The 115,343-nt window shown below is 73.4% G+C and carries 101 protein-coding genes, 1 tRNA gene, 1 pseudogene and 1 riboswitch (2 of these 104 cut by a window edge); of the genes and pseudogenes, 61 read left to right on the plus strand and 42 right to left on the minus strand.

The annotated features are described in order from the left end of the window. Positions 1–54, plus strand: the end of a protein-coding gene (locus I601_RS07800; protein ID WP_068107966.1) for an anti-sigma factor antagonist. 285 nt of this gene lie to the left of the window's left edge; only the last 54 of its 339 coding nucleotides appear in the window; the start codon falls outside the window, past its left edge; the stop codon is at positions 52–54. 152 nt (positions 55–206) lie between these two features. Continuing rightward, positions 207–2,492: a sodium-translocating pyrophosphatase gene (locus tag I601_RS07805; RefSeq protein WP_068107968.1), complete on the plus strand. Its 2,286-nt coding sequence runs from the start codon at positions 207–209 to the stop codon at positions 2,490–2,492. 85 nt (positions 2,493–2,577) lie between these two features. Here the strand turns inward: I601_RS07805 and I601_RS07810 are convergent, their stop codons facing one another. Next, a complete protein-coding gene (locus I601_RS07810) occupies positions 2,578–4,176 on the minus strand; it encodes an Ig-like domain repeat protein (RefSeq protein WP_068107970.1) in 1,599 nt (532 codons plus the stop codon). Positions 4,177–4,326: 150 nt separating this feature from the next. Here I601_RS07810 and I601_RS07815 point away from each other — a divergent pair, with 150 nt between their 5' ends. Beyond that, the gene (locus tag I601_RS07815; RefSeq protein WP_068107972.1) at positions 4,327–5,850 is read left to right on the plus strand and encodes a DUF7059 domain-containing protein; all 1,524 of its coding nucleotides are present in this window, start codon (positions 4,327–4,329) and stop codon (positions 5,848–5,850) included. A 178-nt stretch (positions 5,851–6,028) separates the two neighbouring features. On the opposite strand, the gene I601_RS07820 is transcribed toward I601_RS07815, so the two are convergent. The 3 genes from I601_RS07820 to I601_RS07830 form a co-directional block, all read right to left on the minus strand. Beyond that, the gene (locus tag I601_RS07820) at positions 6,029–6,766 is read right to left on the minus strand and encodes a hypothetical protein (protein WP_068107975.1); all 738 of its coding nucleotides are present in this window, start codon (positions 6,764–6,766) and stop codon (positions 6,029–6,031) included. After that, positions 6,763–7,302 (minus strand): SigE family RNA polymerase sigma factor, encoded by a 540-nt coding sequence (locus tag I601_RS07825; RefSeq protein WP_068107976.1) that lies wholly within the window; start codon positions 7,300–7,302, stop codon positions 6,763–6,765. The genes I601_RS07820 and I601_RS07825 overlap by 4 nt, the downstream gene beginning before the upstream one ends. 140 nt (positions 7,303–7,442) lie before the next feature. Next, positions 7,443–8,300: a hypothetical protein gene (locus I601_RS07830; RefSeq protein ID WP_068107978.1), complete on the minus strand. Its 858-nt coding sequence runs from the start codon at positions 8,298–8,300 to the stop codon at positions 7,443–7,445. A gap of 256 nt (positions 8,301–8,556) precedes the next feature. Between I601_RS07830 and topA the strand changes: the two genes are divergently transcribed. The 5 genes from topA to I601_RS07855 all read left to right on the plus strand — a co-directional run bounded on the left by topA (position 8,557) and on the right by I601_RS07855 (position 16,028). Then, entirely contained in the window at positions 8,557–11,295 is a 2,739-nt protein-coding gene (topA, locus tag I601_RS07835) for a type I DNA topoisomerase (protein WP_068107980.1), read from the plus strand. A 169-nt stretch (positions 11,296–11,464) separates the two neighbouring features. Then, positions 11,465–12,541 carry a spore photoproduct lyase family protein gene (locus I601_RS07840; protein WP_068107982.1) on the plus strand — a complete coding sequence of 359 codons (1,077 nt, stop codon included), beginning with the start codon at positions 11,465–11,467 and terminating at the stop codon, positions 12,539–12,541. A gap of 57 nt (positions 12,542–12,598) precedes the next feature. Further along, complete coding sequence (gene tmk, locus I601_RS07845; protein WP_068107983.1) at positions 12,599–13,264, plus strand: dTMP kinase; 666 nt, start codon at positions 12,599–12,601, stop codon at positions 13,262–13,264. Next, positions 13,261–14,442, plus strand: a complete 1,182-nt coding sequence (locus I601_RS07850; RefSeq protein ID WP_068107985.1) for a DNA polymerase III subunit delta' — start codon at positions 13,261–13,263, stop codon at positions 14,440–14,442. The genes tmk and I601_RS07850 overlap by 4 nt, the downstream gene beginning before the upstream one ends. Next, positions 14,439–16,028, plus strand: coding sequence for an alpha/beta hydrolase (locus tag I601_RS07855; RefSeq protein ID WP_084527329.1), 1,590 nt, complete (start codon positions 14,439–14,441; stop codon positions 16,026–16,028). The genes I601_RS07850 and I601_RS07855 overlap by 4 nt, the downstream gene beginning before the upstream one ends. Positions 16,029–16,062: 34 nt before the next feature. On the opposite strand, the gene I601_RS07860 is transcribed toward I601_RS07855, so the two are convergent. Together I601_RS07860 and I601_RS07865 are read right to left on the minus strand one after the other, a co-directional pair. Further along, on the minus strand, positions 16,063–16,461 hold the full coding sequence (locus I601_RS07860) for a limonene-1,2-epoxide hydrolase family protein (protein WP_068107987.1): 399 nt from the start codon (positions 16,459–16,461) through the stop codon (positions 16,063–16,065). A 26-nt stretch (positions 16,462–16,487) separates the two neighbouring features. Continuing rightward, positions 16,488–17,414 (minus strand): LysR family transcriptional regulator, encoded by a 927-nt coding sequence (locus I601_RS07865; protein WP_068107989.1) that lies wholly within the window; start codon positions 17,412–17,414, stop codon positions 16,488–16,490. A gap of 106 nt (positions 17,415–17,520) precedes the next feature. On the opposite strand from I601_RS07865, the gene I601_RS07870 reads away from it, so the two are divergent. Beyond that, complete coding sequence (locus I601_RS07870) at positions 17,521–17,703, plus strand: hypothetical protein (RefSeq protein WP_068107991.1); 183 nt, start codon at positions 17,521–17,523, stop codon at positions 17,701–17,703. Positions 17,704–17,818: 115 nt separating this feature from the next. Continuing rightward, positions 17,819–17,894, plus strand: a tRNA-Thr gene (locus I601_RS07875). Positions 17,895–18,207: 313 nt separating this feature from the next. Here the strand turns inward: I601_RS07875 and I601_RS07885 are convergent. Continuing rightward, a complete protein-coding gene (locus tag I601_RS07885; RefSeq protein WP_068107995.1) occupies positions 18,208–19,098 on the minus strand; it encodes an alpha/beta fold hydrolase in 891 nt (296 codons plus the stop codon). Positions 19,099–19,356: 258 nt separating this feature from the next. Between I601_RS07885 and I601_RS07890 the strand changes: the two genes are divergently transcribed. The 3 genes from I601_RS07890 (at position 19,357) to I601_RS07900 (ending at position 26,262) form a co-directional block, all read left to right on the plus strand. Continuing rightward, complete coding sequence (locus tag I601_RS07890; RefSeq protein WP_218917772.1) at positions 19,357–22,908, plus strand: SpoIIE family protein phosphatase; 3,552 nt, start codon at positions 19,357–19,359, stop codon at positions 22,906–22,908. A 71-nt stretch (positions 22,909–22,979) separates the two neighbouring features. Beyond that, a complete protein-coding gene (locus tag I601_RS07895) occupies positions 22,980–24,644 on the plus strand; it encodes an amidohydrolase (RefSeq protein ID WP_068107998.1) in 1,665 nt (554 codons plus the stop codon). Positions 24,645–25,053: 409 nt separating this feature from the next. Beyond that, positions 25,054–26,262, plus strand: coding sequence for a YibE/F family protein (locus tag I601_RS07900; RefSeq protein WP_068108000.1), 1,209 nt, complete (start codon positions 25,054–25,056; stop codon positions 26,260–26,262). On the opposite strand, the gene I601_RS07905 is transcribed toward I601_RS07900, so the two are convergent. Further along, positions 26,211–26,861, minus strand: coding sequence for a cache domain-containing protein (locus tag I601_RS07905; protein ID WP_157519963.1), 651 nt, complete (start codon positions 26,859–26,861; stop codon positions 26,211–26,213). The genes I601_RS07900 and I601_RS07905 overlap by 52 nt on opposite strands. Before the next feature lie 5 nt (positions 26,862–26,866). After that, positions 26,867–27,610 carry a FadR/GntR family transcriptional regulator gene (locus I601_RS07910; protein WP_237089584.1) on the minus strand — a complete coding sequence of 248 codons (744 nt, stop codon included), beginning with the start codon at positions 27,608–27,610 and terminating at the stop codon, positions 26,867–26,869. Positions 27,611–27,726: 116 nt separating this feature from the next. Here I601_RS07910 and I601_RS20740 point away from each other — a divergent pair, with 116 nt between their 5' ends. The 6 genes from I601_RS20740 to I601_RS07940 all read left to right on the plus strand — a co-directional run bounded on the left by I601_RS20740 (position 27,727) and on the right by I601_RS07940 (position 34,172). Then, a complete protein-coding gene (locus I601_RS20740) occupies positions 27,727–29,136 on the plus strand; it encodes an ABC transporter ATP-binding protein (protein ID WP_218917773.1) in 1,410 nt (469 codons plus the stop codon). Next, positions 29,078–30,010 (plus strand): extracellular solute-binding protein, encoded by a 933-nt coding sequence (locus tag I601_RS07920; protein ID WP_218917872.1) that lies wholly within the window; start codon positions 29,078–29,080, stop codon positions 30,008–30,010. Before I601_RS20740 ends, I601_RS07920 begins: the two co-directional genes overlap by 59 nt. 6 nt (positions 30,011–30,016) lie before the next feature. Then, complete coding sequence (locus tag I601_RS07925; protein ID WP_084527335.1) at positions 30,017–30,925, plus strand: ABC transporter permease; 909 nt, start codon at positions 30,017–30,019, stop codon at positions 30,923–30,925. A 40-nt stretch (positions 30,926–30,965) separates the two neighbouring features. After that, positions 30,966–31,766, plus strand: coding sequence for an ABC transporter permease (locus tag I601_RS07930; protein ID WP_068108008.1), 801 nt, complete (start codon positions 30,966–30,968; stop codon positions 31,764–31,766). Between the two features lie 15 nt (positions 31,767–31,781). Then, on the plus strand, positions 31,782–33,122 hold the full coding sequence (locus I601_RS07935) for an NAD-dependent succinate-semialdehyde dehydrogenase (RefSeq protein WP_068114573.1): 1,341 nt from the start codon (positions 31,782–31,784) through the stop codon (positions 33,120–33,122). A 111-nt stretch (positions 33,123–33,233) separates the two neighbouring features. Continuing rightward, positions 33,234–34,172 carry an FKBP-type peptidyl-prolyl cis-trans isomerase gene (locus I601_RS07940; RefSeq protein ID WP_068108010.1) on the plus strand — a complete coding sequence of 313 codons (939 nt, stop codon included), beginning with the start codon at positions 33,234–33,236 and terminating at the stop codon, positions 34,170–34,172. 12 nt (positions 34,173–34,184) lie between these two features. Here the strand turns inward: I601_RS07940 and I601_RS07945 are convergent, their stop codons facing one another. Together I601_RS07945 and I601_RS07950 are read right to left on the minus strand one after the other, a co-directional pair. Next, complete coding sequence (locus I601_RS07945) at positions 34,185–34,619, minus strand: nuclear transport factor 2 family protein (protein WP_218917774.1); 435 nt, start codon at positions 34,617–34,619, stop codon at positions 34,185–34,187. 20 nt (positions 34,620–34,639) lie between these two features. Beyond that, positions 34,640–35,254 (minus strand): flavin reductase family protein, encoded by a 615-nt coding sequence (locus tag I601_RS07950; RefSeq protein WP_157519965.1) that lies wholly within the window; start codon positions 35,252–35,254, stop codon positions 34,640–34,642. 84 nt (positions 35,255–35,338) lie between these two features. On the opposite strand from I601_RS07950, the gene I601_RS07955 reads away from it, so the two are divergent. After that, positions 35,339–35,899 carry a thermonuclease family protein gene (locus tag I601_RS07955; protein ID WP_169834673.1) on the plus strand — a complete coding sequence of 187 codons (561 nt, stop codon included), beginning with the start codon at positions 35,339–35,341 and terminating at the stop codon, positions 35,897–35,899. Between the two features lie 195 nt (positions 35,900–36,094). After that, entirely contained in the window at positions 36,095–37,198 is a 1,104-nt protein-coding gene (locus tag I601_RS07960; RefSeq protein ID WP_068108015.1) for an alpha/beta fold hydrolase, read from the plus strand. A 12-nt stretch (positions 37,199–37,210) separates the two neighbouring features. On the opposite strand, the gene I601_RS07965 is transcribed toward I601_RS07960, so the two are convergent. The 3 genes from I601_RS07965 to I601_RS07975 all read right to left on the minus strand — a co-directional run bounded on the left by I601_RS07965 (position 37,211) and on the right by I601_RS07975 (position 40,030). Then, positions 37,211–38,002, minus strand: coding sequence for a siderophore-interacting protein (locus I601_RS07965; RefSeq protein WP_068108017.1), 792 nt, complete (start codon positions 38,000–38,002; stop codon positions 37,211–37,213). Positions 38,003–38,079: 77 nt separating this feature from the next. Beyond that, positions 38,080–39,240 carry an alcohol dehydrogenase catalytic domain-containing protein gene (locus I601_RS07970; RefSeq protein ID WP_068108019.1) on the minus strand — a complete coding sequence of 387 codons (1,161 nt, stop codon included), beginning with the start codon at positions 39,238–39,240 and terminating at the stop codon, positions 38,080–38,082. A gap of 166 nt (positions 39,241–39,406) precedes the next feature. After that, positions 39,407–40,030 (minus strand): hypothetical protein, encoded by a 624-nt coding sequence (locus tag I601_RS07975; protein WP_068108021.1) that lies wholly within the window; start codon positions 40,028–40,030, stop codon positions 39,407–39,409. Between the two features lie 437 nt (positions 40,031–40,467). Between I601_RS07975 and I601_RS07980 the strand changes: the two genes are divergently transcribed. Then, positions 40,468–41,754, plus strand: a complete 1,287-nt coding sequence (locus tag I601_RS07980; protein ID WP_068108023.1) for an ATP-binding protein — start codon at positions 40,468–40,470, stop codon at positions 41,752–41,754. A 51-nt stretch (positions 41,755–41,805) separates the two neighbouring features. On the opposite strand, the gene I601_RS07985 is transcribed toward I601_RS07980, so the two are convergent. From I601_RS07985 to I601_RS08000, 4 genes are read right to left on the minus strand one after another with little or no spacing between them, the layout of a single operon-like run. After that, positions 41,806–42,714, minus strand: coding sequence for an alpha/beta hydrolase fold domain-containing protein (locus I601_RS07985; protein WP_068108025.1), 909 nt, complete (start codon positions 42,712–42,714; stop codon positions 41,806–41,808). After that, a complete protein-coding gene (locus I601_RS07990; RefSeq protein ID WP_068108027.1) occupies positions 42,707–43,780 on the minus strand; it encodes an NADH:flavin oxidoreductase in 1,074 nt (357 codons plus the stop codon). The genes I601_RS07985 and I601_RS07990 overlap by 8 nt, the downstream gene beginning before the upstream one ends. 23 nt (positions 43,781–43,803) lie before the next feature. Then, positions 43,804–44,037, minus strand: a complete 234-nt coding sequence (locus I601_RS07995; protein WP_068108029.1) for a CDGSH iron-sulfur domain-containing protein — start codon at positions 44,035–44,037, stop codon at positions 43,804–43,806. Continuing rightward, complete coding sequence (locus tag I601_RS08000) at positions 44,034–45,047, minus strand: iron-containing redox enzyme family protein (protein ID WP_068108031.1); 1,014 nt, start codon at positions 45,045–45,047, stop codon at positions 44,034–44,036. Before I601_RS08000 ends, I601_RS07995 begins: the two co-directional genes overlap by 4 nt. Positions 45,048–45,122: 75 nt before the next feature. On the opposite strand from I601_RS08000, the gene I601_RS08005 reads away from it, so the two are divergent. After that, complete coding sequence (locus I601_RS08005) at positions 45,123–45,746, plus strand: methyltransferase (protein WP_068114577.1); 624 nt, start codon at positions 45,123–45,125, stop codon at positions 45,744–45,746. A gap of 32 nt (positions 45,747–45,778) precedes the next feature. On the opposite strand, the gene I601_RS08010 is transcribed toward I601_RS08005, so the two are convergent. After that, positions 45,779–46,018 carry a hypothetical protein gene (locus I601_RS08010; protein WP_068108033.1) on the minus strand — a complete coding sequence of 80 codons (240 nt, stop codon included), beginning with the start codon at positions 46,016–46,018 and terminating at the stop codon, positions 45,779–45,781. 103 nt (positions 46,019–46,121) lie between these two features. Here I601_RS08010 and I601_RS08015 point away from each other — a divergent pair, with 103 nt between their 5' ends. Together I601_RS08015 and I601_RS08020 are read left to right on the plus strand one after the other, a co-directional pair. Then, positions 46,122–46,772, plus strand: coding sequence for a response regulator transcription factor (locus I601_RS08015; protein ID WP_068108035.1), 651 nt, complete (start codon positions 46,122–46,124; stop codon positions 46,770–46,772). Positions 46,773–46,786: 14 nt separating this feature from the next. After that, positions 46,787–47,872, plus strand: a complete 1,086-nt coding sequence (locus I601_RS08020; protein WP_068108037.1) for an FUSC family protein — start codon at positions 46,787–46,789, stop codon at positions 47,870–47,872. A gap of 4 nt (positions 47,873–47,876) precedes the next feature. Here the strand turns inward: I601_RS08020 and I601_RS08025 are convergent, their stop codons facing one another. Continuing rightward, positions 47,877–48,311, minus strand: a complete 435-nt coding sequence (locus I601_RS08025; RefSeq protein ID WP_068108040.1) for an SRPBCC family protein — start codon at positions 48,309–48,311, stop codon at positions 47,877–47,879. A gap of 123 nt (positions 48,312–48,434) precedes the next feature. Between I601_RS08025 and paaA the strand changes: the two genes are divergently transcribed. Genes paaA through paaE form a run of 5 tightly spaced genes read left to right on the plus strand, consistent with a single transcriptional unit; the run spans position 48,435 to position 52,310 of the window. Next, positions 48,435–49,433 carry a 1,2-phenylacetyl-CoA epoxidase subunit PaaA gene (paaA, locus tag I601_RS08030; protein WP_068108042.1) on the plus strand — a complete coding sequence of 333 codons (999 nt, stop codon included), beginning with the start codon at positions 48,435–48,437 and terminating at the stop codon, positions 49,431–49,433. Next, positions 49,433–49,732, plus strand: a complete 300-nt coding sequence (gene paaB, locus I601_RS08035) for a 1,2-phenylacetyl-CoA epoxidase subunit PaaB (RefSeq protein ID WP_068108044.1) — start codon at positions 49,433–49,435, stop codon at positions 49,730–49,732. Before paaA ends, paaB begins: the two co-directional genes overlap by 1 nt. A 7-nt stretch (positions 49,733–49,739) precedes the next feature. After that, entirely contained in the window at positions 49,740–50,669 is a 930-nt protein-coding gene (gene paaC / locus I601_RS08040) for a 1,2-phenylacetyl-CoA epoxidase subunit PaaC (protein WP_068108045.1), read from the plus strand. Between the two features lie 2 nt (positions 50,670–50,671). Further along, positions 50,672–51,217, plus strand: a complete 546-nt coding sequence (gene paaD / locus I601_RS08045) for a 1,2-phenylacetyl-CoA epoxidase subunit PaaD (RefSeq protein ID WP_068108048.1) — start codon at positions 50,672–50,674, stop codon at positions 51,215–51,217. A 1-nt stretch (position 51,218) separates the two neighbouring features. Next, on the plus strand, positions 51,219–52,310 hold the full coding sequence (paaE, locus tag I601_RS08050; RefSeq protein ID WP_068108050.1) for a 1,2-phenylacetyl-CoA epoxidase subunit PaaE: 1,092 nt from the start codon (positions 51,219–51,221) through the stop codon (positions 52,308–52,310). A gap of 214 nt (positions 52,311–52,524) precedes the next feature. On the opposite strand, the gene I601_RS08055 is transcribed toward paaE, so the two are convergent. Genes I601_RS08055 through I601_RS08065 form a run of 3 tightly spaced genes read right to left on the minus strand, consistent with a single transcriptional unit; the run spans position 52,525 to position 54,877 of the window. Beyond that, positions 52,525–53,163 (minus strand): TetR/AcrR family transcriptional regulator, encoded by a 639-nt coding sequence (locus I601_RS08055; protein ID WP_068108052.1) that lies wholly within the window; start codon positions 53,161–53,163, stop codon positions 52,525–52,527. Positions 53,164–53,195: 32 nt separating this feature from the next. After that, on the minus strand, positions 53,196–54,488 hold the full coding sequence (locus I601_RS08060; RefSeq protein WP_068108054.1) for a PT domain-containing protein: 1,293 nt from the start codon (positions 54,486–54,488) through the stop codon (positions 53,196–53,198). Next, a complete protein-coding gene (locus I601_RS08065; RefSeq protein ID WP_068108056.1) occupies positions 54,485–54,877 on the minus strand; it encodes a hypothetical protein in 393 nt (130 codons plus the stop codon). The genes I601_RS08060 and I601_RS08065 overlap by 4 nt, the downstream gene beginning before the upstream one ends. Before the next feature lie 146 nt (positions 54,878–55,023). On the opposite strand from I601_RS08065, the gene I601_RS21125 reads away from it, so the two are divergent. Together I601_RS21125 and I601_RS08075 are read left to right on the plus strand one after the other, a co-directional pair. After that, on the plus strand, positions 55,024–55,719 hold the full coding sequence (locus I601_RS21125; RefSeq protein WP_157519967.1) for a hypothetical protein: 696 nt from the start codon (positions 55,024–55,026) through the stop codon (positions 55,717–55,719). Between the two features lie 73 nt (positions 55,720–55,792). Next, positions 55,793–56,653 (plus strand): serine/threonine-protein kinase, encoded by an 861-nt coding sequence (locus tag I601_RS08075; RefSeq protein WP_068108058.1) that lies wholly within the window; start codon positions 55,793–55,795, stop codon positions 56,651–56,653. Positions 56,654–56,681: 28 nt separating this feature from the next. Here I601_RS08075 and I601_RS08080 read toward each other — a convergent pair whose 3' ends face one another. The 4 genes from I601_RS08080 to I601_RS08095 are packed head-to-tail and all read right to left on the minus strand — an operon-like array spanning position 56,682 to position 60,674. Next, positions 56,682–57,494: a glycosyltransferase family 2 protein gene (locus tag I601_RS08080; RefSeq protein WP_068108059.1), complete on the minus strand. Its 813-nt coding sequence runs from the start codon at positions 57,492–57,494 to the stop codon at positions 56,682–56,684. Continuing rightward, on the minus strand, positions 57,491–58,543 hold the full coding sequence (locus I601_RS08085) for a glycosyltransferase (protein ID WP_068108060.1): 1,053 nt from the start codon (positions 58,541–58,543) through the stop codon (positions 57,491–57,493). The genes I601_RS08080 and I601_RS08085 overlap by 4 nt, the downstream gene beginning before the upstream one ends. Then, positions 58,540–59,616 (minus strand): glycosyltransferase, encoded by a 1,077-nt coding sequence (locus I601_RS08090; protein ID WP_068108061.1) that lies wholly within the window; start codon positions 59,614–59,616, stop codon positions 58,540–58,542. Before I601_RS08090 ends, I601_RS08085 begins: the two co-directional genes overlap by 4 nt. Then, positions 59,613–60,674: a glycosyltransferase gene (locus tag I601_RS08095; protein ID WP_218917775.1), complete on the minus strand. Its 1,062-nt coding sequence runs from the start codon at positions 60,672–60,674 to the stop codon at positions 59,613–59,615. The genes I601_RS08090 and I601_RS08095 overlap by 4 nt, the downstream gene beginning before the upstream one ends. Positions 60,675–60,913: 239 nt before the next feature. Between I601_RS08095 and I601_RS08100 the strand changes: the two genes are divergently transcribed. Together I601_RS08100 and ppsA are read left to right on the plus strand one after the other, a co-directional pair. Continuing rightward, positions 60,914–61,783 (plus strand): pyruvate, water dikinase regulatory protein, encoded by an 870-nt coding sequence (locus I601_RS08100; RefSeq protein WP_068108063.1) that lies wholly within the window; start codon positions 60,914–60,916, stop codon positions 61,781–61,783. Then, a complete protein-coding gene (ppsA, locus tag I601_RS08105) occupies positions 61,780–64,215 on the plus strand; it encodes a phosphoenolpyruvate synthase (protein WP_068108066.1) in 2,436 nt (811 codons plus the stop codon). Before I601_RS08100 ends, ppsA begins: the two co-directional genes overlap by 4 nt. Positions 64,216–64,301: 86 nt before the next feature. Here the strand turns inward: ppsA and I601_RS08110 are convergent, their stop codons facing one another. Then, positions 64,302–65,456 carry a GerMN domain-containing protein gene (locus I601_RS08110; protein WP_068108068.1) on the minus strand — a complete coding sequence of 385 codons (1,155 nt, stop codon included), beginning with the start codon at positions 65,454–65,456 and terminating at the stop codon, positions 64,302–64,304. A 231-nt stretch (positions 65,457–65,687) separates the two neighbouring features. On the opposite strand from I601_RS08110, the gene I601_RS08115 reads away from it, so the two are divergent. Further along, a complete protein-coding gene (locus I601_RS08115) occupies positions 65,688–68,333 on the plus strand; it encodes an AMP-binding protein (RefSeq protein ID WP_157519969.1) in 2,646 nt (881 codons plus the stop codon). A 50-nt stretch (positions 68,334–68,383) separates the two neighbouring features. Here I601_RS08115 and I601_RS08120 read toward each other — a convergent pair whose 3' ends face one another. From I601_RS08120 to I601_RS08145, 6 genes are all read right to left on the minus strand, one after another. After that, on the minus strand, positions 68,384–69,511 hold the full coding sequence (locus I601_RS08120) for an ABC transporter ATP-binding protein (protein ID WP_068108069.1): 1,128 nt from the start codon (positions 69,509–69,511) through the stop codon (positions 68,384–68,386). Then, a complete protein-coding gene (locus I601_RS08125) occupies positions 69,508–71,247 on the minus strand; it encodes an ABC transporter permease (RefSeq protein WP_068108071.1) in 1,740 nt (579 codons plus the stop codon). Before I601_RS08125 ends, I601_RS08120 begins: the two co-directional genes overlap by 4 nt. A 28-nt stretch (positions 71,248–71,275) precedes the next feature. After that, the gene (locus tag I601_RS08130) at positions 71,276–72,289 is read right to left on the minus strand and encodes an extracellular solute-binding protein (RefSeq protein ID WP_068108073.1); all 1,014 of its coding nucleotides are present in this window, start codon (positions 72,287–72,289) and stop codon (positions 71,276–71,278) included. A gap of 274 nt (positions 72,290–72,563) precedes the next feature. Continuing rightward, entirely contained in the window at positions 72,564–73,247 is a 684-nt protein-coding gene (locus tag I601_RS08135) for a response regulator transcription factor (RefSeq protein WP_068108075.1), read from the minus strand. Positions 73,248–73,500: 253 nt separating this feature from the next. After that, positions 73,501–74,466, minus strand: a complete 966-nt coding sequence (locus tag I601_RS08140; protein WP_084527337.1) for a MerR family transcriptional regulator — start codon at positions 74,464–74,466, stop codon at positions 73,501–73,503. Between the two features lie 173 nt (positions 74,467–74,639). Next, complete coding sequence (locus I601_RS08145) at positions 74,640–75,440, minus strand: sigma-70 family RNA polymerase sigma factor (protein WP_068108078.1); 801 nt, start codon at positions 75,438–75,440, stop codon at positions 74,640–74,642. Between the two features lie 240 nt (positions 75,441–75,680). Between I601_RS08145 and I601_RS21675 the strand changes: the two are divergent. Next, a pseudogene (locus I601_RS21675) lies at positions 75,681–76,607 on the plus strand (acyltransferase family protein); the annotation flags it as partial. Positions 76,608–76,723: 116 nt separating this feature from the next. Here the strand turns inward: I601_RS21675 and I601_RS08150 are convergent. The 3 genes from I601_RS08150 to I601_RS08160 all read right to left on the minus strand — a co-directional run bounded on the left by I601_RS08150 (position 76,724) and on the right by I601_RS08160 (position 81,439). Further along, positions 76,724–77,464, minus strand: coding sequence for a helical backbone metal receptor (locus tag I601_RS08150; protein WP_157520491.1), 741 nt, complete (start codon positions 77,462–77,464; stop codon positions 76,724–76,726). Positions 77,465–77,628: 164 nt separating this feature from the next. Further along, positions 77,629–80,853: a fused isobutyryl-CoA mutase/GTPase IcmF gene (gene icmF, locus I601_RS08155; protein WP_068108082.1), complete on the minus strand. Its 3,225-nt coding sequence runs from the start codon at positions 80,851–80,853 to the stop codon at positions 77,629–77,631. Positions 80,854–80,941: 88 nt separating this feature from the next. Beyond that, positions 80,942–81,439: a MarR family winged helix-turn-helix transcriptional regulator gene (locus I601_RS08160; protein WP_068108087.1), complete on the minus strand. Its 498-nt coding sequence runs from the start codon at positions 81,437–81,439 to the stop codon at positions 80,942–80,944. Positions 81,440–81,503: 64 nt separating this feature from the next. Here I601_RS08160 and I601_RS08165 point away from each other — a divergent pair, with 64 nt between their 5' ends. The 3 genes from I601_RS08165 to I601_RS08175 all read left to right on the plus strand — a co-directional run bounded on the left by I601_RS08165 (position 81,504) and on the right by I601_RS08175 (position 84,763). Beyond that, a complete protein-coding gene (locus I601_RS08165) occupies positions 81,504–82,724 on the plus strand; it encodes an oxidoreductase (protein WP_068108092.1) in 1,221 nt (406 codons plus the stop codon). A 49-nt stretch (positions 82,725–82,773) separates the two neighbouring features. Next, positions 82,774–83,577, plus strand: a complete 804-nt coding sequence (locus I601_RS08170) for an SDR family oxidoreductase (protein ID WP_084527340.1) — start codon at positions 82,774–82,776, stop codon at positions 83,575–83,577. A gap of 79 nt (positions 83,578–83,656) precedes the next feature. Then, positions 83,657–84,763: an MBL fold metallo-hydrolase gene (locus I601_RS08175; protein ID WP_068108093.1), complete on the plus strand. Its 1,107-nt coding sequence runs from the start codon at positions 83,657–83,659 to the stop codon at positions 84,761–84,763. Between the two features lie 102 nt (positions 84,764–84,865). Here I601_RS08175 and I601_RS08180 read toward each other — a convergent pair whose 3' ends face one another. Continuing rightward, positions 84,866–85,300 carry a GNAT family N-acetyltransferase gene (locus I601_RS08180; RefSeq protein WP_068108094.1) on the minus strand — a complete coding sequence of 145 codons (435 nt, stop codon included), beginning with the start codon at positions 85,298–85,300 and terminating at the stop codon, positions 84,866–84,868. Continuing rightward, complete coding sequence (locus tag I601_RS08185) at positions 85,297–86,226, minus strand: alpha/beta hydrolase fold domain-containing protein (RefSeq protein ID WP_068108095.1); 930 nt, start codon at positions 86,224–86,226, stop codon at positions 85,297–85,299. The genes I601_RS08180 and I601_RS08185 overlap by 4 nt, the downstream gene beginning before the upstream one ends. Before the next feature lie 62 nt (positions 86,227–86,288). Continuing rightward, positions 86,289–86,407: riboswitch (TPP riboswitch) on the plus strand. On the opposite strand from I601_RS08185, the gene I601_RS08190 reads away from it, so the two are divergent. From I601_RS08190 to I601_RS08210, 5 genes are all read left to right on the plus strand, one after another. Continuing rightward, the gene (locus I601_RS08190) at positions 86,406–87,533 is read left to right on the plus strand and encodes a thiamine ABC transporter substrate-binding protein (protein ID WP_068114585.1); all 1,128 of its coding nucleotides are present in this window, start codon (positions 86,406–86,408) and stop codon (positions 87,531–87,533) included. Its footprint overlaps the riboswitch before it by 2 nt. Next, positions 87,533–89,191, plus strand: a complete 1,659-nt coding sequence (locus I601_RS08195) for an ABC transporter permease (RefSeq protein ID WP_068108096.1) — start codon at positions 87,533–87,535, stop codon at positions 89,189–89,191. The genes I601_RS08190 and I601_RS08195 overlap by 1 nt, the downstream gene beginning before the upstream one ends. Beyond that, a complete protein-coding gene (locus tag I601_RS08200; RefSeq protein ID WP_068108097.1) occupies positions 89,191–90,192 on the plus strand; it encodes an ABC transporter ATP-binding protein in 1,002 nt (333 codons plus the stop codon). The genes I601_RS08195 and I601_RS08200 overlap by 1 nt, the downstream gene beginning before the upstream one ends. Positions 90,193–90,202: 10 nt before the next feature. After that, complete coding sequence (locus I601_RS08205; RefSeq protein ID WP_068108098.1) at positions 90,203–91,249, plus strand: phosphatase PAP2 family protein; 1,047 nt, start codon at positions 90,203–90,205, stop codon at positions 91,247–91,249. Between the two features lie 41 nt (positions 91,250–91,290). Further along, on the plus strand, positions 91,291–93,321 hold the full coding sequence (locus I601_RS08210) for an acyl-CoA dehydrogenase family protein (protein WP_084527342.1): 2,031 nt from the start codon (positions 91,291–91,293) through the stop codon (positions 93,319–93,321). 124 nt (positions 93,322–93,445) lie between these two features. On the opposite strand, the gene I601_RS08215 is transcribed toward I601_RS08210, so the two are convergent. Further along, a complete protein-coding gene (locus tag I601_RS08215; protein ID WP_068114591.1) occupies positions 93,446–93,934 on the minus strand; it encodes an inorganic diphosphatase in 489 nt (162 codons plus the stop codon). A 126-nt stretch (positions 93,935–94,060) separates the two neighbouring features. Here I601_RS08215 and dacB point away from each other — a divergent pair, with 126 nt between their 5' ends. The 14 genes from dacB (at position 94,061) to I601_RS08285 (ending at position 110,633) form a co-directional block, all read left to right on the plus strand. Then, positions 94,061–95,563: a D-alanyl-D-alanine carboxypeptidase/D-alanyl-D-alanine endopeptidase gene (gene dacB / locus I601_RS08220; protein WP_068108099.1), complete on the plus strand. Its 1,503-nt coding sequence runs from the start codon at positions 94,061–94,063 to the stop codon at positions 95,561–95,563. A gap of 73 nt (positions 95,564–95,636) precedes the next feature. Continuing rightward, a complete protein-coding gene (locus tag I601_RS08225) occupies positions 95,637–96,707 on the plus strand; it encodes a zinc-dependent metalloprotease (RefSeq protein ID WP_068108101.1) in 1,071 nt (356 codons plus the stop codon). A gap of 10 nt (positions 96,708–96,717) precedes the next feature. Further along, complete coding sequence (tilS, locus tag I601_RS08230) at positions 96,718–97,698, plus strand: tRNA lysidine(34) synthetase TilS (RefSeq protein WP_068108104.1); 981 nt, start codon at positions 96,718–96,720, stop codon at positions 97,696–97,698. A 298-nt stretch (positions 97,699–97,996) separates the two neighbouring features. Further along, entirely contained in the window at positions 97,997–102,487 is a 4,491-nt protein-coding gene (locus tag I601_RS08235; protein WP_068108106.1) for a carboxypeptidase regulatory-like domain-containing protein, read from the plus strand. Positions 102,488–102,644: 157 nt separating this feature from the next. Further along, complete coding sequence (locus I601_RS08240) at positions 102,645–102,983, plus strand: hypothetical protein (protein WP_068108108.1); 339 nt, start codon at positions 102,645–102,647, stop codon at positions 102,981–102,983. Between the two features lie 107 nt (positions 102,984–103,090). Beyond that, entirely contained in the window at positions 103,091–103,642 is a 552-nt protein-coding gene (gene hpt / locus I601_RS08245; protein WP_068108110.1) for a hypoxanthine phosphoribosyltransferase, read from the plus strand. 105 nt (positions 103,643–103,747) lie between these two features. Further along, positions 103,748–105,880, plus strand: a complete 2,133-nt coding sequence (gene ftsH / locus I601_RS08250) for an ATP-dependent zinc metalloprotease FtsH (RefSeq protein ID WP_068108112.1) — start codon at positions 103,748–103,750, stop codon at positions 105,878–105,880. Beyond that, the gene (folE, locus tag I601_RS08255) at positions 105,877–106,497 is read left to right on the plus strand and encodes a GTP cyclohydrolase I FolE (RefSeq protein WP_068114592.1); all 621 of its coding nucleotides are present in this window, start codon (positions 105,877–105,879) and stop codon (positions 106,495–106,497) included. Before ftsH ends, folE begins: the two co-directional genes overlap by 4 nt. A 16-nt stretch (positions 106,498–106,513) precedes the next feature. Continuing rightward, entirely contained in the window at positions 106,514–107,395 is an 882-nt protein-coding gene (gene folP / locus I601_RS08260) for a dihydropteroate synthase (protein ID WP_068108116.1), read from the plus strand. Continuing rightward, positions 107,388–107,759 (plus strand): dihydroneopterin aldolase, encoded by a 372-nt coding sequence (gene folB, locus I601_RS08265; protein ID WP_068108118.1) that lies wholly within the window; start codon positions 107,388–107,390, stop codon positions 107,757–107,759. The genes folP and folB overlap by 8 nt, the downstream gene beginning before the upstream one ends. Then, positions 107,756–108,325: a 2-amino-4-hydroxy-6-hydroxymethyldihydropteridine diphosphokinase gene (folK, locus tag I601_RS08270; protein WP_068108119.1), complete on the plus strand. Its 570-nt coding sequence runs from the start codon at positions 107,756–107,758 to the stop codon at positions 108,323–108,325. The genes folB and folK overlap by 4 nt, the downstream gene beginning before the upstream one ends. Then, the gene (locus I601_RS08275) at positions 108,322–108,789 is read left to right on the plus strand and encodes a DUF3180 domain-containing protein (RefSeq protein WP_068108121.1); all 468 of its coding nucleotides are present in this window, start codon (positions 108,322–108,324) and stop codon (positions 108,787–108,789) included. Before folK ends, I601_RS08275 begins: the two co-directional genes overlap by 4 nt. Positions 108,790–108,798: 9 nt before the next feature. Next, entirely contained in the window at positions 108,799–109,440 is a 642-nt protein-coding gene (locus I601_RS08280; protein ID WP_068108123.1) for a hypothetical protein, read from the plus strand. A gap of 68 nt (positions 109,441–109,508) precedes the next feature. After that, complete coding sequence (locus I601_RS08285; protein WP_157519975.1) at positions 109,509–110,633, plus strand: GNAT family N-acetyltransferase; 1,125 nt, start codon at positions 109,509–109,511, stop codon at positions 110,631–110,633. 136 nt (positions 110,634–110,769) lie between these two features. Here I601_RS08285 and I601_RS08290 read toward each other — a convergent pair whose 3' ends face one another. Beyond that, positions 110,770–111,771, minus strand: a complete 1,002-nt coding sequence (locus I601_RS08290; RefSeq protein ID WP_084527346.1) for an ABC transporter ATP-binding protein — start codon at positions 111,769–111,771, stop codon at positions 110,770–110,772. A gap of 3 nt (positions 111,772–111,774) precedes the next feature. Between I601_RS08290 and I601_RS08295 the strand changes: the two genes are divergently transcribed. The 3 genes from I601_RS08295 (at position 111,775) to I601_RS08305 (ending at position 114,301) form a co-directional block, all read left to right on the plus strand. Then, positions 111,775–112,473: an ABC transporter permease gene (locus tag I601_RS08295; RefSeq protein WP_068108126.1), complete on the plus strand. Its 699-nt coding sequence runs from the start codon at positions 111,775–111,777 to the stop codon at positions 112,471–112,473. Between the two features lie 4 nt (positions 112,474–112,477). After that, entirely contained in the window at positions 112,478–113,287 is an 810-nt protein-coding gene (locus tag I601_RS08300) for an ABC transporter permease (RefSeq protein WP_068108127.1), read from the plus strand. Between the two features lie 72 nt (positions 113,288–113,359). After that, positions 113,360–114,301, plus strand: coding sequence for an ABC transporter substrate-binding protein (locus I601_RS08305; protein WP_169834674.1), 942 nt, complete (start codon positions 113,360–113,362; stop codon positions 114,299–114,301). 25 nt (positions 114,302–114,326) lie between these two features. On the opposite strand, the gene I601_RS08310 is transcribed toward I601_RS08305, so the two are convergent. Then, a protein-coding gene (locus I601_RS08310; RefSeq protein ID WP_068108130.1) for a glycosyltransferase family 2 protein crosses the window boundary here: on the minus strand, positions 114,327–115,343 show its 3' portion. 90 nt of this gene lie beyond the right edge of the window; only the last 1,017 of its 1,107 coding nucleotides appear in the window; the start codon falls outside the window, past its right edge; its stop codon occupies positions 114,327–114,329.

Below are 115,343 nucleotides of genomic sequence, written 5' to 3' on the forward strand. Positions count from 1 at the left end.
GCCAAGGTCTTCGTGATCCACCAGTCGGCCGACGACGCGCTCGCCGCCACCTGAGCCGAGCCCCTCGATCGACGACACGCTGTGGCGTGCGTCACGTGCGCGCGCGCTGAAGCGGTCGCCCGTGCGTAGAGTCTGCCTCGTTCCGTGAGACCTGGGTCACGTTCAGTGGCCCGGGACCCGCTCGTCCGAGTCGCAGGAGGCAGCACATGACGGGGATCGCTCCCGTTGTCGTTGAGGTCACCGGTGGGAACCTCGTCCTGGTCATCGTCGTCGCACTGATCGCGCTCGGCGCGCTCGCGATGGCAGCGATGTTCAGGGCAGAGGTCCTCGCCGCACCCGAAGGCACCGAAAGCATGAAGACCATCGCCCGTGCGGTCCAGGAAGGAGCCAACGCCTATCTGACCCGCCAGTTCCGGACCCTGGCCGTCTTCGCCGCCATCGCGTTCTTCGCGTTGCTGCTGCTCCCGGCCGACGACGCTGTCGTGCGGATCTTCCGGTCCGTGGCCTTCCTCGGCGGTGCGGGCTTCTCCGCCGCCGTGGGCTACCTGGGCATGAACCTCGCGGTGCAGGCCAACCTGCGGGTGGCCACGGCCGCCGAGACGCAGGGTCGCGACCCGGCGATGCACATCGGCTTCCGCACCGGCGCCATGGTCGGCATGCTGACCGTGGGCCTGGGCCTGCTCGGCGCGAGCCTCGTGGTGATCTTCTTCCAGGACAACGCACCCAAGGTCCTCGAGGGCTTCGGCTTCGGCGCCGCACTGCTCGCCATGTTCATGCGGGTCGGCGGCGGCATCTTCACCAAGGCCGCCGACGTCGGCGCCGACCTGGTCGGCAAGGTTGAGAACAACATCCCCGAGGACGACCCGCGCAACGCCGCCACCATCGCCGACAACGTGGGCGACAACGTCGGCGACTGTGCCGGCATGGCCGCCGACCTCTTCGAGTCCTACGCCGTCACCCTGGTCGCCGCGCTGATCCTCGGCTCGCAGGCGTTCGGCGACAAGGGCCTGGTCTACCCGCTGCTCATCCCCGCCATCGGCGCCCTGACCGCTGTCGTCGGCGTCTACCTCTGCCAGCCCCGCGCCGGCGAGAGCGGCCTGAAGACCATCAACCGGGCCTTCTACATCTCGGCCGCGATCGGCGCCGTCGGCTCGGTGCTGCTCTCGTTCGTCTACCTGCCCGGCGAGTGGTCCGAGCTCGACGTCTCGGTCGCCGCCGAGGTGAGCCCCCCGGTCTTCGCCTCGGTCGCCGTGGTGATCGGCATCGTGCTGGCCGCCGCCATCCTGGCGCTGACCGGCTACTTCACCGGCACCGAGCACCGCCCGGTCCAGGACGTCGGCAAGACCTCGCTCACCGGCGCGGCCACCGTCATCCTCTCCGGGCTCTCGGTCGGCTTCGAGTCGGCCGTCTACACCGCGCTCGTCATCGGTGCGGCCGTCTTCGGTGCCGCGCTCATCGGCGGCCAGGTGGCCCTCTTCGGCGTGGCGCTGGCCGGCTGCGGTCTGCTGACCACGGTCGGTGTGATCGTGGCCATGGACACCTTCGGTCCCGTCTCCGACAACGCCCAGGGCATCGCGGAGATGTCGGGCGACGTGAGCCCCGAGGGCGCGCAGATCCTCACCGAGCTCGACGCGGTGGGCAACACCACGAAGGCGATCACCAAGGGCATCGCGATCGCGACGGCCGTGCTGGCCGCGAGCGCGCTGTTCGCCTCCTACACCCAGGATGCTTTCGACAAGTTCGCCGAGGTCGCCGCGCAGAGCGAGACCAGTGCCTTCCTCGAGGGCTTCTGGGTCTTCGACGCCAAGGTCCTCGTCGGCGCGCTGCTCGGCGCGAGCGTGGTCTTCCTCTTCTCCGGCCTGGCGATCAACGCCGTGGGCCGGGCCGCGGGCGCCGTGGTCTACGAGGTGCGGCGCCAGTTCCGCGAGATCCCCGGGATCATGGAGGGCACCGGTCGACCGGAGTACGGCAAGGTCGTCGACATCGTCACCCGCGACTCGCTGCGCGAGCTCGCCACGCCGGGCATCCTGGCCATCCTCGCGCCGGTCGCGGTCGGCTTCGGCCTCGGTGTCGCGCCCCTGGCCGGCTTCCTGGCCGGCGCGATCGCCACCGGCACCCTGATGGCCGTCTTCCTCGCCAACGCCGGCGGGGCCTGGGACAACGCCAAGAAGCTCGTCGAGGACGGCCACCACGGTGGCAAGGGCTCGCTGGCCCACGAGGCCACGATCATCGGCGACACCGTGGGCGACCCGTTCAAGGACACCGCCGGCCCGGCCATCAACCCGCTGCTGAAGGTGATGAACCTGGTCTCGCTGCTGATCGTGGCGGCGATCGTGGACATGTCCTACGGGGAGGGCGAGAACGACGTGCTCCGCATCTTCATCGCGCTGGTGGCCGCGGCGATCATCGTGGTCGCGGTCTACATCTCCAAGCAGCGCTCCGTGGTCATCGGTGACGACGAGCCGGTCGTCGCCGGCCCGATGACGCCCTAGCCCCCGGAGCGTCGCAGCACCACCCGCACGACGAAGCCCCCGCCCGGACTCCGGGCGGGGGCTTCGTCCATGGCGGGACGTCGGGTCAGCGACGCTTCTTCTTCTTCAGCACCGTCACCCGGACCGGCTTCGCGGTCGAGGTGGCGGTGGTCTGCGAGCCGGCGTAGCCCACCAGGAAGGTGTGCTTGCCGGGCCTGAGCTTCTTGAGGCGGATCGTCCTGCGGCCCTTCGGGACGGCGACGGTCGCGAGCGTGCGCGCGCCCTCGGTCACGGTGACCGTGCCGTCGGGGCTGACCGACCCGGCGTCGACGACGATCTTCAGCACCGCGGCCTTGCCCTGGCGCACCTTCTTCTTGCGGGCCTTCGCCGTGGTGCTGGTGGCGGCCTTCGGCACCGTCACGGCCGAGGTGGTGAAGACCCCGGGGGCGTACGCCGTCCGGGTGGCGGTGACCCGCATGGCCAGGGCGCGGCCCAGGTCGGCGGCGGTGACGGCGTACGTCGCGCCGGTGACGCCGCTGAGCACCGTGCCGTCGCGCAGCCACTGGTAGCCGAAGGTCGGCGTCTCGCCGGTGCCCCAGGTCCCGGGCGACGCGGTGAGGGTCTGGCCCAGGGCGGGCGTGCCGGTCAGGCGCGGCTGGACGGAGGCCACGATCGCGTCACCGACGGCCGGGGTGACCGGCTCGGTGTCGACCGTGGCTCTGGTGAAGCCCTTCTTCGTCCCGGTCACGGTCGCGGTGATCGCCCGGCCGAGGTCGGCCGGGGTCAGCAGGTACGCCGCCGTGGTCGCGCCGCTGATCGGGGTGCCGTCGCGCAGCCACTGGTAGGCGTGCTGCACCGCGTCGGTGTTCCACTGCGGGTCGCTGACGGTGACGGTCCCGCCGACCTTCGCGGTGCCGGAGACCGCCGGCTGCGAGGTCGCGCCCAGCTTCTGCTCGGGCGCTGCCGGGATGGGCAGGTAGTCGGTCAGCAGGCTGATCAGCGGCAGCCCGGCGAGCAGACCCGTGACCCGGGCGTGGATGGTGGTGCCGGCCTGCGCGAGCCCGGGCACGAACGTCTGGCCGGTGGCGCCGGGGATCGCGACGTCGTCGGAGAACCACTGGTAGCTCGTGCTCACGCCCGGCAGGCTCCAGACCGGGTCCAGGATCTGCAGCAGCGACCCGACCCCGGGGATGCCGGAGAGCTGGGGTGGCGTGCCTGTCAGGTCGCCGGTCGTGCCGCCGCCGCCGGTGCTGGGGGCGAGGATGCGGACGACGCCGGTGATCGACGGCACCGGGACCAGGCCGAGCACCGTGCCGGTGACGACCGCTTGGAGGTTCTTCCCGACGTCGTCGGGGGTGGGCAGGTAGGAGTCGCCCGTGGCGCCCGTGACGGCCACGCCGTCGCGCAGCCACTGGACCGACTCGGTGACGGTGAGCAGCCCGAGCGGGTTGTCCCACCGCGGGCGCTGCAGGCCCAGCAGATCGCCGGGCGCGGCGGTGCCGTCGAGAGCGCCCAGGATCGCGGCCGGGTCCAGGATCTTCAGGAGGTCCAGCACCCCGCGCTCGGCGGTGGCCGCGGGTCCCGGTGCGGGCTCGGCAGCGGTCGCGGAGGCCAGCCCGGTGCCGGAGGCGATCAGTGTGGTCGCCACGGTGGTGCTGACAGCGGCGCCCAGGCCGGTGGTCAGGGCGCGTCGAGCTCGGGTCATGTGGGTTCCCTCCCCGTGTATGGTCACCGCGAACTGGGGCTCCCGACCCGGGCGCGGCGGATGGTGCTTGGCAAAGTAGGACGAGATGCCCGCGCCCGTCCGCGGATCCGCGAAGATGTGACCGTTCGGGCTACGTCCTACAGTCGCGGGGTGAGCGATCTCCCCCATCTCCTCCGCGACGCCCTGGTCCGAGCCGACTTCACCTACGACGCCGTGGCCGAGCTGCTCGGCCCGCGCGCGCACGACGCGCTGGCGCGCAACGAGACGACCCCGGGGCTGCGGCGTACGGCGCAGGCCGGCTCGCCGCTGGCCACGCTGGTGCGGCTCTTCCTGCTGCAGACGCCCGTGGACGTCGCGGACGCGGAGGCGGCGCTGCCCGACCTCGTGGACCGGATGTGCGTCGAGGGCCTGCTCGAGCAGTCGGTCGGGGAGGTGGCGGCGCGCCTCGACGTGCGGCCCTACGCCACCGAGCACGCCGGCCCCGCCGGGTCGGCCGGGGTCGTCACCGAGCACCTGTGGGTGGTCTCCGACCTCACTCCCGGTCTCGACGGTGCCCCGCAGCGGCTCAGTGCCGACCACGTGCTCGGCATCAGCCCGGCGTCGACCTCGTTGGCCCAGCTGGTGCGGCGCGAGCCGGTCGGGCGCGCCCTCGACCTCGGCACCGGGTGCGGCGTCCAGGCCCTGCACCTGGCTCGGCACAGCGGCAGCGTCGTCGCCACCGACGTCAACGCCCGGGCGCTGCGGCTGACCCGCTTCAACGCCGCCCTCAACGACCTCGCCGACACCGTGGAGGTGCGCGACGGGTCGTTCTTCGAGCCGGTCGCCGACGAGCGGTTCGACCTGATCGCCACCAACCCGCCGTTCGTGATCTCCCCGGCCACCGGCGAGCGGCTGGTCTACCGCGACTCCGGGCTGCCCGGCGACCGCGTGGTCGAGGACATCGTGCGCACCGCGCCCGACCACCTCGCTCCCGGCGGCTGGTGCCACGTCCTGGCGAACTGGGTGATCACCGAGGACCAGCCCTGGGACGAGCGGATCGGTGGGTGGCTGCGCGACGACGTGGACGCGCTCGTGGTGCAGCGCGAGACCCTCGACCCCGCGGCGTACGTCGAGCTGTGGCTCAAGGACTCGGGCCACCACCCCTCCACGGGCACCGACGGCCCGGCCGCGGCCGCCGACTACCGCCGCCGCTACGACACCTGGCTGTCGTGGATGGAGGACCAGCGCATCCAGGCCGTCGGCTTCGGCTGGGTCAACCTGCGCCGCCACGACGAGTCGGGGCAGACCCCGGCGCGCGAGCTGCTGTCGTGGCCCTACGAGGTGGAGCAGCCGATCGCCCCGGCCGTCGCCGCCTGGGGCAGCGCGACCCGCCTCGCGGTCGGGACGGCGAGCCGTCTGGTCACGCGCCCCGACGTACGGCAGGAGACGCTGGGCGCCCCCGGGGCGGAGGACCCCGAGACGATCGTGCTGCGTCAGCAGACCGGCCTGCGCCGGGCCCGCACGGCCGACACCGTCGTGGCCGCCCTCGTCGGCGCCTGCGACGGCGAGCTGACGGTCGGCCAGATCCTCGACGCCCTCGCCGAGCTGCTCGACCTCGACGTCGCCGCCGTGCACGAGGACTACCTCCCCGTGGTGCGCGAGATGGTCCGGGAGGGCTACCTCACCCCCGCCTGACCCGCGACCCGGCCCAGATATCACCCTGACCCGGCCCAGATGTCACCCTGACCCGGCCCAGATATCACCGCGACCCGGCGCGAACATCGCGTCGAGCCGGCGCCTGTCCGCAGCGTCTCGGGGCCGAGCGGCCGATTGCGCCGGCTCAGCGCGACATCTGCGCCGACTCGGCGGGTGGTCAGGGAAGGGCGAGCCGCCCGGCGATCGGGTACGCCGGCTGCTCGAGCTCGCTGCCGAGGACCGCGTCGATGGTGACGTCGAGGGAGGGCACCGCTCCGCAGGTGGCTGCGTCGAACCGGATCGTGCCGGACGAGTCCGGGGCGGCACTCGTGATCTCGTTGGCACGACGGGTCGGGTCGCTGCTGGGCACGGCGGCGAAGTACTGCAGGGTCCACTCGTCCGAGGAGACGTTCTTGCGGGTGGAGCTGCCCTCGAAGGGCAGCTCGTAGGTGCGTCGCAGCTCCACGTCGTCGACGAGGACCGAGATGTCCAGCAGCGGTTCGAGGAGGGTGTCGTCGTCGCCGGGGGCGGTGACCAGGGGCGAGGTGGCGGTGAGGCGCTGCCCCAGCCTTCCGGCCTCCTCGCAGCTCAGCTCGACGGGTCCGAACCCCATCCGGGCGCCGTCGTCGCGGGTCACCACCACCTCGTTGACGCCGCCCTGGCCGGCCGGGTCCGGGGCCGTCTCCGGCTCGGTGCCACCGGTCGTGAGGGCCAGGGTGCCGCCGACGAGAGCGAGGGCGAGCGCGCCCCCGGCGACCACGCCGGCCCGGCGCTGGCGCCGACGGCGCGTGATGGCGGTGTCGAGCGTCCCGACGAGGTCGGTGGGTGGGGCCAGGGAGCCGCTGAGCCGCGCGTAGGCGTCGCTGAGCGCGGGGTCGCGGCCGTGGGAGGTGGGGTGGAGGTCGGTGGGGGTCATCGCTGGGTCGCTTCCTGGGAGCCGGGGAGGGCCGGGTGGTGGGGGCGGCGCGCGCCCAGCTGCTCTTGCAGCCGCTCGGTGCCGCGGGAGAGGTGGGACTTCACGGTGCCCTCGGCGCAGCCCATCCGTTCCGCGATGCCTCGGACGTCGAGGTCCTCGACGTAGCGCAGCGCGAGCGCCGTGCGCTGCCGCGGGGTCAGGGTCGCCAGGGCCTCGACGAGCCAGGCGTCGAGCTCCCCGACGAGCTGGACCCGGGTGTCCTCGCGTCGGGGGCCGGGCGTCAGCACCTCGCGGCGGAAACGGCGCAGCCGGTCGATGTTGAGCCGGGTCATCACGGTGCGGGCGTACGCGGCCGGCTCGTCGAACCGGGTGCGCCCCCACCGCTCACCCATCCGCACCAACGTCTCCTGGGTCAGGTCCCAAGCATCGTGGGGGTTGCCGGTGAGGGCGTGGGCGAACCCGAGCAGGCCCGGGGTCTGGGCCTGCGCGAAGTCGGCGAACTCCGCTGGTCCGGGTCGTGGTGGGTGGGTGCTCATCCGAGTCCTCTGCTCGCAGGGTCCTGACACCACCATGACGGTGCCGGGCCCCAGAAGGTTGAGACCGGCACCGACCGAACCGACATCCGGGCCGACTGGACGCGACATCCGGGCCGGGTCGGCGTGATATCTGGGCCGGGTCAGTCGGCGTCGCTGGCGGCCACGGCCCGGTCGCGCAGGTGCACCAGGCGGGCCCGGGTGGCCGCGGTGAGCAGGTCGGCCCGGCCGAGGTCGAGCAGGTCCGGCACCCCGAGCGGGCGGTGGTGGGGCTGCGAGGCGGGCTGGCGGAAGCCGACCAGCCCGGCACGCACCGGGGCGCCGTACGTCGACGGGGTGCTGCGCAGGCCCAGGAAGTCCCGCAGGGTGCCGACCCGCATCCCGCCCACGGGGTGGATCAACCCGTTGGCCTTGGCCACCGCCCAGGTGATCCCCGCGGCGGAGGCCGCCGCGGAGGTGGCGCCCGTCACCACGCGGGGGTCCTCGCGCCACAGCGCCAGCAGTGCGGTGCGCAGCGCCGTGGCGACCTCGGCGTCGAACCAGCTCCGGGCGACGGCGTCCAGCAGCTCGGCCACCGACTCCACCCGCTGCCGGTCGGTATCACGGGCGTAGTCCTCGGGCAGGTCGGGCGGGTCGCCGAGCGGCTCGCTGTCGAGCGCGGTCAGGGCCGTCCGGCCGCCGACCCGGTCGGCCAGCCAGCCGAGCACGTCCTGCCACACCGGGGTCGGCGCCGGCGGGGCCGGGCGCTGCTGCTCGCGGTCCAGCCGGGCGGCGTGCTCGGCCCAGGCGCTGCCGGCGACCGAGCCGGTGGAGTGCGAGACCAGCCGGCCGTCGATGAACACCAGCTCGGTGAGCCGCTCGTCCTCCGGCGCCCCGGCCCAGGCGGGGCCCCAGCCCCGGTGCTCGGCGCGGTCCGGGTCGGCGCGGTCGAGGTCGTCGAGGTAGCGGTCGTCGTAGGGCAGGCGCAGGCGGGGGTGCGGCGGGGCGACGTGGTCGTGCACGGGGCTCTCCTCGGGGTGGGACGGGTGGTGGACGGACGAGGCTGGCACGGTTCGCGCTCGGCCGTGCCGCTCCTCCACAGGCCCCGACCGGGACCGAGCGACACCCGCACTGACCTGCGCAAAGTGTCCAGGGCGGTGCCGCCGGAGCGGCGTACGCCGGGTCACGCGCTAACGTGACGGCCGGCGGGACCCTCGGGGGTCGCCCCAGCAGGCACGTCAGAGAGCACCGCCGCTCGTCCCCTCTCTCCTCGAAGGAATGACAGACCCAGTGGCACACAAGTTGGTGATCGTCGAGTCCCCGGCGAAGGCCCGCACCATCGGCGGGTACCTCGGTCCGGGGTACGTCGTCGAGTCCTCCATCGGCCACATCCGCGACCTCCCGCAGTCGGCTGCCGACACCCCGGCGAAGATCAAGGACAAGCCGTGGGGCCGGCTGGCCGTCGACGTCGACAACGGCTTCGCGCCCTACTACGTGGTGCCGCGCGACAAGAAGGCGCACATCACCAAGCTCAAGGGTCTGCTCAAGGACGCCGACGAGCTCTACCTCGCCACCGATGAGGACCGCGAGGGCGAGGCCATCGCGTGGCACCTGCTCGACGAGCTGAAGCCGAAGAACATCCCGGTGCACCGGATGGTGTTCCACGAGATCACCAAGTCGGCGATCCAGGCCGCGGTGGAGAACCCGCGCACGATCAACGACGACCTCGTCGAGGCCCAGGAGGCGCGCCGCATCCTGGACCGCCTCTACGGCTACGAGGTCTCCCCGGTGCTGTGGAAGAAGGTCATGTCCGGGCTGTCCGCCGGGCGCGTGCAGTCGGTGGCCACCCGTCTGGTCGTCGACAAGGAGCGCGACCGGATGGCGTTCCGGATCGCCTCCTACTGGGACCTCGAGGGCACCTTCGACGCCGGGTCCAAGCACGACCAGCGGATGTTCCCCGCCAAGGTCTACTCCGTCGACGAGCGACGCGTGGCGCGCGGCTCCGACTTCACCTCCGACGGGGTGCTGAAGGCCTCCGCCGAGGGCAAGGTCGTGCACCTCGACCGCACCCGCGCCGAGGCGCTGGTCGCGGGCCTGCAGGAGACGACGTTCGACGTCCGCTCGGTGGAGTCCAAGCCCTACCGCCGCTCGCCGTACGCGCCCTTCCGCACCACGACGCTGCAGCAGGAGGCCAGCCGCAAGCTCGGCATGGGCGCCAGCGTGACGATGTCGGTGGCCCAGCGGCTGTACGAGAACGGCTACATCACCTACATGCGTACCGACTCCACGACCCTGTCGGGCACCGCGGTCAACGCGGCGCGCGCCCAGGTCCAGGAGCTGTACGGCGCGGAGTACCTGCCCGACAAGCCGCGCACCTACGCCTCGAAGGTCAAGAACGCCCAGGAGGCGCACGAGGCGATCCGGCCCGCCGGCGAGTCGTTCCGCACCCCCGCGCAGACCGGGCTCAAGGGCGAGCAGTTCCGCCTCTACGAGCTGATCTGGATGCGCACCGTCGCCTCGCAGATGAAGGACGCCGTCGGCCAGTCGGTCACCATCCGCCTCGGCGGCGCGGCCAGCACGGGCGAGGACGTCGTGTTCTCCGCCAGCGGTCGCGTCATCACCTTCCACGGCTTCCTCAAGGCCTACGTCGAGGGCACCGACGAGGGCGCCCAGAAGGACGACGCCGAGACCCGGCTGCCGCAGCTGGCCCAGGGCGACGCCGTGTCGGCCGCCTCGATCGCCGCCAACGGCCACGAGACGAAGCCGCCGGCGCGCTACACCGAGGCGACGCTGATCAAGGAGCTCGAGGAGCGCGAGATCGGCCGCCCGTCGACGTACGCCTCGATCCTGGGCACCATCCTCAACCGCGGCTACGTCTACAAGAAGGGCACCGCGCTGGTCCCGGCGTGGCTGGCCTTCTCGGTGATCCGGCTGCTCGAGGAGCACTTCCCGCGCCAGATCTCCTACGAGTTCACCGCTCAGATGGAGGACGTGCTCGACGAGATCGCGGCGGGGCGCAAGCAGCGCACCACCGAGCTCGGCGAGTTCTACTACGGCTCCGGCGAGCTGGTCGGGCTGAAGAAGCTCGTCGACGAGCTGGGCGACATCGACGCCCGCGAGCTGGCCACCTTCCCGATCGGCGACCCCGCGTCGGGGATCAACCTGAGGGTGGGGCGCTACGGCCCCTACCTCGAGGGTCCCGACGACGAGGGCAACCCGGCCGGCAAGCGGGCCAACGTGCCCGAGGACCTGCCGCCCGACGAGCTGACGATGGCCAAGGCCGTCGAGCTGTTCGCCAACCCCGCCGGCGAGGAGATCGCGCTCGGCGTGCACCCCGAGACCGGTCTCGAGGTGGTGGCCAAGAACGGTCGGTTCGGGCCCTACGTCACCGAGGCGCTGCCCGAGGACGCCAAGAAGAGCGCGAAGGCGCGCACCGGCTCGCTGTTCAAGTCGATGTCGCTGGACACCATCACCCTCGACGACGCCGTCCGGCTGCTCTCGCTGCCGCGCGTGGTGGGGGCGGACCCCGAGAGCGGCGACGAGATCACCGCGCAGAACGGCCGCTACGGGCCGTACCTGAAGAAGGGCACCGACTCCCGCTCGCTGACCAGCGAGGACCAGCTCTTCACGATCACCCTCGACGAGGCGCTGAAGATCTACTCCCAGCCCAAGCAGCGCGGCCGGGCGGCGGCCGCGCCGCCGCTCAAGGAGCTGGGCAACGACCCGGTCTCCGGGCAGCCGGTCGTGGTGAAGTCGGGCCGCTTCGGCGAGTACGTCACCGACGGCGAGCACAACGCGACCCTGCGCAAGGACGACACGGTCGAGGACATCACCCTCGAGCGCGCCGCCGAGCTGCTCGAGGAGCGACGCGCCCGCGGTCCGGCCAAGAAGGGCGCGAAGAAGACCGCCAAGAAGACGGCGAAGAAGACCACGAAGAAGGCCGCGGCCAAGAAGACGACGACGAAGAAGGCCGCCGCGAAGAAGACGACCAAGAAGGCTGCCGCGAAGAAGGCCTGAGGTCGGCCCTGCATGAGTCCCCGGCCGACCGGGGACTCATGCACTGGATGGGCGTTGCAACACCCAACAAGTGCTGGAGATGCCCGACCAGCACCGACGTACGCCGCTCGCGGACGGCCACCGCGAGCGGTCGCCGCACGTCGTCGGTGCCGCGCCCTAGCCTGGGCCCATGCCCCGCACCACCGCCGCGCAGCGTCTGCTCGACGTCCGCACGATCTACCACGAGCCGCAGATCGAGCAGTGGGCGCGCGCCCGGCAGGTGCTGGAGCGCTTCCCCGACGCGGAGCGGGTCGAGGTGCCCTCCCACCAGGACATCCCGGGCCTCTACGGCAACCCGGGCGGGGTCGAGCGCTGGGTGCGCACCAAGCGCGAGGTGCTGGTGCTGGGGGAGAAGAAGAGCCTGGCGGCGCGACCCAACGGCCGCTCGGCCGACTTCATCGCGCCCTCGACGAGCAACGGCTGCGCGATGGCGTGCAGCTACTGCTACGTGCCGCGGCGCAAGGGCTTCGCCAACCCGGTCACGGTCTTCGTCAACATCGAGAAGATCGCCGGCTACCTCGCCCGCCACGCCGCCCGCCAGGGTCCGAAGCCGGAGCCCAACCAGTGCGACCCCACCGACTGGGTCTACGACCTCGGGGAGAACGGGGACTGCTCGGCCGATGCGCTGGTCTCCGACAACGTGCGCGACCTCGTCGACCTCTTCGCCGGGCTGGAGGGGGCGAAGGCGAGCTTCGCGACCAAGCTCGTCAACCGCGACCTGCTCGACTGGGACCCGCGGGGCGGCACCCGGGTCCGGTTCTCGCTGATGCCGGAGCCTATGGCGCACCGCCTCGACCTGCGCACCTCCCGGATCCCCGAGCGGATCGCCGCGGTCAACGACTTCGTCGAGGCCGGCTACGAGGTGCACCTCAACTTCAGCCCGGTCGTGGTGCACGAGCAGTGGCAGGCCCAGTGGGCCGAGCTGTTCGAGCAGGTCGACGACGTCCTCAGCGAGCGCGCCAAGGCCCAGCTGGCCTGCGAGATCATCTTCCTGACCCACAACGAGCAGCTGCACGAGGTCAACCTCGGCTGGCACCCGCGCGGCGAGGAGCTGCTGTGGCGCTCGGACCTGCAAGAGGCGAAGACCAGCCACTCCGGACAGGCCAACGTGCGCTACCGCGCCGGGTGGAAGGGCACCTGGGTCCGCCAGCTCACCGACCTGCTGGCGAGCCGGATGCCCTACTGCCGGGTCCGCTACGCCTTCTGAGCCGGACGTGTGGACCGGGAGTGGTCGGTGTCGGGGCGGCCACGTAGGTTCGGGTCCGTGACAACGCCCGGCACCTACACCCAGCGCGGCGTCTTCGTGTGCTTCGAGGGCGGCGAGGGGTCCGGCAAGTCGACCCAGTCGCGGCTGCTGCGCACCTGGCTGGAGGAGCAGGGCTACCGCGTCGTGCTCACCTTCGAGCCCGGTGACACCCCGGTGGGCCAGGAGCTGCGCCGCATCGTGCTCTCGCCCGAGACCGGCGCCCTGGCCGACCGCACCGAGGCGCTGCTCTACGCCGCCGACAAGGCCGAGCACGTCGAGACGCTGGTGCTGCCCGCGCTCGAGCGTGGCGAGGTCGTCATCACCGACCGCTACGTCGACTCCACGCTGGCCTACCAGGGCGCGGGGCGCAGCCTGCCGGTCGCCGAGGTGGAGCAGGTGGCCCGCTGGGCCACCGGCGACCTGCGCCCGCACCTGACCGTGGTGCTCGACCTCGAGCCCGCTGCCGGCCTGGGCCGCTTCGAGGGCCGCGACCGGATCGAGGGAGAGTCCCTGGAGTTCCACCGACGCGTGCGCGAGGCGTTCGTGGCGATGGCCGCGGCCGACCCCGCGCACTACCTGGTCCTCGACGCCCGCGCCAGCGTCGACGAGATCGCGACCGCGGTGCAGCGCCGGCTCGAGCCGCTGCTCGCCGGCGCGACCCGCGCCGGGGCGGAGGCCCGATGAGCACCCCGGTGGCCACGACCACGGTGTGGGAGCGGCTGGTCGGGCAGCGCCCGGCGATCGAGGCGCTGCGCTCGGCCGCGTCCGGGCGCGGCATGAGTCACGCCTGGCTCTTCACCGGCCCCCCCGGCTCCGGCCGCTCCAACGCCGCGATCGCCTTCGCCGCCGCCCTGCAGTGCGAGAACGCCCCGGACGACCCGGGCTGCGGGCACTGCCACGGCTGCCACACCACGATGGCCGGCAGCCACGCCGACGTCTCCCTGATCCGCACCGAGAAGCTCTCCATCGGCGTCGACGAGGTGCGCGGCCTGGTCCGCCGCTCCGCGCTCGCCCCGGTCGGCAAGCGGTGGCAGGTCCTCGTGGTCGAGGACGCCGACCGGCTCACCGACCAGGCCTGCAACGCGCTGCTCAAGGCGATCGAGGAGCCCACCGAGCGCACGGTGTGGATGTTGTGCGCGCCCACCGTCGACGACGTGCTGCCCACGATCCGCAGCCGCTGTCGGCTGCTCACGCTGACGACACCGTCGTCCCCGGACGTGGCGAGCTTCCTGTCCCGCACCCTCGGCGTGCCCGACGCGCTCGCGTCGTACGCCGCCCGCGCCAGCCAGGGCCACATCGGCCGGGCCCGGGCGCTGGCCACCGACGAGGCGACCCGCAACCGGCGCCGCGAGGTGGTGCTGCACCCCGCGCAGCTCACGACCCTGGGAGCCTGCATGCAGGCCGCCTCCAACCTGGTCGACGTCGCGAAGGAGGAGGCCGAGGCGATCACCGTCGACCTCGACTCGCGGGAGAAGACCGACCTCGACTCCTCCTACGGCGTGGTCGAGCGCGGCCGCCGTCCGCGCGAGTACGCGCCCGCCCTCGCGGCCCTGGAGAAGGGCCAGAAGACCCGCGCCAAGCGCCGGGTCCTCGACGTGGTCGACCGCAGCCTGATGGACCTCGTCTCGGTCTACCGCGACGCGATCGCGCTGGCCGTCGGCGCCGCGGGGCCGCTGGTCAACGAGGAGATCCGACCCGACGTCGAGGAGGTCGTGCGCACCTCGAGCCCCGAGCTCAACCTGCGCCGCATCGACGCGGTCTTCGAGGCCCGCGAGCAGATGCTGGAGTTCAACGTGCCGCCCGCCCTGGCGCTGGAAGCCATGATGGTGGCCCTGATGGTTCCCGAGGGGAGCAGCCGGTGAAGCGTGCTGTGGCGATCGTGGTCGTCTTCGCGATGGTGCTCAGCGTGCTCGGCCTGGCGCTGGCGCTCGTGCTCGGTGGCGTCCTGGGCAGCGACGGGCAGAGCGGCCGGCCGCAGCGCGACGGCCCGGCGCCGACGACCACCCCCAGCGGCGACGCCACCGAGCCGCCCGACCCGGCGCTGGCCGGGTTCTACTCCCAGACCCTGGACTGGCAGCCCTGCGAGAGCGGCCCGGAGAACGAGTGCGCCCGCCTCGAGGTGCCGCTCGACTACGCAGCACCCGACGCCGAGACCATCGAGATCGCCGTGCTCCGCGTGCCCGCGGCCGAGCCCGAGCAGCGGCTCGGCTCGCTCGTGGTCAACCCCGGCGGCCCCGGCGCCCCCGGCACGTCGTACGCCGCCGCCGGCGACGGGGTCTTCCGCGCACCGCTGCTGGCCCGCTACGACATCGTGGGCTTCGACCCGCGAGGCACCGGTGCCTCGGCGCCGGTCGACTGCCTCTCCGACGAGGAGCTGACCCGGTTCCTGGCCGCCGACCCCGCGCCCGACGAGCCGGCCGAGGTGACCGCGCTGGTCGAGGACCTCGAGGACTTCTTCGCCGGCTGCGCCGAGCTCTCGGGCGACCTGGCCGCCCACGTGAGCACGGTCGAGGCCGCGCGCGACATGGACGTGCTGCGCGCCGCGCTGGGCGAGACCGGGCTGACCTACCTGGGGGCCTCCTACGGCACCAAGCTGGGCGCGACGTACGCCGACCTCTTCCCCGACCGCGCCGACCGGCTGGTGCTCGACGGCGCCGTGGACGTGTCCCTGACCGGCCGTGGGCTCAACCTCGGCCAGGCCGCCGGCTTCGAGCGGGCGCTGCGCGCCTACGTCGGCGACTGCGTCGAGAACACCGACGACTGCTTCCTGGGCGACACCGTTCAGGAGGGGCTGGACCGGATCACGGCCTTCCTCGACGACGTCGACGAGGAGCCGATCCCGGCGGGACGCCGAGAGCTCACCGCCGGCAGCGCCTTCTACGGCCTGATCACGCCGCTGTACGTCAGCGACTACTGGTTCCTGCTCAGCCAGGGCCTGGAGACCGCCTTCGAGGGCGACGGCACCACGCTGATGCTGCTGGCCGACACCTACGCCTCGCGCACCCCGAGCGGGGAGTACGCCGACAACTCCGCCGAGGCGATCTACGCCATCAACTGCCTCGACGACCCGTCCTCGACGCCGGTGGAGGACATCCCGGCGCAGGTGCCGGACTTCCTCGAGGTCTCCCCGACCCTGGGCGAGGTCTTCGCCTGGAGCCTGGTCGGGTGCGCCGGCTTCCAGAGCGCGCCGGACGCGCTGGACGGCCCGACCGGCGAGGAGATCACCGCCGCCGGGGCCGAGCCGATCCTGGTCGTCGGCACCACGCGGGACCCCGCGACCCCGTACGAGTGGGCCGAGGCCCTGGCCGCCCAGCTCGAGCCCGGCGTGCTGCTGACCCGCGACGGCGACGGCCACACGGCGTACAACTCGGGCAACGCGTGCATCGACACCGCCATCGAGGACTTCCTCATCGACGGCACCGTCCCCGACGACGGCACCACCTGCTGACCCGGCCCAGATATCGCGCCGACCCGGCCCAGACCTACCGCGTACGCCGCAGCAGCCGCAGCAGCCCGACCACGGAGGCGACGCTGGCAGCGCCCCAGCTGTAGCGGTCGTCCCACAGGGTGATCAGCCCGTCGCGCACCTCGAAGGTGCCGTCGACGTGGAAGCGGCTGCCGTAGGCCTTGAAGGTCAGGGTGTCGTGGCGATCGGTGAGCACGGTCGAGCCGTCGGCGGCGGCGTGGTGCAGCTCGACGCCGACCCCGACGCCGCGTCGGGTGAGCATCTGCAGCGCATCCGCGACCTTCTCGCCGCGCACCGTGGGCAGGCCGGTGTTGCGCCAGACGACATCAGGGGCCAGCAGGGCGACGGCCTGGTCGGTCTCGTCGGCGCTGAGGTGCTGCAGGAACGCGCGGACCACGGCGAGGGGCTCGGTCATGGCGCCACCCTAGGCGCGGGTGTCGCTCAGCGGGGGTTCAACGGCTCGGCGATGGCCTGCATCCGGCGGGTGGCCAGCTCGATCATCAGCTGGGCGGCGGGGGAGAGGACGGCGTTGCTGCGGTGCACGATGGCGAAGGTGTCGAACTGGCGCGGGCGCAGCGAGACCCAGCCGGCGCCGGGGGCCAGTCGGGGCAGCAGCTGCTCGGCGGCTCCCCGGGGGATCACGCTGTCGGCCAGGCCCATCCCGACGAGCTCGACGGCGGTCTCGACGTCCTCGACCTCGATCCGGCTCTGCGGGTTGCGCCCGGCCTCGTGCAGCATCTGGCGCAGCGTGGCGCGGGTGGAGTCGACGGCACGGTAGGTCGTCTCCGGCATCACCAGCGAGGCCTGGGAGAGCCGGTGCGCGGTGACCGGGGAGGCCAGGTGCTCGGCGTGCGCGCTGATGTAGACGAGCTCCTCGCGCGCCACGGGGCGCACCGTCATCCCCTCGCTGGCCACCGTCGAGACGGCCAGCATCGCTGCCTCGAGCCGCCCGCGGCGCAGGTCCTCGACGACCTCGGTGGAGTTCTGGCCCACCAGCTCCACGCGCACGCCCGGGTAGCGGGCCAGCACGTCGGCGATCAGGGCCGCGCCGGCGTACAGCCGGGCGATGCCGAACATCCCGAACCGGATGGTGCCGGTCTCCAACGACTTCACGCTCGCCACCGCCTCCTCGGTCTCGGCGATCGCGGCCAGCACCTTCTCGGCGTAGGGCCGCATCGTGTCGGCGACCGGGGTGGGGACCACACCCCGCCCGACCCGGCGGAAGAGCTGCACGCCCAGGGACTTCTCGAGCGCGCGGACCTGCTCGGAGACCGAGGGCTGGGCGTAACCGAGCTCCTCGGCGGCGCGAGTCAGGGAACCCTGCTCGTAGGTGGCGAGGAAGCATGTGAGCTGGTGCACAGAAAGCACAAGGGCGAGCCTATACCTCGTGCTGGAAAGTCAGGCTACCCCTATGTCTACTGGCGGGTCAGAATAGAGCCAGACAACGTGTCTCCGAGCCGTGAAAGGAATCGCCGTGCTCACTCACCTCTGCACCTCCTGCAGCAAGCGCCAGATCATCTTCCCCACCCAGTTCACGGCGGTCACCGCCTCGGAGCAGGGCCCCGTCGCCACCTTCGACTGCTGGTGCGGCGCCGAGCAGTCCGCCCCGCTGGGCTGGGCGGCTGCCGAGCCCCGCAAGCGCGTCCTCGCCGCCTGAGCGACACCGACGTCGTACGCCGCCGCCTCGCCGCCGCCTGATTTCTCGCGGCCGGGGCGGCGTCTGTATGCTTCGCCGGGTTGCCTGTCGCCGGTCCGCCGGATGTGGGCAGCACGCCGCCTTAGCTCAGTCGGTAGAGCATCTCACTCGTAATGAGAAGGTCGTCGGTTCGATTCCGACAGGCGGCTCCATGTGATGTCGCAGGACATACCGGACAGCCGAACCCTCAGGTCGTGGGTCCGGCCCTCGGGTCTTGCGGCGCTCGCGGTGCTTCGCGTCGCCGCCGCGCTAGTCCTGCGCACGGCCGAGACCGTCCGCCCGACAGACACGCACGTCGGGCTGCCCCCCACACGAGAGGGACAGCCCGACGTTCGGAGAGGGTGCTGCTACATCCGGTCCACCGGCTTGTCGACCACGAAGTCGTGGATGACCCGGCCCATGGAGTAGGTGAAGGTGACGTCGCCGTACAGCAGCGACGTGATGTTCAGTGGATCCGGACCAGGATCAGGCCCAGCGCTGGACGAACTCGGCGGCGGCGGCGTTGACGACGTCGGGGTGCGAGGCGCTCATGAAGTGCTGACCGCCCTCGACGACGCGCAGCTCGGCGTCGGACGAGCCGGTGAAGAAGGTGATCTCCTCCTCGGCGTTGGCGACCGAGTACACCTGGTCCGCGGTGCCCTGCAGCCACAGCACCGGGCACCGCACGCCGTCGAGCCGCGCGTGCAGGCCGTCGCGGTCGCGCAGGTTGATGGTGCACACCCGCAGCCGGTGCCGACCGTCGTCGCCGGTGTAGTTCTGCTGGTAGACCGAGTGCCAGAAGCCCCGCTCGTCCTCGGACACGTCCTCGCCGAGCCCGGCGCCGAGCACCGCGTCGACGAAGTCGGTGGGCACCACCCAGTCGTCGCCGACGGGCTCGGCCAGCGCGTCGATCGAGGGAGAGCAGAACTCGATGCCGTCCCAGCAGCCCCGCTCGCGGCTGCGCGGGGACTCGTAGTCCATCGAGGTGCCGAGCAGGAGGACCCCTTGCACGGTCGCGGGGGCCAGCATCGCCATCCGGGCCGCGATCCAGCCGCCCTGCGAGGTGCCGAGCACGAAGGCCCGCTCGATGCCGAGGGCCTCGAGCACCTGCAGGTTGGCCACCGCGCTGTCCCAGTAGGTGAACTGCTCGTACGCCGCCCGCGTCGCTCCGTGCCCGAAGGGCTCGATGGACAGGAGGTTCGCCGCGCCGCTGAGCTCCTCGCTCGCGAACTGGGGCCGGTAGAGCTCGACCGAGGTGGTGAAGGAGTTCACCAGCACGAGGGTCGGCTTCGAGGCGTCGTACTCCTCGCCGAACCGGTAGCCGATCTGTGAGCCGCCGAGGTGGGGGACGCTGACGGTCTGGGTGTCGTTGCTCAAGATGCTCCTCAGGATGAGCCCGGGGCCGGATCGTCCGCGGACGAGCGGCCGGGCGTGGAGGCGTGCCGGGGATGGAGCGAGATGCCGCACGCCGCTGGCTCGCGGCGTCCCCGCCACGCTAGCCCCGGACAGCGGCGGTGGCCATGGGTGCCAGGGACCCGCCCGAGGGCGAGGTGCTGCCGCCCGCTTCCGGTTAAGATCCGGTGCCGCGCAGGACGCGCGGGGAGGCCCGCCTCCGCGAGCGTGGAGGCACCGACGATGGTAGCGACGGGCTCACCAGGGACCCCGCACGGCTCGGCACCGCCCCCCGACGTGCGCAGCGCCGTCGTGCGGCGGCTGGTGGCCGGAAGCGACCGCAGCTCCTCCCTCGACCGCCTGTGCGAGCTGGCCGCCGCGCTGCTCGACGCCGGCTCCGCCCAGGTGTCGCTGATCGGCGAGACCCAGGTCGTGGTCGGCGGTCACGGCGCCGGGAGCGCCGCCGTCGGGATCGAGACGCCGGCCGAGGACTCCCTGTGCACCGTCACCGTCGGGCTCGGCGCACCCCTGGTGGTGCCCGACGCCGTGGCCGACGTCCGGGTGGGTGGCCTGCCCCCGGTCACCTCCGGCGCGGTCGGTGCCTACCTGGGCGTCCCCCTGGTGGCCTCCGGCGGCCAGGTCGTGGGCGCCCTGTGCGTCTACGACGTCGCGCCCCACGAGTGGTCGCCGCTCGACGAGAGCACCCTGCAGCGGCTGGCGCAGGCGGTGGTCGGCGACCTCGAGCTCGCCGCGCTGAGCTCTGACTACGAGGTGCAGCAGGTGGCCTGGCGGTTGGCGACGGATGCCGCGGGCGTCGGCGCCTGGGAGTGGGACCTGCCCTCCGGCGAGCTGAGGTTCGACGACCGGCTGCTCGAGATCTTCGGCTTCGACCACGACTCGTTCGGCGGCACCATCGAGGCCTTCACCGACGTCGTCCACGTCGAGGACGTGCCGCGCGTGACGGCGGCGCTGGACCGGGCGATCGCCTCCTGCGGCGAGTACGCCGCCGAGTACCGCATCAACCTGCCCGGGGGCGGGGTGCGGTGGATCGCGGCCCGCGGCCGAGCGCTCGGCGACGAGCGCGGACAGGCGGTGCGCGTGCTGGGTGCGGCGTACGACACCACGGCCGTGCAGGAGGGCGAGGCCCGGGTCGCGCGGGTCCTGGAGTCGATGCCCACGGCGTTCTTCCAGCTCGACCGCTCGTGGCGGTTCGCCTACCTCAACGGCGAGGCCGAGCGGCTGCTCGGTCGCAGCCGCGAGGAGCTGGCCGGCCAGGACATCTGGACCTCCTTCCCGGCCGCCGTCGGCAGCGACTTCGAGCACCACTACCGGCTCAGCGCCCGCACCGGCGAGCCCGTCGCCTTCGACGCCTACTACCCCGAGCCGCTCGACGCCTGGTACGAGGTGCGGGGCTGGCCCAACCCCGACGGCCTGGCCGTCTACTTCGTCGACGTGACCGCCCGGCACCGGGCCCAGGAGCAGGTGGTCCGCACAGCGCGGCGCGACGCGCTGGTGGCCGCGGTGACCGAGCAGCTCGCCGGCACCCTCGACCTCGAGGAGGCGGTGGCGCGGCTGGGGGCACTGGTCGTGCCCGAGCTCGGCGACTGGTGCGTGGCGACGCTGGTGGAGGAGCCCGGTCACGAGGGGCGCCTGCCCGGCCTGCGCGACGTCGGCGGGTGGCACCGCGACCGCGACGCCCAGCCCCTCGTCGACCGCTTCGCCGAGGTGCGTCTGACCCGCCTGGTCGACCAGTCCTTCCTGCCCGCCGTCCTGGCCGCGGACCGCCCGATCGTCGCGACCGGGGCGACCGAGGGCCTGTGCAGCATCTTCGAGGAGGGCGAGGTGCCCGACCTGGTGCGCCGGCTCGCCCCCGAGCACGTGGCGGTCGTCAGCCTGCGGGGACGCGATCGCGTCGTCGGGCTGCTGACGGTGCTGCGCGACTCCGCCCGCGGGGGCTTCAGCGGCAACGACCTCGACACCCTGGGTCAGGTCGCGGAACGGGCCGGTCTCGCGGTCGACAACGCGCGGCTCTTCGCCGAGCAGCGGGACCTGGCCGAGGGGCTCCAGCGCAGCCTGCTCACGGCGCCGCCGCAGCCCGACCACCTCGAGATCGTGGTGCGCTACGAGGCCGCGGCCGAGACCGCGCAGGTGGGCGGCGACTGGTACGACGCGTTCGTCCAGGACGCCGGCGCCACGATGCTGGTCATCGGCGACGTGGTCGGTCACGACACCGCCGCCGCGGCCGCCATGGGCCAGGTCCGCAACCTGCTGCGCGGGGTGTCGGTCTTCAGCGGCCTGGGCCCCGGCGACGTGCTGCACGGCGTCGACCGGGCCCTCGACACGCTGGGGGTGGACACCACCGCCACTGCCGTCCTCGCCCGCCTCGAGCAGACCCCGGAGGAGGTCGAGGAGGGCGTGACCCGGCTGCGGTGGTCCAACGCCGGGCACCCACCCCCGGCCGTGCTGACGCCCGAGGGCACCGTCGACCTGCTGCTCACCGACGATCCCGACCTGCTGCTGGGCCTCGACCCCGACGTACGACGCGGGGAGCAGCAGGTGGTGCTGCGGCGCGGCTCGACGGTGCTGCTCTTCACCGACGGCCTGGTCGAGCGCCGCGGCGAGGACCTCGACGTGGGCCTGGAGCGGCTGCGGCGCGAGCTGGCCAGCCTGGCCGTGGGCGACCCTCCGCTCGACGAGCTGTGCGACCGGCTGCTGGCCCGGATGGTGCCCAGCGTGCGGGAGGACGACATCGCGCTGGTCGCCGTCAGGCTGCACGAGCAGGACGGCCCGCCGCCGTCGCGGCGCGTCCAGCCGGGCCCCGGCGTCGAGGCGGTCGAGCTCGAGCGGTCACCCACGGTGAGCGGCCGGATCGTGCGGACCCGCTTCCCCGCCGACCCCGCGAGCGTCCCGGGCGCGCGGCGGTTCGTGCGTGAGGCGCTGCGCGGGCGCGGCGCCGAGCTGGTCGACGACGCGGAGCTGTGCGTGGGCGAGCTGGCCGCCAACGCCGCGCTGCACAGCGGTGGGGCGATGATGGACGTCTCGGTGCGCCTCGACCACGGCGCCACCACGGTCGCGGTGACGGACGAGGGCGACGTGCCCGTCGAGGCCCTGATGCCCCGTCTGGTCGTCGAGCCCGGCGCGGCTCACTCCGAGCCCACGACCGGGCGCGGGCTGGGGATCGTCTCCGTCCTCGCCGACGACTGGGGGGTCGAGCGGGTCCCCGGTGGCACGAGGGTCTGGGCGCGGCTCGTCGACGAGCGCGTCGACAGCGTCGTACGCCCGCCCGACTCGGCGCCCGGCCCCGAGCAGGGGCCACGGGCCGACGCGGTCGCCGGGTCCGAGCGGGTGCACCTGCGGGCCTGCCCCGTGGAGCTGTGGTTGCGCCAGGACGCGCACATCGACGAGCTGGTCCGGGACCTGCAGCTGTTGTCCGCGACCCACGCGCTCGATCCCGCGCTGGGCTCGATGAGCGAGGTGCGCGACCTCCTCGCCGTCTTCGGCCCCGTCCGTCGGGCCATCCGTCGCTCGGTCGAGGACGCCCGCTCGCGGGGGCTGGCCGAGGTGGACGTCGTGGTGCAGCTGCCGCCCTCGGTGGCGGACGACGCCGCACGCCTGCACCGGCTCCTCACCGCTACCGACGTGAGCCTCGACGAGGAGCGGCTGCTGACGGTGCGCGCCGAGCCGGAGGTGCTGCGGTTGCGGGCGTGGATGATCGCCCAGGTCCGCGGCCAGACGGAACGCCCAGACGAGGGTGAGCCGTGGCCGGCCTGGTTGCGGCGTACCGTGCCCGGCTGAGGGTCCGGGCGGGAGCCCGGGCTCGTCGACGAGTCGACCGGCACGATCTCCACCGACCGAACGGGACAGCTGTGAACGACCTCATCTTCGCCAACGGACGGCTCTTCGACGGGCTGACCTACCACCACGACAACGCCGTGGGCGTGCGGGGCAGGAAGATCTACGCCGTGGGCCCGCTCGACCGGGTCCGCGAGGAGATGTCCGCGGCCGGCCGGAAGATCGAGGAGGTCGACGCCGCCGGGGGCCTGGTGATGCCGGCCTTCCACGACGCACACGTCCACCCGCTGATCGGGGGCCTGGAGCTGCGCAGCGCCCTGCTCACCGACTGCAGCAGCGCCGAGGAGTGCCTCGACACCATCGCCGACGCGGTCGCCGAGCAGGGCGACGCGCAGCGCGACGCCTGGTTCCGCGGTGGCGGCTGGTCGCTGGAGCACTTCGACCCACGCACGGGGCCGACCGCGGAGATGCTGGACCGCGTCGTACCCGACCGGCCGGCTTTCCTGCCCAGCAACGACCACCACAACGCCTGGGTGAACACCCGCGCGCTGCAGCTCGCCGGCATCGACAAGCACACCCCCGACCCGGAGGACGGCTGGATCGAGCGGGACGACGACGGGAACCCGACCGGCACGCTGCGCGAGTCCGCCGCGGGGCTGGTGCACCGGCTCGTCGACACGACCCGCGAGGAGAAGGCTGCGGCGCTGCGCGACGCCCAGGCGCACCTGCACTCGTGGGGGATCGTGGGCTGGCAGGACGCCCTGGTCGGTGGGTACGCCGGCATCGACGACCCGACCCAGGCCTACCTCGACCTCGTGGCGGCCGACGAGCTCACCGCGCGCGTGCGGCTCGCCCTGTGGTGGGACCGCCACAGGGGCGTGGAGCAGGTCGAGGAGCTGGAGGCGGAGCGCGCCCGGCTCGCCGAGGCCGGCCTCGACGCGGGCTCGGTCAAGCTGATGGTCGACGGCGTCTCCGAGACCCTGACCATGGCGGTGGACGAGCCCTACCTCGGCGGCGCCCGCTGTCCCTGCGCCGGAGGGGAGCGGGGCCTCACCTTCCTCGGCCCCGAGCAGCTGGACGAGGCCGTGACCGCCCTGGACGCCGCAGGCTTCCAGGCACACTTCCACGCCCTGGGCGACCGGGCCGTGCGGACCTCCCTCGACGCGATCGCCGCCGCGCGACGCCACAACGGGTGGAGCCACCAGCGCCACCAGCTCGCGCACCTGCAGCTGGTCGCGCCCCGCGACCGCAACCGGTTCCGCCTGCTCGGCGCGATCGCGAACGTCGAGGGGATGTGGGCCCGCTACAACACGCCCGCGGTGCAGATGGTCGAGCCCTACCTCGACGAGGAGCGTCGCGAGTGGCAGTACCCGTTCGCCGACATCGTCGACAGCGGGGCCCTCGTGGCGGGCGGCTCGGACTGGCCGATCAACCCGCCCGACCCGATGGAGGGCATCCACGTCCTGGTGAACCGTTCCTCGCGCAGCACCGACGAGCGCGACGAGGAGCCCCCGATGCGCGACGAGCAGGGGCTCACCCTGAGCCAGGCCCTGCAGGCCTACACGAGCGGTGCCGCCCATGCCAACCACCAGGAGGACTCCGGCAACCTCCGGGTCGGGGCCTCCGCCGACATCCTGGTCCTGGACCGGGACCCGTTCGACCTGCACGAGGACGAGATTGGCTCCGCGGAGCCGGTCACCGCCTGGGCGCGGGGCTCGGAGGTCTACCGCCGCGACTGACCGCCGGCCGAGCAGTCACTTCTGCACCACCGACCAGTCACTTGTGCACCCTCCAGAAGTCAGCTCTGCACCGCGGAGATGCTCCTGGAGGCAGGGACCCCCGTGCTTCGTCAGGCAGGTGGTTCGACCCGCCGTCGCGTCGGGAGCTGTGGCCGCGCCGTAGCCGGAAGGACCGAAGGGGCCATGGCCGGCGTCCGCCCCGCGGGGACCGGGCGTCGGTCGGCCGTTCGGTCCTCCTGACTACGAGAGGCCGGGACCGACCCCACATCCGGAGCGTCGCAGGGCTGGGGGGAGCGCGTCCGGGAACTGGCGACGGCTCGGCGCTCGCGGCGCTGGTAACTTGGGCGCTTCCGACCACGCCCGGGGTCCGGCCCCGCCGTCCCGCCGTTCCCCGAGGAGTCGATCAGTCATGGGTGGGCACCACCGCAGGCCGGGCCGCGACGAGCTCGTGCGCACGCCCCGCGCCGCGTGGCTGGTGCTGGCGCCGATCGCGCTGCTGACCCTGGCGGCGATGGTGTGGCTGTGGCCCACCGAGGACCTGTCCCCACCCGAGGGCCAGAGCGGTGTGGCGCAGTACCAGGGCAGCATCTCCGCGATCGAGCGCACCGAGTGCACCGAGGAGCTCAGCGACGACGTCAACGGCTGCGGCACCGCCACGGTGGCGCTGGAGGTGCCTGAGGACGACCCGCGTGAGAACCCGGTCGAGACCGCGGACGTGCCGCTGCCCAACGGGCCCGGCGCACCCGAGGTCGACGAGGGCGACGACGTCGTGCTGATCCTCAACGAGACCCCCGACGGGGAGTCCTACGCCATCGTCGACCACCAGCGCGGCACCGGCCTGGTGCTGCTCGTGGGGGCCTTCGTGCTGGCGATGGTGGCGTTCGGGCGCTGGCGCGGCGTGAGCGCGCTGGCCGGTCTCGGCGTCACCTTCGTGCTGCTGCTCTACTTCGTGGTGCCCGCGATCCTCGCGGGCTCACCGCCCCTGCTGGTCGCGATCGTCGGCTCGGCCGCGATCATGCTCACCGTCCTGTACCTGACCCACGGGCTCGCGGCCACGACCACGGTCGCAGTGCTCGGCACCCTGGCCAGCCTCACCCTCACCGGCCTGCTCTCCGCGCTGGCTGTCTCCGCGCTGCACCTGACCGGGGTCACCGACGACCTCTCGCTGGCCGTCGGGACGACCCAGGGTGTGAACACGCAAGGCCTGCTGCTGGCCGGCATCGTCATCGGTTCGCTGGGCGTGCTCGACGACGTCACCGTCACCCAGGCCGCCACCGTCGCCGAGCTCGCGCGCGCCAACCCGGCGTACGGCGCCCGCCAGCTCTTCGTCGCCGGCAGCCGGGTGGGGCGCTCCCACATCGCCTCGGTCGTGAACACCATCGTGCTGGCGTACGCCGGCTCCGCGCTGCCGCTGCTGATCCTGATCGTGGCCAACACCGAGTCCTTCGGCGGCGTCGTGACCGACCAGATCATCGCCCAGGAGGTGGTGCGCAGCGTCGTGGCCACCCTCGGCCTGGTCGCTGCGGTGCCGCTCACCACGGGGCTGGCGGCGGTGGTGCTGCGCGCTCACCCCAGGACGGTCAGCGGCAGGCCCTCGCAGGGAAGCACGGTCGCGTAGGCCGACCGGCTGACCGGATCCCCGGCGAAGACGCGGGGGTCGCCCGAGAGCACGACCCGGTCGTGGTGGTTGACCAGGGTGGCCCCCGACGTGCGGAAGGCCGCGAGCATCTCCTTCTCGAGCGTCTCGGCGAGGACGTCGGCCCCCATCATCCCGACCAGCCGGCCCTGCGCCGTCACCGGGACGGTGGTGGTGAGGACGAACTCGTCGGTGCAGACGTAGTCGATGTAGGGGCCGGTCACGTGCAGCCGTCCGGTCCGCGCAGGGGTGCGGAACCACTCCTGGTGGCGGTAGTCGGCGTACCGTCCCAGGGCCGCCGACCCGGACATCAGCTCCCGGTCCTCGCCCTGCCACCAGGCCAGGAGGTGCCCCTGGTCCTCGAGCAGGCCCGGTGCGGCGACGAACCCGCCGCCCAGCAGGCGGGAGTCCTCCAGTAGCGCCAGCGCGAGCGGCCGGGCGTGGGACAGCACCTGCTCGCGCGAGCGCTCGCCCTCGCCCAGGGCGGCGGCCATGCGCTCCCCGTGGGCGGCCAGGCGCGCGCCGAGGTCGTGGAAGAACGACTCGACCAGGGACCTCGAGTCGGCGGCGGGCTCGGGCATGCGGCTCACGGTACGGCCACCCGCAGCTCGGCGAGGTCCTCGAGGGCGCGGCGCACGCGAGCGCGCATGCTGGAGCGGGCGCCGTCCCCGTCCCGGGCGGCGACCGCAGCCACGACCTCGAGCTGGTGGGCGTGGACGCGCACGCGGTGCGCGTCGTCGAAGAGCGGCAGCCGGACCAGGGCGCCGAAGTCGGCCTCGAGCCGCATCACCTCACGCGACAGCCGGGCCGACTGCGTCAGCGCGGCCAGCGCCAGGTGGAGCTCGGTGTCGGCGTGACGCCATCCGCCTAGGTCGGTGCTGGTGAGGTCCGGCAGCAGGCGGCGCAGGTCCTCGACGTCCTCCTCGTCGGCCCGTTCGGCGGCCAGCTCGGCGCAGGCGGCCAGCAAGGACGCGTAGTACGTGCCCCGGTCCACGAGGTCGACCTTGCTCATGGCGCTGAGCCGTCGGCGGATGTCGTCGGTGTCGTCGGCGTTCGGCCTGCGCACGAACGAGCCGCCACCCCGCCCCCGGGTCGTGGTCACCAGTCCGCTGGTCCGCAGGGCGCCCAGCGCCTCGCGCGCGGTCACCGGGGCCACCCCGAGCAGTGCGGCGAGCTCGGCCTCGCTGGGCAGGCGCTCGCCGTCGGCGAGCACGCCGGACCGGATGGCCTCCTCGAGCCGCTTCTCGACCCGTACGGCGCGGCCGGCGTTCCCGATCGGCGCGAAGACGGCCGACCGGGTGCGTGAGCTGAGCCGACGGATCGCCGCCACGCCACCACCTCTCGTCGGGTGCGGCCAGTCTGGCACCGTCGCGGGGAGAGGGGCTAGACACATAACCTCTGCAGTCATAGGTTTTGTGTCCCGAGTCACGCAGGGACAGGAATCTGATGGACCATCCTCAGCGGCACCCCCCGGCCATCGAGCTCGTCGGGCTGAGCAAGAGCTTCGGACGCGTCCAGGCCGTCGACGGCGTGGACCTGGAGATCGCCGACGGCGAGTTCTTCTCGATGCTCGGCCCGTCGGGATCGGGGAAGACCACCGTGCTGCGCCTGATCGCCGGCTTCGAGCGACCGAGCGCGGGGACCATCCGGCTCGCCGGGTCGGACGCGACGGGGGCGGCCCCCTTCGAGCGGCCCGTCAACACCGTCTTCCAGGACTACGCGCTCTTCCCGCACATGAGCATCCTGGAGAACGTCGCCTACGGCCTCCGGGTGCGCGGGGTGGGCAAGGCGGAGCGCCGGTCCTCGGCCCGCGACGCCCTCGACACGGTCCAGCTGGGCCACCTGGCCGATCGTCGCCCCTCCCAGCTGTCGGGAGGCCAGCGCCAACGGATCGCCCTGGCCCGGGCGATCGTGGTGCGCCCCAAGGTCCTGCTCCTCGACGAGCCGCTCGGGGCGCTCGACCTCAAGCTGCGCGAGCAGATGCAGGTCGAGCTGAAGGCCCTGCAGCGTGAGCTCGGCATCACCTTCGTGTTCGTCACCCACGACCAGGAGGAGGCCCTCACCCTCAGCGACCGGATCGCCGTCTTCAACGAGGGGCGCATCGTCCAGCTCGGCACGCCGCGCGAGATCTACGAGGAGCCCCAGTCGGAGTACGTCGCCACCTTCGTCGGCACCTCCAACGTCCTCGACGAGCCCGCCGCCCGGTCGCTGCTGGGCCGGGAGGGCCGGTTCGCGCTGCGTCCCGAGAAGATCCACATCGCCGGCCCGGCGCCGCAGCACGCCGTCTCGGTGCGCGGTGTCGTCGTCGAGACGATCTACCTGGGCACCGGCCGTCGGGTCGTGGTCGACGCCGACGACGGGATCCGGCTGGTCGTCCTCGAGGCCGGCACCACCCCGACGACGTCGAGCGCGGCGACGAGGTCACGGCGTGGTGGCGACCGGAGGACGTCGTGCCGCTCGAGGCGTCGGCCCGCCCCGCCGGCGCCCGGACCTGACCCCGCACCCCGATCACCAGCCCCGACCCCGGAGCCCCGCACCCACGAAGAAGGACGGACACGAGATGAAGCAGACCACCCGCCGGCGGCGCCTGAGCGCCCTGGCCATCGCAGGCCTGGCCTGCAGCGCGGCCCTGACCGCCTGCGGCAGCGACGACGAGACCAGCACCACGGCCGCCGACGAGCTCGGCGAGATGGAGGGCGAGGTCTCGATCCTGGCCTGGCCCGGCTACGTCGAGGACGGCAGCAACGACCCGGCCGTCGACTGGGTCAGCTCGTTCGAGGAGGAGACGGGGTGCCAGGTGACCAGCAAGGTCTACGGCACCTCCGACGAGGCGTTCAACCTGACGAAGACCGGTGACTACGACGTCATCGCCGCGTCCGGGGACCTGACCCTGCGGATGATCGCGGCGGACCAGGCCGCCGAGGTCAACACCGACCTGGTGCCCAACTACGACCTGGTCTTCGACTTCCTCAAGGACCAGGAGTGGAACACCGTCGACGGCAAGAACTACGGCGTGCCGCACGGCTACGGCGCCAACCTGCTGATGTACAACGCCGACGTCGTGGACGAGCCGACCTCGTGGTCGGTGGTGTTCGACGAGAGCGACCAGTACGCCGGCAAGGTCACCGCGTACGACTCCCCGATCTACATCGCGGACGCGGCCATGTACCTGATGGCCACCCAGCCCGACCTGGGCATCGAGAACCCCTACGCCCTCGACGAGGACCAGCTGGCCGCGGCGGTCGACCTCCTCAAGCAGCAGCGGGAGAACGTCGGCGAGTACTGGTCGGACTACCTCAAGGAGGTGTCGGCCTTCAAGACCGGCGACTCCGTGGTCGGCACCACCTGGCAGGTCATCGCCAACACCATCGACAAGCCCAACATCAAGGTGACGCTCCCCGAGGAGGGCGTCACCGGCTGGAACGACACCTGGATGATCTCCTCGCAGTCGCAGAACGTGAACTGCGCCTACGCCTGGCTCGACCACATCGAGGACCCGGAGATCAACGCGCAGGCCACCGAGTACTTCGGCGAGTCGCCCAACAGCCAGGAGGCCTGCGACTTCGCCAGCGAGGGGTTCTGCGAGACCTACCACGCCGGTGACCAGGAGTTCTCGGACCAGATCTGGTACTGGCGGACCCCGGTCGCGGAGTGCCTCGACGGGCGTACCGACGTGGAGTGCACCGACTACTCCGACTGGACCAAGGCCTGGACCGAGATCAAGGGCTGATCCTCCTTGGCCGCCCCCGACCCCACCGCGGTAGCCGCTCCACGCAGAGCGGCCACCGCCCGGGTCTCCTCCTTCCTGGCCACCCACGGCTGGGCGCGCCTGGTGCTCTTCCTGACCGCGCCCCTGGCCTGGCTGGTGCTGGTCTACGTCGTGGCCCTGGCGCTGCTGCTCGTCGCAGCGCTGTGGTCGGTCGACTCGTTCACCGGGGAGGTCGACCGGTCGCTGACGCTGGACAACTTCCGCGAGCTGGTCACCGAGCCGCTCTACCGCACCGTCACCCTGCGCACCCTGGGGGTGGCCGGCCTGGTGACGGTCATCGACGTGGCCGTGGCGCTGCCGATCGCCTTCTACATGGGCAAGGTGGCCACCCCACGGGTACGCCGCGCGCTGGTGGTCGCGGTGCTCACCCCGCTCTGGGCCAGCTACCTGGTCAAGGCCTTCGCGTGGCGCTCGCTGCTCTCGGACGCCGGCCTGGTCGACTGGGCGGCGGGTCTGGTCGGGATGGACGGCCCGGGGTACGGGCTCACCGCGGTCGTCCTGGCACAGGCCTACATCTGGTTGCCCTACGTGATCCTGCCCATCTACGCCGGGGTCGAGCGGGTCCCCGACTCGCTGCTCGAGGCGTCGGGCGACCTGGGCGCCCCCGCCTGGACCACGCTGCGGATGATCGTGATGCCGCTGCTGCTGCCCTCGATCCTCGCCGGGACCATCTTCAGCTTCTCGCTGACCCTGGGGGACTACATCACCGTGAACATCGTCGGCGGGGCCAACCAGATGCTCGGCAACCTGGTCTTCGTCAACGTCGGCGCCGCCAACAACCTGCCGCTCGCGGCGACGATCGCCCTGATCCCCATCGTCATCATGCTCGGCTACCTGGCCGCGGTGCGCCGCACCGGCGCCCTGGACAACCTGTGAGCGCCACCGGCACGACGCTCCCGCGCCACGGAGGTGTCCTGTGTCCCTGAGCCCGCTCGCCCGCCGGCTGCTGGCCGGCGTCACCGTCCTGGTGCTGCTCTTCATGTACGCACCGCTCGCCGTCGTGGTGGTCAACTCCTTCAACCAGGACGCCTCGATGACCTGGCCGCCGTCGGGGTTCACCACCGAGTGGTGGCAGCGGGCCTTCTACAGCCAGGGCGCCCGGGACGCGGTCTGGACGAGCGTGCAGGTCGCCCTGGCCTCGACCGCGGTCGCCCTCCTGCTGGGGACCCTGGCCGCGTTCGCCCTGCAACGCTTCGACTTCTTCGGCAAGCACAGCGTCAACCTGCTCGTGATCCTGCCCATCGCCCTGCCCGGCGTGGTCACCGGCATCGCGCTCAACAACGCCTTCCGGGGCGTGCTGGGCGTGCAGCTGTCCGTGCTCACCGTGGTCGTCGCCCACGCCACCTTCTGCATCGTGACGGTCTTCAACAACGTCGTGGCCCGGCTCCGCCGGATCGGCGGCAGCCTCGAGGAGGCCTCGAGCGACCTGGGGGCCGGACCGTGGACGACGTTCCGCCTGGTCACGCTCCCGCAGCTGCGCTCCGCCCTCCTCGCCGGCGGGCTGCTCGCCTTCGCGCTCAGCTTCGACGAGATCATCGTGACCACGTTCACGGCCGGCGCCGGCACCACGACCCTGCCCATCTGGATCCTCAACAACCTGTTCCGTCCCAACCAGGCCCCGGTCGTCGCCGTGGTCGCCGTGGTCCTGATCGTGCTCTCCGTGGTGCCGATCTGGATCGCTCAGCGTCTCTCCGGCGACACCGATGCCGTCCGCTGACCCCAGGAGATGACCATGACCACGTACGCCGTCACCGACCCCGCCACCGGAGAGCAGATCCGGACCTTCCCCACCCACACCGACGACGAGGTCCAGGACGCCGTCGGCCGGGCGGACACCGCGTTCCGCACCTGGTCGCGGTCGGTGTCGGTGCCGGAACGGGCAGCGCTGGTCGCGAAGGTCGCGCAGCTGCACCGCGACCGACGCGAGGACCTGGCCGAGACGATGGTGCGGGAGATGGGCAAGCCCCGGGAGGAGGCGCTCGGGGAGGTCGACTTCAGCGCCGACATCTACGACTACTACGCCCAGAACGCCGCCGACTTCCTCGCCGACGAGCCGGTCGCGCTGCTCGGCGGGGACGGGACGGCCGTGGTGAAGAAGCGCCCCCTGGGGGTGCTGCTCGGGATCATGCCGTGGAACTTCCCGGCCTACCAGGTGGCCCGGTTCGCGGGACCGAACCTCGCGGCCGGCAACACGATCGTGCTCAAGCACGCCCCCCAGTGCCCGGAGTCCGCTGCCGCGCTGGAGCAGCTGTTCGCGGACGCCGGCTTCCCCCCCGGCGCCTACGTCAACATCTACGCCAGCAACGAGCAGGTCGAGGCCGTGATCGCGGACCCGCGCGTCCAGGGCGTCTCGCTCACCGGCTCCGAGCGGGCGGGCGCGGCGGTGGCCGAGATCGCCGGCCGGCACCTGAAGAAGGTGGTCCTCGAGCTCGGCGGCTCCGACCCCTTCATCGTCCTGTCCACCGACGACCTGGACGCCACCGTCGCCGCCGCGGTCGCCGCGCGGCTCGACAACACCGGCCAGGCCTGCAACGCGGGGAAGCGGATCATCGTGCACGCCAGCCTGTACGACGACTTCGTCGAGCGCTTCACCGAGCGGATGCTGGCCACGCCGGCGGCGCCGCTGTCCTCCCTCGCGGCGGCCGAGCGGCTGGAGGCGCAGGTCTCCGGCGCGGTGGCCGACGGGGCGTCCCTGGCGGCGAGCGGGGAACGCCGCGGTGCGTGGTACGCGCCGGGCGTGCTGAGCGGGGTCCGACCCGACCACGCGGCGTACCACGAGGAGCTCTTCGGGCCGGTCGCGATGGTCCTCAAGGCCCAGGACGAGGCCGAGGCGATCGAGATCGCCAACGACACGCCCTACGGTCTGGGGTCCTACGTGTTCACCACGGACCCGGAGCAGGCGCAGCGGGTCGCCGAGCTCATCGACGCCGGCATGGTCTTCATCAACGGCGTCGGTGCCGAGGGGGCCGAGCTGCCGTTCGGCGGGATCAAGCGGTCCGGGTTCGGCCGCGAGCTCGGCCGGTTCGGCATCGAGGAGTTCGTGAACCGCAAGCTGGTGCGCACGGTCGCCTGACGGGATCGGTCCCAGGGCTCGGTCCCAGGGCTCGGTCCCGGGGCGCTGTCCCCGGGCCTTGCCCCGACTTCCTAGAGTGGCGACTCCTGCTCCCCACCCTCTCGAGGCCCCATGCGCCGCGTCTTCGCCGCCCTGTCCGTCACCGCCGTGCTCTCCCTGACCGCCTGCGGGGGGTCCGGCGGCGACGACGAGGCCGCTGCGCCCGCCGACGCGATCGCCGGGGTGAGCGTCACCGGCGACTTCGGGGAGTCGCCCGAGATCGACGTCACCGACCTCGAGGTCGACGAGGCCGTCGACGCCGTGGTGATCGAGGGCGACGGCGCCGAGGTGACGGACGACAGCACGCTGCGCTACCGCTTCCGGATCGTCTACGCGAGCGACGGGGAGGAGGTGTCGAGCAACTACACCGCCGACAGCCCCACGCCCCTGGAGGTCGCGGCCCAGCCCGCCGTGCTGGTCGACGCCCTCGTCGGCACCACCCTCGGCAGCCGCGTCGTGCTCGCCCTCTCCGTGGACGACCTGCTCAGCGACGAGGAGGCGGAGCAGGTGGGGCTGCGCACGGACGACGACCTGGTGATGGTGCTGGACCTCGTCTCGGAGGTGGCGCCCCCGCTGGAGGGCCCGGACGGTGAGGCCGTCTCCCCGCCGGCCGACGCCCCGAACGTCGTCGAGGACGACGGGGTCGTCACCGGCATCGGGTTCGACTCGGCGCCGAAGAAGGCGTCCGGGGAGCTTGAGGTGACCACCCTGGTCGAGGGCTCCGGCGAGCCGGTCGCCGAGGGCGACAGCGTGACCGTGGACTACCTCGGCGTCGTCTACGGCGGCGACGAGCCCTTCGACGAGTCCTACTCCCGCGAGCCGGCCACCTTCACGCTGGCCAAGGGCAGCCTCATCGACGGCTGGGTCGAGGGGCTCGACGGGGTCACGGTCGGGAGCCGGGTGCTGCTCGAGATCCCCGCCGAGCAGGGGTACGGCGCGCAGGGGTCGGGCAACATCCCCGGCGGCGCGACCCTGGTGTTCGTGATCGACGTCCTGGCCGCGGGCGCCTAGGCCGAGGGGGGCTCAGTCGCCCCGCTTGAGCACCGCGAAGGAGCCGAGCGAGATCTGCAGGTCGAACCACCGGCGCCGCAACCGCCAGGCGCCTTCGACCAGCACCCAGGTGTCGTCGTACTCACCGAGGCACTCGAAGAACTGTCCCTCCTGGGACCCGGCGCCGACGTGGTGCACCCGCGCGTAGGCGCGCACCCGGGCCTCGAGGCCGTCGCTGCCGAGCGCGACGCGGTGGTTGCCGAGCAGGTGCTGGGTGGGACCGACGCCGTCGAGGTGGTCGCGGACCTGCTCCACGACCCGCGCGGCTCCGGTGACGCCGTACCCCTCGCAGTCGGGGGTCAGTGCGGCCTCGAGGGCGGCCCAGTCCTTGCGGTCCAGGGTCGAGGCGAGCTCGGCCATCGCCTCGACGACCTGCTCGCGCGCCGAGGGGGGCCGGTGGGTGCTCACCGCCCGGACTGTAGCCGCGCTCAGGCGCTGGGGCGCGCCATCCGCACCATCGTGTCGGCCACGAAGTACTCGTCGGCGTAGCCGGCGCGCATCACCGGTTGGGCGACGCGGGTGTCGAAGCGGCCGTCGCCGGTGATCAGCGCCGGGTCGACGTGCACGCCCACGACCTCGCCGACGACCAGCCACTGGTCGACCTCGACGCCGTGCCGGTCGCGGAGGCGCGTCGAGTGCACCACCGCGCACTCCAGCGAGGCCGGGCTGTCGGCCACCCGAGGCGCGCCGATCATGCGGCCCGGCAGCAGCTCGAGGCCGGCCACCTCGGCCTCGTTCTCGCCCCGTGCCAGGGGGCGGGAGGTGGTGTTCATCTGCTCGGCCAGCGCCAGGGTGGCCAGGTTCCAGCAGAACTCGCCGGACTCCAGCGCCAGGCTCGCGGTGTCCTTCATCCCGGTGCTGGAGAACATCACCATCGGCGGCCGGTCGCCGACCGCGTTGAAGAAGCTGTACGGCGCCAGGTTCGTCGTGCCGTCCGCGGTGCGGGTGCTGATCCAGCCGATCGGCCGTGGGGCGACGATCGCCTTGAACGGGTCATGGGGGAACAGCGTGCGGTCGCGGTCGGCCGGCTCGTAGAACACCATGCGGTCCATTGCACCAGCAGGGCCCCGGCTCACCGCCCGGGTGGTCGCGGCCGGCTGGGGGTGCTGCCTGCCAGGCTGTACGTCGTGGACGTGAGATGGCTGCCCGCGGCCGGGGTCGTGGCGGTGCTGCTGAGCTCCTGCGTGAGTGGTGGGAGCGTCGGCGCCGGGTCGGTGGTGCAGGTCCAGGAGCCCGCAGCCGCTGCGCCCGCACCCGGCCCGTCGGGCCGCGAGACCGGAGAGGTGGTGCGCATCGTCGACGGTGACACGCTCTACCTGCGCGGCGACGGCGACCTGCTCGACCCGTCCGGCACAGCGGTGCGGCTGCTCCAGGTCGACACCCCCGAGACCGTCGCGCCCGGCATGCCGGTGGAGTGCTGGGGTCCGGAGGCCTCCGCCGCGCTGGCCGAGCTGGCGCCGCCGGGGTCGACGGTCACCGTCGAGGCCGACCGCGAGCTGCTGGACCGCTACGGCCGCACGCTCCTCTATGTCTACGACGCGGACGGCGCCATGGTGAACCTCGAGCTGGTCCGCGCCGGGCACGGCACCGCGGTGCTCTACCCGCCCAACGACCGCCACATCGAGCGGATGCGCGCCGCCGAGGAGTCCGCCCGCGACGCCGGGCGCGGTCTCTGGTCGGCCTGCTGACCCAAGCAGCCCCGGCCCCCGCCCTCGGACCGAGTCGGGCCTCGACGGGTGGCGGCAGGTCATGGGGGGCAGACTCACCTTCGTGAGTGACCTCCTCTGGCCCGGTGACGAGCGCGCCGGCGCCACCGACGCCCCCGCCGAAGAGACCCTGGCCCAACCGCGCTGCGCCGAGGGCCCCGCCACCGGAAGGACCCCATGAAGTCCCGCGCCCCCGTCACCGCCGTCCGCCTGGGCGGGCGCCCCGAGCTGCCGCTGCTGGTGCTCGGCCCCGCGCTCGGTACCACCGCGCAGACCCTGTGGACCGAGGCCGCCCAGCACCTCACCGAGCACTTCCAGGTGGTCGCGTGGGACCTGCCCGGGCACGGCACGAACCGCTCGCCGGTCGAGAACCCCTTCACCATGTCCGAGCTCGCCGCCGGCGTCCTCGACGTCGTAGGCACGATCGGCACCGCCCTGCAGGCGCCGACGTTCCACTACGCCGGCGACTCGGTCGGCGGTGCCGTCGGCCTCCAGCTGCTCCTCGACGCGCCCGACCGGGTGGAGTCCGCGACCCTGCTCTGCACCGGTGCCGCGATCGGCACCCCCGAGTCGTGGGCCGAGCGGATCGAGACGGTCCGGGCCTCCGGCACCGCCTCGCTCGTCGCGGCCTCGGCGTCGCGCTGGTTCGGCCAGGGCTTCCTCGACCGCGCCCCCGAGGCCGGCTCGGCGCTGCTGCACGCCCTCAGCGAGGCCGACGACGAGGGGTACGCCGCCGTGTGCGCCGCGCTGGCCCGCTTCGACGTGCGCTCCCGGCTAGGCCGGATCACCACCCCGGTGCTGGCCGTGGCCGGCTCCGAGGACGCCGCCACCCCGCCCGCGTCGCTGCGCGAGATCGCGGACGGGGTGCAGGACGGGCGGCTCGTGGTGCTCGACGGCGTCGCGCACCTCGCCCCCGCCGAGTCGCCCTTGGACGTCGCACGGCTGGTGCGCGAGCATGCTCTCGGGCCGGACCCCGAGCCAGCTGCCGGGATCGGTGACGGCGCCTTCGGCGATCTCGTCACCGTGCTGGGCGTGGACGGCATCTGGTCGCGACCCGGCCTCGATCGGCGGGACCGGACGCTCGTCGCCCTCACCGCGCTGGTGGCCGGAGGGCACGACCAGGACCTCGCCGACCACGTGCGCGAGGCACGCCGGCAGGGTCTGGGCCGCGACGAGATCGAGGAGCTGCTCGTCCACGCGGCGGTGTACTGCGGCCTCCCGCGCGCGAGCGCGGCGCTGCGCGTGGTCAGGTCGGCGTTGGCCGACGACGCGGAGGGCTGAGCCGGGGCGGGCTCAGTCCAGGTCGCCCTGCATGGCGGCGACGAAGTTCTTCTTGACCGAGCGCCACTGCTCGTCGGTCATGCCGCGCCGCCAGTACGCCGAGCAGGAGAGGTCGGCGAGGGTGACGCCGCGCTCGCGCACCAGGTGGGCACGGATGGCGCGGATCTCCTCGGCCTCGCCGTGCACGAACGCGTGCACCGACCCCTCGGGCAGCTCGGCGTCGACGACGGCGCTGACGAGCGGGCGCGGGTCCTCGGCGCTGCGGTGCACCCACTGCAGGTCGAGGTCGGCGGGGCTCTCGACCGCGATCTCGTGCTCGGGTCCGTCGCAGGCCAGCCGCACCACGGCCCGGTCGGAGGGGCGCAGCACCTCCAGCGACGCCGCGATCGCCGGCAGCGCCGACTCGTCGCCGACCAGCAGGTGCCAGTCGACGTCGGTGCGCGGGCGGTAGTCGCCGGCGGGGCCGTTGAAGACCAGCACGTCCCCGGGCTCGGCCGCGTCGGCCCACGGTCCGCCGTACCCGTCGCCGTGCACCACGACGTCGATCGTCAGCTCGCGCCGCTCACCGTCCCAGCGGCGCACCGTGTAGCGCCGACGAGCCGGCCACTGCTCCGGCGGGTGGGTGTCGCGGACCGCGCGCGGGTCGAAGACCGGCCCGTACTCCGCCCCTGCGGGCGGGATGGCGGCGTTGATGTAGCTGTCGGTGCAGCGTGACTCCTCGAACCCGTCGAGCCCGTCGCCGCCGAGCACGACGCGGACGAGGACGGGGGAGATCTGCTCGGTGCTCAGGACGGTGCCGTGCACGGGTGACCCTCTCGCTCGACGTACTGGTTAGGCAACCCTAACTACTGGGTCTCCGGCTCGGGGAGGAGGGTCCGCGGTCAGCCTGCAGTGGTCGCGCTGCTCGACGGGTCGATGAGGATCTTGGCGTGCGCGTCGGGGTCGCCCAGCGCGGTGAAGGCGCTGGCGACGCCGTCGAGGCCGACCCTGCCGGTGACCAGGGGCGAGGCGTCGATCTCGCCCTCGGCGAGCTGGTGCAGGGCGTCGCGCAGCTCGAGCGGCGTGTAGGCGAGCACGAACCGGAGATCGACCTCCTTGTTGATCGCCATCGTGGGCCGCAGCCGGTCCTCGCCCATGCAGACGCCGACGACGACCACGCGGGTGCCGATCGGCGCGGCGCTCACCACGCCCTCGATCATCCCCGGCACCCCGACGCACTCGAAGACGACCGGCCCGGTGATGTCGGCGGCGCCGAGCGCGTCCGCGGCCCGGTAGAGGTGCACCCAACCGGGCAGGCGGCGCAGCCTGCGCATCGAGTCGACGGCATGGTCGAGCACCTGGGGTGCCGAGCGCATCCACCCCGCCGCGGCAGCGGCGTCGTACGGCGACTCCTCGGCGGGGTCGACGACCGTGTCGGCGCCGCAGGCCAGGGCCAGCGCGCGCCGACCGGCGGAGTAGTCGGAGGCCACGATGCGACGCACCCCGCGGGCCTTGAGCTGCAGGATGACCGCGAGCCCGACCGGGCCGCACCCGAGCACCACCGCGACGTCCTTGCGGCCCACGTCGCCGCGGTTGACCGCGTGCAGCGCCACCGCCATCGGCTCGGTGAGCACCGCGGTCTCGGCGTCCAGGCCGTTGGGCACCTTGAAGCTGAGCGCGCCCTCGACGAGCACCTGCTCGGCGTACCCGCCCGGTGCGCGCGGCGACAGTCCGGTCGGGTGGACCCCGGCGCTGTCGCGCACCAGCGGGAACGGGACCACCAGGTCGCCCTCGCGCAGCCCGCGCCCCGCGCCCCGGCCGCGTCCGACGACCTCGCCGACGATCTCGTGGCCCAGCACGACGTGGTTGTCGCGGCGGATCGAGTGCGCGTAGCCGAGCTCGTCCATCACCTCGGCCAGCGCGTCACCGTGCTCCTTGGCGTGCAGGTCGGAGCCGCAGATGCCGCAGCGGCGCACCGCCAGCACCAGCTGCCCGCGCCCCGGGGCGGGGTCCGGCAGGTCGACGACCTCGAGCCGCCCGGCGTGGCAGTCGACCGCCCTCATCGGCCGCCCCCGCTCGTCGTGGTCGGGCGGTTGCTGGGCTGGGGGGAGGGCATCCGCGCAGTATGCCGCCCGGGTCGTGGTCCCGGTCGTGGTTCGGGTCGTGTGGCTGACGACGCGCCAGGGCGCGTCCACGGGCCACGACCCAGGCCACGACCCGGGGGCCGGCTCAGGCCGCCAGCACCGGGTCGGGGGCCGGGGTGGCGAGGAGGACCGGACGGGGCCGGCGGACCGAGAGGGCGAGCAGCACGCTGAGGGAGGAGACGGTGCACACGACGCCGAAGGCCAGCCCGCCGACCAGCAGCCCGGGCAGGCTCTCCCCGAACCACACCAGGCCCTGCACCAGCAGCAGCCACCAGGTCAGCGGGGCGATGCCGGCCAGGGACGGGCCGCGCCACGCCCCGACGGCCTGCGGCAGGAAGACCAGCAGCGACCCCAGGCCCAGGGCGGTGCCCAGGAGCGCGGGCTGCCGGGTGCCGACGACCAGGAGCACCAGCATCCAGGCCATCGGGACGAGGCAGGCGCGGGTGCGGGGGAGCCCGCGCACGGCCAGCACGGTCATCGCCGTCCACACCAGCCAGGCCAGCAGGTTGCCGACCAGCAGCCCGGTGGCGCCGGCCCCGGAGAGGTAGACCGTCCAGGCGGCGTGGTTGACCAGTCCGGCGAGCAGGGCCGGCAGGGACAGACCGGACGGGTCGCCGGTGCGCAGCAGGCGCCCGAGCTGGGGCAGGCAGGGGACGACGCCGATGGCGACGACCAGGCAGGTGTAGGTGGAGTCGACGAACGCGAGCACGGAGGACCTCGGGGCGAGCGGGCCCGACCGGGGCGCGCACGACAGCGACCCACCAGGACCCCCGGCGCGCGGCAGCGCGGACGGGAACCTCGGGCAGGCCGGGGCGAGCGGGACACGGACGAGCGGACGGGACGGGACGTGGGTGGCGCCGCGGTCGGTCCCGGAGCGCGGAGCGCTCCCGGCCGACCCCCAGGTGACGTCGTACTCGCCGGCCGTGTGGCCTCGTCGTTCTGTCGGGCTGGTGGTGCTGGTGCCGGGGAGAACTGTACGACCTCGCCACCCCTGCTCCGCACGATTTCCGCGCACCCCCGACCCAGGCACGGCGTGGGATGCGTCACGCCACCCCGGGCGGCAGGTGAGCCGACCGGGGTGAGCACATGGTTACGATGCCGAGGGCGGCACCCGGCCGTCCTGGGCGCACGAGGGGGTGACCGCCCGTGTCGACGTCCATGCTCAGTGAGCAGCAGGTGCTGCCCGCCGAGCCGCGCAGCGCCCAGGTGGCGCGTCGCCTCGTACGTCGCATGCTCGAGGAGGCCGGTGCGCCGCACCTGGCCGAGGCCACCGAGCTGGCCGTCTCCGAGCTGGTCACCAACGCCGTGGTCCACGCCGGCGGCGACGTCCACCTGAAGGTGCGCTGCGATCCCCGCCTGGTGCGGGTCGAGGTCGGCGACGCCAGCACGCACCGGCCCGTGCCCCGCAGCTGGACCACCACCTCGGGCACCGGGCGCGGCCTGCACCTGCTCACCGACTACGTCGACGCGTGGGACGTGGAGATCCACCCCGGGGTCGGCAAGACGGTGTGGTTCGAGATCGGCGAGAGCACCGCGACGAGCGGCCACGGCGAGGGCGCGCCGTCCGACCACGGGCTCGTCGGGGTCCTCGACGTCGAGCTGCTCGAGGTGCCGCTGCTGATGCACCGCGCCTGGCAGGAGCACGCCACCGGGCTGCTGCGCGAGCACCTGCTGCTGCGCCTCGAGACCGACCCGCGGGCCCTCGACGACCACGCCGCCGCCAGCGACGCCCTGAGCCTGCTGCACGAGCAGCTGCCCCTGCCCCGCCTCTTCCACGAGGACGACGTGCTGATGTCCGAGGCGGTCGAGCCCGGCGTCACCGAGAGCCGGTTGGTGCTGCAGGTGCCGGCCGCGTCGGTGCCCCACTTCGCCGTGCTGGCCAGCACGCTGGGCTCCGCCCTCGCCGCCGCCCGCGCGGGGCACCTGCTGGCCCCGCCGACCCAGCCCGAGATCGAGCGGATGCGCGACTGGCTCTGCGGCGAGGTCCTCGGCCAGGCGCAGGGCGCGACCCCGAACCCGTGGCGCAGCACCGGCATGGACCTGGCCGGGCCGTCGCGGTCCCCGCTGCTCGGCCGCGCGAGCGTCGCCCGGCTGGTCGGCTCGGCGACGGTGCTGGTGGCCGACGAGCGGCTCGACGTCGTCGGGGTGCACGCCGAGGTGGCCGGCTTCCTCGGGTACGACGACCCCGCGCTGCTGGTCGGACGGCGCGTGCTCGCGATCGTCCCGCACCGCTTCCACCAGGCCCACGTCGCCGGCACCACGATGCACGGCGCCAACGGCCGCGACGTGCTGCTGGGGCGCGTGGTCGAGGTCCCGGTGCTGCGCGCCGACGGCGCCGAGGTGCCGGCGCGCTTCGAGATCTCCGCCCAGCGCCTCGAGAGCGGCGAGCGGGTGTTCGTGGCCCGCTTCGACCTGCCCGACCCGGTGGCCTGAGCGGCCCGACCGTCAGGCCTGATCGTCAGGCCCGATCGTCAGGGACGATCGTCAGGGACGGCCCAGCCAGGCGACGAGCTCGTCGGCCAGGTCGCGCTGCTCGGGCAGGCCGGGGAAGAGCGCCCAGTCGTGCGGCAGCCCCTCGCGCACCCGCAGCTCGAGGTCGGTGCCCTCGGCGCGCGCGGCCCGCTCGGCCAGCCGTTCGCACTGCGGCCAGAAGAGCTCGCGGGTGCCGACGAGCGTCAGCACCCGGCCCAGCCGCGCGAGGTCGCCGAGCCCGGGGGAGACGCGCGGGTCGTCGAGGCCGTGCGGGCCGGCGTACAACCGGGCCGCGCCGTGCAGGGCGCGGCGGCTCAGCAGCGGGTCCAGCCGGTCCGCGGCGACGGTGCCGGCGTCGGTCATCACGGCGTCCACCCACGGCGAGAGCAGGACGCTGGCACGCGGGAGGGTGGCGCCCTCGTCGCGCAGCTGCTGGAGCAGGGTCAGCGCCAGCCCGCCGCCCGCGGAGTCGCCGGCCAGCACCGGCGCGGGCCGTCCGGCCGCCGCGCTCGCGGCGGCGGCCGCGGCCCAGGCCGCGCGGACCATCGGGACGGTCTCGTCGACGGTGTGCTCGGGGGCGAGCGGGTAGTCGACCAGCGAGACGGCGTGCCCGCGGCGCACCAGCCGGCCGAGGAACGGCCAGTGCTGGGCCTGCAGCGTGTAGGCGCCGCCGTGCAGGAAGAAGACGTGGTCGTAGGCGTCGGCCGGGGTCACCGTGGCGACCCGGCCGCCGCCCACCTCGGTGACGACGACGTCGTGCCGCTCGGCCAGCGACCGCGGCACCAGCGGGGTGCGCAGGCGCGGCGGGTGGGTGAAGACGCGGTGCACGACGGCCCCGGGCACCAGGCCGAACGCGCGCACGGCCAGGCGGGCCTGCCACGACGGCGAGCCGGTGGGCGCGGGCGAGCGGTGCTCAGGCAACGAGGTCGTCCCAGCCGGTGGCGAGGTACTCGATGAAGTCCGCTCCCAGCCGCTCGGTGCGCAGGTGCTCGCGGGTGACCGGGGTGCTGGTCATCGCGAACGCCGGGTCGGCCAGCGCGCGACGGGCGAAGTCGTGGTGCAGGATGCCCGCGGTCCCGACGGTGACGAAGTCGGCGCCGCGCTCGAGGCACCACTGGGCGTCGGCGGCCGACACGACGCCACCGGCCACCCCGAGCCGGGTCGCTCCGCGCTCGAGCGAGGTGAAGTGCTCGATGAGGAGGCCGTCGTACGCCGTCTCGAAGGGGGTCTTGGTGACGTCCCACGAGGAGATGTCGAGGTGGTCGAGCCCGCCGCGGCCCATCAGCTCCGCGGCCAGCGCGGTGGACTCGGCGAGCGGGATGCCGCTGCGCTCGGGGGTCAGCCGCATGCCGACCTGGAAGTCGGGCCCGGTGGCAGCGCGGATGCCGTCGACGACCTCGTGGAAGACACGGGCCCGGTTCTCAGCGGTGCCGCCGTACTGGTCGGTGCGGTGGTTGGCGCGGGTGTCGAGGAACTGGGCGAGCAGGTAGGCGTGCGCGCCGTGCACCTGCACCCCGTCGAAGCCGGCCCGCTCGACGCGCACCGCGGCGTCGACGAAGTCCTGCACCGTGCGCTGGACCTCCTCGGTGCTCAGCGCCCGGGCGCCCTTGGCGGCGTCGTCCCACGGCCCGACGGGCTGGTGGCCGGAGAGCTCCTGGGAGGAGCGGACCCCGCCGTGCTGCAGCTGCACGCACGACACGGTGCCGCTGGCGCGCAGCGCCTCGGCGAGCCGGGTCAGGCCGGGCAGGAACCGGTCGTCCCACACCGCGAGCTGGCCGTCCCAGCACTGGCCCTCGGGCGAGACGTGCGCAGCACACGTCATCACCATCGCGAACCCCCCGTCGCCGCGCGCCACCAGCCAGTCGAGCTCGTCGTCGGACAGGCTCCCGTCGGCGTGGGACTGCAGGTTGGTCAGCGGCGCCAGCGTGATCCGGTTGGCCCACGTGGGGCCGTGGTCGAGCGGGAGCGGGGCGGTCAGCGAGGTCACCGCCCCATCATGCCCGGTGGTGCTCAGGCCCGGTCCAGGCGGCGGGCGCGGGGGCCGCCGGTGGCGAGCAGCTTGTGCGAGCCGTCGCACCAGGGCTTGAGCGAGGAGGCGCCGCAGCGGCACACGGCGGTGACGGGGCGGGAGGAGACGTGGCGCTGCCCGTCCTCGTCCTCCACGCACACCGGTCCGCGCACCAGCATCGGTCCGTCCTCGCAGAGGGTCACCTCGGTGAGGCCCCGGTCGGGCGGCCCGCTCACGCGACGTCCACCTCGTCGCCACGATCCTGCGCCCTGCGCACGTGCGCCAGCAGCGCGGTGGCGGTCGCGGCCTCGGCCAGCATGCTGACGGCCGCCCCGAAGGCGATCTCGGGCTCGCTGCCCGGCACCTCGGCGACGTACGAGCCGAGCAGGTCACGCACCGCGACCTGCTCGTGCACCGCGTCGGCGACCATGTGCTCGCGGTAGTAGGCCACCATCGGCTCGGGCGCGCCGAGCCGCTCCAGGCCGCGCACCACGCGTCGCGAGGGCACCGCGCTGGTGACCTCGAACGCCGCGAGGTGCCCCAGCGCCGCCGGCACCAGCCGGCGCTGCAGCCCGAGCAGCGACATCAGGTTGTTCTGCTCGAGCACCTCGGGCAGCGCGTCGTCGACGTGGGCGCCGTACGACGCGTCGAGGCCGCAGGCGGACATGCCGCGCGCCCACAGGGCGGCGTGCAGGTCCTCGGGGCGGCCGTTGCCGTACTCGTCGTAGGCGATCGTCATCAGGTGCGCCTTGGTGGTGTCGGGCAGGCGCGGCAGCGTCCACATCGCCGCGTCCTGCTCCTTGACGTGGTAGATCGAGCGCTGGCGCAGCACCTCGTGTAGCTGGTCCTCGTCGGCCTCGCGCTGCAGGAACCGCGCCACCGACTCGGACCCGGTGTCGGTGTCGCAGAGCGCGAAGAAGGCACGGGCCAGCTCCGGCCCCTCGGCGCCCACCGGGAGCGCCGGCAGGTCGGCTGCGGCGACGTGGGCGCGCCAGCGCTGCTCGAGCCGCTGCTCCAGGCCGGCGCGCACGGCCAGCAGGTCGGGGCGCCACTCGGCGTCGTCGGGCACGTCGTCGAAGCCGCGGTGGTGCAGCTCGTGCAGCACCCACAGGGCGAGCTCCTCGTCGCCGCTCCCGAGGGGACCCGCCTCCGGCAGCAGGTGCGGCGCCGGCACGGGGGCGCCGCCGCGCAGGTCCTCGACGATCGCGTCGCTCAACGGGCCTCGCGCCCGGGGAAGTGTCGCCATGGCCTGACCGTTCCCTGTTCCAGGTGAACTACTCCACCCCCGCAAGGGTGTTCGCGCGTGCCCTACGGTGCGGGCATGGCCGAGCCCACCCTGCAGCGGATGCCCTTCGGGCCCCTCGAGATCGCGTACGACGACCAGGTGCTGGAGCCGCGTCCGTGGACCCAGGCGCAGTCCCGGTGGGCGCGCGAGCTGCTCGACCACGCCCCCGACGGGCGGGTGCTGGAGCTGTGCGCCGGCGTGGGCCACATCGGGCTGCTCGCGGTGCACGGCACCGACCGGCGGCTGTGCTGCCTCGACCTGTCCGCACGGGCCTGCGAGCTGCTCGCCGCCAACGTCGTGACGAACCGGATGGGCGACCAGGTGGAGGTGCGGCAGGGCGACCTCGCCGACCTGCCGCGCGACACCGAGCGCTTCGCCCTGGTGGTCGCCGACCCGCCGTGGGTGCCGTCCGCGGACATCGGGCGCTTCCCGCAGGACCCCACCCTGGCCATCGACGGGGGACCCGAGGGCCTCGACGTGGCCCGTGCCTGCGTGCGCGCCGCCGGCGCCTGCCTGGTCGAGGGCGGGCTGCTGGTGCTGCAGCTGGGCACCCCCGAGCAGGCCGGCGCCCTGACCCCGGACCTCGAGGCGGCCGGCCTCAGCACGGTCGAGGTGCGGGTCCTCGAGCGCGGCACGCTGGTGCGCGCCGACCGCGGCTGACCAGGCGCACCCAGGCGGGATCCGGGCGGGGTTCAGGCCGGGTTGAGGCGCGCCTCGGGCGTCGCGTGCTCGCAGACCTGGTCGCACAGACCGGTGAGGCGCAGCGCGTACTCGTCGCTGTCCAGGCGCCGTGCCGTCCACGCGCGGTGCAGGTCGATGGCCTGCAGGCGGACCCGGGCGGAGAGGACCGGATCTCGGCGCTCGATCCTGTTCAGCTCCTGCATCAGCCGCATCCGCGTGCGGATCACCTGTGCGTCGTCGTGCGTGTCCATGTCCCACCTCCCGGGGGTCGTGTGCCTGTCCTCCCGATCCTAGGTCGCACCCCCGCAAGCAGCCGAGTCCGCGACGCCCACCCGGCTTCCCTATGATCGGGGGATGTCGAAGAGCCCGGTCCGGATCGCGATCGTGAACGACTACGAGATCGTCGTGGCGGGGACCGCAGCCGTGCTCGCGCCCTTCGAGGACCGGGTGCGGGTCGTCGAGCTCGACAGCAGCCTCCCTGTGAAGGCGGACGTCGACGTGGTGCTCTACGACTCCTTCGGGCAGGCCCAGGGCAGCGACGTGGACGCCGCCGCGCTGATGGCGGGCGGGGACGCGCGCCTGGTGATCTTCAGCTGGAACATCGACCCCGACCTCGTCGACGCGGCCTTCGACGCCGGCGCCGTCGGGTACATCGCCAAGGGCGTCGCCGCCCACGAGCTGGTCGCCCTCATCGAGGCGGTGCACCGCGGTGAGCGGGTCCACCCCTCGGCCGGCCAGCACCTCGACGGCGAGGAGTTCGGCCGGTGGCCCGGCCAGGACCACGGCCTGAGCCCCCGCGAGGCCGAGGTCCTGGCCCTGATCTGCCAGGGCCTGAGCAACCAGGAGATCACCGAGCGCGCCTTCCTCGGGCTGAACACGGTGAAGACCTACATCCGCACGCTCTACCGCAAGATCGGCGTCGACAGCCGCACCCGTGCGCTGCTGTGGGGCATCGACCACGGCTTCCGCCCCGACCGCTCCCGCCGACCCGGTCCGCACGCCTGATCCGCGCCCCTGCCATGACCCCCCACTCCCTCGTGTCCCGTCTGCGGGGGTGGCTCGCGAGGCTGCGTGAGCCGACCGTGCAGACCGACCTGCTCCAGGTGGTCAAGGCCAGCCTCGCGACCGTGCTCGCCTGGGTCTTCGCGGCGCGGCTGCTGGGCCTCGAGCAGTCCTTCCTCGCACCGTGGGTGGCGCTGCTGACCGTGCACGCGACCGTCTACCGCTCGGTGCTGCGCGGCGGCCAGTCGGTGGTGGCCACGCTGCTGGGGGTGCTCCTCGCCTACGTGCTCGTCGAGGTGCTCGGGTACGGCGCCCCCGCCCTCGGGCTGGGCGTCTTCGTGGGCCTGCTCGTCGCCAGGTGGCGCTACCTGCGGCTCGAGGGGGTCGCGATCGCGACCACGGCCGTCTTCCTGCTCACCATCGGCGGCACCCAGGAGGAGGCCCTGCTGGTGGACCGGCTCCTGGCCACCCTGGTCGGGGTCGTCAGCGGTGTCCTGGTCAACCTCCTGGTCGTTCCCCCGCTGGACGACCGGGCCGCCGAGGTCCAGCTCGACGTGATCGACCGCCGCCTCGGTGCGCTGCTGCGGCGGATGGCGGCCGAGCTCGACGAGGGCGTCGACGACGACGGGGTGCGCGAGTGGATCGAGGAGACGCGGCGCATCGACGCCGAGGTCGACCGGGCCGAGTGGCTGCTGGACTACTCCCGGGAGTCGCAGTGGTGGAACCCGCGCCGCACCCGCTCGAGCCGGGCCGGCGACCCCGACCACGGCAGCGCGGTGCTGGTGCGCCTCGAGGAGGGGGTGGCCCAGGCCCGCGCCATCGCCCGCACCCTGGAGGAGTCGGTGGTGCGCGCCGACGAGTGGGACGCCCGCTTCCGCGGACCCTTCCTGGCGCTCCTGGACCGCGTCGGGCGCCGGGTGGGCGACCCGGACGCCGACGTCGAGGGGCTGCGCGAGGAGATCGACGCACTGGCCCACGAGCTGTCCGCCGCGGACCTGCCCGGGCTGCGCTGGCCGCTCTACGGCTCGCTGATCACCTCGCTGCGCCACATCGTGACGATCGCCGACGACGTGGCCGCGGCCCGTCCGTCGATCCCGACCTGATCGACTACCCCTCCAGCAGCGCCGTCAGCCGGGCCAGGTCCTTGCGGGTCGCGCGCCGCACCGCCGCCTGCACGAGCGGCGCCGAGAGGCCCTTGAACCCGGTGGGCCGCCCCCGGTTGGCCAGCGTCATCCGGGTGCCGGTGCCGTGGGGCTCCCACGTGTAGGTCGTCTCCATCGGGAACGGTCCGTCCGCGGTGCGCATCACCAGGCGCTCACCGGGCACCAGCTCGACCACCTCGTAGGTGTAGGCCAGGCGCCGGCCCAGGAAGTGCGCCACGAAGTCCATCCGCGAGCCGACCGCGACCGGCGGCGGGGTGCGCCACTCGACCGAGCGGATGTTGGCGTACCACTGCGGCGCGTGGGTGGGGTCGCCGGCGTACGCCGCCACCTCGTGCGGCGGGCGGGCGATGGTCGTCTCCACGACGACGTCGACGTTCATGGGCCCATGGTGCACCTCCGGTGTCCCACCGGCGTCGTGGCAGGACCTTGTCGACGGGCGCCCGGCGTGGTGCAATTAACAGACCGATCGGTCAGTAATTTTTCTCCAGCACCAGGAGCGGCGATGTCGACGAGCACTCGTGAGCCCCGCACGGACCCCGACGAGCACGACCGCGAGGCTGCCCTCGAGGCGGACTTCGAGGCCGTGATCGCGCGCCACGAGCGCATCGAGCCGCGCGACTGGATGCCGGAGGGCTACCGCCGCACGCTGGTGCGCCAGATCGCCCAGCACGCGCACTCCGAGATCATCGGGATGCAGCCGGAGGGCAACTGGCTGACCCGCGCTCCCTCGCTGCGGCGCAAGGCGGTGCTGCTGGCCAAGGTGCAGGACGAGGCCGGGCACGGGCTCTACCTCTACTCCGCCTGCGAGACCCTCGGCGTCTCGCGCGCCGAGCTCACCGACATGCTGATCGAGGGCCGGCAGAAGTACTCCTCGATCTTCAACTACCCGACGCTGTCGTACGCCGACGTCGGCACCATCGGCTGGCTGGTCGACGGCGCCGCGATCTGCAACCAGGTGCCGCTGTGCCGCACCTCCTACGGCCCCTACGGCCGCGCGATGATCCGGGTCTGCAAGGAGGAGTCCTTCCACCAGCGCCAGGGCTACGAGCTCCTGATGACGATGATGGCCGGCACCGACGAGCAGCGCGCGATGGTGCAGGAGTCCGTGGACCGCTTCTGGTGGCCGGCGCTGATGATGTTCGGCCCGCCCGACGACGCCTCGCCCAACACCGCGCGCTCCCTGGCCTGGGGGATCAAGCGCAACACCAACGACGAGCTGCGCCAGAAGTTCGTCGACATGAGCGTCCCGCAGGCCGAGCGGCTCGGGGTCACGTTCCCCGACCCGCAGCTGCGGTGGAACGAGGAGCGTGGCGCCCACGACTTCGGCCAGCCCGACTGGGACGAGCTCACCCGGGTGATCAGCGGTGACGGCCCCTGCAACGCCGAGCGGATCGCGCACCGGCGCCGCGCCCACGAGGACGGCGCCTGGGTCCGGGAAGCGGCCTCGGCGTACGCCGCCCGCCAGCAGGAGCACCCGCACGACCAGAAGGAGCAGCACTGATGAGCAGCGGCGCCCCCCGGGCCGAGTGGCCCCTCTACGAGGTGTTCGTGCGCGGCAAGCGCGGCCTCAACCACGTCCACGTCGGCTCCCTGCACGCCGCCGACGACCAGATGGCGCTGCACCACGCCCGCGACGTCTACACCCGGCGCAACGAGGGCGTGAGCCTGTGGGTGGTGCGCGCCGACGCGATCACCGCCTCCAGCCCCGACGAGAAGGACTCCTTCTTCGCCCCGGCCGGCGACAAGGTCTACCGCCACCCCACCTTCTACGACGTCCCCGCCGACGTCCCGCACATGTGAGGCACCCATGAGCCACGAGTCCGTGTACGACGGCCTGGTCGAGGAGCACGGCGACGTCTCCGGTCAGTGGGCGTTCGGCACCTCGTTCGAGGACCCGCTCGCCGGTGTCGACACGACGCTGCCCGAGGGCGTCGACGGCGCCGCGCTGGCGGCGTACTGCCTGATGCTCGGCGACGACGCGCTGGTGCTCTCGCACCGGCTTTCGCAGTGGTGCAGCCGCGCGCCCGACCTCGAGGACGACATCGCGATCGCCAACATCGCCCTCGACCTGCTCGGCCAGGCCCGGCTGCTGCTGGCGCGGGCGGCGGCCGCCGACCCCGCCGTCGTGCCGGTGCTGGCAGCGTGGTCGGGGGTCTCGCCGGTGCCCGACGAGGACCGGCTGGCGTTCTTCCGCGAGGCCGACGCCTTCCGCTGCACCCGGCTCGTCGAGCTCGAGCACGGCGACTTCGCGCACCTGGTGGTGCGGCTGCTGCTCTTCTCGAGTGCCCGGTTGGCCGTCCTCCAGCGGCTCGCCGCCAGCCGCGACCACGTGCTCGCCGCGATCGGCGCCAAGGGCGCCACCGAGGTCACCTACCACCGCGAGTACGCCGCCCGGTGGGTCGTGACGCTGGCGCGAGGCACCGAGGAGTCGCGGCGCCGGCTGCTGGGCGCCCTCGACGAGCTCGCGCCGTGGCACGCCGAGCAGCTCGAGGCGCACCCGGTCGCGACCGCCCTCGCCGAGTCCGGCGTCGGCGTCGACCCGGCCGGCACCGCCGACGAGGTCGCCGACGTGCTGGCCCAGGTGCTCGAGGCGGCGCACACGCCCTGGCCCGACGTGGCCCCGCGGGGCGGGGTGCGCGGTCGCGCCGGGCGCGACGGCATGCACACCGAGGCGCTGAGCCGCATGCTCGCCGAGATGCAGGTCGTGGCACGGGCGCACCCGACGGGGCGGTGGTGACGATGGCCGCCACCAGCCACGCGGTCCGACCCGGGTCGCTGACCCGCGCCGACGCCGAGGCGGCCGCCGGCACCGTCGTCGACCCCGAGATGCCGATGCTGACGCTGGTCGACCTCGGGGTGCTGCGCGAGGTCACGGTCGAGGAGGCCCCGGCCGGTGCCGCGGTCACGGTCGCGCTGACGCCGACGTACTCCGGCTGCCCGGCGATGGCCACCATGCGCGACGACCTGGTGCGCGCGCTGACCGAGGTGGGCTTCGACGAGGTGCGGGTGCAGGTGCGGCTCAGCCCGCCCTGGACCAGCGACTGGATCACGGCCGCGGGTCGGGAGGCGCTGCGCGCGCACCGGCTCTCCCCGCCCGGCCCGGCCGGGCCGCGGCCCGACGGCCCGGTGCCGCTGCGCCTGACCGCGACGCGGCGTCGCCTCGTGTGCCCGCGCTGCGGGGCCGAGGAGACCGAGCTGACCTCGGAGTACGGGCCGACCGCCTGCACCGCGCTCTACCGCTGCACCGTGTGCCGCGAGCCGTTCGAGCACCTCAAGGAGATCTGAGATGAGCGCACCCGCGGTCGAGCGTCCGCGCAGTCGGTCCTTCCACGCCCTGCGCGTGGCGGCGGTGACCCCGCTGACCGACGACTCCGCGGCGATCACGTTCGAGGTGCCCGAGGAGCTGCGCGGGCACCTCGCCTTCGACGCCGGCCAGTCGCTGACCGTGCGCCGCACCGTCGACGGCGTCGAGCAGCGCCGGTCGTACTCCGTGTGCGCCCCGGTGGGCGCCGCGCCCCGCATCGGGGTCCGCGAGATCCCGGGCGGCGTCGTCTCGTCGTGGCTGGTGCGCGAGGTGCGTGCCGGCGACGAGGTCGAGGTGCAGCTGGCGCCGGGCGGCTTCCGGGCCGTGCCCGAGGTGGTCGCGGCCGGGGGACGGCACCTGTGCGTGGCCGCCGGCTCGGGCATCACCCCGGTGCTCTCGATCGCCGCGACCCTCCTGGAGCACCCCGACGCACAGGTGACGCTGCTCTACGGCAACCGCACGACGGGCTCGGTGATGTTCGCCGAGGAGGTCGCCGACCTCAAGAACGCCCACGCGTCGCGGCTCCAGGTGGTCCACGTGCTCAGCCGCGAGCCCCGCGACGTCGAGCTGCTCTCGGGCCGCCTCGACGCGCAGCGGCTCGACCGCATCCTCACCGACCTCGCGCCGGTCGACGACCTCGACCACGCCTGGCTCTGCGGGCCGCACCAGATGGTCCAGGACGCCCGCGACGTGCTCGCGCGCCACGGCCTGGGCGCCGACCGGGTGCACGCCGAGCTGTTCTTCGTCGACGAGCCGCCGCCCGACCTGGTGCGCGAGCGGGTGGTGCCCAGCGGGGCGACCACCGAGGCGACCGTGGTCCTCGACGGGCTGAGCTCCACCTCGACCGTGGCCCGCGACAAGCCGCTGCTCGACTCGGCCCAGGAGACCCGCGCCGACCTGCCCTTCGCCTGCCGCGGCGGTGTCTGCGGCACCTGCCGCGCGCTGGTGCGCGACGGCGAGGTGGAGATGGCGCGCAACTACGCCCTCGAGGACGCCGAGGTCGAGGCCGGCTTCGTGCTGACCTGCCAGTCCCGCCCCCTCACCGACTCGGTCACCATCGACTTCGACGCCTGACCCACCGCGACCCGGCTCAAATATCGCGCTGACCCGGCTCAAATATCCCCGTGACCCGGCTCAAATATCGCGCTGACCCGGCGCAGATGTCGCGGTGCGCCACCACGAGACCGCCCCCGGCTCCAGGCGGCGGGACGGGCCGACTCGGCAGGACATCTGCGCCGACTCGGTGGAACATCTGGGCCGGGTCACGGGGATATCTGAGCCGGGTCGGCTACCCGGGGGTGGGGGCGCGCAGTCCCTCGAAGGCCAGCGTGGTGACGGCGTGGGCCAGCACGGCCGCGTCCACCTCGCCGCCGGGGCGGTGCCACTCGACGAGCGAGTTGACCATGCCGAACAGCAGCCGGCTGACCAGCTGCGGGTCGACGTCGTCGCGCAGCGCCCCCTCCTCGACCGCGGCCCGCACGAGGTCGGCGAGCCGCGCGTCGATCCAGCGCCGACGCTCGAGCGCGGCGAGCTCGACGGGGCTGTTGCCTCGCACCCGCAGCAGCAGGGTGACCTCCGGCTGGTGGGCCACCAGCACCTCGACGCTGCGGGCGACCAGCACCCGCAGCCGCTCGTACGCCGACGGGCCGGATCCGCCCGACCCGGCGTCGTAGGCCGGTGCGGTGGCGGCCTCGACGGCCTCGGTCAGCTCGGCCAGGGCCGCGTCCAGCGCGAGCCCGAGCAGCTGCTCCTTGCTGGCGACGTGGTGGTAGATCGCCGACTTGCTCAGACCCAGTGCGCGGGCCAGGTCGCCCATGCTGGTCGCGTCGTAGCCCTGGCGGATGAAGAGCGCCACGGCCTCGCGCAGCACGGCCTGCTGGTCGTGGCCCGGGCGACCGCGACGGGCCGGGGCAGCGGGGTCGACCATGCCCCGCAGGATGTCACGGCCGCTGGGCGTGGTCAGCCGAGGACACCGGGGGCGATGTCGTCGTCCGTCTCGTCCCAGTCGTCGTCGGCGTAGAAGTCCTGATCGGCACGGTCGCGACTCTTCTTGGAGCCGCCCCGGCCGGTCCCCGTGCCCGCGGCCCCGCGGGCGCCGGCGCGAGAGCTCCCGGCGCCGGTCCCTCGCCCGGCCGCGGTGCCGCCCACGCCGCCCGCGCGCGGCGTGGGGCTGCCGGCCGTGCTGCGACCCAGGGTGCCGGAGACGGCGGATCGGGCGGTGGTGCCGAGCGGGCGGGCGACGGTGCCCTGGCCGGGCACCACGCCGGCGGCGCGCGCCGCGATGCCACGGGCGGCCCCGCCGAGCAGCAGGCCGCCGCCGAGGGCCGCCGCGCCCGTGCCGATGCCGGCGCCGCCGCCGGGGGCAGAGGTGGTGGCGGGGTCGATCGAGGTCGGCTGCAGGGGTGTGGACCCGGTGCCGGACGGCTCTGGGGGCAGGTCGCCGGTCGGAGGCAGCGACGTCGTGGTGGGTGTCGTGGGCGGCTGGTCGACGGGCTGATCCGTCGGCTGGTCCGTGGGCTGGTCCAAGGGCTGGTCCACGGGCTGGGGGAGGGGCTGATCGGTCGGTCCCGCGGTCCAGGTCGGCTGCAGCGTGCCCGCACCGGAGCGGGGGCCGCCCCCACCCGAGGCCCCGGAGCCGCCGCCGGGCGTCGAGCCGGTCGGCGCGTACGGCGAACCGGGGCGGCCCGGCCGCGAGCCCGGCTCGGGGTCCGGGACGCCGTGGATCCGCTTCATCACCGCGATGGGCTCCTCGTAGCCGGCCTCCATCGCGTCGGCGACCTCCTTGGCCTTCGCCTCACGGCGTGCCTCCCGCTCCTCGTGCTGGCTCACCGAGGTCTGGTGCTCGGTGCGCTTGCGGTCGAGGGTCACCTGGTCCCACTCGGGGTCGGGGCTGAAGGAGCCGGGCGCGTCGCTGTCCTCGAGCCCGGGAGTGGTGTCGATGGCGTCGCGCGCCGTGCGGGTGCGACTGATGGCCGCGCTCGAGTCGGTGAGTGCCCGCGCGCCCTGCTCGAGGTCGTCGATGTAGCGCTCCAGGTGGGTGGCGGCCTTCTCCAACGCAGCGAACAGCGACTTCCCGGTCTGTCCGCCGATCCCGGCGCCGGTCCCGGCAGCCCGGTGGAGTGCGTCGCGGACGGTGCGCAGCCGCTCCGCAGCGGCGCCCCACTCCTGGGCGCCGCCTCCCTGTCCGGCGACGACGTCCTCGTCGGCGGCGGCGAGCGCCGCGTCGAGGCGCTGGCGCTGGGGCCCCTTCACGACCCGCCCCCCTCGGTGCCGAAGCCGGCCTGCGAGACCTGGGCGGTGATCGCCCGGATGTTGTCGGCGCTGTGGGTGTCCGTGGTGTTGAAACCTTCTCGGAACACCCTGACGCCCTCGCCGAAGTGTCCGAGGTCGGTGAGCAGCGTCCGCATCGCCTCGCGCACGGTGTCCCGCGCCAGCTGGGTGTGCTGCCCCATCTCGGCGCCCCTGGGCAGGTCGCCGAACCTGCGGGCGGGCACTGCGTCGAAGGGCTTCTCGAGCTCTTCTCGCCCGAGCTCGAGGTCCTCGAGGATGCCCTCGATCACGACGGCGTCGATCCTCAGCTCGTTCAGCACCACGCCGACGGCAGTGCTGAGCGCGTCTCCGGGTCCGGGTACCAGGGCCATGTGGCGCGCCTCTCTGGGTGTGGGCGGGCGGGTCAGGATCTTTTTACCCTGGCGACGTGCGCACTCAAACCTGGCAGCCGGTCCCCGGCCGGAGGAATGGCGACCTCTCGGGGGTTCGACGCGTCCCGGGTGGGAATGGTCGCCCCATGCGCACGCGACCGACCCGCCGGCGACACCGGCGTACGACGGCTCTCCTGATCACGACCGCCGTCCTCGCCGGCGGCGCACTGACGGGGTGCGGCGGGGGTGACGCACCGCCGTCGGCGGACGCGGCGTCCGAGCCGGGCACCACCACGAGCGCCGCGGCGCCGGGGTCGTCGGGGTCGCCGGAGTCGTCCGGGTCGTCGGGGCCGTCGGGGCCGTCGGGGGCGTCAGGGGCGCCGGAGTCCGACCTCGGGGTGCCGCCCGCGACCGGCAAGGAGGTCACCGGCTTCACCGAGGTGTCGGGCGTGCGGCTGCCGGAGGGCTGGAAGGTCGTCGACAGCGGGACCGGCAGGTTCTTCGCCGGCGGCCCGGACGGTCTGAGCACCCTCGGGTTCCGCGTGAGCCGGGGCTACGTCGACATGTCGGCGCGCGAGGCGGCTCGACACTTCCGCGAGGGGAACTCGTCGTGGACCGGGACGAGGTTCCAGGGCACGGTGACGCACCAGGGACGGGAGCTGTTCCACCTGTCGGGTCCTCGCGGGCGGTACTTCGTCGTCGACGCGTACGGGATGCGGACCCCCGAGGCCGACCTGGTGCTCTGGGCGGAGCAGTCGAACGAGCTGACGGCACGGGAGCGGCGTGACGTGGTCGAGTCGGTGCTGGCCTCGGTGGACTTCACCGCCGCCTCGGGATCCTGACGTGGCGATCTTCACCCTCAGGAGGGCGGCTCAGGTAGCCAGGGGTGGGGGAGGAGGTGCGACGATCGTTCCCATGTCCGCCCCGTCGAGCCCCGAGACCCCGGCGGCGACGTCCCTGGTGGTCGGCGGGCGCTACGAGCTCGTCGAGCTGATCGGCTCCGGCGCGATGGGCAGCGTCTTCGCCGCCCAGGACCTCGTCGACGAGCGCCTGGTGGCCCTCAAGCGGCTGCACGCCCAGCGCGCCGACGACAACACCGCGCGCACCAGGTTCGAGTCGGAGGCGCGCACCCTGCGGCAGCTCTCGCACCCCGGTCTGCCCCAGGTCTACGACGTCGGCGAGGACTTCGACGGCGTGTCCGTGCAGCCCTACCTCGCGATGCGGCTGGTCACCGGGGAGACGCTGGCCGACAAGCTGTCCGAGCGCGGTCCGCTGCCGACGCACGAGGTCGCCGCGCTGGTGGCGATGCTGGCCTCCGCGCTCAGCGCCGTGCACATCGCGGGCGTGGTGCACCGTGACATCAAGCCCGCCAACATCGTGGTGAGCGAGTCCGGGCAGCCGGTGCTCGTCGACTTCGGCATCGCCACCGCTGACGACGTCGAACCGCTCACCAGCACCGGAGAGGTGCTCGGCACGATGGAGTACATCTCGCCGGAGCAGGTCTCCGGGCGCCGGGCCACCGCCGCCTCGGACGTCTACTCCCTCGGGGTGGTGGCCTTCCAGTGCCTGACCTCCGTCAAGCCGTTCCAGCGCGAGTCGGCCGTCGCCTCGGCGCTGGCCCACCTGCACGACCCGCCCCCGGACCTGCCGCGCAGCGTCGACAAGCCGCTGGCCGACCTCGTGCAGGGGATGCTCGCCAAGGACCCCGACGACCGGCCGCTGGCCGCCGACGTCGCCCGCGGCCTCGACCGGGTCCTGGCCCGCAGCCGCAGCTGAGCCACCCGGTCCTCCGGTCGTCGCGCGGTCAGACCCGCGTCCACCGCCCGTCCTGGTGCGTCACCAGCCCCTCGGCCTCGAACGCCTGCAGCCAGCCCGTCATCGGCCACCGGCCCCAACGGCGGTGGAACAGCGCGGCGTTGCGCAGCACGTCGTCGAGGTGCTGGCGCGGTGGGTCCTGCGTGGGGTGGTGCTGGTGGAAGCCGCGCGCCGCCCCCACCCAGCCGAGCGGGACCTCGCGGGAGACCGCCAGACGGGCGAAGTCGGTGTCCTCGCCGCCGTAGCCCACGTACTCCTCGCAGAAGCCGCCGACCCGGCGCCACCCCGTAGCCGAGGTGGCGAAGGACAACGACCAGAACAGGTCGGGGGAGGCCTCGCGCAGCACCTCCCCGGGCAGCGGGGCCGGTCGCGCGGGGTGCGGGGCGTCCAGCGCGTCGAGGCGGCGCAGGTCGTAGCCAGAGGTCGGGGGAGGCGGCAGGTAGGTCACCGGTCCGGACCAGAGAGCGACGGGCTCGCGGCGCACGACGTCGGCGTACGCCGCCACCAGCCCCGGCCCCGCCAGCAGGTCGACGTCGAGGAGCACCAGCACGTCGGCGCCCAGGCGCACCGCCTCGGCGACCCCCTGGTTGCGCGCCCGGGCCAGCGGCAGACCCAGCGGCGCGGTCGGCAGGTGCAGCACCCGGGTCTCGACGCCGGCGAGATGGGGCACGGGCGGGTCGTCGTCCATGGCGACCACGACCGTCAGGTCGGGCAGCAGGTCCCCGAGGCCGAGCGAGGCGCGTTGACGGGCGAGGTGGTCGTGGCGCCCGTGCGCGATCGTCACCACGGCGGTGCCGCTCACGGCACGGGCTCCCGGGCCGTCGCCAGCACGATGTCGGCGAACCGGGCGGCCGCACGGCCGTCGCACCAACCGGCCCAGGCGGCACCGTCGAGCGTGCGCGCCCGCTCGAGCGCGCCGGGCCAGCCGGGGCCGCGCAGCGCGTCCAGCACGACGGCGGGCCAGGGGCCGGCGACCAGCGCGGCGCCGGTGCGCGCCTGCTCGTCGTGAGGACGCGGGGCCGGGACCACGACTGCCGGCCGGCGCAGTGCCGCCACCTCGGCCAGCGCGTTCTGCCCCGCGTGCGTCAGCACCACGTCGGCGGCCCGCACCGCTGCGCGGGGGTCAGCGACCCAGGCGCCACGGGTGCCACCCAGGACCTGCCAGTCCCACGTCGGCGCTGCCGCCACGGCTCGCTCGAGGTCGCCCTCGCTCCACGCGTCGCCGCCGCTGCCCCCGAGCACCAGCACCCGCGGCGGCCCCGGACGGCGATCGACCGGGTCTCCGGCCTCGACCGGGAAGCGGGACAGGCCGCCGACCGCCCGGACCCGCCGCTCCACCGCGGGGTCGACGTCGAGCAGGATGCCGGTCGCGTCGGCGGGCCACAGACCGACGAGGGCGTCGGCGACGTCGTGCCCCAGCCGGTGGGCCGCATCGTCGCGGACCCCGGGCAGCACGACGCCGACCACCGGCACCCCGTGCAGGCGCACGAGCAGCGCCACCTCCACCGACACGTCGACCACGACCACGTCCGGCCGGGCCGCGTCGAGCCAAGCGGCGATCCGGGCGTGCCGGGCGCGCAGGCCGGTGTGGCCCCGTGGCGCCCAGTGCAGCCGGCCACGGGCGTCCGGCCCCCGCGTCGCCGGGTCGTCCAGGCCCGGCTCGGGGGCGTCGTCGCGAGGCAGGGCGACCCACTCCCCGGGCCACTGCGCCGGCCGGGCCAGTGAGGACAGCCCGGTCGGCACGACGTCGCGGCCGGCCAGCTCCCGGGCCAGCGCGCCGGCACGGTGCAGGTGGCCACTGCCGTGGTGGTGCACGTAGTACCCGACGCGCACGGGGGGTGCGCCGCTCATGCGGCGGGGCGCCCGGCCCGGGCCAGCGACCGGTAGAGCTCCTCGTACTCGTCGACCATCCGCTCCAGCGAGCAGTCGCGCACGGCGGTGGCGCGCACCACGTCGCGCGGCAGGGCCGCGGCCCGCAGCACCGCCACGGCCAGCGCGTCGACGTCGTCGGCGGGGACCACCACACCGGCGTCGCGCGTCACGACCTCGGCGATCGCGCCGCGGTCGTAGGCCGCCACCGGCGTGCCGCACGACATCGCCTCGGCCGCGACCAGTCCGTAGGGCTCCTCCCAGCGAGGGGTGACCAGCGCGACGGACGACTCGCCCACCACGGAGACGAGCTCGTCGTGGGGCAGGTGGCCCAGGTGCTCGACATCGCGGTCGAGCAGCGGCCGCAGGCACGCCTCGAAGTAGTCGGGGTCGCTGACCGGGCCGACCAGCCGCAGCGGCACGCCCGCCCGCCGACAGGCCAGCGCCGCCTCGTGCGGCGCCTTCTCCGCGGTGATCCGACCCGTCCAGACCGCCGGACCGCCGCCCGGACCGGCGCGCCACACGGCGGTGTCGACGCCGTTGCGCACCACCGAGGCGCGCACGCGCGGCGCCCACATCCGACGGCAGGTCTCGGAGACGGCCACCGCCGGGGTCTCGGGGCTGAGCTGGAACGCCGACTCGAGCCACGGCAGCGGCGGGGTGTGCAGCGTCGTCACGACCGGCACCGACAGGGTCCTGGCCATGGCGACCGGCAGGTGGTGCAGGGAGTTGTTGTGCACCACGTCGATGGTGGCACCGCGAGGTCCCGCCAGGTCGAGCATCAGCGAGAGGTAGGCGTGGTGCTCGGCGATCCACCGGGCGGGCGGGGCGTTGACGTCGGCGCAGGCGGCGTCGCTGGGCCAGAACGGGTCGACGTCGAGCTCGACGGCGCCCAGCGCGGGGTCGGAGCCGGGGGCGGCGTACAGCGAGACCCGGTGGCCGCGGCGCCGCAGCTCGCGGGCCAGGTAGTGCGTCTGTGACTCCAACCCGCCCGCGAAGGGCTCGCGGATGGGGTGCCGCGACGAGGCGACCAGGCACACCCGCAGGCCGCTCACCGCCCCACCGTCCGGGCCACGTCGGCGTACACCCGCTCGTGCACGGCGGCGACCTCGGCGCGCTGGACGCGGCGCTCGTCGATGCCGGCGCCCCACTGCGGGCGCTCGGCGTGGGCGCGGCGCACCGCGGCGTCGAGCGATGCCAGGTCGATGTGGTCCTCGTCGTGCTCGTAGGACAGCACCGGGCCCTGCTCGGCGAAGTAGCCGCAGGTCGGGGCGAGCACCGTGGTGCCGAGGTCCCGGCACGCCTCGAGCCAGCCGGAGTGGGTGCCGAACCGGTAGGGCAGCACGGACAGGTCCAGGGAGCCGAGGTAGTTCCACAGGTCCTGGTCGGGCAGGAAGTCGTGGACGCGCAGGTCCACCGAGCCGCTGGCCTCGGCGTCCCGCAGCCACTCGTACAGCTCGGCGTCCTCGCGGGCGCCGCCCTGCACCACGTCGCGGTGCGCGTTGACCTGCAGCACGGCGCCAGGCAGGTCGGCGACCGTCTCCGCGAGGGTGGGCAGCACCCGCAGGGGCGCCATGCTCGGCCGCAGGCTCTTGACGTGCAGCCCCACCCGGAAGGCGTCGGTACGTCGGCGGGCGCGGCAGTCGGCCGCGACCGCCATCGTGCGCAGGTCGACGACGTGCGGGTGCGGCACCACCGTGGCCTCGCGGCCCCAGCGGCGCTGGATCTCGCCGGCCGCCCCCGGGGTCAGGGTGAGCAGGGCGTCGGCACGGGGCAGCAGGGCGTCGAGCTGCTCGTCGTGCAGGCGTCGGTCGAGGTGGTGGGGGTTGCGCAGGTCGTGGACGGTCTGCACGAAGGCCCGTCCGGTGTCGTGGACGGCGTCGACCAGCGCGACGAGGTCGTCGGGGTCGAGCGCGTCGAAGCCGAAGTGCAGGTGCAGCACGTCGAAGTCGTGCTCGCGCACCCAGGCGGGGTCGAGCATCGCCGGCGGCCACCACTGTCCCGGCTCCGGGTCCACCGCCCGCGGCGGCGGGTCCGGCAGCCTGAGGGCACCGCGGGCCGGTCCAGGTCCCTCGGGGGCGAGGTGGCGCACGTAGACGTGGCCGCTGGGCACCGACGCGATCGTCGTGCGTCGGTCCCGGGCTCGGGTCGCGACCGGGGGTACGGAGGTTCTCACAAGAGGATCGATACCGCCCGGGGCGAGCTCGACCTCCCTCCCTACGGGTGACGGTGCCGGTGACCGTGCGCACCACGTCGCGCCCACATCGCGGCGCGGCGCGCACCCGGCCCCGGCAGGCGCTACGGTGCGGGCCAGGGTCGAGTGAGCCCTGCAGGTGGTCAGGAGGTGGAGGGATGAGCGCTCTGGTCGACCCGGTGGTGCCGGTCTTCTTCCTGTCCGACTCCACCGGCATCAGCGCCGAGACGATGGGCAACGCGCTGCTCATCCAGTTCCCGGACACCAAGTTCGAGCGGACGACCATCCCGTTCATCGCCACCGTCGAGCACGCCCGCGAGGTGGTCGCGATGCTCGACGGCCTGATGGACGGTCCGGTCACGCCGCTGGTCTTCACGACCGCGGCCGAGGACGTGGTGCGCGAGGAGCTCAACTGCACGCGCGCGCCGCTCATCGACTTCTTCGGCATGCACATGCAGCGCGTCGAGTCGGTGCTGGGCATGACCGGGCGCCGCGAGGCGGCCCGGCTGCACGGTGTCGGCGACGTCCAGCGCTACAACAGCCGGATGGCCGCGGTGGAGTTCGCCATCGAGCACGACGACGGGCAGAGCCTGCGCGCGCTGGACCGCTCCGACGTGATCCTGCTGGCGCCCTCGCGCTGCGGCAAGACCCCCACGAGCATGTACCTCGCGCTGCAGCACGGGCTGTTCGTGGCCAACTACCCCCTCGTCGACGAGGACCTCGAGCGCTCCGAGCTGCCCGCCGCCATCGCGCCGTACGTCGAGCGCTGCTGGGGCCTGACCACGACGGCGGACCGGCTCAGCCGGGTGCGCAACGAGCGCCGACCCGGGTCCCGCTACGCCTCGATGGACCAGTGCCGGTGGGAGCTGCGCCGCGCCAAGTCCCTCTTCGAGGGCAACCGCCTGCCCACCGTGGACTCCTCGGCCAAGTCGGTCGAGGAGATCTGCGCGCTGATCCTGCAGACCCGCAAGATCCGAGCGAAGACCGCCGAACGCGTCCGCCGTCACCAGGAAGAGAACCCCGCATGACCGAGCAGTCCGCCCGCACCGACCAGCAGAGCAACGTCCGGTGGTTCTCCGACCTGGGACTCTCCGACCTCGAGCAGGTCGGCGGCAAGAACGCCTCCCTCGGTGAGATGGTCTCCCACCTCACCGACCTCGACGTGCGCGTGCCCAACGGCTTCGCGACCACCGCCGAGGCCTTCCACCGCTTCATCGGCGACACCGGCCTCGCCGAGCGGATCTCGGGGCTGCTGCGCGACCTCGACACCGACGACGTACGCCGCCTGGCCGAGGTCGGCAAGGAGATCCGCGAGGCCGTCGTGGGTCAGCCGTTCCCCGAGGACCTCGAGACCGAGGTGCGCGCCGCCTACGACACCCTGGTCGAGGAGTCGACCAGCGCGGGCGCGGACGCGCCCTCCTTCGCCGTGCGTTCCTCCGCGACCGCCGAGGACCTGCCCGACGCCTCGTTCGCCGGCCAGCAGGAGACGTTCCTCAACGTCCGCGGCATCGACGCGGTGCTGCAGGCGATCCGCGAGGTCTACGCCTCGCTCTACAACGACCGCGCCATCGCCTACCGCGTGCACCACGACTTCGCCCACGACGCCGTGGGCATCTCCGCCGGCGTGCAGCGGATGGTGCGCTCCGACATCGGCTCCTCCGGCGTGATGTTCACGATGGACACCGAGTCCGGCTTCACCGACGCCGTCTTCATCACCTCCGCCTTCGGCCTCGGCGAGGGCGTCGTCCAGGGTGCGGTCAACCCTGACGAGTTCTACGTCTACAAGCCCGCCCTGCGCGCGGGCCGTCCGGCGGTGCTCAAGCGCAGCGTGGGCGCCAAGGCCACCAAGATGGTCTACACCCAGGACACCGCCGTGGGTCGCACCACCGAGTTCGTCGACGTCGAGCCGGCCCAGAGCCGCCTGCTCAGCCTCACCGACGACGAGGTCACCGAGCTCGCGCGGCACGCGCTGACCATCGAGGAGCACTACGGGCGCCCGATGGACATCGAGTGGGGCAAGGACGGCGTCGACGGCCGGCTCTACGTGCTCCAGGCCCGCCCCGAGACGGTGCAGTCGCGGCGTACCGGCGCGCTGGAGCGCTACACCATGGAGCCGGCCGTGACGAAGGCCGCCGAGGTGCTCGTCGAGGGTCGTGCGATCGGGCAGAAGATCGGTTCGGGCGCTGTGCGGGTGCTCACGACCATCGACCAGATGCACGAGTTCGTGCCCGGCGAGGTGCTGGTCGCCGACATGACCGACCCCGACTGGGAGCCGATCATGAAGCGCGCCTCGGCGATCGTCACCAACCGCGGCGGGCGCACCTGCCACGCCGCGATCATCGCGCGCGAGCTCGGCATCCCCGCCGTCGTCGGCACCGGCGCGGCCACCCGCGAGCTGGTGGCCGGCCGCGAGGTCACGGTCACCTGCGCCGAGGGCGACACCGGCGTGGTCTACGAGGGGCTGCTCGACTACAGCGTCGAGCGCACCGAGCTCGACGAGCTGCCCGAGATCCCCGTGAAGATCATGATGAACGTCGGCACCCCCGAGCAGGCGTTCGCCTTCTCGCGGCTGCCGAACAAGGGCGTGGGCCTGGCCCGGCTGGAGTTCATCATCAACCGCCAGATCGGCATCCACCCCCGCGCGCTGCTCGAGCTGCAGGACGACCCGGGCGCGCTGCAGGACGACCTGCGCGCCGAGATCGAGGACATGATCGCGGCCTACCCCTCGCCGCGCGACTTCTTCGTGCAGCGCGTCGCCGAGGGCGTGGCCACCATCGGTGCGGCCTTCGCGCCGAACCCGGTCATCGTGCGGATGAGCGACTTCAAGTCCAACGAGTACGCCAACCTCGTCGGCGGCGAGCGCTACGAGCCCGAGGAGGAGAACCCGATGATCGGCTACCGCGGCGCGTCGCGGTACCTCTCCGAGGACTTCGCCGAGTGCTTCGCCATGGAGTGCGAGGCGCTGCGCTACGTGCGCGACGAGATGGGCCTGACCAACGTGTGGGTGATGATCCCGTTCGTGCGCACCCTCAAGGAGGCGCGCGGCGTGATCGACCTGCTCGGCCAGAACGGCCTGGTGCGCGGCGAGAACGACCTCAAGGTCGTGATGATGTGCGAGGTGCCCTCGAACGCGGTGCTCGCCGAGCAGTTCCTCGAGCACTTCGACGGCTTCTCGATCGGCTCCAACGACATGACCCAGCTGACGCTGGGCCTGGACCGCGACTCGGCCCTGGTGGCCGACGGGTTCGACGAGCGCGACCCGGCCGTGCTGCACATGCTCGAGCTGGCGATCACGGCCTGCAAGAAGCAGGGCAAGTACGTCGGCATCTGCGGCCAGGGCCCCTCCGACCACCCGGACCTGGCGCAGTGGCTGCTGGAGCAGGGCATCGAGTCGATGTCGCTGAACCCCGACACCGTCGTCAGCACCTGGCTGCGGCTCGGCGGCGTCGAGACCCCCTGACGCACCCGCCCCGACATCCCCGGACATGACGCTGCCCCGGCCCGCACGGGCCGGGGCAGCGTTCGTGCCGCGGGTGGTGCCGCAGGTCAGACGGTGCTCTTCGGGAACGGGAGGCCGCCGCCGCCGAAGATGCCGCCGAGCAGACCGCCGAGCAGGCCGCCCAGAATGTCGTCCAGGAGGTCGCCGAGCGAGCCCAGGAGGCCACCGAGCCCGCCGGTGCTCAGCACCTCGCTGAGCTGGTCGAGGAAGTCGGCCGAGCCGAGCTCGCTCAGCAGCGCCTCGAGGACGCCGGCGAAGATCTCGGTCGGGTCGCCGGCGCTGAAGGCGCCGAGCCCCTCGAGCTGCGAGAACAGCTCCAGCAGCGGGGCCAGCGGGGTGCCCTCGACCTGGCCGCCGAGCGCGGTGAGCGAGGCGACGAGCTGCTGGAGCGCGGTCGCGAACGCGGCCGGGCCCATCGACGGGTCGAAGCCCGACAGGGCCGCCTGCAGCGTCGACAGCGCGCCGGAGAGCTGGCCCAGGTCGGCGCCGGGGATGCTGCTGCCGCCGGGCAGGCCGCCCAGCAGCGTGGTCAGCACGGCGGTGACGGCCTCGGGGTCGGCGCCGCCCGAGCTGAGCTGCTCCAGCAGAGCCTGGACCGCGGCCGAGAACGCCTGCACGTCCATGGCCTGCAGCGCTGCCAGGATCTCGGTGAGCTGGCCCGCGTCGGCGCCGGGGACCTGGCTCTCGAGCCCGGAGAGCAGGCCCTGCAGCTGCGCGGTCACCGCGTTGAGCTGGCCGGCGAGCTCGGCCGGCAGGAGGGCGCCGAGGCTGCCGAGGGGCAGCGCGCCCAGGAGGTCCTGGTCCTGGTCGATCTGGTCCTGGACCTGACCGGGGTTGGAGCCGGTGTCGGAGCACAGCTTGTTGCGGCGGTTCTTGCGGTTCTTGACGCGCTTCTTGGCGCGCTTGACCTTCTTCGCCTTGTTGGTCTTGGCCTTCTTGGCCTTCCTCAGGGACTTCTTGGCCTTGCGCACGTCCGACTTGGCATCGGCACAGGTGGTGGCGCGGCGCTCGCCGGCGTGGTCCAGCGACGTGCCGGCGACGGCGGCCGAGGAGATCCGGGGGGCGGTCTCGGCGGTGGCGCCGCCGGCCGTGACGGCCAGGCCGCCGGCGGTCAGGGCCAGCACGGTGGCGGCGCTGGCGGCCAGGCGCGGCAGGCTGCGCGCGGTGGCCGGCTGGGGGGTGGTGGATCGGGTGCTGCTCATGGATGGTGCTCCCTCGGTCCGACATCAGTGGCTCGCCCCGTTGCGCCCGGTGTCGACCCAAGTCGGGCGCGGGACGGGCACGGCCCCTCCCGGGCCGGCCAAGACCCATGCTTACGGCGGCCGGCGACCCTGTCAGCGGAACGGCCCCGGTGTGACCGAACGGACGACCCCGGTCCCACTCACAGGACAGGCGAAGTCGTACATAGGTGAGGCTTGCCTTACCATCGACGGGTGACCCTGGCCCCCGATCCCGTGGCGTACCCCCCGGGACCCTGCGCGTCGTCGCGCGCGCCTTCCGGCCCGCTGCCCGCGGGTGGGGTGCCCTTCGCCCGCGCCCTCGCCGGCTGGGGCTCGCGCCGGGCCCTGGTGCACGGCGCCCGCACCGTCTCGTACGCCGACCTGGCCCGGCTCGTCGAGGAGCGCGCACGACGCCTGGGGACCGAGCGCCGCCTGGTGCTGCTCGAGATGGCCTCCGACGTCGAGTCGGTGGTGACCTACCTCGCCGCCCTGGCCGGCGCGCACCCCGTGGTCGTCGTCGACGCGGCCCGGCCCGACGTGGTCGCCGCGACCCGGGCGGCGTACGACGTGGACGTGGTGGCGCGCGGCGCGGAGATCGAGGAGCGCCGCGCCGGCACCGCCCACGACCTGCACCCCGAGCTCGCGGTGCTGCTCTCGACGTCCGGCAGCACCGGCTCGCCGCGCCTGGTGCGCCTGAGCGCGGAGAACCTGCAGGCCAACGCCGAGTCGATCGCGGCCTACCTGCCGCTGCGCGAGGACGACCTCGCGGCGCTGAGCCTGCCGCTGCACTACTGCTACGGGCTGTCGGTGCTGCACAGCCACCTGCTGCGCGGCGCGGGGGTGCTGATGAGCGAGGCGTCGGTCGTCGACCCCTGCTTCTGGGCCGCGGCCCGTGAGCACGGCGCCACGTCGCTGGCCGGGGTGCCGCACACCTTCGAGCTGCTGGAGCGGGTGGGCCTCGAGACGGTCGCACCCGACTCGCTGCGCTACCTGACCCAGGCCGGCGGCGCGATGGCCCCGGAGCGGGTGCGGACCTACGCCGAGATCGGCCAGCGCCGCGGCTTCGACCTCTTCGTGATGTACGGCCAGACCGAGGCGACGGCGCGGATGGCCTACCTGCCGCCCGACCTCGCCGCCACCCGACCCGGCGCCGTGGGCGTGCCGGTCCCCGGCGGCCGGTTCGACCTGCTCGAGGTCCCCGGCGCGCCCGCGGGGACCGGGGAGCTGGTCTACGAGGGCCCCAACGTGATGCTCGGCTACGCCGAGCACCCCCGCGACCTCGCCGACGGACGTGAGCTGACCCGGCTGCGCACCGGCGACCTGGCCCGTCGCGCCGACGACGGTCTCTGGGAGATCGTCGGGCGCCTGTCGCGCACCGCCAAGGTGCTGGGGCTGCGCATCGACCTCGACCGCGTCGAGCGGGCCCTGGTCGACACCGGGGCCCGGGCCCTGGTGGCCGGCACCGCTCCGGTCGACGGGGCCGCCGAGCGGGTCGTGGTCGCGGTCGAGCCGCGCGCCCGCGGAGGCGCCGCCCGGCTGCGAGCGCGCGTACGCCGCCAGGTCGTCGACCTCACCGGGCTGCCGGCCGCCGCCGTGGACGTGCACGCCGTCGAGGCGCTGCCCCGCCTGGCCACGGGCAAGCCCGACCACCGCGCGGTGGCCGCGCTGGGGACGCCACGTCCGGCGGCTCCGCTGCAGGGGGACCCGCCGGCCGCACCCCGGACCGTCCGCGACGTGCTCGGCGGTGTGCTGGGCCGCCGGGTCGGCGACGACGACACCTTCGCCGGGCTCGGCGGTGACTCGCTGACCTACGTCGAGACCTCGCTGCAGCTGGAGGAGGTGCTGGGCCACCTGCCGGCCGACTGGCACCTGCGCACGGTCGCCGACCTGCAGGCCGGCGCCGGTGCCCGGGCCCGCCGGGGGCGCAGCCTCGAGACCAACGTGGTGCTGCGCGCCGTCGCGATCGTGGCCGTCGTCGGCACCCACGCCAACCTCCTCACCCTGCTCGGCGGCGCCCACCTGCTGCTGGCGCTGGCCGGCTTCAACCTGGCCCGCTTCGCGCTCGGGGACGTCTCCCGGCGGGACCGGGCCCGGGCCCTGGTGGCCGCGGCGGCGCGGGTCGCCGTGCCGGCCGTGGCCTGGATCGGCGGGGCCGCGCTGCTGCTCGGCGCCTACCCCTGGCCCACGGTGCTCCTGGTCAACGGCTTCGTCGGCCCCCCGGGCTGGACCGAGCCCGCGTGGCACCACTGGTTCCTCGAGGCGCTCGTGCTGCTGGTGCTGGTCGTGGCGGCGCTCGTGTCGGTGCCGGCCCTGGACCGCGCGGAGCGACGCTGGCCGTTCTGGTTCCCCGTGGCGCTGACCCTGGTCGCGCTGCTGCCGCGCTACGAGCTCGTCTGGCTGCCTGAGGGCGACGTCATCCACCGTGCGCCCGTGGTCGCCTGGCTGCTGACCCTGGGCTGGGCCGTGGCCCGGGCCCGCACCACGCCGCACCGCCTGGTCGTCTCGGCCCTGGCCGTGGCCACGGTGCCGGGCTTCTTCGGCGACGACGCCCGCTCGGCCGCCGTGGTCGTCGGGCTGCTGCTGCTCACCTGGTCGCGCCAGGTCCGCCTGCCGGGCCCGCTGGCCCGGGTCGTCGCGACGCTGGCGGGCGCCTCGCTCTACATCTACCTCACCCACTGGCAGGTCTACCCGCACCTCGAGGTCGACCACCCCGCCCTGGCCACGCTGCTCAGCCTGGTCGTCGGGGTCGCGGTGTGGCGGGTCGCGCAGCACCTCGAACGCCACCTCCGCCGAGTCGGCGCAAATGTCGCGCTGACCCGGCCCAGATATCCCGCTGACCCGGCGCAGATGTCGCGCTGACCCGGCGCAGGTGTCGCCCGATCGGGGTGCCGTGCCCGGCCGGGGTCGCGTCAGCGGCGGGCGCCGACCGGCGGAGCGCTGACCGCGTCCTCGCCGACGAGGAGCACGGGGCGCGAGCCGGGGACGACCGAGACCGCGACCGGGGTGCCCGGCGCGTGCTGGACGCCGTGCTGCTGCCACGAGCGGACCGAGCGGCCCGAGGCGAGCCGGACGTGGTGCAGCACGAACGCGCCGTGGTACTCCACCCGCTCGACCACGTCGTGCGAGGTGCCGTCGACGCGCAGCGCGACCTCGTGCGGACGCAGCATCACCTCGACGTCGAGGTCGGTGTGGCCCCACCCGGGGACCGTGGACACGACCCCGATCTCGCAGGTCAGCAGCGCGTCGCGCACGTGCGCGGGCAGGAAGTCGGCGTCGCCCATGAAGCTGGCCACGAAGCGGCTGCTGGGTGACTCGTAGACCTCGCTCGGGGTGCCCACCTGGCGCACGACGCCGTCCTTGAGGACCGCGAGCCGGTCACCCATCGACAGCGCCTCGGTCTGGTCGTGGGTCACCACCATCGCCGCGCTGCCGGTCTCGCGCAGCGCGGCCAGGGTCTGGGTCCGCACCTGGGTGCGCAGGTTGGCGTCGAGGGAGGAGAACGGCTCGTCGAGCAGTACGACGGTCGGTCGCGGCGCGAGCGCGCGGGCCAGCGCCACGCGCTGCTGCTCGCCACCGGAGAGCTCGTGGGGGTGGCGCTGGCCGAGGTGGCCCAGGCCGACCAGCTCGAGGACCTCGGCGATCCGGCCGGCCCGCTGGGAGCGGGGCAGCTCGTCGAGGCCGAACGCGATGTTGTGGGCGACGTCGAGGTGCGGGAAGAGCGCGTGGTCCTGGAAGACCATGCCGACGCGGCGACGCTCGGGCGGCACCCAGGTCGAGCCGGCCACGACCCGTCCGCCGACCCGGACCTCGCCGCTGTCGGGTCGCTCGAGGCCGGCGGCCAGGCGCAGCAGCGTCGACTTGCCGCAGCCCGAGGGCCCGATGACGGTCACGACCTCGCCGGGGGAGACCGCGAGGTCGACGCCGCACACCGCCGGGTGGGAGCCGTAGCTCTTGGTCACCCCGCTCAGCGCCAGCACCGGACCGGCGGGCGGGCCGGTCGGGGCGCCCACCGGGGCGCTCGTGCGGGTGCTCGTCATGGCGCCATCCTGCCTGTCGCGTCCTCGTCGAGGGTCAGGGTGGTCGACATCTGCGGTGCCACCGAGGGGGCCAGGGCGGGTGGGAGGGTCGGCGGGACACCGGCGTCGGGCCCGGCCCGGGTGCCGGTGGCGCGGAAGGTCAGCACGACCGGGACCACCGCGACGAGCACGATGAGCAGGGCGGGCAGCGCGGCGCGCTCCCAGAAGTTCTCCGAGGCCAGCTCGTAGACCCACACCGACAGCGTCGTGAACCCGAAGGGGCGCAGCATCAGCACCAGCGGCAGCTCCTTGACCGCGTCGATCAGCACCAGGGTCACGGCCACCGCCACCCCGGAGCGGGCCAGCGGCAGGTGCACCCGGCGCAGCAACCGCCCGGGCCCGGCGCCGAGCGTCATCGCGGAGGCGCTCACGCTGGGGGAGACGCGCGAGAAGCTCGCCTCGACCGCCTGGTACGCCGGCGCGGTGAACCGCACGACGTAGGCGACCAGGATGCCGAGGACCGACCCGGTCGCCAGCAGCCCGGTGCCGTTCTCGAAGCCGAGCGCGACCAGGGCCCGGTCGGCGCCGGCGAACACGGCCAGGACGCCGATGCCGACGACGGCGCCGGGCACGGCGTACCCGAAGGTCGTGACCTGGGCCGCGCCGCGCACGACGCGCCCGCCGCCCAGGCGCAGGGCGTGGGAGATGGTCAGCGAGACCAGGACGCACACGACGGCGGCGATCGCGGCGACCACGAGCGAGCTGGTCAGGTTGTCGACGAAGCGGGCGTCGAGGGCCGCGGCCGGGTCGGCGCCGAGCGCGGCGACCGCCCAGACGACCAGCCGCAGGACCGGCAGCGCGAACGCCGCGCTCACGACGGCCAGACCGGTCGCGGTGGCCGCCCCCGCGTGCCAGCCGGTCAGCCGGCGCCGTTCGAGGCCGCGGCCGCGTCCGCCCTTCTGGTGGTAGCGCGCCCGCCCCCGCAGCCCGCGCTCGGCGGCCAGCACGGCCACCGCGAAGACCAGCACCAGCACGGCCAGCGAGATGGCCGAGCCGACGTCGTAGGTGCCCTTCCAGGTCAGGTAGACCCCGACCGAGACGGTGCGCACGTTGAAGTACTGCACGGTCGCGAAGTCGGTGAGGACCTCCATGGTCACCAGCGCGAGGCCGGCCGCCAGCGACGGGCGGGCCAGGGGCAGCAGCACGGTGCGGAAGGCGCGCGCCCGCGAGGCGCCCAGGGTGCGCGCGGCGTCGTACGCCGTCGGCGCGAGCTCGAGGAACGCGGCGCGGGTCAGCAGGTAGACGTAGGGGTAGAGCGTGAGCACCAGGACGATCGCGGCGCCGCCGAGCGAACGCACCGGCAGCGGGCCCGCGTCGGCGCCGAGCAGCGAGCGCATCGTGCTCTGCACCGGGCCGGCGTAGTCGAAGGTGGAGAGGAAGACGAAGCCCAGGATGTAGGCCGGCATGGCCAGCGGCAGCACCAGCAGCCAGCTCAGTGCCCAGCGCATCGGGAACTCGTAGGCGGTGACCAGCCAGGCCAGCCCGGTGCCGAGCACGGCGGTGCCGGCCGCGACCAGCAGCAGCAGGCCCAGGGTGGTGGCCACCATCGCGCCCACCCCGCCGGGCATCTGCAGCGACGATCCCTGGCCCAGGGCGTAGCCCGCCACGGCGAGCACGGGGCTCGCCACGACGAGGGCGACCAGGACGACGGCCAGCGACCAGCCCGGTCGCCCGACGCCTCGCGCGAGGACGCTCACGAGGCGGGTGCCGCGTGCGGCGGCAGGATCACCGGTAGCCGGCCCGGTCGAGCAGCGCGACGGCGTCGGCGTTCAGCGCGCCGTAGGCCCGGGCGTCGACGGGCATCCGGTCGAAGGTGCCGAACGAGGCCACCAGCGGCTCGGGCTCGACGTCGGGGTTGACCGGCAGCTCGTGGTTGGCGTCGACGAAGGCGCTCTGCCCGTCGGTGGCCAGCCACTCGAGCAGCTGCTGGGCCTCCTCGGGGGCGTCGGTGCCGGCGATCAGGCCGGCGCCGGAGATGTTGACGTGGGTGCCGTCGCCGTCCTGGCTGGCCCAGAAGAGCTCGACGTCGAAGTCGGGGTCCTCCTCCAGCATCCGCGCCAGGTAGTAGTGGTTGCTGATCCCGATGTCGCAGCCGCCGGCGTCGATCGCCTCGAGCAGCTCGACGTCGTTGCTCATGATCTGCACGTCGTTGGCGACCCAGCTCTCGACGATCTCCTGGGTCCGCTCCTCGCCGTGCAGGTCGATCAGGCTGGCCACCAGGCTCTGGGTGTACGACGCCGTCTCGTCGCGCATGCACACGCGCCCCTTCCAGCGGGGGTCTCCGAGCGCGGCGTAGCTGTCGGTGCTGTCGATGTCGGCAGGGTCGACGGCGTCGGGGGCGTAGACGATGGTGCGGGCCCGCATGGCGAGGCCGTACCACTCGCCGTCGGGGTCGCGGAGGTCCTTCGGCACGGCCTCGTCGAGGACCGGGGAGTCGATCGGCTCGAGGACGCCCTGCTCGGCGGCGTTCCACAGCATCCCGGCATCGACGGTCATGAAGAGGTCGGCGGGGGTGGAGTCGCCCTCGGCCTTGAGCCGCTCGAGCAGCTCGGCGTCGTCGCCGGCGAGGAAGTCGACGGTGATGCCGGTCTCGTCGGTGAACTCGGCGAAGGCCTCCTCGAGGTCGTAGTGCCGCGCCGTGTAGATCTGGAGGTCGGCGTCGTCGCCGCCGCCGAGGGCGGAGCAGCCGCTGAGGGCGAGTGTGGCGGCGGTGGCGAGGACGAGGGCGGTGCGCTTCACGCGAGATCTCCAAGGGGTGGCCGGGGAAGGGGCCGCGGACCGGGTCCGGGATGTGTTGGTAAGGCTAACCTTCCCCTCCAATCCACGCCGAACCCTGGCCGCTCAGCAGGACGGCGGGCGACCCTCCGGGTGGCCGTCCGAGCCCCCGGTCCGGAACGCACCGCGGGCGGGGGCGCTCCTCCCGGACCGTGTGGGTCCGACGCCCCCGCCCGTGCGGGTCGTGCTCGGTCGCGCCGGGTGCGCCAGTCGTGCGCGCCCGGTGCGACCGGGTGGATCAGCCGGCCAGCGAGGCCTCGACCTCGACGACCTCGGGGGTCTCCTCGACCGTGAGCTGGTTGGCCATGCCCCAGGCCACGGCCTGGGTGCGGCGCTCCACGTCGATCTTGCGGTAGGCCTGGCGGATGTAGGTCTTGATCGAGTTGATGCTCAGGTTGAGCTTCTCGACGATCTCGCCGTTGGTCATGCCGGCGGTGATGAGGGTCAGGATCTCGAGCTCGCGCGGGGTCAGGCGGCTCCCGGCCGGGGCCTCGGGGCGCAGCGGCGCCGGGGCGGGCGCCTCCTCGACGACGACCTTCTCCTGCACCGGCGCGTCGGGGACGCGGCGGCCCGAGACCAGGTCCTCCAGCGCGACGACGAGCTGGGCGGCAGTGAGGGTCTTGGGGAGGTAGGGGTTGGCGGTCGACACCGGCAGCCGGTCGCTGGCGGCCCAGCTGAAGACGACGGGGTGGGCCTGGGCCGAGCGCTGCAGGTCGCGCAGCATCGCGGCACCAAAGGCGGACTGGTCGACGGGCTCGTAGAGGACCACGTCGAGGTCCTCGGGGTGCGCCAGGGCCTCGCGCATGTCCACCAGGCGCACCCGGTCGGCGTACGGCGTGAGGAGGGCCTGCAGGCCGGCGACGGCGATGTCGTGGTCGTCGACCATCGTGATGGTCAGTGGAGCGGCGGTCTCGTGCGTCATCTTCGAACACCTCTGGGAAGTCGACTGGTGGTGGGTCTGGCGCGGTGGGCGCCGAACTGCCTGCTCCCACTCCATATCCGGATCGTCCAGCGTTCAATCGTCCGAACCGGGTTTTCCACCCCTCCGGGTGACCGGATGTTTGGCGCCTCGTGCTGCGGGCATGCTCGCGCCTCGCTCGACGCAGGACCGGCCTCGGGACCCTGGCGGACAGGGGGTCGGCAGGAGGCCGACGGGGGCCGAGAGGGGGGCGAGGTCAGCGGGCGCGGGCGCTGCCGACCAGGGCGCGGGCTGCCGCGACGGGGTCGCCGTGCAGCAGCTCGGCGCCCCAGCGGGCCGCGGTCGCCGCGTCGGCGCCGTGGCCGGCCAGGGCGACGCGGGCGAGGCGGCCGAGCCGGGCCACCACCGGGCCGTCCTCGGCGGTCAGGTCGAAGGCGCTGGCCGTGGTGCCGGTCACGACCACCAGGTCGGGCTCGATGACCTCGGCGGCGACCTCCAGGGAGCGCAGCGGGGTGCGCGGACCCAGGAACCGGGTGCGCCACCCGGCGCGCAGGAGCACCACCTCGAAGGCCTTGAGCCCGATGTCGTGCGTCTCGGACGGCAGGCAGGCGAGCAGGGCGACGGGACCGCTGCGGGAGCCGGACGAGACCGAGAGGGCCGCGAGCCGGGAGCGCACCAGGTCGCTGGCGAAGTGCTCGTCGGCCACGCTGAAGTCGCCGGCTGCCCAGCCGTCACCGACGCCGGACAGGAAGGGCAGGAGGACCTCGGTGATGGCGGCCTCCACCGACACCTGGGCCAGGAGCCGGTCCAGGACGGCGTGCATGGAGGTGGCGTCGTAGGCGACCATCGCCGCCTCGAGCTCGCTGCGGGTGCGGCGCGCGTCGAGCGACTCGCTGGTCGCGTACGCCGCGGGGTGCCGGCCGGGCGCGCCCGTGGGGGAGCGCTCCGCGGCCAGGACCCCTGCGGCCGCCTCCCCGGCGGGTACCCCGCGGCGTCGGGCGTCCTGCATGGCGCGGGCCCGACGCTCGTCCTCGGGGCCGTAGAGCCGGTAGCCGGAGTCGGTGCGGGTGGGGCTGAGCAGTCCGTAGCGCAGCTCCCAGGCGCGCAGCAGGGTCTCCGAGACACCCACCCGGGCAGCCAGCACGCCGATCCGCCACCGGGGAGCCGTTGCGCCGGCGCCGCGGTCCTCGGGCGGGGGTGCAGGCGGTCCCGAGGTCGTCATGGCCGCACCGTCCGTCCGTGGTCCCGCTCGGGCGTCGCCCGGGGCGCTGAGATGTGAGGACCTCTCTCTACCACGGGGGCCGGGAACCCTGCACGAACCTCGTACAGGCTGCGGCCGGACCCGGGCCGGGCCTGGGCCGGACCCGGGCCGCGACCTGGACCGGGGGAGTCGGCTCAGCAGGCCTCGTCGAGCGCGCCGCGCATCCGGGTGAGCACCCGCTGCAGCAGGCGGGAGACCTGGACCTGGGAGAGACCGAGCCGCTCGGCGATCTCGCGCTGGGAGAGCTCGTCTACGAAGCGCCACTGCAGGATCTGCTGCTCACGCCTGCCCAGGGCCGCCATCAGCGGCCGCAGGAGGAGACGGGCCTCGGACTGCTCCTGGGTGCGGTCTCCGTCGTCGACCACGTCCGTCGTCGGACCGTCCCCGTCCGCGGTCGAGGCCGGCTGGTCCAGGGAGAGCAGGGAGAAGCAGGAGCGGGCGGTGAGCGCCTCGCGCACCACCTCGACCGACTCCTCGACCTGGGTGGCGAGGTGCTCCAGCATCGGGCTGTCGTAGCGGTCGAGGCTGGCGCCGGTGCGCACCAGGCGGGTGTGGGCGCGCTGCACGTCCCGGGGCGGGCGGATGGTCCACCCGTGGTCGCGGAAGTGTCGACGGATGTCGCCCTCGATGGTCGGGACGGCGTAGGCCAGCAGGTCGCGGTCGTGCGAGGGGTCGAAGCCGCGCACCGCGCGCACCAGCGCGAGGTAGGCGATCTGGGTCAGGTCCTCGAGGGGGACGCTGCGGCGCGCGAAGCGCCGGGCGAGCGCCTCGGCGACGCGCATGTTCAGTCGCACGACCTCGTCGAGGCACTCGCGGCGCAGGGCCGCGTCGTCGCTCGCGTGGGCACGGGCGAGCAGGGCGGTGGTGGCGGCCGAGCGCTCGGCGTCGGAGGTGCGGAAGGAGCCGCGTCGCTCCTCGAGGGTGGTGGTCGTCATGGCTGTGCTGCCTTCCGCGCCGGGCGCTGGTGCTGCGAGTGAGGTGGAGCCGGGTCTTCAACACAAACCTACACAAGGTTCTACAAGCCTTCTACAACCTGGCTGAGAAACTTTGCCCGCGGGCATCGCCGAGCGCCCGTGAACTCCGTCACGAAGGGGGGTCGGGATGCGGACCGGCGCCGCCGCGCCCGGAACACTCGATCCGTGCAACGCCACGCCCCGACCCCAGCAGCCACCCCCGTGGCGGGAGCCGCTGCATCCCGGGAGCGGTGGATCGACGTCGCCAAGGGCGTGAGCATCCTGCTCGTGGTGCTGCACCACGCGGTGGTCAAGAACCTGCCGATGGAGGCGCCTGAGGCGCTGGCCGGGGTGGTCGGCGGCTGGGACGTGGTCACCACCGCGCTCAAGCCGGTGCGGATGCCGCTCTTCTTCGTGCTCAGCGGCTTCGTCGCCTCCCGCGCCGTGCACCGGCCGTGGGTCCAGGTGCGGCGTCGCGCGCTGACGCCCTACTACACCTACGTCGTGTGGCTGCTGCTGCTCGGCGCGTTCTTCTCCGTCGAGCGGCTGCTGCCGATGAACCGCACCCAGGACCTCGGCGAGCTCGGCACCGACCTGGTCTGGGCCTCGACCGGGACCTGGTTCCTCTACGCCCTCGCCGTCTACTTCCTGCTCGCGCGGCTGCTCTCCGCCCTGCCCGCCACCTGGGTGCTCTCCGGGGCCGTCACCCTCTCGGTCGTCTCCTCCGAGCTCGGCATCCAGGAGTGGAACCGCTTCTCGGTGCTCTTCCACTTCACCTACTTCGCGCTCGGCGCGCTGGCCCCGCAGGTCGTGCGCCGCGTGGCCGAGCGGGCGCCGGTCCCGTTGCCCGTGCTCGCCGCGGCGTACGTCGGGTTCACGGTGCTGCTGTGGCAGCTCGACCTGCCCACCGGGGTCTACCTGCTGCTGGCCAGCGGGCTCGGCGTCCCGCTCGGGGTGCGCTCCGCAGTGGTGCTGGCGCGCACCACCCGGCCGGCGCAGGTGCTGGCCTGGATCGGGCGGCGCACGCTGCCGGTCTACGTCATGCACACCGCGGTGCTCGCGACCCTGCTGCACCTGCCGCCCGTCCTCGACCTCGAGAGCGGCTCGGTGCTGCGCGGCGTGCTCCACCCGGTCGTCGTCACGGCGATCGCGGTGCTGGTCCCGCTCGGGGCGCACGCCGTGCTGCTACGACTGGGGGCGACCTGGCTCTTCGCGCTGCCGCAGCGGCGTCCGCACCCCCGTCCGGCTCCGGCGACCCGGTCGGGTCAGGCGTCGCGGCGCTCCACCGAGGCGTGCGCGTCGACCAGCGAGGGGCCGTACCAGGTGAGCATCCGGCCGTCGACGAGCTCACTGGGCGAGCGCAGCGCCTCGGGGCCGTCGTCCGCCGTGAACTCGTAGGGCTCGTCCGGCAGCAGCACCGCGTCGGCGCCCAGCGCGTCGATCTCCTCGACCGTCATCGCGGGGTAGCGGGAGTCGCCCTGCGCGGGCAGCGTCTCCCAGCCCAGCCGTCGGCACAGGTCGCTGGTGAAGGTGGCCGGGCCGACGACCATCCACGGGTCGCGCCAGATCGGCACCACCACGCGTCGGGTCACCGGCGGCAGCGGGCCGCACCACAGCTCACGGGCGCGTGCCAGCCATGCCGGACGCTGCCAGCCGATCCCGTCCAGGAGTCGCTCCATGGAGGTCACCGACCCCGGGACCGTCTCGATGTCGGTGACCCAGACCCGCACGCCCGCGGCACGCAGGCGGCGTACGTCGAGCTCGCGGTTCTCCTCCTTGTTGACCACGACGACGTCGGGCTCCAGGGCCCGTACCGCCGCCAGGTCGGGGTTCTTGGTGCCCCGCACCCTGGTCACGTCGAGGTCCCCGGGGTGGGTGCACCACTCGGTCGCCCCCACCACCGCGCCCCGGTCGACCGAGACCAGGGCCTCGGTCAGGGACGGCACCAGCGAGACCACCCGCCGCGCCGGCCGCGGACCGTCGTACGTCGTGCCCAGATCGTCCATGCTCACCCGCTCATCATCGCGACCCGGCCCAGATGTCGCGCCCACCCGGCCCAGATGTCACCGTGACCCGGCCCAGATGTCGCGCCGACCCGGCGCACATCTGCGCCGACTCGCAGGGACATATGGGCCAGGTCGGGGGGATATTTGGGCCGGGTCGCGGGTGGTCAGACGTTGCGGCGGTAGGCCCCGCCGACCTCGAAGAACGCCTCGGTCACCTGGCCCAGGGAGCAGACGCGGGCGGCGTCCATCAGGACCGCGAAGACGTTCTCGCCGGAGGTGGCGGCGGCCTTGAGGCGGTCCAGGGCCTCGGCGGCCTCGGTCTCGTGCCGTCCCTGGAAGTCACGCACCCGCCGCAGCTGGGACTCCTTCTCCTCGTCGGTCGCGCGCGCCAGCTCCACGTGCTGCGGGGTGGCGTCGTCCTTGACCTCGGCGAGGAAGGTGTTGACGCCGACGATCGGCAGCGAGCCGTCGTGCTTGCGGTGCTCGTAGAGCATCGACTCGTCCTGGATGCGGCCGCGCTGGTAGCCGGTCTCCATCGCGCCGAGCACGCCGCCGCGCTCGTTGATCGCGTCGAACTCCGCCAGCACCGCCTCCTCCACCAGGTCGGTGAGCTGGTCGATGATGAAGGAGCCCTGCAGCGGGTTCTCGTTCATCGCCAGGCCCCACTCGCGGTTGATGATGAGCTGGATCGCCAGGGCACGGCGCACCGACTCCTCACCGGGGGTGGTGACCGCCTCGTCGTAGGCGTTGGTGTGCAGCGAGTTGGCGTTGTCGTAGATCGCGATCAGCGCCTGCAGCGTGGTGCGGATGTCGTTGAAGTCCATCTCCTGGGCGTGCAGGGACCGACCCGACGTCTGCACGTGGTACTTCAGCTTCTGCGAGCGCTCCGACGCGCCGTACTTGTCGCGCATCGCCACCGCCCAGATCCGGCGGGCGACGCGGCCGATGACGGAGTACTCCGGGTCCATGCCGTTGGAGAAGAAGAACGACAGGTTCGGGGCGAAGTCGTCGATGTCCATGCCCCGGGCGAGGTAGGCCTCGACGTAGGTGAAGCCGTTGGCGAGGGTGAACGCGAGCTGGCTGATGGGGTTCGCCCCGGCCTCGGCGATGTGGTAGCCGGAGATGGAGACCGAGTAGAAGTTGCGCACCTGCTTCTCGATGAACCACTCCTGGATGTCGGCCATCATCCGCAGCGAGAACTCGGTGGAGAACAGGCAGGTGTTCTGGCCCTGGTCCTCCTTGAGGATGTCGGCCTGCACCGTGCCGCGCACGCTCGCCACCGCGTGGGCGGCGAGCATCGCGGTCTCGTCCTCGTCGGGCTCGCGGCCCTCGCGCTCGCGGAAGGCGTCGACCTGCTGGTCGATGACGGTGTTGAGGAAGAACGCCAGCACCGTGGGGGCCGGGCCGTTGATCGTCATCGACACCGAGGTGCTCGGCGCCACGAGGTCGAAGCCGTCGTAGAGCACCTTCATGTCCTCGAGCGTGGCGACCGAGACCCCGGAGGTGCCGACCTTGCCGTAGATGTCGGGGCGCTCGTCGGGGTCGCGGCCGTAGAGGGTGACGGAGTCGAAGGCGGTGGAGAGCCGCTTGGCGTCGCCGTCGGCGGAGAGGATCTTGAACCGGCGGTTGGTGCGCGCCGGGTCGCCCTCGCCGGCGAACATTCGAGCCGGGTCCTCGCCGTCGCGCTTGAACTTGAAGACACCCGCGGTGAAGGGGAAGAGCCCCGGGAGGTTCTCGCGGCGCCAGAAGCGCACCAGCTCGCCGTGGTCGTCGTACGACGGCAGCGCGACGCGGGGGATCTTGTTGCCGCTCAGCGACTCACGGGTCAGCGCGGTGTGGATCTCCTTGTCGCGCACCACCACGACCTGCTCGTCCCCGGAGTAGGACTCCACGACCGCGGGCCACTCCTCGAGCTGGCCGGCGACCTGGGGGTCGAGCTGCTTGCGGGCCTTCTCCAGCAGCGCCGGGACGTCGCCGGCGTCGTGGTCCTCGAGCTCGGCGGTGACCGCCTCCAGGCGCTGCACGCGGCGGGCGGCCTGGACCAGCTCCTCGGTGCGGGCGTGGTAGCCGCGCACGGTCTCGGTGATCTCGGCCAGGTAGCGCACCCGGTCCTGCGGGACGACGGCGCGGATGCCCGAGGAGTGCTTGACCTCGACCGGGGCCAGGGTGCCCTCCTGGGTCGGGAGGCCCTTCTCGACCAGGACGCCGCGCAGGTGCTGGTAGAGGGCGGTGACGCCGTCGTCGTTGAACGTCGCGGCGCTGGTGCCGAAGACCGGCATCTGGTCGGGCTGCTGACCGAACGCCTCGCGGTTGCGCACCAGCTGGCGACCCACGTCGCGCAGCGCGTCCTTGGCGCCGCGGCGCTCGAACTTGTTGATCGCGACGGTGTCGGCGAAGTCGAGCATGTCGATCTTCTCGAGCTGGCTGGCGGCGCCGAACTCGGGGGTCATCACGTACATCGCGGTGTCGACGAACGGCACGATCGCCGCGTCGCCCTGGCCGATGCCGGGGGTCTCCACGACCACCAGGTCGAAGCCGGCGGCCTTGGCGACGTCGATGACCAGGGGCAGGTGGTCGGGCAGCTCGTGGGCGCCGCGGGTGGCCAGGCTGCGGAAGAAGACGCGGTCGCCGTCGAGGCTGTTCATCCGGATCCGGTCGCCGAGCAGCGCCCCGCCGCCCTTGCGCCGGGTCGGGTCGACCGCGATCACGCAGATCCGCAGCTTGTCCTGCTGGTCGGCGCGGAACCGGCGCACGAGCTCGTCGGTCAGCGAGGACTTGCCCGAGCCGCCGGTGCCGGTGATGCCCAGGACGGGGGCGTGGCTGCGGGCGGCGGCCTGCTGGATCGCCTCGAGCTCGACGCCGGTGAGCCGGCCGAGCTCGGCGCCGGTGATGGCGCGGGCCACGGCGAAGCGGTCGCCGCTGAGCACCTGCTCGGCGGTGACCGCGCCGGCCTCCCACAGGTCGTGGTCGCAGTCGGCGACGACGCTGTTGATCATCCCGACCAGGCCCATCCGCTGGCCGTCCTCGGGCGAGAAGATGGTGACCCCGGAGTCGCGCAGGCGCTGGATCTCGTCGCGCACGATGACGCCGCCGCCCCCGCCGACGACCTTCACGTGGCCGGCGCCCTGGGCGCGCAGCGACTCGACGAGGTACTCGAAGTACTCGATGTGCCCGCCCTGGTACGACGACACGGCGACGCCCTGCACGTCCTCCTCGAGCGCGGCGTCGACGACCTCGGCCACCGAGCGGTTGTGCCCGAGGTGGATCACCTCGCAGCCCTGGCTCTGGAAGATGCGCCGCATGATGTTGATCGAGGCGTCGTGGCCGTCGAAGAGGCTCGACGCCGTGACGAGGCGGATCGGGTGGGTGGGACGGTGCAGGTCGCTCATCAGGTGCGCTCCGGGGAAGTTAGTTGGACGTCCAACTAACTCAGGATAGGACATCCCCGGGCGACCCGGAACCCCTACGCGGCGGTAGTCAGTCGACCTGGTCGCCCGCGCTCGCGCGCAGCTCGCCGAGCAGCCGGGTGAGGGTGGCCGTGGCGTCCGGCCCGATGCCGGGGGAGCTGAACACCTCGATGTTGAGCCCGGCGGTGGCCCGCTCGACCACGGCGCGACCCTCGTCGGTGATCTCGGCGAGCACCACGCGCCGGTCGCCGTCGCCGCGCTCGCGGCGTACGAAGCCCTGCTTCTCCAGCCGGTCCACGGCGCTGGTGACCGAGGCGGGATGGACCTGCAGCAGCGAGCCCAGGCGCATCATCGGCATCCGGCCGGCCGAGGAGAACGACAGCAGTCGCAGCACCTCGTAGCGGGCGAAGGTCAGGTCGAGGGGGCGCAGGACCGCCTCGATGCGGCTGGACAGGAGCTGCTGCACCCGCACCACCGAGGTGACCAGGGCCATCCCGTCGGCGGCCTCGGGCCAGCCGTGGGCGACCCACTGTCGGTGGGCCTCCCGGATCGGGTCGCGCTCGCTCATGGCGGTGCAGTCTGGCAGTCCACAGAACTAGAACGTGTTCTCGTCGGCGTCGTAGCATGGCGGCATGACTCCCGCCCCTGATGTGCCGGCCCCCGACGTGCTGGCGCCCGCGACCCTCGGTCCGGTGCGGCTGCGCAACCGCACCGTCAAGGCCGCGACCTTCGAGGGCCGCACGCCCGAGGGCGAGGTGAGCGACGCGCTCATCGACTACCACCTCGAGGTCGCGCGCGGCGGGATCGGGATGACCACCGTCGCCTACCTCGCCGTCGCCCCCGAGGGCCGCACGCACCGCGAGCAGATCGTCGTCGGCCCCGACACCCTGGCGGGGCTGACCCGGATGACCGAGGCCGTGCACGAGACCGGGGCGGCGATCGCCGGACAGGTCGGGCACGCCGGACCCGTGGCCAACGGCCGCTCGAACGGCGTGCGCGCGATCGCTGCCAGCCGGATGCCCAGCCCGCTGTCGATGCAGATGGTCGCCTCGGCCACCGAGGGCGACCTCACCCGCGTCACCGGGGCGTACGTCGCCACCGCGCGGACCCTGGTGCGCGCCGGCTTCGACGCCCTCGAGCTGCACATGGCGCACAACTACCTGATCTCCTCGTTCCTCGCCCCGAGGCTGAACCGCCGCAAGGACCGCTGGGGCGGGTCCCTGGAGAACCGCGCGCGGCTGGCCCGCCAGGTCGCCCTCGCGGTGCGCGAGGAGGTCGGCGACGCGGTGGCCGTGACCGCGAAGGTCTCGCTGTCCGACGGCTACCGCGGCGGCGTGAGCACCGACGAGTCCGTCGAGATCGCCCGGATGCTGGAGGCCGACGGCGCTCTCGACGCGCTGCAGCTCTCCGGCGGCTCCTCGCTGATGAACCCGATGTACCTCTTCCGCGGCGACGTGCCGCACCGCGAGTTCGCCGATTCGATGAGCGGGGTCGTGAAGTGGGGCATGCGGACGCCGGTGGGCCGCTCGTTCCTCAAGGCCTACCCGTTCGAGGAGGCCTACTTCCGCGACAAGGCGCTGCGGATCCGCGCGGCCGTCGACATGCCGCTGATGCTGCTGGGCGGGATCAACCACCTCGCCACCATGGACCGGGCGATGGCCGACGGCTTCGAGTACGTCGCCCTGGCGCGGGCCGTGCTGCGCGAGCCCGACCTGGTCGACCGGCTGGCCCGCGAGCGCGAGGGCGGCGGGGCCGGCGTGGGCACCTGCATCCACTGCAACCTGTGCATGCCGACCATCTACTCAGGCACCCGCTGCCCGGTCCGCGAGGCGGCCCCCCTTCCGCCTGCCTAGAACGTGTTCTAGGTTGCTCTCGGCCAGCTCGTCTACCCCAGGAGTCCCGTTGAGCATCCTCGATCGCTTCACCCTGACCGACCACGTCGCCGTGGTCACCGGCGCGGGCCGCGGCATCGGCGCCGCGACCGCGGTCGCCCTGGCCGAGGCGGGCGCCGACGTGCTCCTGTCCTCGCGCACCGAGGCGCAGCTGGAGAAGGTCGCCGAGGCCGTGCGGGCGACCGGTCGCCGGGCCCTCGTGGTGCCTGCGGACCTGTCCGACACCGACGCCGTCGCGGCGCTCGCCCAGGCGGCGTACGACGAGTTCGGGCGGCTGGACACGGTCGTCAACAACGTCGGCGGCACGATCCCCAACGCGTTCCTCGACACCGACGTGGCCTACCTGGAGGAGTCGTTCCACTTCAACGTCTCCACCGCGCACGCCCTCAGCCTCGCCGCGGTGCCGCTGATGCTGAAGAGCGAGGCGGAGGCGCAGAAGTCGATCGTCAACATCTCCTCGATGATGGGCCGGGCCTCGGGTCGCGGGTTCCTGGCCTACGGCACCGCGAAGGCGGCGCTGGCCCACTGGGCGCGGCTCGCGGCCACCGACCTGGCTCCCCGCATCCGCGTCAACGCGATCTGCGTGGGCTCGGTGATGACCAGCGCGCTGGAGTTCGTGGCCGGCCAGCCCGAGATGATGGACCAGCTCGAGACCAAGACGCCGCTGGGCCGGGTCGGGGAGGCCGAGGACATCGCGGCCGCGGTGCTCTACCTCTCCTCGCGTGCCGGCCAGTACGTCACCGGCAAGGTGCTCGAGGTCGACGGCGGCATCCAGCAGCCCAACCTCGACCTGGGCCTGCCGGACCTCGGCTGAGCGCGTCCGGGTCCCCCCGCGACGAGGGGGGCCGGGACCGTCCGCGCGCTGACGGCGCTGCTCGCCTAGGGTCGGTTGCATGACCTCGGCAACCAGTTCCACGGAGCAGCCCCGCCCGGGCCGCGGGGGCACCCCCACGGCGTACGCCGTCTCGCCGGACTCCGGTGAGCACTGGACGGCCGAGGGTGCGTGGCCGGTGGCGCCGGGGATCCACCGGATCCCGCTGCCGCTGCCGATGGACGGGCTCAAGGCGATCAACGTCTACACGATCGAGACCGACGACGGGCTGACGCTGGTCGACGGCGGGTGGGCGATCCCCGAGGCGCGGGAGCTGCTCGAGCGCTGCCTGAAGGGGATCGGGGCCGGCTTCGCCGACATCAACCGCTTCCTGGTCACCCACGTGCACCGCGACCACTTCACGATGGCCACGGTGCTGGGTCGCGAGCTGGGCGTCGACGTCGCGCTCGGGGCCGACGAGAAGCCGGCGCTGGACCTGTTGAACAACCTCGAGGGTCTCACCGAGAACCCCTTCGCGGCCGTGCTGCGCTCCGCGGGCGCCCACGACGTCGCCGAGCAGTGGTTGAGCATGGACGACGGGGAGCTGCCCGACCTCACGCTGTGGCAGTACCCGACGACGTGGATGCGGGGCGACCACCGCATCGAGGTCGGGGCCCGCACCCTCGACGCCGTGCACACCCCCGGCCACACGCCCGGGCACTTCGTCTTCGCCGAGACCGACGCCGAGCTGCTCTTCGCCGGCGACCACGTGCTCCCCACGATCACCCCGTCGATCGGCTTCACGGTGCCGGCCACCGACCAGCCGCTGGGCGACTTCATGGCCTCGCTGGCCCGGGTGCGCGAGCTGCCCGACCTGCGCATCCTGCCCGCCCACGGCCCGGTCTCGCCCTCGACCCACACCCGGGTCGACGAGCTCCTGGCCTTCCACGAGGACCGGCTCGACCAGAGCCTCGCCGCGCTCTCCGCCGGCCCGCTCACCGGCCGCGACGTCGCCGGCCGGCTGGGCTGGACCCGCCACGAGACGGCGTACGACGCCCTCGACGTCTTCAGCCGCGGGATGGCCGCCATGGAGACCAAGGCGCACCTCGAGCTGCTCGCCGCCCGTGGTCAGGTGACCCGCGAGGTCACCGACGCCGGCGTCCTCTACGCCACCGCCCCGCCCGCCTGAGCGCCGCACCCGCTGCATGAATCCCCGGTCAGCCGGGGACTCATGCACTTGATGGGTGTTGCAACGCCTGACAAGTACTGGAGTCCCCGGTCGACCGGGGACTCATGCAGGGCGGCGCATCGGTACGTGGGGGATGCCGTCCTCGAGGAACTCCGGGCCGTCAGCGGCGAAGCCGTGGCTGGCGTACCAGCCGACCAGGGGCGACTGGGCATCGAGGACGACCTCGCGGTCGGGGCAGACGTCGAGGGCGGTGGTCATGAGGAGGTCGGCCAGGCCACGACCGCGCGCGGCGGGGGCCAGCACGACGCGGCCGATGCGCCACACGATCGCGTCGTCGAGCACCCGGGCGTACCCGACGAGCTCGCCGTCCTCGGTGAGCAGCACGTGCCGGGTGCCGGGCTCGGGATCGCGGCCGTCGAGGTCGGGGTAGGGACACTCCTGCTCGACGACGAAGACCAGCTGGCGCAGCCGCCACACGTCGTACGCCGCTCGCGCGTCGAGGGCGGCGAAGGGCTGCGCGGTGATGGTCAGGGTCATCGCGGGGACTCCGGATCCGGGAGGGCCGCCTGCACGAGCTCGAGGGTCGTGTCCCAGGCACGGGCGGCCTCGGGGACGCCGGGCAGCAGCGGGTAGACGTGGATCGCGCCGGGCTCCTCGACGTAGGTGAGGTCCCAGCCGGCGTCGGCGGCGCGGCGGGCGAGGCGGCGGCAGGCCGGCACCAGCAGGTCGCGGCTGCCGCAGAACATCAGCGTCGGCGGCAGGTCGCGCAGGTCGCCCAGCGCGGGCGAGACCTCGGGCCGCGCCTGGTCGTCGGCGGAGCCGGCCCACCACCGGGCGTAGAGGCGCATGCGGGACAGCTGCAGCCACGGGTCTCGACGGTCGAACCACGACGTGGCCGGGCTGGAGGTGGTCAGGTCGACCCACGGCGAGATCAGCAGCAGGTGCTCGGGCCGGACCTCGCCGCGGTCACGCAGGGTCTGCGCCACCGCCAGCGCGAGCCCGCCACCGGCCGAGTCGCCGCCGAGCAGCAGCCCGCCGCGCCCCGCCCACCCGGTCGCCAGGTCGACCAGCGCCTGGTGCGAGTCGCGCCAGGTGTGCTCCGGGGTGAGCGGGTAGTCGGGCAGCACCACCCGCACGTCGAGCGCGGCGGCGAGCCGGGCGACGTACCGGACGTGGAGGGCGTCGATCGGCGAGACGAACCCGCCGCCGTGCAGCCACAGCAGGGTGCGCGAGGGGGACGCGCCGCGTCGCGTCAGCACGTGCACGGGGAAGCCCGCGCTGTGGTCGACCTCGTGGTCGAAGCGGCGCGTGAGGCCGGGCACGGCGCGGGTGGGCAGCGAGCGGTCCAGGTCCGCGTGGCAGGCCTCGACGGCGGCGCGCTCGGAGTCCTCATCACGCGCGGCGCCGGCGCCCCGCAGCCGCGGGACGAGGAGGGCCAGCAGGTCGTGGCGCAGGCTCGGCATGGCGCCATCCCACCACGGGGGTGGGCGGGTCCGCCTCGTCGAGGTCGGGGCTACGCTGGCCAGCACACAGACAGGGGAGCACCCGCCCGGACCACGGGCGGTGCTGAGAGTGCGGACCAGCCGCAGACCCTCCGAACCTGCTCCGGCTAGCACCGGCGAAGGGAGTCCAGATGCGACGCATGCGTACGCCCATCCACCCGACGAGGACGAGTCACCCGACGAGGACCGCTCGCACGACGGGGACGGCGGCCGCGGCGCTGCTGAGCCTCGCCCTCAGCGGCTGCTCGCTGATCGGCACCGGCGACGACCCCGTCACCGCGTCCGGCTCCGGCCAGGACGGCGCCCCGTCCGGCGGGGGCAAGGTCGTGCTGGTGACCCACGACAGCTTCTTCCTGCCCAAGCAGCTGGTGAAGGACTTCGAGGAGGAGAGCGGCTACGACCTCCAGCTGCGCGCGAGCGGCGACGCCGGCGCCCTGACCAGCCAGCTGGTGCTCAACACCGACAGCCCGATCGGTGACGTCGCGTTCGGCGTCGACAACACCTTCGGCTCCCGTGCGCTGGACGCCGACGTCTTCGCGCCGGTCGAGATCGACGCCCCCGACGGTGTCGAGGCGCACCGCCTGCCCGGCGACGACGAGGGCGCGCTGACCCCGGTCGACACCGGCAACGTGTGCGTCAACGTCGACACCACCTGGTTCGACGAGCGCGACCTCGATGCGCCCGAGACCCTCGACGACCTCACCGACCCGGCGTACGAGGGCCTCTTCGTCACCTCCGGGGCGACCACGAGCTCACCCGGCTTCGCCTTCCTGCTCGCCACGATCGCCGCGTACGGCGACGACTGGACGGGCTACTGGGAGGACCTGCTGGCCAACGACACCGCGGTCGTCAAGGGCTGGGAGGACGCCTACCAGGTGGACTTCACCCAGGGCGGCGGCAAGGGCGACCGCCCGATCGTGACGTCCTACGACTCCTCGCCGGCCTTCACCGTCGACGGGGACGGCGGCACGACCACCCGCGCGCTGCTCGACACCTGCTACGAGCAGGTCGAGTACGCCGGCATGCTCCGCGGCGCCGACAACCCCGCGGGCGCGCAGGCCGTCGTGGAGTGGCTGCTCTCGCCGGAGGTCCAGCAGGCGCTGCCGGGCTCGATGTACGTCTACCCGGTCGTCGAGGGCACCGACCTGCCGGCCGAGTGGGCCGACCTCACCGAGCGGCCCGACGAGCCCTGGGCCGTGGACCCCGACGAGATCGACGAGAACCGCGACGCGTGGCTGCGCGAGTGGGGCGACCTGGTCAGCCGCTGATGACCGCACCCCGCCGGCTGCTCGGCCTGGCCGCCCTGGCCGGGCTGCCGCTGGCGGTGCTCGGCGTCTTCTTCGTGCTGCCCGTGACCGGGATGATCGGGCGCGGCTTCGTCGTCGACGGCGACCTCGATGTTGGGGCGGTGCTGGAGGTGCTCACCCGACCGCGCACCGGCCGGGTGCTGTGGTTCACGGTGTGGTCCTCCACGGTCGCGACCGTGCTCGCCGTGCTGCTCGGACTGCCTGCTGCCTACGCGCTGCACCGGCTGCGCTGGCCCGGGCGCCGGGTGGTGCGCGCGGCGCTGCTGGTGCCGTTCGTGCTGCCGACCGTCGTGGTCGGGGTCGCGTTCCGCCAGCTGCTGGGGGAGTCGGGGCCGGTCGTGGCGCTGACCGGCGGCCGGGTCGACCTCGACGGCACCGCGGCCGGGATCGTCGCCGGCCTGGTGTTCTTCAACGTCGCGGTGGTCATCCGGGGCGTGGGAGCCGCCTGGGAGGGCCTCGACTCCCGGCCCGGCGAGGCGGCCGCGGCGCTCGGCGCCTCCCCGGCGCAGGTCTTCCGCACCGTGACCTGGCCGATGCTGCGCCCCGCGGTGGTGTCCTCGGCCAGCGTCGTGTTCCTCTTCTGCGCCACCGCCTTCGGCATCGTCCTCACCCTCGGCGGGCTGCGCTACTCCTCGGTCGAGACCGAGATCTACCTGCTCACCACCGAGTACCTCGACCTCCAGGCCGCGGCCGCTCTCTCGGTGCTCCAGCTCGTCGCGGTCGTGGCGCTGCTCGTCGTGGCCGGCCGGCTGCGCGCGGTGCCCGACCCGACCCTGGCGCGCAGCACGACCCCGCCGCGCCGACCCCGCCGCAGCGACGTGCCCCAGCTGGCGGCGACGGCGCTGCTCCTGGCGCTCGTGGCGCTGCCGGTGCTGACCCTGGTCGTCGGTTCGTTGCGTGTCGACGGCGCGTGGTCGCTGGCCTACTACCGTGCCCTGGGCGGTGCCGGTGAGCAGCAGGCGCTGCTGGTGCCGGCCTCGGAGGCGCTGGTGACGTCGCTGCGCACCGCGGTCGACGCCACCTGGATGGCCCTGCTGCTCGGCGGGCTGGTCGCGGTCGTGCTGACCCGGCGCTCGCGCACCCGCGCCGAGCGGCGGGTGCGCTCGGTCCTCGACGGCTTCTTCATGCTGCCGCTGGGCGTCTCGGCGGTCACCCTCGGCTTCGGGTTCCTGATCACCCTCGACTCCCCGCCGCTGGATCTGCGCGAGTCGCCGGTGCTGGTGCCGCTGGCCCAGGCGCTGGTCGCGCTGCCGCTGGTGGTGCGCACCCTCGTGCCGGTCCTGGCCGGCGTCGACGACCGGCAGCGCCAGGCCGCCGCGTCCCTGGGCGCCGGGCCGCTGCGCGCGGTCGCGACGGTCGACCTGCCGGTGGTGTGGCGCCCGCTGCTCGCCGCGGCCGGGTTCGCCTTCGCGATCTCGCTGGGCGAGTTCGGCGCCACCTCGTTCCTGGCCCGCCCCGACCGGCCGACCCTGCCGGTCGTGATCTTCCGGCTCATCGGGCACCCCGGTGAGCTCAACTACGGCATGGCCCTGGCCGCCTCCGTCATCCTGGCCACCACCACCGCGGTGGTCGTGCTCGGCGTCGAACGGCTGCGGGTGCCGTCCCTAGGAGCCTTCTGATGCTGTCCCTCAGCGACGTCTCGGTCGCCTACGACGGGGTCCCGGCCGTGCGCGGGGTCTCCCTCGACCTGCCCGACGGCCAGGTGCTCGCGGTGCTGGGCCCCTCGGGCTGCGGCAAGTCGACGCTGCTGCGCGCCGTGGCCGGCCTCGAGCCGAGCACCGGCACGATCGCGTGGGACGGCACCGACCTGGGTCGGGTGCCGACCCACAAGCGCGGCTTCGCGCTGATGTTCCAGGACGGCCAGCTCTTCGGCCACCTCACCGTCGGGCGCAACGTCGGCTACGCGCTGCGCCTGCGCCGCACCCCCGGCACCGCGCAGCGCGTCGAGGAGCTGCTCGAGCTCGTCGGCCTCCAGGGGTACGCCGACCGGCTGCCCGCGACCCTCTCCGGCGGCGAGCGGCAGCGGGTCGCCCTGGCGCGGGCCCTGGCCGTGCAGCCCCGGCTGCTGCTGCTCGACGAGCCGCTCTCCGCCCTCGACGCGGGGCTGCGCGAGCGGCTGGCCGGCGACCTGCGCGACATCCTGCGCCGCGCCGGCACCACCGCGCTGATGGTCACCCACGACCACGACGAGGCCTTCACCGTGGCCGACCGGCTGGCGGTGATGCAGGACGGGCACCTGGTCCAGGAGGGCGAGATCGAGGCGGTCTGGCGCGCGCCCGCCGACACCAGCACCGCGCTGTTCCTGGGCTACGCCCGCGTCCTGGAGGGCGCCGCCGCCCAGCGGGTGCTCAGCGCCGCTGGCCTGGCCGGGCCGCCCACCGCCGCGGTCGCCGTACGCCGGTCGGCGCTGCAGGTCGGCCCCGACGGACCGCTGGTCGGGGTGGTCCGCACCCTGCGTGCGACCCCGGAGCAGCAGCGGCTCGTGGTCGACGTGGACGCCGTGGGGGAGTGCGACGCCGTCGCGGGCCTGGACCGGCGGCTCGGCCCGGGGGACCGCGTGTCGCTGCGCGTCGACGCCACCCGGCTGGCCGTCCTCCCGGCAGCCAAGACGGTTCACTAGACTCCGGGCCGTGTACCGCCGTGCCTATGCCCTCCTCGTGGGCACCGCCCTCGCCATGGGCCTGTGGGCCATCATCACCGCCGGGATCCTCGACAAGCGGCTGGTCGACCCGGAGGGCAGCTTCCTGGGCCCGTCGTGGCTGCGGCTGCCGCTGCTGCTGACCGGCGCGTTCGCGCTCGACCTGCTGCCGCGGGCGCTGTGGTTCTCCAAGGGCCGGCCCGGCGCGATGGTCACCGTGGTGCGCGAGCGGCTGCGCACGCACTGGAACCGGGAGCGGGTCACGCTCGTGGTCCTGGGCATCGTGAGCTTCTACGTCACCTACGTCTGCTACCGGAACCTCAAGTCGTTCCTGCCGTTCATGATCGAGACGAAGTACGACCGCGAGCTGCACCTGCTCGACCGGGCGCTCTTCTTCGGCAACGACCCCGCGATCGTGCTGCACGGGCTGCTCGGCACCGACGTGATGGCGTTCATCCTGTCCTACATCTACCTGTGGTTCCTGCCGCTGGTGCCGCTCGCGCTGACCGCGTGGCTGGTGTGGTCGCGCAACATGTCCTACGGCTACTGGTTCGTCACCTCGCAGTGCATCGCCTGGAGCCTGGGCACCGTGTCGTACTACGCGCTGCCCACCCTGGGCCCCGGCCTGGAGTACGTCTCGCTGTACGCCGACCTGGCCCAGACCCCCACCAACGACCTGATGGACTCCCTCGTCAGCTCGCGGCAGGGCGTCGTCCTCGGCGGCCTGACCGGGCAGGTGCAGTCGGTCGCCGGGTTCGCCAGCCTGCACTGCGCGATCACCCTGCTCGTGGCGCTGATGGTGCAGTACACGCTGCGCTCGAGGGCCCTCAAGATCGTCTTCTGGGTCAACTTCGGCATCACCGTCGTGGCGACGCTCTACTTCGGCTGGCACTACGTCGCCGACGACATCGCGGGCATCATGATCGCGCTGGTCGCGTTCTACGTCGGCGGGCTGGCGACCGGGCAGAAGTTCGACCACGGCGGGCTCGCCTCGCACCCCACGACCACCACGTCGAAGATCCCGGTCTCCAAGGACTGACTCGCGGCGACCACCCCTGGCCGAGCGGTAGCGTCTGACGCATGTCGACCCAGACGCCCGCCGCCGAGACACCTGCCGCCGAGACGACCGCCCCCACGACCGACGAGTCGGGCGCCCTGCGGCCCGCCGCCGACGGCTACGTCCAGCCCGCGGTCGACGTCCCGGCCCTGACCCGGCTGCTGGACGGCCGGTACGCCGAGGTGCGCGCCCTGGTGCGGCACAACCTGGTCGAGCACGCCGAGATCCTCACCGACGCCGAGACCCTGAGCCGCGCGGACTACCGCGACAGGGTCCGCGACCTCACCGTCGTGCTGGCGGCGACCGGGCAGACCGGCATGGGCTTCCCGGTCGAGTTCGGCGGTGGCGGCGACGTGGGCGCCTCGATCGCGGCCTTCGAGACCCTCGCCTTCGGCGACCTGTCGGTGCTCGTCAAGGTCGGGGTCCAGTTCGGCCTCTTCGGCGGCGCGATCCAGCAGCTCGGCACCGAGCGGCACCACGAGAGGTACCTGCGCCCGCTGATCACCGGCGAGCTGCTGGGCTGCTTCGCGATGACCGAGACGGGCCACGGCTCGAACGTCCAGGCGATCGGGACGGTCGCGACGTACGACGTGGCGACGGGCGAGTTCGTGATCACCACGACCCGCGAGGACGCGGGGAAGGACTACATCGGCAACGCGGCCGCCCACGGAGAGCTGGCCGTCGTCTTCGCCCAGCTCGAGGTCGGCGGCGAGGGCCGCGGCGTGCACGCCTTCGTGGTGCCGATCCGGGTCGACGGCGAGCCCGCGCCCGGGGTGCGGATCGAGGACGACGGGCTGAAGATGGGCCTCAACGGCGTCGACAACGGGCGGCTGTGGTTCGACGAGGTGCGGGTGCCGCGCGAGAGCCTCCTCAACCGCTTCGCCGACGTCACCGCGGCCGGCGTCTACGAGAGCTCGATCGAGAACCCGAACCGGCGCTTCTTCACCATGCTCGGCACCCTGGTCACCGGCCGCGTCAGCGTCGGCGCCGCCGGGATCAGCGCCAGCAAGGTCGCGCTCACGATCGCGGTGAAGTACGCGCTGCAGCGCCGCCAGTTCGAGGTCAGCGACGACGGCGAGGAGGAGCTGCTGCTCAACTACGGCATGCACCAGCGCCGGCTGCTGCCGCTGCTCGCGCGCACCTACGCGCTGCACTTCGCCCAGGAGGAGCTGTCGACCCAGCTGCACGACGTGCTCTCCGGCGTCAGCGACGACGAGCAGACCAAGCGCGAGCTCGAGTCCCGTGCCGCCGGCACCAAGGCGCTCGGCACCTGGCACGCGACCCGCACCATCCAGGAGTGCCGCGAGGCCTGCGGCGGCGCCGGCTACCTCGCCGAGAACCGGTTCGCCGCGCTCAAGGCCGACACCGACGTGTTCACGACCTTCGAGGGCGACAACCACGTGCTGCTGCAGCTCGTGGCCAAGGGGCTGCTCACCGACTACGCCAGCGAGTTCGAGGACATGGACCAGCTCGGCATGGCCCGCTTCGTGGCCGGCCTGGCGGTCGAGACCGTGGTCGAGAAGACCCGCGTGCACCAGCTCCTCGAGCGGGTCCGCGACCTGCTGCCCGGGGGCGACGAGTGGGACCAGGAGGCCGGCCTGCTCGACCCGGAGTACCAGCTCGCGATGCTGCGCTTCCGCGAGGAGCACATGATCAGCGGCGCCGCGCGGCGGCTCAAGCGCGGCGTCGACCAGGGGATGCCCGCCGGGGCGGTGTTCTCCCGGGTGCAGGACCACGTCATCGGCGCCGCGGACGCGCACATGGAGCGCCTGGTGCTCGAGGCCTTCGTGGCCCGGACCCGGGCGCTGCCCGAGGGGGACCAGAAGGTCGCCCTCAACCTGTTGTGCGACCTCTACGCGCTCTCGGTCATCGAGGCCGACCGGGCGTGGTTCATGGAGCACGGCCGGCTCTCCACCCAGCGCTCGAAGGCGATCAGCCGCGAGGTCGCCTCGCTGTGCCGCAAGGTGCGCCCGCTCGCGGGTGACCTGGTCGACGCCTTCGGCGTGCCGACCGAGATGCTGCGTGCCGCCGCACTGATCGGTGACCTGGCCTAGCGCCCGGCGGCCGGGAGCTTTGTCGGCCGGCCGCTGAAACTGATGGCGGGACGATGAAGCTTCATCGTCCCGCCAGGAGTTCTATCGGCCGGCCGATGAACCTTGCGGCCGGCCGAGCAGGGGCTCAGTGCCCGTGGGCCTTGGCGCGCTCGAAGGAGGCCAGGACCTCGGCCTCGGCCTCGCTGCGACCGACCCAGTCGGCGCCTTCGACGGACTTGCCGGGCTCGAGGTCCTTGTAGACCTCGAAGAAGTGCTGGATCTCCAGGCGGTCGAACTTGGAGACGTGGCTGATGTCGCGCATGTGCTCGAGGCGCGGGTCGGCCGCGGGCACGCACAGCACCTTGTCGTCGGCGCCGGCCTCGTCGGTCATCCGGAACATGCCGATCGCGCGGCACTTGATGAGGCAGCCCGGGAAGGTCGGCTGCTGCAGGATGACGAGCGCGTCGAGCGGGTCGCCGTCCTGGCCGAGGGTGTCCTCGATGTAGCCGTAGTCGGCCGGGTACTGGGTCGAGGTGAAGAGGGTGCGGTCCAGCCGCAGGCGTCCGGAGTCGTGATCGACCTCGTACTTGTTCCGCTCGCCCTTGGGGATCTCCACCAGTACGTCGAACTCCAGCACGTATTGCCTCCGCGTGTCGGTCGGCCAGCTCGGCCGGTCTTCAAGTCGTTGTCGGGCCCCGTGGCGGAGCCCCCGCCAGTCTCGCGCACAATGGCCCGAAACGCGCAAGGGGAGGTGCATCTGGTGGTCGGACGTGACCCACACCACTCCTCCCCTCGGGCTCCCAACGAGGTCGGTCGGGCCTCGACCTGGCTGGTGCTGCTGCTCGTCGTCGCGCTGGCGGCGGGTGCCGCGGCCTGGCGCCTCGACCTGGTCGACCCCGCGAGGGAGCGACTCGACGCCTGGTCCGAGCGGGTGCTGGGCGGCGAGGACGAGCCCGATCCGCTCGCCGACCCCGCCGCGGTGCCGCCGCCCCCGGGGCTGAGCCTGCCGGCGCTCACCGCACCGGGCCCGGTGGCCGATCCGCTCGCGGCGGGCGATGCGGCCGAGCTGAGCCCGACGGCGGTGCGCCGCGCGCTCGAGCGCCGGCTGGGCGAGCGGCGGCTCGGCAAGCGGGTCGCGGTCGCGGTCGCGGGCCTGTCCGGGGCTGCGGCGTACGAGCAGGGCGGTGCGCTCGTCCCCGCCTCCACCACCAAGCTGATCACCTCGCTGGCCGCGCTCGAGACCATCGAGCCGGGCACCACCTTCCGCACCAGCACCGTGCTGCGCGGCGACCGGCTCGTCGTGGTCGGTGGCGGCGACCCCTTCCTGATGCGGGCTCCCGACCGCCCCGGCACCACCAGCGTGCCCGCGCGCACCGACATCACCACCTTGGCCCGGCTCAGCGCCGAGGAGCTGCTCGAGCAGGGCGTGCGCAGGGTCCGGGTCGGCTACGACGACCGGTTGTTCTCGGGCCCGGCCTTCAACCCGCGCTGGCCCGAGACGTACGTCGGCGACGTGGTCGCGCCGATCACCGCGCTGTGGGTCGACGAGGGTCGACCCGAGTCCGGCTACGGCCGGGTGCCCGACCCCGCGGCCACCGCGGCGGCCGTCTTCGCGCAGGCCCTGGCCGACGCGGGCGTCCGGGTCCAGGGCAGCCCGTCCCGGGCGCCGGGGCGCGGCGAGGAGGTCGCCGCGGTCGAGAGCGCGCCTGTCGACGACATCGTCGACCGGCTGCTCCAGGTCAGCGACAACGAGGCGACCGAGGTGCTGCTGCGCCACGTCGGGCTCGCCACCGGTGGGAAGGGCAGCTTCGTCGACGGCGTCCGCGGCGTCGAGCGGACCCTGACGCGCCTCGGCGTCCCCGCCCCCGAGCGCCTGTACGACGGCAGCGGGCTGTCCCGCGAGAACCTGGTCAGCCCCGAGACGCTGGTCGGCGTGCTCCAGGCGGTCGTCGGCTCCGCCGCGGACGACCCGGTGCGCGCACTGCTCGGCGGGCTGCCGACGGCCGGCTTCAGCGGGTCGCTGACGCTGCGCTTCGACGACGCCCCGCCGGCGGCCGTCGGGGCGGTGCGGGCCAAGACCGGGACCCTCAGCGGGGTGAGCAGCCTGGCGGGCACGGCCGTGAGCCGCGACGGCGTACCGATGGTGTTCGCGCTGATGCTCGACCGGGTCAAGGCGGCCGACGAGGGGTACGCCGAGGCTGCGCTCGACCGGGCCGCCGCCGCGCTGGGCGCCTGTCGCTGCGCCCGCGCCGGCACCGGTTGACCCACCGGTCGAACCACCGGTCGAACCACCGGGGGTGGGTGGGGTGCTGGGCCCGGGTGAGTAGGTTCGGCCCATGACGACGAGCCCGCCGCAGATCATCGACTGGGACCTCGCCGTCCGGCTGGGCACCAGGCTCGCGGGCGACGGCCCCGCCATCAGCCGCACCGAGGCCGACAGCGCCGTGGCCGAGCTGCGGGCGGGTGCGCACCTGTCCACGCCGCTGGTCGCGGAGTTCACCGGGCTGCACGCCGACGCCGACACCGCCCCCGTGCTGGTCGTCGACCGCGCCGGGTGGGTGCAGGCGAACGCCGACGCGTTCAGCACCGTCCTGGCGCCCGTGGTGGCGAAGCTGATGGAGAAGAAGCCGCCCTCCGGGCTGTCGTTGGCGGTGGGCTCGCGGGTCACCGGCGCCGAGGTGGGCGGCCTGCTGGGCTTCCTGGCCTCGAAGGTGCTGGGCCAGTTCGACCCCTTCCACGACCCGGCGGGCCGGCTGCTGCTGGTCGCGCCCAACATCGTGCACGTCGAGCGCGAGCTCGAGGTGGACCCGACCGACTTCCGGTTGTGGGTGTGCCTGCACGAGGAGACCCACCGCGTGCAGTTCACCGCGGTGCCGTGGATGCGCGAGCACATCTTCTCCCTGGTCGAGCAGCTCAGCGGCACCATGGACACCGCCAGCCTCCTCGACGACGGCCTCGGTCGGATCAAGGCGGCGATCGCGGCCCGCGGCTCCGACGACACCGGTGGCGCGGACGGCCCCCGCGGCGGCGGGAGCCTGGTGGAGATGTTCAGCAGCCCCGAGCAGCGCGCGCTGATGGACCAGGTCACAGGCGTGATGTCGCTGCTCGAGGGCCACGCCGACGTCGTGATGGACGGTGTCGGGCCCGAGGTGATCGGCTCCGTGGACAGCATCCGCGCCAAGTTCGACGAGCGCCGCAAGGGGCTGGGCACCCTCGACCGGCTGGTGCGCCGGCTGCTGGGCCTCGACGCGAAGATGGCGCAGTACCGCGACGGTGCGGCGTTCGTGCGCGCGGTCGTCGACAAGGCCGGGATGAGCGAGTTCAACGCCGTCTTCGCCGGCCCGGAGAACCTGCCCAGCAAGGCCGAGATCCACGACCCCGACGCGTGGGTCGCCCGGGTGCTGTGAGGGGCCAGCTGTGAGGCTGCACCCGTCGGTGGCCGCGGTCCGCGTCGCCGTGCGCCGCGACCTCGAGGACCTCGACCCCGGCGCGGTCGTCGTCGTGGCCTGCTCCGGCGGGGCGGACTCGCTGGCCCTGCTGGCCGCGACCGTGCACGAGGCGCGCGCCGGCGGCTGGAAGGTGGTCGGCGCGACCGTCGACCACGGACTCCAGGACGGGTCGGACGCGCAGGCCGAGCGCGTGGTGGCGCAGATGGCGGCGCTCGGCGCCGACGAGACGCTGACGGCGCGGGTGCAGGTCGGCGCCGATGCCGGCATCGGCCCCGAGGCGGCCGCCCGTCGGGCCCGGTACGCCGTCCTCGAGCAGGTCGCCGACCACGTCGGCGCCGCGGCGGTGCTGCTGGGCCACACCCGCGACGACCAGGCCGAGACGGTGCTGCTGGGGCTGGCCCGTGGCTCCGGCGGCCGCTCGTTGGCCGGGATGCGTCGCCGCTTCGACCGCTACCGCCGCCCGCTGCTCGACGTCTCCCGCGACGACACCGTCACCGCCTGCCAGGTCGAGGGCATCGAGGTCTGGGACGACCCGCACAACCTCGACCCCGGCTTCGCCCGCGTCCGGGTGCGCCGCAGCGTGCTCCCGGTCCTCGAGGACCAGCTCGGCCCCGGCATCGCCGCCACCCTGGCCCGCACCGCCGACCAGCTGCGCGCCGACACCGACCTCCTCGACGACCTCGCCGAGGCGACGTACGCCGACCTGGTCACCGCCGAGGGCGCCCTCCCGGTCGAGGCGCTCGAGGGCGTCCCCGACGCGCTGCGCCGGCGGGTGCTGCGCCTGGTCGCCGTCGCCGCCGGCGCCCCGCCCGCCGAGCTGTTCCACGAGCACGTCCTGGCCCTCGACTCGCTGCTGACCCGCTGGCGGGGTCAGAAGTGGGTCGACCTCCCCGGGCACCTGCGTGGGGTGCGGCGGGACGGGCTGCTCGAGGTGACCCGGGCGACCTGACGCCGGGCCGGGGCAGCTCCCACGGGCGGGGGCCGGGCATGGGGTCGGGTGGTCTGGTCAGGTTCGCCCCGCGCGGCGCGCAGCACGTCCCGAGCGCCTGCGCTGGGGTCGAGGTAGTCCACCTGGAACTCGTGCCTCGTCCTCAGGTAGTCCGATCGTGCGCGCGAGCACCTCACCGGAGTAGCCCCCATGCGTGCCGGCATGACCGGAGCGGGCCAGGAAAAGACTGGGGCAGACGGGAGCCCCTGCGGGCTCTTTACTTTCAGGGTTCCAGCCCTGCTCGTCCTGCGGAGGACTCATGCGCTCGTCACCCCGTCGTTCCGGTCTGTCGGTACTCCTGTCACTGGTCCTGCTGCTCGGCAGCCTCCTCGTCGCCGGTGCGGCCGCGGCCGCCCCTTCGCCCGAGGCAGGCAACGGGACCCTCACGGGTTTCGCCCACGACCTCCAGGCACGCGGACTGGACGGGGTCACCGTCGAGGCCTTCGCCGTGGGGTCCGACCCGGACGTCGACCCGCCAGTGGGGACGACTGGCACGCCGTCCGAGACGGGGCGGGCCCCAGGGAACTGGTACCTGGAGCTGCCGCAGGGTGAGTACCGGCTCCGGTTCTCCGGCGCCGGGTTGCAGACCCAGTGGTACGGCGGCGGCGCTGGACGGGTCGTCCAGGTCGCCGAGGGGCTCATCGAGCGCCTGCCGGCAACCAGTCTCCGCGGCACCGCCACGGCGGTCGTGCACGGCACTGTCCACGACGACCTCGACCATCGAGCGGTCCACGACATCCTGGTCGAGGCCGTGGACGCAGACGGCCTCCCCGCGGCCTCGGCGTTGACCTACAGCAGCGACCAGTTCCAGAGCGACGGCTACTTCGCCCTGCACCTCGACGCCGGGACCTGGACGATCAGGGCCAGCGACCCGGACGGACGTGGCTACGAGCCCATCGAGATGGGCGAGGTCACGGTCGCGGCCGGGGAGGAGAAGAAGCTGGGAGACTTCCGCGTCTCCCGTCGCACCGGTCAGGTCGCGGTCTCGGTCGTCGACGGGCTCTCCCGGCCCCTGGCCCGTCCGCGCGTCAAGATCCGCGAGGTGCCCGGAGCGCCCTACTTCAAGGCGAAGGGCCGGGCGGACGAGGACGGCACCATCGTCTTCACGGGCGTTCCCGAGTCCACCGACAGCGTCACGGTGTGCGCCGACGCAGGGACGGGCTGGGTCTGCCTCGGCGGTGTGAGGAAGCGTCGAGCCGCCGAGACGCTGCACGTGGTCGGCGGGCAGACGACCCTCGCCGAGGTCGTCGTCGACCAGGTGCTGGTGACCGGGTCGGTCGTCGACCAGGAGGGGCGGCCCATCATGGGCGCGGACGTGGACATCATCTCCGTCGAGGGCGACTCCTACAACTGGGCCGGCAACGCACCCTCGGATGCCTCCGGCCGGTTCGCAGTCGCGATGCTCCGAACGGCCGACACGGCGTACACCGCCTGCGTGTACGGGCGGGCCTGGACCTGTCTCGGAGGCCGCAGCAACCCGGCCCGGGCGCACACCTTCACGATCCCGACCGACGTCGCGGAGCACGAGATCGCAGAGGCACTCGTGCTGGACAACCGGCCCCCGACGACAGTGACGAGCACGGTGCGGACGGTCGGCGGCAACAAGGTGGTCGCACCGATCCTGCAGGCGCTGCGGTGGGACGGCGACGAGTGGACTGCGGTGTCCGAGTCCGTGGGCGATGGGAGCGGCCGGGTGTCGGCCGAGCTGACGCAGGGCACCTACACGTTCCGTTTCCTCCGGGCCGGCTTCGCCCCGCTCGTCCTGGGCGGCGGCTCCGAGCTGCCTGGTGCACCGGTCGAGGGCTCGTCGGTCGAGGTCGGCGCAGACCCTGTCGATCTAGGAACCGTCCTGCTGCAGCCCCGACCCCGGACGTCGGCGCCGACGGGCGGCGAGTACGGGCCGGCCTACGACCACTGCCTGAGCAACTACCTGCCGCCCAACGATGACGAGTCCTCCGACGCTGTCGCCCTGCCGTTCGCGCTGAGCTTCTTCGGCCAGCCCTACAGCGACGTCTTCGTCAACAACAACGGCAACGTCACCTTCGGTGAGGAGCTCAGCGCCTACACGCCGTCGGCGTTCTCCTCCGACGCCGGGGGCGGCTACAGCGGTCCGCCGATCATCGCGCCCTTCTTCGCCGACGTCGACACACGCGGCGAGGGCTCCAACGTGGTCACCTACGGGGCGAGCCCCGACGGGTCGTCGTTCTGCGTGAACTGGGTCGACGTCGGCTACTTCAGCCACGCGACCGACCGGCTCAACAGCTTCCAGCTCCTGCTCACGCAGCGCAGCGGCGCCGAGTCGTCGGAGGGTGACTTCGACATCACCTTCAACTACGACCAGCTCCAGTGGGACATTGGCGAGGTCTCCGACGTCACCGCCCTCGCCGGCTTCACCGCGGGGACACCCGACGTCCCCGGGACGGTCATCCAGCTCGACGGCTCGTTGGAGCCCGGGGCGCTCCTCGACGACGGCCCCAACTCCCTGGTGGGCGGCACGCAGAACGCCGGCGACCGGCTGGGCCGCTATCTCTTCCCGGTGCGCAACGGCGAGGTGTCCCAGCTCCTCGGCGGGCTCTCGGGACAGGTCGTCGACGAGTCGGGCGACCCGGTCCCCGGTGCCCTCGTCGAGCCCTGCCGCGCAGTGTCCGGCGTCCTGCGGTGCGCGGGTGTGGTCCGCACCAACAGCGACGGCCACTTCACCTCCGTTGGTCTCCCCGAGGGCAGCTACCAGCTGAGGGTCAGCCCTCCCGCGGGATCTGCCCACTTCCCGACAACGGCGTCGGGCACCGTGGTCCGTGGGGTCACCACCGCCCTGGAGTCGCCCGTCCTGCTGACGCGGCCCCGCCCCGCTCCCGCGGGCGTCGAGCTCGGCAACTCTCCCGGCGCCGATCCCTGGTTGCCGGCGCCCTACATCGACCAGAACGGGGTGTACGTCGTGCACTACCGCGCGCCGCTGGACCTGGTCGTCGAAGGCTGTCCCGGCGTGGCCGACCCGGCCTGGAGCCTGGTCGTCGAGGGAGTCGAGCGCAGCGCCGGCGTCCTCGTGGAGTCCGCGCCGGGGGTGTACAGGGCCACCGTGCCCAGCGCCTACCCCGAGCATGGCGAGGCCACTCTCACCACGACGGTCCTGGCCACTTGCGACGCCACGCGGCCGGTCGTGTTCGACCTCTACATCGACCCGTCGGGCGTGGTGACCGACCAGTACGGCCAGCCGCTCGACGCGGTGCGCACCGAGCTGATGCGTGCAGACACCGGCGCCGGGCCGTTCACGCCGGTCCCCGACGGCAGCGCCATCATGTCGCCGTCGAACCGGGTGAACCCCGACGTCACGAGTGCAGACGGCGTCTTCCGGTGGGACGTCCTGGCCGGGTACTACCGGGTCGACGCCACGAAGGCAGGTTGCACGCCGACCTCGACGGCCGAGATGGAGGTGCCGCCGGAGCGGCTGGACCTGCTGATCAAGATGACCTGTGCGGCCGCTGCGGTGACACCGCTCGTGGCCCCCGAGGTGCAGGGCGTGCCGGCGGTCGGGACCGTGCTGACGGCGACGGCGGGCACCTGGCCCGGCGCGCTGGTCCCGACCCGGGTGGAGTGGCTGCGCGGGGCGACCGTGGTCGGTACCGATCCGGCGTACACGCCGGTCGCGGCCGACGCCGGCCGGACGCTCACGATGGTCCGCTACGCCAAGCGGCCCGACTACCTGCAGGAGAACCGAGCCGATGGCGCCCGGGTGAGCTTCGAGGAGGCGCGCTTCGAGCTGCCGGTCGCAGTGCCGGCCGCGCCCGGTGGCGGTGGCGGTGGCGGTGGCGGTACGCCGCCCCCGGCCGCGGCGCCGGTGAACACCGTGGCCCCGAGCATCGGCGGCGACGCCGAGGTCGGCGGCGCCCTGACGGCCCAGCCGGGCACCTGGGACACCGAGGGTCTGACCTTCGCCTACCAGTGGATGCGCGACGGCGAAGCCATCGCCGGCGCCACCGCCTCGGGGTACACCGCGACGAAGGACGACCTGGGCCGCTCGGTGAACGTGCGGGTGACCGCCAGCAGGACCGGTCGTACCGATGGCACGGCCATGGCCAGCCCGGTGGTGGTCGCTGCGGGTGGTGCACCGACGGTGGTCACGGCTCCGAAGATCAGTGGTGAGCCCGTGGTGGGTGGGCTGCTGAGCGTCTCCGAGGGGACGTGGAGCGCGGAGGGCCTGTCCTTCGCCTACCAGTGGACCCGCGACGGTGAGCCGATCGCCGGCGCGACCGGGGCGACGTACACGCTCGGTGCGGCGGACAAGGGCACTCTGGTCGGGGTGCTGGTCACGGCCTCGAGGGCTGGGTACGCCGACGGGTCGGCGGTCGCCGAGGGCCTGGCGGTCCCCGGTGACGAGCAGCCGGAGGAGCCGGTGTCGTCGAAGACCAAGGTCAAGGTGCTCGACAGGCCCGTGCGGGCTGACGAGCGTGCCCGGCTGAAGGTCGTGGTCCGCACGGTCGGTGAGGTCGTGCCGACCGGTGTCATCGAGGTGACGCTGGTGGGCGGCAGGACGCTGACCCGTGACCTGGACGCCGACGAGGCAGGCGTGCAGAAGCTCAAGCTGCCGAAGCTGGCGGCGGGCAAGTACCGCGTCAAGGTCCGCTACCTGGGCTCCGAGGACGTCGAGGCGTCCAAGGCGCAGGTGCTGCGGGTGCGGGTCAAGCCTGCGAGGTCGGGCACGAGGGCCATGCGTGCCGACCGTCCCGGAAGGAGCATGGTCGACCTCTGGTGATCCACCCTGCAGGGGCCGGACCGTTCGTCGGTCCGGCCCCTGTGGGATGCCCCTTGTCCTCGTTTGTTCACCCGGGTGAACAAACGCGAGGAAGGGGGTGTGGAGAAGCAGCCCGGCAGCGGGCCGACCTGTCGGCGGACGGTGGTGGTGTCGGCGCATGAGACCCAGGAACGAGTGGACCCGCAGCGCCGACGTGGCCGATGCGATCAACGCCCTCCTGCTGCAGCAGGGGCTCGGTGCGCCGAGCCAGCGTGCGATCGCCGCGCAGACCAGGCTGAGCCCCGGCACGCTGACCTACGAGTACGGGAGCCGGGCGGACATGCTGCGGCTGACCGGGATCCAGGTGGGACGTGACCACGCCCGGATCTGGGCGGACCGGTGCTACCGGGCCCGGAGGTCGGGGGAGACCGGGCTCGACGCGCTGCTGCCCCGCGACGAGCTGGACCTCGAGCACGAACGGCTGTGGGGCGCCTGGCGCGAGCTGGCCCCGCGATGACCGACGGCCACGAGGCATGGACGGCGTCGCGGGCCCGTGCGGCGCTGGCCGCGCTCGGTCCGAGACCGAGTGCGCACCCGTCCTGTCCCGCCCCTTAGGCTCCTCACATGGACTCTGCCCACGTGGAGCACGACCTCGTCAACGTCCTCTTCACCGAGGCCCAGATCCAGGCCCGGCTCAAGGAGATGGCCGCCCAGATCGAGCAGGACTACGAGGGCGAGGAGCTCCTCATCGTCGGCATCCTGCGCGGCGCGGTGATGGTGATGGCCGACCTGGCCCGCTCCTTCACCCGCCACCTCGAGATGGACTGGATGGCGGTGACCTCGTACGGCTCGGGCACCAAGTCCAGCGGCGTCGTGCGGATCCTCAAGGACCTCGACACCGACATCTCGGGGCGTCACGTCGTGATCGTCGACGAGATCATCGACACCGGCCTGACCCTGTCCTGGCTGACCTCGAACCTCACCAGCCGCAACCCCGCCAGCGTCGAGATCGCCACCCTGCTGCGCAAGCCCGAGGCGCTGCAGATGCCGGTCGACGTGAAGTACGTCGGCTGGGACATCCCCAACGAGTTCGTCGTCGGCTACGGCCTGGACTACCGCGAGAAGTACCGCAACCTGCGCGACATCGGCACCCTCGCCCCGCACGTCTACTCCTGAGCAGCGCCTGCCGGGGCCCCCTGATCACCAGTCGCCTGCGAGAATGAGCCGGACGACGGTGTGTACCGCCGTCCGCCCGTTCGAGCCCCCAGACGAGAGAAGTCCGTGAAGCGCATTGTCAAGGGTCCCTGGCTGTGGATCGTCGTCGCTGTCGTCGGCGTGCTCCTCGCCCTGCAGTTCCTGGCCCCCAGCAGTGGCGGCGACGAGATCCCTGCCTCCGAGATGACCGCCCACATCGAGGCGGGCGAGGTCGAGTCGATCACCTTCGTCGGGGGTGACCAGGAGATCCGCGCGACCCTCGACGAGGGCGTGCGCGAGGACGGCGCGGAGGTCTTCAGCTACTGGGTGCAGGGCACCCAGACCCGCCTCTACAACGAGGCGCAGGCGCAGGTCGACGAGGGCACCATCGAGGAGCTCAAGACCGAGATCTCGCGGCCCAGCGCCCTGAGCTCGTTCCTCTTCTCGTTCCTGCCTCTCATCATCATCTTCATCGTCTTCCTCTGGCTGCTCAACAACATGCAGGGCGGCGGCGGACGCGGCGTCATGCAGTTCGCCAAGTCCAAGGCCAAGCTGATCACCAAGGACATGCCGAAGACGACGTTCAACGACGTCGCCGGCTGCGTCGAGGCCATCGAGGAGCTCGGCGAGATCAAGGAGTTCCTCCAGGAGCCCGCCAAGTTCCAGGCCGTCGGCGCCAAGATCCCCAAGGGCGTCCTGCTCTACGGCCCCCCGGGCACCGGCAAGACGCTGCTCGCCCGCGCCGTCGCCGGCGAGGCCGGCGTCCCGTTCTACTCGATCTCCGGCTCCGACTTCGTCGAGATGTTCGTCGGCGTCGGCGCCTCCCGGGTGCGCGACCTGTTCGAGCAGGCCAAGGAGAACGCCCCGGCCATCGTCTTCATCGACGAGATCGACGCCGTGGGTCGCCACCGCGGCGCCGGCATGGGCGGCGGGCACGACGAGCGCGAGCAGACCCTCAACCAGCTGCTCGTCGAGATGGACGGCTTCGACGTGCGCGGCGGCGTCATCCTGATCGCCGCCACCAACCGACCCGACGTGCTCGACCCGGCGCTGCTGCGCCCGGGCCGCTTCGACCGCCAGATCCAGGTCGACGCCCCGGACCTCGCCGGACGCCACCAGATCCTCCAGGTGCACAGCCGCGGCAAGCCGATGTCGCCCGACATCAACCTGCTCTCGGTCGCTCGTCGTACGCCGGGCTTCACCGGCGCCGACCTGGCCAACGTGCTCAACGAGGCGGCCCTGCTGACCGCACGGGAGAGCGAGAAGCTCATCACCGACGCCTCCCTCGACGAGGCCATCGACCGCGTGATCGCCGGCCCGCAGCGGCGCACCCGCCTGATGAGCGAGAAGGAGAAGCTGATCACGGCCTACCACGAGGGCGGCCACGCCCTCGTCGCGGCGGCGCTGCCGGGCAACGACCCGGTGCACAAGATCACGATCCTGCCGCGCGGGCGGGCCCTGGGCTACACGATGGTGCTGCCCGACGAGGACCGCTACTCCCAGCCGCGCTCGCAGATGCTCGACCAGCTCGCCTACATGCTCGGCGGGCGGGCCGCGGAGGAGCTGATCTTCCACGACCCCACCACCGGCGCCGGCAACGACATCGAGAAGGCCACCAGCCTGGCTCGCGCGATGGTCACGCAGTACGGCATGACCGAGCGCCTCGGGGCGATCAAGCTCGGCGACTCGAACTCGGAGCCGTTCCTGGGCCGCGACATGGGGCACCAGCGCAACTACTCCGAGGACGTCGCGGCGATGGTCGACGACGAGACCAAGAAGCTGCTGCAGGCCGCCCACCAGGAGGCCTTCGACATCCTCGAGGAGAACCGCGACGTGCTCGACCAGCTCGTGCTGGTCCTGCTGGACAAGGAGACCCTCGACAAGCAGCAGATCGCCGACGTCTTCGTGCCGCTGCGCCGCCGCTCGGTGCGTCCGGCCTGGACCGGCTCGCCGGACCGCCAGCCCTCGCACATCCCCGCCGTGGAGATCCCGGAGGAGATCCGCGAGCGCGCCCGCGTCAACGGTGCCGCCGAGACCCAGCGCAACGACCGGGGCCCCGGCCACGACTACGGGCAGGGTGGCGGCCCGGACGGGCCGGGAGCGATCATCACGCCCCCCGGAGCCGACGGCGACGTGCACGGCGGTACGCCGGGTGCCGGCGGTGCGCCGGGCGGCCCGTCCACCCCGCCGGGTCCTCCCGACGACTCGTGGCGGCCGTGACCGACCCGGTCACCGTGGCGGAGCGGGATCCGGGGGACATCCCGGACTTCGACCACGCCCGGGCCGAGGCCGCGGTGCGTGAGCTGCTGCTCGCGATCGGGGAGGACCCCGACCGCGAGGGCCTGCTCGAGACCCCGGCCCGGGTGGCCCGGGCGTACGCCGAGACCACCGCCGGGCTGCGGATGCGGGCCGAGGACGTGCTGACCACGACCTTCGACCTGGGTCACGGCGAGATGGTCCTGGTGCGGGACATCGAGCTGTGGTCGATGTGCGAGCACCACCTGGTGCCCTTCACCGGGGTCGCGCACGTCGGCTACATCCCCGCCGAGTCCGGCAAGATCACCGGCATCTCCAAGCTGGCCCGGCTCGTCGACGTCTACGCGCAGCGCCCGCAGGTCCAGGAGCGGCTGACCACCCAGATCGTCGAGTCCCTGATGCGGATCCTCGACGCGCGCGGTGCCGTGGTCGTCATCGAGGCCGAGCACCTGTGCATGACGATGCGGGGGGTCCGCAAGGCCGGCGCCCGCACGATCACCTCCGCGGTGCGCGGCACGATGCTCACCGACCAGGCGACGCGCGCCGAGGCCATGGCCCTGATCCACGGCACCACCCGCTGAGCGAGGGGTCGACCCGATGATCCCTGCGCCGGCCGTCCCGCTGGGCGTCCCCCTGGGGCGCCCCCGGGTGATGGGCGTCGTCAACGTCACTCCCGACTCCTTCTCCGACGGCGGCCGGTACGCCGCCCCCGCCGACGCGGTCGCCCACGGGCTCGCGCTGCTGGACGAGGGCGCCGACCTGCTCGACATCGGCGGCGAGTCGACCCGGCCCGGTGCGACGCGCCCGCTGGTGGCCGAGGAGCTGGCCCGCGTGGTGCCGGTGATCCGCGAGCTGGCCGACGCCGGGGCGGTCGTCTCCGTCGACACGATGCGCCACGAGGTGGCCGAGGCCGCGCTCGAGGCCGGCGCCGTGGTGGTCAACGACGTCTCCGGCGGGCTCGCGGACCCGGCCGTGCTCGAGGTCGTCGCGGCCGCGGGTGCGACGTACGTGGCGATGCACTGGCGCGCCCACAGCGACCGGATGCGCGACTTCGCGGTCTACGACGAGGCCGGCGGTGTCGTGGCCGCGGTCTGTCGCGAGCTGGAGGAACGGGTGGAGGTGATCCGGGCCGCCGGCGTGGCCGACGACCGGATCGTGCTGGACCCGGGCCTGGGCTTCGCCAAGACCCCCGCGCACAGCTGGGCGCTGCTGCGCGACCTCGACCCGCTGCTGGCCCTGGGCCACCCTCTGTTGGTGGGCGCGAGCCGCAAGTCGTTCCTGGGCTCGCTGCTGGACTCCTCGCGAGCCGGCAGGGGCGGACCCCGCCCCGTGGGGGAGCGGGAGGCCGCCCACCTGGCCGTCGTGCTCGAGCTGGCCCGAGCCGGCGTCTGGGGGGTGCGGGTGCACGACGTACGGTCGGCACGCGACGCCCTGGCCGTCTGGGCCGCACTGACGCAGGAGGAGGGACCCCATGACTGACGAGATCTCGGTCCTCGGCGTGGAGTGCTTCGCCCACCACGGGGTCCTGGAGCACGAGAAGCGCGACGGCCAGACCTTCGTGCTCGACCTCACCCTGGGCCTGGACACCGCACCCGCGGCCGCCTCGGACGACTTGCGCGACACCGTCGACTACGGAAGTCTCGTGGCCGCGGTCAAGACCGCGGTGGAGCGCGACCCCGTCGACCTGATCGAGACGGTGGCCCAGCGGATCGCCGATGTCTGCTTGTTGCACGATCGTGTTGAATGGGCCCGGATCACGGTCCACAAGCCGCACGCCCCCATCCGCGCGACGTTCTCGGACGTCACGCTGACGATCACCCGGAGACGCGAGGACTCGACGTGACTGAGACCCCCAACCCGCACATCATCAACGCGGACACCCTGACCGGTGAGATGCGCCCCATCCGCCGGGTGGTCCTGGCCCTCGGGTCGAACCTCGGCGAGCGGATGTCCATGCTCCAGGGCGCGGTCAACGCGATCGCCGACACCCCGGACGTCTGGGTCACCGGCGTCTCGCCGGTCTACGAGACCGAGCCGGTCGACGCCCCGGAGGGCTCGCGCAACTACCTGAACGCGGTCGTCCTGGCCGACACCACGCTGGCCGCCAACCGGCTGATGGACCGTGCGCTGGCCATCGAGGACGCCTTCGAGCGGGAGCGCAGCGAGGTCCTCAACGCGCCGCGCACCCTCGACGTCGACCTGATCGTCGTCGGCGACCGGCGCAGCAACGAGCCGCACCTGCGCCTGCCGCACCCGCGCGCCGCCGAGCGCCCCTTCGTGCTCAAGCCGTGGTTCGACCTGGAGCCCGACGCGAGCCTGCCCGAGCGCGGACCGATCGCCGACCTGCTCGCCGAGACCGGCCTGGACGGCATCACGCTGCGCGAGGACCTCACGCTCGCGGTCGAGTGAGCGAGCCCGAGGGCCGGCTCACCCCGACCTCGCCCGCCGCGCTGACCGCGGCAGTGGTGCTCGGTCTGGTCCTCGGCTGGCTGGCGCGCCCGGTCACCACGGCGTGGCTCGGCTCGGCGCCGGTGGTCACCTGGGTGCAGCCCGCGCTGCTGGCGCTGGTCGCGCTCGTCGTCGGGGTCACCGCGCGGCACACCCACGTCAGCCTGCAGCAGCGGCGCGAGCCGATGGAGCCGCACCGCGCGGTCAACCGGCTCGCCTTCGGTCGCGCGAGCGCCTACGCCGGCGCGCTCGTGGGCGCCGGGTACGCCGGCTACGCGCTGTCCTGGCTGGGTCTGAGCGCCGAGCTGGCGGGCCAGCGGATGCTCTGGTCGGGGCTGGCCGCCCTCGCCGGTGTGGCCGTCGTCGCGTGCGGGCTGGCGCTCGAGCGCGCGTGTCGCGTGCCTGAGGACGATCCGGACGCCTAGCCTGCAGGTATGTCCTCATCTGTCGCTGGAGCCCCGCAGGCCTCGTCCGTCACATCCGCCTCGCGGAGCTCGCGTCGTCGGCAGCGCTCGACCCGCCTGAGCGTGGCCACCGCCCTGCTGGTGCTCTCGGCCCTGCTGGTGCTGGGTGCCGTGGCCAGCGGCTCCGCGCTGCTGGTCACCGTCGCCGCCCTGGGCGCCGTCGTGCTGGGGGCCGCTGCCACCCGGATGACCCACGCCGAGCTGCTGGCCTCGCGCCGCGACGCCAACCGCGACCGGGCCGAGCAGGCCCAGGCCTACCGCCGCCTCGCCGAGGCCCGCGCCGACGAGCACGCAGCCCGGGTCGCCGAGCTCACCGGTCGGCTGGGCGAGCGCGAGGTCGCCCTGGGCGACCTGCAGACCGAGCTGGTCAAGACCCAGCGCACCGCCGCCGAGAGCGCCCGCCAGGTCGAGGTGGCCCACCGCCGCAACGTCGACCTCGAAAAGGAGGGTCGCCTGGTCAGCCGAAGCCTCGAGTCCGCCGAGGAGCGCGCCGCCGACGCCATCGTCCGGGTCGCCGAGCTCGAGGCCGAGATCGACGTCCTGCGCGCCGAGCTCGAGACCGTCACCGTCGCCTGGCGCTCCGCCGAGGCCGGCGCCCGCCGCCGCGCCTGAGCCTGGATCGCCGGTCCCGTTTCGGACCACGCCCTGACGGGCGAGGCGACGTACGACATCATGTCCGGGTGATTCCCGAGGAGAACCTGCCCGACGAGAACCGCTTCGAGAGCGACCCGGGGGAGATCTTCGACGACCTGCCCCTGCCGGACGGGTGGGAGGTCGGCACGCCGGACGCCGACGACCCGGCCGAGGTCGCCCGCCTGACCCACCTGCTGCGCGCGCACGAGCGGCACGGGCGCGGCTGGGCCGGGGCCGGCGTCGACGACGTGCTGGTCGAGGTCTCCGAGCACGGCCTGCGCACCCGCGAGAACGTCGTGATCCGCGACCCCGAGGGGCAGATCGAGGCCTGGGGCAGCGTCCACGACCGCGCCGGCGGCCGGATGCTCTACTCCCACATCGTCAGCCGCGAGCTGGGCGCGCCGATCGCGCGCAAGTGCTCGGACGCCCTCTTCGAGTGGGCCACCGCGCAGGCCCGCGCCGTCGGCGAGGCCCGTGGGCTGCCGACCCAGCAGATCGACACCGGTGCCTTCGAGGACGACGGGCGCCAGGCCGAGTGGCTGACCCGCGCCGGCTTCCGCAAGGTGCGCACCTGGTGGCAGATGAACCGCCCGGTGACACCCGAGGAGGTCGACCTGGTCCCCGACAACGAGGAGTGGGAGGCCCGCGGGGTGCGCTTCCGCCTCGTCGACCGCGAGGGCCAGGGGCTGCCCGACGAGGCCGACCTCCGCGCCGTGCACGACGTGCTCGAGCAGTCCTTCAACGACCACTTCAACAACTTCGAGGAGAGCTACGCGGAGTTCCTGCACCGGCTGCGCGAGGACCCCGGGCACCGCTGGAACCACTGGTGGCTCGCCGAGATGTTCGACGACGTCCCCGAGGGCCTCACCGCCGAGGAGGGCCGGCACCCCGCGGTCGGTGCCCTGATCGGCACGTTCTCCGAGAACGCGACCGGTCCGGACTCGTCGTACGTCTCCTACATCGGCGTCATCGAGGCCGCCCGCGGACGCGGGGTGGCCAAGGGCCTGCTGCGCACGATCATCAGCGACGCGGCCCGCCGCGGCCGGATCGGGGTGGGCCTCGAGGTCGACGCCGACTCCGCCACCAACGCCGACGGGCTCTACACCTCCATGGGCTGGCGCACGAAGTACGTGACCCAGTCCTGGCACCGCGACGTCCCCGTCGAGGGCTGAGGGCGGCGGCCGGCCGCCTGATGCTTCATCGGCCGGCCGATGAACCTGGCGGCGGGACGATGAAGCTTCATCGTCCATCCAGGAGCTTCATCGGCCGCCCGATGAACCTCCCGGCCAGCCGGAGGCGAGGCGCCGCTCAGGCCTGCTCGGCCAGCGACGCGCGGAGCGCGCGGTGCACCCCGGCGGGGGTCAGCACGCCGACGAACTGCACGCCCTCGCGCACCCCGACCATCGACTTGTCGCTGCCCAGCAGGTGCACCAGGGCGCCCTCGAGGCTGGTGTCGAGGTCGATGGCCGCGCCGAGCTGACCGGCGCTGACGCCGTCCATCGGCTCCAGGTGCTCGCGCCGCAGGGGTACGACGCTCAGTCGCCGCAGGCTCTTCTCGGAGCCGACGAAGTCGGCGACGAACTCGTCAGCGGGGTGGGCGAGGAGCTCCGCGGGTGTGCCGTACTGCGCGAGCCGGCCGCCCTCGGCGAAGACCGCGACCCGGTGGCCCATCCGCACCGCCTCATCGATGTCGTGGGTGACCATCACGACGGTCTTGCCCAGGTCGCGCTGCAGGCGCAGGAACTCCTCCTGCAACCGGACCCGCACGACGGGGTCGACGGCGCCGAAGGGCTCGTCCATCAGCAGCACCGGCGGGTCGGCGGCCAGGGCGCGGGCGACACCGACGCGCTGGCGCTGACCCCCGGAGAGCTGGTGGGGGTAGCGCTCGGCGTGCAGCGCGGGGTCGAGCCCGACGAGCTCGAGCAGCTCGGTGGCGCGGGCGCGCGCGGTCGCCTTCGACTCCCCGTACAGCAGCGGCACTGTCATCACGTTGGTGATGATCTTCTGGTGCGGGAAGAGCCCGATCTGCTGGATGACGTAGCCGATCCCGCGGCGCAGCTCGACGGGGTCGGCGGTGGTCACGTCGCGCCCGTCGATCTCGATCGTGCCGGTGCTGGGCTCGATGAGCCGGTTGATCATCTTCAGGGTCGTCGACTTGCCGCACCCCGAGGGGCCCACGAGCACGACCATCTCGCCCTCGAGCACCTCGAGGTCGAGGTCCTGCACGGCGACCGTCCCGTCGTCGTAGCGCTTGCCCACGCCGGAGAGGCGGATCATCACGTTCGCGGGTGCTGACCCGGTAGCGTCCATGCGGTGACCTTACTCGCGCAGGCCGCCGACGGGCCGAGCTGCTACGGGCGTCTCACCAACGAGTGGCTGTGCTGGGACTACGTGGTCGACTACCGCCCCGAGATCGTCGAGGCGACCATCGAGCACGTGGCGATCACGCTCGCCTCGGTCGCCTTCGCGCTGGCCCTGTCGATGCCGCTGGCCCTGCTGGCCCGCCGGGTGCCGCGCCTGGAGAGCGCCGTCCTGGGGGTCAGCACGGGCCTCTACACGGTGCCCTCGCTGGCGCTCTTCCCGCTGCTGGTCCCCTTCACCGGCCTCAGCCCCACCACCGTGGTCATCGGGCTGGGGCTCTACGCGCTCACGATCCTGGTGCGCGCGATCCTCGAGGGGCTGCGGGCGGTGCCGGAGGAGGTCCGCGAGTCCGCCCGTGGGCTCGGGTACGGCGACGGGCGGCTGCTGCTGCGCATCGAGCTGCCGCTCGCGGTGCCGGTCGTGATGGCGGGGCTGCGGGTGGCCACCGTCTCGACCGTGGCGCTGACGACCGTCGGCTCCCTGGTCGCCTACGGGGGTCTGGGCAACCTGATCGCCGACGGGGTGCAGAGCAACTTCCGCGCCCAGCTGCTCACCGCGGCCGTCCTCTGCGTGGTGCTCGCGGTGCTGCTCGACGTCCTGATCGTGCTCTCCCAGCGTCTGCTGACGCCCTGGACCCGGACGGCGGGCTGATCGCGTGAACGTGCTCCTCGACGCCCTCGCCTACCTGCGCGAGGCCGACAACTGGTCCGGATCGGGAGGGATGCTGCAGCTGCTGGTCCAGCAGCTGCTGATCACCGTCACCGCCCTGCTGGCCGCGATGCTGGTCGGCCTGCCGATCGCCCTGTGGCTGGGCCACCTGGGGCGCGGTGGGTTCCTGGCCATCAACATCTCCAACGTCGGTCGCGCGGTGCCGACCTTCGCGCTGCTCGCGATCTTCGTGAGCGGCGACCCCTGGGGCTGGACCGCCGGCGCGTTCCCCGGCACCGGCACCGTCGGCCCCTTCGGGCGTGCCGGCATCTCGACCCTGGTCGCCCTGGCGCTCTTCGCACTGCCCCCGCTGATCACCAACGCCTACGTCGCCGTGCGCGAGGTGCCGGCCGACGTGCGCGAGTCGGCCCGGGGCATGGGGATGAGTGGCTGGCAGCAGTTCCGGCGCGCCGAGCTGCCGCTGGCCCTGCCGCTGGTGATGTCGGGCGTGCGCCTGGCGCTGGTGCAGGTCTGGGCGACGGCCACGATCGCGGCGCTGGTCGCCGGTCCGGGCCTCGGGCGGGTCATCACCGACGGGTTCTTCCGCACCGACTACGGCAAGGGCATCGCCGGGGCGATCGTGGTCGCCGTGGTGGCGCTGCTGCTCGAGCTCGGGGCGGCCGGGGCGCAGCGCCTGCTGGACCCCCTGGGGCGCGCGACCCGGGCCGGGTCCGGCAACGGCCGTGCGCGCAGGGGTGAGGGCCGGGTGTCCTCGGAGGCGCCTACGCTGGAGGCAGCCGCCTCATCGGGCGGGTGAGCAGCGGGCGTCACCCGCTGACCGGACACGCGCGGGGTCGACCCGCGGGACACAGAAGGTAGGACCCCCATGATGGTGCGACGTTCCCTGGCCGCGGTGGTCTCCGCCGGCGCCCTCCTCCTGGCCGCATGCGCCGGAGACGACCTCGCCGACGACGCCAGCGAGGACACCTCGACCAGCGGCAGCGGCGGCGGAGCGGTGACCATCGCCTCGCAGTCGTTCCCCGAGGCCGCGCTGGTGGCCTCGATGTACGAGCTGCTGCTCGCCGACGCCGGCTACGACCCGACGGTCCAGCTCGTCGACTCGCGCGACGCCTACATGGCCACCTTCCCCGGCGACGTCGACATCGTCCCGGAGTACGTCGGCGGCATCGTGAACTACCTCAACGACACCAGCGACGAGGGCTCCGGCGAGCCGATCGTGGCCGGTGACGGCGAGGAGCTGGCCGAGAAGGGTGCGGACCTCCTCGACACGGCCGGCATCGAGCTGCTCGACCTCTCGGAGGCCACCGACACCAACGCCTACTTCGTCTCCCAGGAGCGGGCCGACGAGGAGGGCTGGTCGGTGCTCTCCGACCTCGAGGGCGAGTCCGTCGTCCTCGCGGCCGCCCCCGACTGCAAGGGCCGCCTCGACTGCGAGGCCGGGCTCAGCAACGAGTACGGCATCGACGTCACCAAGGTGCTGCCGCTCGGCTACGCCGGCGACCAGACCTACCAGTCGGTCCTCAAGGGCGAGTCCGACCTGGGCCAGACCAGCACCACCGACGGCACCCTGGAGTCCCTGGGCCTCGTCGTCCTCGACGACGACCAGGAGATCCAGCCCGCGCAGAACCTGGTGCCCGCCGTCTCCCAGGACTTCCTCGAGGACAACGCGGACGTCGAGGACCTGCTCAACGAGCTGATGGCGGCCCTGACCACCGACAAGCTCACCGAGCTCAACGGCCGGATGTCGCTGGACCGCGAGAAGGCCGAGGACGTCGCCCGCGACTTCCTGGAGTCCGAGGGCCTGCTCTGACGTCTGCTCCCTCGGGAGCGTCGACTCAGCGCTCGTGCGCGCGCAGGGCCACGGCCTCGTGCGGCACGGGCGCTGCGCCGTCCGGGAGCGGTACGTCGATGACCGCGCCGGCCGGGGTGTCGTGGCGCGGGACCGGCCCGGGGTGCCGGGCCGCGTAGGTCATCACGGCCGCGGCGTCGCTGCGCCGGCCCTGCTCGACCAGCCACCCGGTCAGCCGGTGCACCGGGGGCAGCCCGGAGTGCACCAGTGAGCGGTTGCCCCACAGAGCCACGACGCCCTCGTGCAGCAGCGCCCACCACTCGTCGGGGCAGCCGGGGATCTCGGTGAAGTAGCGGTGCAGGTCGCCGGCGAGCACGCGGTCGCGGAAGACCTCGGTGACCTCGGGGGAGCCGTGCGCCTCGACGCTGGCCAGCGCCATCTGCTTGGTGCGCCACCGGTCGCGCAGGTCCTCGACCGACGAGCGCTGCTGGGTGATGGAGGTTCCGTCGGAGCGGATCCGCCAGTGGTAGACGACCTCGGGCAGCACCGCGAAGCGGCGGGCGGCCAAGAAGGCCCGGGTGGTGGTCGGCTGGTCCTCGTAGCGCACCCCCTCGGGCCACGACAGCGCGTGGTCGTCCCAGAACGAGCGGCGGTAGAGCTTGTTCCACGCGAACACGTCGCCGAGCACCTCGGGGTGCTCCTCGATGCGCACCGTGCGGCGCTCGTGGTGCAGCCGACGCATCCAGGGCGGCTCGACGAGCGCGCCGTCCTCCCACCGCACGATCGAGCCGGTCGCGAGGTCGACCTCGCGCCCCCGCAGCGCGCGGGCCAGCACGGCGTACGCCTCGGGGGGCACCACGTCGTCGGAGTCGGCGAAGCCGAGCAGCGCGCCGCGGGCGTGCGCGACGCCGGTGTTGCGGGCCGCGCCGAGGCCGTAGTTCCCGGTGTGCAGCACCGTGATCTCGGGGTGCCGGGCCGCGTAGGCGTCCGCGATCGCGCCCGAGTCGTCGGGGGAGCCGTCGTCGACGACGACGACCTCGAGCGGCCGGTAGGTCTGGGCGAG

The organism is Nocardioides dokdonensis FR1436 (assembly GCF_001653335.1).
Lineage (GTDB): Bacteria > Actinomycetota > Actinomycetes > Propionibacteriales > Nocardioidaceae > Nocardioides > Nocardioides dokdonensis.

Coding starts and splice junctions, on each gene's coding strand:
- I601_RS08015 (WP_068108035.1), top strand. CDS start 46,122: ATGTCGAAGAGCCCGGTCCGGATCGCGATCGTGAACGACTACGAGATC.
- I601_RS08160 (WP_068108087.1), bottom strand. CDS start 81,439: ATGAGCGAGCGCGACCCGATCCGGGAGGCCCACCGACAGTGGGTCGCC.
- I601_RS08110 (WP_068108068.1), bottom strand. CDS start 65,456: ATGAGCAGCACCCGATCCACCACCCCCCAGCCGGCCACCGCGCGCAGC.
- I601_RS07950 (WP_157519965.1), bottom strand. CDS start 35,254: ATGGTGTTCTACGAGCCGGCCGACCGCGACCGCACGCTGTTCCCCCAT.
- I601_RS08135 (WP_068108075.1), bottom strand. CDS start 73,247: ATGACGCACGAGACCGCCGCTCCACTGACCATCACGATGGTCGACGAC.
- I601_RS07840 (WP_068107982.1), top strand. CDS start 11,465: ATGCCCCGCACCACCGCCGCGCAGCGTCTGCTCGACGTCCGCACGATC.
- I601_RS08120 (WP_068108069.1), bottom strand. CDS start 69,511: ATGACGAGCACCCGCACGAGCGCCCCGGTGGGCGCCCCGACCGGCCCG.
- paaE (WP_068108050.1), top strand. CDS start 51,219: ATGAGCGCACCCGCGGTCGAGCGTCCGCGCAGTCGGTCCTTCCACGCC.
- topA (WP_068107980.1), top strand. CDS start 8,557: ATGACAGACCCAGTGGCACACAAGTTGGTGATCGTCGAGTCCCCGGCG.
- I601_RS07820 (WP_068107975.1), bottom strand. CDS start 6,766: ATGACCCCCACCGACCTCCACCCCACCTCCCACGGCCGCGACCCCGCG.
- I601_RS08225 (WP_068108101.1), top strand. CDS start 95,637: ATGACGACGAGCCCGCCGCAGATCATCGACTGGGACCTCGCCGTCCGG.
- I601_RS08010 (WP_068108033.1), bottom strand. CDS start 46,018: ATGGACACGCACGACGACGCACAGGTGATCCGCACGCGGATGCGGCTG.
- I601_RS07805 (WP_068107968.1), top strand. CDS start 207: ATGACGGGGATCGCTCCCGTTGTCGTTGAGGTCACCGGTGGGAACCTC.
- I601_RS07825 (WP_068107976.1), bottom strand. CDS start 7,302: ATGAGCACCCACCCACCACGACCCGGACCAGCGGAGTTCGCCGACTTC.
- paaA (WP_068108042.1), top strand. CDS start 48,435: ATGTCGACGAGCACTCGTGAGCCCCGCACGGACCCCGACGAGCACGAC.
- I601_RS08075 (WP_068108058.1), top strand. CDS start 55,793: ATGTCCGCCCCGTCGAGCCCCGAGACCCCGGCGGCGACGTCCCTGGTG.
- paaD (WP_068108048.1), top strand. CDS start 50,672: ATGGCCGCCACCAGCCACGCGGTCCGACCCGGGTCGCTGACCCGCGCC.
- I601_RS08280 (WP_068108123.1), top strand. CDS start 108,799: ATGTCCTCATCTGTCGCTGGAGCCCCGCAGGCCTCGTCCGTCACATCC.
- folB (WP_068108118.1), top strand. CDS start 107,388: ATGACTGACGAGATCTCGGTCCTCGGCGTGGAGTGCTTCGCCCACCAC.
- I601_RS08235 (WP_068108106.1), top strand. CDS start 97,997: ATGCGCTCGTCACCCCGTCGTTCCGGTCTGTCGGTACTCCTGTCACTG.
- I601_RS08195 (WP_068108096.1), top strand. CDS start 87,533: ATGACCGCACCCCGCCGGCTGCTCGGCCTGGCCGCCCTGGCCGGGCTG.
- I601_RS08305 (WP_169834674.1), top strand. CDS start 113,360: ATGGTGCGACGTTCCCTGGCCGCGGTGGTCTCCGCCGGCGCCCTCCTC.
- I601_RS07860 (WP_068107987.1), bottom strand. CDS start 16,461: ATGACCGAGCCCCTCGCCGTGGTCCGCGCGTTCCTGCAGCACCTCAGC.
- I601_RS07960 (WP_068108015.1), top strand. CDS start 36,095: ATGAAGTCCCGCGCCCCCGTCACCGCCGTCCGCCTGGGCGGGCGCCCC.
- I601_RS08065 (WP_068108056.1), bottom strand. CDS start 54,877: ATGGCCCTGGTACCCGGACCCGGAGACGCGCTCAGCACTGCCGTCGGC.
- ppsA (WP_068108066.1), top strand. CDS start 61,780: ATGACCGAGCAGTCCGCCCGCACCGACCAGCAGAGCAACGTCCGGTGG.
- I601_RS07905 (WP_157519963.1), bottom strand. CDS start 26,861: ATGCCCGAGCCCGCCGCCGACTCGAGGTCCCTGGTCGAGTCGTTCTTC.
- I601_RS08165 (WP_068108092.1), top strand. CDS start 81,504: ATGACTCCCGCCCCTGATGTGCCGGCCCCCGACGTGCTGGCGCCCGCG.
- I601_RS08190 (WP_068114585.1), top strand. CDS start 86,406: ATGCGTACGCCCATCCACCCGACGAGGACGAGTCACCCGACGAGGACC.
- I601_RS08025 (WP_068108040.1), bottom strand. CDS start 48,311: ATGAACGTCGACGTCGTCGTGGAGACGACCATCGCCCGCCCGCCGCAC.
- I601_RS21125 (WP_157519967.1), top strand. CDS start 55,024: ATGCGCACGCGACCGACCCGCCGGCGACACCGGCGTACGACGGCTCTC.
- I601_RS07900 (WP_068108000.1), top strand. CDS start 25,054: ATGGGTGGGCACCACCGCAGGCCGGGCCGCGACGAGCTCGTGCGCACG.
- I601_RS07890 (WP_218917772.1), top strand. CDS start 19,357: ATGGTAGCGACGGGCTCACCAGGGACCCCGCACGGCTCGGCACCGCCC.
- I601_RS08005 (WP_068114577.1), top strand. CDS start 45,123: ATGGCCGAGCCCACCCTGCAGCGGATGCCCTTCGGGCCCCTCGAGATC.
- I601_RS08000 (WP_068108031.1), bottom strand. CDS start 45,047: ATGGCGACACTTCCCCGGGCGCGAGGCCCGTTGAGCGACGCGATCGTC.
- folP (WP_068108116.1), top strand. CDS start 106,514: ATGATCCCTGCGCCGGCCGTCCCGCTGGGCGTCCCCCTGGGGCGCCCC.
- I601_RS08140 (WP_084527337.1), bottom strand. CDS start 74,466: ATGACGACCTCGGGACCGCCTGCACCCCCGCCCGAGGACCGCGGCGCC.
- I601_RS08240 (WP_068108108.1), top strand. CDS start 102,645: ATGAGACCCAGGAACGAGTGGACCCGCAGCGCCGACGTGGCCGATGCG.
- I601_RS08290 (WP_084527346.1), bottom strand. CDS start 111,771: ATGGACGCTACCGGGTCAGCACCCGCGAACGTGATGATCCGCCTCTCC.
- I601_RS07935 (WP_068114573.1), top strand. CDS start 31,782: ATGACCACGTACGCCGTCACCGACCCCGCCACCGGAGAGCAGATCCGG.
- I601_RS20740 (WP_218917773.1), top strand. CDS start 27,727: ATGGACCATCCTCAGCGGCACCCCCCGGCCATCGAGCTCGTCGGGCTG.
- paaB (WP_068108044.1), top strand. CDS start 49,433: ATGAGCAGCGGCGCCCCCCGGGCCGAGTGGCCCCTCTACGAGGTGTTC.
- I601_RS08020 (WP_068108037.1), top strand. CDS start 46,787: ATGACCCCCCACTCCCTCGTGTCCCGTCTGCGGGGGTGGCTCGCGAGG.
- paaC (WP_068108045.1), top strand. CDS start 49,740: ATGAGCCACGAGTCCGTGTACGACGGCCTGGTCGAGGAGCACGGCGAC.
- I601_RS08180 (WP_068108094.1), bottom strand. CDS start 85,300: ATGACCCTGACCATCACCGCGCAGCCCTTCGCCGCCCTCGACGCGCGA.
- I601_RS08210 (WP_084527342.1), top strand. CDS start 91,291: ATGTCGACCCAGACGCCCGCCGCCGAGACACCTGCCGCCGAGACGACC.
- I601_RS07970 (WP_068108019.1), bottom strand. CDS start 39,240: ATGAGGGCGGTCGACTGCCACGCCGGGCGGCTCGAGGTCGTCGACCTG.
- I601_RS08085 (WP_068108060.1), bottom strand. CDS start 58,543: ATGAGCGGCGCACCCCCCGTGCGCGTCGGGTACTACGTGCACCACCAC.
- I601_RS07810 (WP_068107970.1), bottom strand. CDS start 4,176: ATGACCCGAGCTCGACGCGCCCTGACCACCGGCCTGGGCGCCGCTGTC.
- I601_RS08175 (WP_068108093.1), top strand. CDS start 83,657: ATGACCTCGGCAACCAGTTCCACGGAGCAGCCCCGCCCGGGCCGCGGG.
- I601_RS08100 (WP_068108063.1), top strand. CDS start 60,914: ATGAGCGCTCTGGTCGACCCGGTGGTGCCGGTCTTCTTCCTGTCCGAC.
- hpt (WP_068108110.1), top strand. CDS start 103,091: ATGGACTCTGCCCACGTGGAGCACGACCTCGTCAACGTCCTCTTCACC.
- I601_RS07940 (WP_068108010.1), top strand. CDS start 33,234: ATGCGCCGCGTCTTCGCCGCCCTGTCCGTCACCGCCGTGCTCTCCCTG.
- icmF (WP_068108082.1), bottom strand. CDS start 80,853: ATGAGCGACCTGCACCGTCCCACCCACCCGATCCGCCTCGTCACGGCG.
- I601_RS08150 (WP_157520491.1), bottom strand. CDS start 77,464: ATGGACGATCTGGGCACGACGTACGACGGTCCGCGGCCGGCGCGGCGG.
- I601_RS08145 (WP_068108078.1), bottom strand. CDS start 75,440: ATGACGACCACCACCCTCGAGGAGCGACGCGGCTCCTTCCGCACCTCC.
- I601_RS08055 (WP_068108052.1), bottom strand. CDS start 53,163: ATGGTCGACCCCGCTGCCCCGGCCCGTCGCGGTCGCCCGGGCCACGAC.
- I601_RS08200 (WP_068108097.1), top strand. CDS start 89,191: ATGCTGTCCCTCAGCGACGTCTCGGTCGCCTACGACGGGGTCCCGGCC.
- I601_RS08185 (WP_068108095.1), bottom strand. CDS start 86,226: ATGCCGAGCCTGCGCCACGACCTGCTGGCCCTCCTCGTCCCGCGGCTG.
- I601_RS07850 (WP_068107985.1), top strand. CDS start 13,261: ATGAGCACCCCGGTGGCCACGACCACGGTGTGGGAGCGGCTGGTCGGG.